Source organism: Ruegeria sp. YTSC004 (assembly GCF_059609805.1).
This window is the reverse complement of record NZ_JBXWMJ010000002.1, coordinates 393,797-507,036: the sequence shown is the minus strand read 5'-3', so window position 1 is coordinate 507,036 and position 113,240 is coordinate 393,797. Positions and strand designations below refer to the sequence as shown.

At 57.6% G+C, this 113,240-nt stretch carries 105 protein-coding genes (2 of these 105 running past the window's edge); 38 read left to right on the top strand and 67 right to left on the bottom strand.

Going from position 1 to position 113,240, the window contains the following annotated elements; all coding sequences use genetic code 11:
- A protein-coding gene (locus AC2FFP_RS06175) for an Lrp/AsnC family transcriptional regulator (protein ID WP_496844049.1) crosses the window boundary here: on the bottom strand, positions 1 to 437 show its 5' portion. Its footprint begins 19 nt before the window's first position; only the first 437 of its 456 coding nucleotides appear in the window; its start codon is at positions 435 to 437; the stop codon falls past the left edge of the window.
- Positions 438 to 583: 146 nt separating this feature from the next.
- Between AC2FFP_RS06175 and hppD the strand changes: the two genes are divergently transcribed.
- Positions 584 to 1,681 (top strand): 4-hydroxyphenylpyruvate dioxygenase, encoded by a 1,098-nt coding sequence (gene hppD, locus AC2FFP_RS06170; protein WP_496766746.1) that lies wholly within the window; start codon positions 584 to 586, stop codon positions 1,679 to 1,681.
- A gap of 66 nt (positions 1,682 to 1,747) precedes the next feature.
- Here hppD and AC2FFP_RS06165 read toward each other — a convergent pair whose 3' ends face one another.
- Complete coding sequence (locus AC2FFP_RS06165; protein WP_496843981.1) at positions 1,748 to 3,904, bottom strand: hypothetical protein; 2,157 nt, start codon at positions 3,902 to 3,904, stop codon at positions 1,748 to 1,750.
- Between the two features lie 164 nt (positions 3,905 to 4,068).
- Here AC2FFP_RS06165 and AC2FFP_RS06160 point away from each other — a divergent pair, with 164 nt between their 5' ends.
- Positions 4,069 to 4,764, top strand: a complete 696-nt coding sequence (locus tag AC2FFP_RS06160) for an SIMPL domain-containing protein (protein WP_496766740.1) — start codon at positions 4,069 to 4,071, stop codon at positions 4,762 to 4,764.
- A gap of 2 nt (positions 4,765 to 4,766) precedes the next feature.
- On the opposite strand, the gene AC2FFP_RS06155 is transcribed toward AC2FFP_RS06160, so the two are convergent.
- From AC2FFP_RS06155 to AC2FFP_RS06145, 3 genes are all read right to left on the bottom strand, one after another.
- Positions 4,767 to 5,477: a GNAT family N-acetyltransferase gene (locus tag AC2FFP_RS06155; protein ID WP_496880815.1), complete on the bottom strand. Its 711-nt coding sequence runs from the start codon at positions 5,475 to 5,477 to the stop codon at positions 4,767 to 4,769.
- A 3-nt stretch (positions 5,478 to 5,480) separates the two neighbouring features.
- A complete protein-coding gene (locus AC2FFP_RS06150; RefSeq protein WP_496776453.1) occupies positions 5,481 to 6,773 on the bottom strand; it encodes an O-acetylhomoserine aminocarboxypropyltransferase/cysteine synthase family protein in 1,293 nt (430 codons plus the stop codon).
- A 72-nt stretch (positions 6,774 to 6,845) separates the two neighbouring features.
- Positions 6,846 to 7,841: a GT-B fold glycosyltransferase domain-containing protein gene (locus AC2FFP_RS06145; RefSeq protein WP_496766736.1), complete on the bottom strand. Its 996-nt coding sequence runs from the start codon at positions 7,839 to 7,841 to the stop codon at positions 6,846 to 6,848.
- Positions 7,842 to 8,008: 167 nt separating this feature from the next.
- On the opposite strand from AC2FFP_RS06145, the gene AC2FFP_RS06140 reads away from it, so the two are divergent.
- The 4 genes from AC2FFP_RS06140 to preA all read left to right on the top strand — a co-directional run bounded on the left by AC2FFP_RS06140 (position 8,009) and on the right by preA (position 12,341).
- Positions 8,009 to 8,641, top strand: a complete 633-nt coding sequence (locus AC2FFP_RS06140) for a cupin domain-containing protein (RefSeq protein WP_496719995.1) — start codon at positions 8,009 to 8,011, stop codon at positions 8,639 to 8,641.
- Positions 8,642 to 8,800: 159 nt separating this feature from the next.
- Positions 8,801 to 10,135 carry an NAD(P)-dependent oxidoreductase gene (locus AC2FFP_RS06135; protein ID WP_496766734.1) on the top strand — a complete coding sequence of 445 codons (1,335 nt, stop codon included), beginning with the start codon at positions 8,801 to 8,803 and terminating at the stop codon, positions 10,133 to 10,135.
- Positions 10,136 to 10,181: 46 nt separating this feature from the next.
- Entirely contained in the window at positions 10,182 to 11,018 is an 837-nt protein-coding gene (locus AC2FFP_RS06130; protein ID WP_496880814.1) for a methyltransferase domain-containing protein, read from the top strand.
- 18 nt (positions 11,019 to 11,036) lie between these two features.
- Positions 11,037 to 12,341 carry an NAD-dependent dihydropyrimidine dehydrogenase subunit PreA gene (gene preA / locus AC2FFP_RS06125; protein WP_496880813.1) on the top strand — a complete coding sequence of 435 codons (1,305 nt, stop codon included), beginning with the start codon at positions 11,037 to 11,039 and terminating at the stop codon, positions 12,339 to 12,341.
- Positions 12,342 to 12,472: 131 nt separating this feature from the next.
- On the opposite strand, the gene AC2FFP_RS06120 is transcribed toward preA, so the two are convergent.
- The 5 genes from AC2FFP_RS06120 to AC2FFP_RS06100 all read right to left on the bottom strand — a co-directional run bounded on the left by AC2FFP_RS06120 (position 12,473) and on the right by AC2FFP_RS06100 (position 16,916).
- Entirely contained in the window at positions 12,473 to 13,732 is a 1,260-nt protein-coding gene (locus tag AC2FFP_RS06120; protein ID WP_496843979.1) for a TRAP transporter large permease, read from the bottom strand.
- A complete protein-coding gene (locus AC2FFP_RS06115; protein WP_496738720.1) occupies positions 13,729 to 14,262 on the bottom strand; it encodes a TRAP transporter small permease in 534 nt (177 codons plus the stop codon). Before AC2FFP_RS06115 ends, AC2FFP_RS06120 begins: the two co-directional genes overlap by 4 nt.
- A gap of 63 nt (positions 14,263 to 14,325) precedes the next feature.
- Positions 14,326 to 15,300, bottom strand: a complete 975-nt coding sequence (locus AC2FFP_RS06110; RefSeq protein WP_496738719.1) for a TRAP transporter substrate-binding protein — start codon at positions 15,298 to 15,300, stop codon at positions 14,326 to 14,328.
- 24 nt (positions 15,301 to 15,324) lie between these two features.
- Positions 15,325 to 15,867, bottom strand: coding sequence for a 3-hydroxyanthranilate 3,4-dioxygenase (locus AC2FFP_RS06105; protein ID WP_058273852.1), 543 nt, complete (start codon positions 15,865 to 15,867; stop codon positions 15,325 to 15,327).
- A gap of 95 nt (positions 15,868 to 15,962) precedes the next feature.
- Positions 15,963 to 16,916, bottom strand: a complete 954-nt coding sequence (locus tag AC2FFP_RS06100; RefSeq protein ID WP_496766722.1) for a dihydrodipicolinate synthase family protein — start codon at positions 16,914 to 16,916, stop codon at positions 15,963 to 15,965.
- Between the two features lie 145 nt (positions 16,917 to 17,061).
- Here AC2FFP_RS06100 and AC2FFP_RS06095 point away from each other — a divergent pair, with 145 nt between their 5' ends.
- From AC2FFP_RS06095 to AC2FFP_RS06085, 3 genes are all read left to right on the top strand, one after another.
- Positions 17,062 to 17,835 (top strand): aspartate dehydrogenase, encoded by a 774-nt coding sequence (locus AC2FFP_RS06095; RefSeq protein WP_496880812.1) that lies wholly within the window; start codon positions 17,062 to 17,064, stop codon positions 17,833 to 17,835.
- Positions 17,836 to 17,837: 2 nt separating this feature from the next.
- A complete protein-coding gene (locus AC2FFP_RS06090; protein ID WP_496843977.1) occupies positions 17,838 to 18,782 on the top strand; it encodes a LysR substrate-binding domain-containing protein in 945 nt (314 codons plus the stop codon).
- A gap of 76 nt (positions 18,783 to 18,858) precedes the next feature.
- Entirely contained in the window at positions 18,859 to 20,316 is a 1,458-nt protein-coding gene (locus AC2FFP_RS06085) for an NAD-dependent succinate-semialdehyde dehydrogenase (RefSeq protein WP_496880811.1), read from the top strand.
- 30 nt (positions 20,317 to 20,346) lie between these two features.
- Here the strand turns inward: AC2FFP_RS06085 and AC2FFP_RS06080 are convergent, their stop codons facing one another.
- On the bottom strand, positions 20,347 to 20,955 hold the full coding sequence (locus AC2FFP_RS06080; protein WP_496738714.1) for a TetR family transcriptional regulator C-terminal domain-containing protein: 609 nt from the start codon (positions 20,953 to 20,955) through the stop codon (positions 20,347 to 20,349).
- Positions 20,956 to 21,126: 171 nt separating this feature from the next.
- Here AC2FFP_RS06080 and AC2FFP_RS06075 point away from each other — a divergent pair, with 171 nt between their 5' ends.
- From AC2FFP_RS06075 to AC2FFP_RS06035, 9 genes are all read left to right on the top strand, one after another.
- On the top strand, positions 21,127 to 22,377 hold the full coding sequence (locus AC2FFP_RS06075; RefSeq protein WP_496766711.1) for a Zn-dependent hydrolase: 1,251 nt from the start codon (positions 21,127 to 21,129) through the stop codon (positions 22,375 to 22,377).
- Positions 22,378 to 22,451: 74 nt separating this feature from the next.
- Positions 22,452 to 23,906: a dihydropyrimidinase gene (gene hydA, locus AC2FFP_RS06070; protein WP_496880810.1), complete on the top strand. Its 1,455-nt coding sequence runs from the start codon at positions 22,452 to 22,454 to the stop codon at positions 23,904 to 23,906.
- A gap of 55 nt (positions 23,907 to 23,961) precedes the next feature.
- Complete coding sequence (locus tag AC2FFP_RS06065) at positions 23,962 to 24,756, top strand: ABC transporter ATP-binding protein (RefSeq protein WP_496766707.1); 795 nt, start codon at positions 23,962 to 23,964, stop codon at positions 24,754 to 24,756.
- The gene (locus AC2FFP_RS06060) at positions 24,749 to 25,681 is read left to right on the top strand and encodes an ABC transporter permease (RefSeq protein ID WP_496766705.1); all 933 of its coding nucleotides are present in this window, start codon (positions 24,749 to 24,751) and stop codon (positions 25,679 to 25,681) included. Before AC2FFP_RS06065 ends, AC2FFP_RS06060 begins: the two co-directional genes overlap by 8 nt.
- Complete coding sequence (locus AC2FFP_RS06055) at positions 25,678 to 26,523, top strand: ABC transporter permease (RefSeq protein WP_496766702.1); 846 nt, start codon at positions 25,678 to 25,680, stop codon at positions 26,521 to 26,523. Before AC2FFP_RS06060 ends, AC2FFP_RS06055 begins: the two co-directional genes overlap by 4 nt.
- A 56-nt stretch (positions 26,524 to 26,579) precedes the next feature.
- Complete coding sequence (locus AC2FFP_RS06050) at positions 26,580 to 27,569, top strand: ABC transporter substrate-binding protein (protein ID WP_058274243.1); 990 nt, start codon at positions 26,580 to 26,582, stop codon at positions 27,567 to 27,569.
- A 153-nt stretch (positions 27,570 to 27,722) separates the two neighbouring features.
- Positions 27,723 to 28,436: an ABC transporter permease gene (locus AC2FFP_RS06045; RefSeq protein WP_496766699.1), complete on the top strand. Its 714-nt coding sequence runs from the start codon at positions 27,723 to 27,725 to the stop codon at positions 28,434 to 28,436.
- Complete coding sequence (locus tag AC2FFP_RS06040; RefSeq protein ID WP_496766697.1) at positions 28,429 to 29,163, top strand: ATP-binding cassette domain-containing protein; 735 nt, start codon at positions 28,429 to 28,431, stop codon at positions 29,161 to 29,163. Before AC2FFP_RS06045 ends, AC2FFP_RS06040 begins: the two co-directional genes overlap by 8 nt.
- A gap of 20 nt (positions 29,164 to 29,183) precedes the next feature.
- The gene (locus AC2FFP_RS06035) at positions 29,184 to 29,999 is read left to right on the top strand and encodes an ABC transporter substrate-binding protein (RefSeq protein WP_496766695.1); all 816 of its coding nucleotides are present in this window, start codon (positions 29,184 to 29,186) and stop codon (positions 29,997 to 29,999) included.
- A gap of 4 nt (positions 30,000 to 30,003) precedes the next feature.
- On the opposite strand, the gene AC2FFP_RS06030 is transcribed toward AC2FFP_RS06035, so the two are convergent.
- The 11 genes from AC2FFP_RS06030 to AC2FFP_RS05980 all read right to left on the bottom strand — a co-directional run bounded on the left by AC2FFP_RS06030 (position 30,004) and on the right by AC2FFP_RS05980 (position 39,598).
- Positions 30,004 to 30,876 (bottom strand): substrate-binding domain-containing protein, encoded by an 873-nt coding sequence (locus AC2FFP_RS06030; RefSeq protein ID WP_496766693.1) that lies wholly within the window; start codon positions 30,874 to 30,876, stop codon positions 30,004 to 30,006.
- Complete coding sequence (locus tag AC2FFP_RS06025) at positions 30,877 to 31,002, bottom strand: hypothetical protein (protein WP_496722340.1); 126 nt, start codon at positions 31,000 to 31,002, stop codon at positions 30,877 to 30,879.
- Between the two features lie 14 nt (positions 31,003 to 31,016).
- Entirely contained in the window at positions 31,017 to 32,279 is a 1,263-nt protein-coding gene (locus tag AC2FFP_RS06020) for a c-type cytochrome (protein WP_496880809.1), read from the bottom strand.
- On the bottom strand, positions 32,280 to 33,479 hold the full coding sequence (locus tag AC2FFP_RS06015) for a formate dehydrogenase subunit gamma (RefSeq protein ID WP_496766688.1): 1,200 nt from the start codon (positions 33,477 to 33,479) through the stop codon (positions 32,280 to 32,282).
- 27 nt (positions 33,480 to 33,506) lie between these two features.
- The gene (locus AC2FFP_RS06010) at positions 33,507 to 33,857 is read right to left on the bottom strand and encodes a putative quinol monooxygenase (protein WP_496733019.1); all 351 of its coding nucleotides are present in this window, start codon (positions 33,855 to 33,857) and stop codon (positions 33,507 to 33,509) included.
- Between the two features lie 111 nt (positions 33,858 to 33,968).
- Positions 33,969 to 34,562, bottom strand: coding sequence for a formate dehydrogenase FDH3 subunit beta (gene fdh3B / locus AC2FFP_RS06005; RefSeq protein ID WP_058273836.1), 594 nt, complete (start codon positions 34,560 to 34,562; stop codon positions 33,969 to 33,971).
- Positions 34,563 to 34,573: 11 nt separating this feature from the next.
- Positions 34,574 to 37,468 (bottom strand): formate dehydrogenase subunit alpha, encoded by a 2,895-nt coding sequence (locus AC2FFP_RS06000; protein ID WP_496880808.1) that lies wholly within the window; start codon positions 37,466 to 37,468, stop codon positions 34,574 to 34,576.
- Between the two features lie 128 nt (positions 37,469 to 37,596).
- Complete coding sequence (locus AC2FFP_RS05995) at positions 37,597 to 37,785, bottom strand: ubiquinol-cytochrome c reductase iron-sulfur subunit N-terminal domain-containing protein (RefSeq protein ID WP_058273834.1); 189 nt, start codon at positions 37,783 to 37,785, stop codon at positions 37,597 to 37,599.
- Positions 37,786 to 37,846: 61 nt separating this feature from the next.
- Complete coding sequence (locus AC2FFP_RS05990) at positions 37,847 to 38,458, bottom strand: TorD/DmsD family molecular chaperone (protein WP_496766684.1); 612 nt, start codon at positions 38,456 to 38,458, stop codon at positions 37,847 to 37,849.
- 4 nt (positions 38,459 to 38,462) lie between these two features.
- Positions 38,463 to 39,047, bottom strand: a complete 585-nt coding sequence (locus AC2FFP_RS05985; RefSeq protein ID WP_496843971.1) for a DUF3306 domain-containing protein — start codon at positions 39,045 to 39,047, stop codon at positions 38,463 to 38,465.
- Entirely contained in the window at positions 39,044 to 39,598 is a 555-nt protein-coding gene (locus AC2FFP_RS05980) for a DUF3305 domain-containing protein (RefSeq protein ID WP_496843969.1), read from the bottom strand. Before AC2FFP_RS05980 ends, AC2FFP_RS05985 begins: the two co-directional genes overlap by 4 nt.
- 263 nt (positions 39,599 to 39,861) lie before the next feature.
- On the opposite strand from AC2FFP_RS05980, the gene AC2FFP_RS05975 reads away from it, so the two are divergent.
- Positions 39,862 to 41,814, top strand: coding sequence for a 4Fe-4S binding protein (locus AC2FFP_RS05975; RefSeq protein ID WP_496880807.1), 1,953 nt, complete (start codon positions 39,862 to 39,864; stop codon positions 41,812 to 41,814).
- On the opposite strand, the gene AC2FFP_RS05970 is transcribed toward AC2FFP_RS05975, so the two are convergent.
- Entirely contained in the window at positions 41,808 to 42,536 is a 729-nt protein-coding gene (locus AC2FFP_RS05970) for a c-type cytochrome (RefSeq protein ID WP_496766677.1), read from the bottom strand. The two genes, AC2FFP_RS05975 and AC2FFP_RS05970, sit on opposite strands and share 7 nt — an antisense overlap.
- A 132-nt stretch (positions 42,537 to 42,668) precedes the next feature.
- On the opposite strand from AC2FFP_RS05970, the gene AC2FFP_RS05965 reads away from it, so the two are divergent.
- From AC2FFP_RS05965 to AC2FFP_RS05955, 3 genes are read left to right on the top strand one after another with little or no spacing between them, the layout of a single operon-like run.
- The gene (locus AC2FFP_RS05965; protein ID WP_496766675.1) at positions 42,669 to 43,730 is read left to right on the top strand and encodes an Mrp/NBP35 family ATP-binding protein; all 1,062 of its coding nucleotides are present in this window, start codon (positions 42,669 to 42,671) and stop codon (positions 43,728 to 43,730) included.
- On the top strand, positions 43,727 to 44,422 hold the full coding sequence (locus AC2FFP_RS05960; RefSeq protein ID WP_496766673.1) for a biotin/lipoate--protein ligase family protein: 696 nt from the start codon (positions 43,727 to 43,729) through the stop codon (positions 44,420 to 44,422). Before AC2FFP_RS05965 ends, AC2FFP_RS05960 begins: the two co-directional genes overlap by 4 nt.
- The gene (locus tag AC2FFP_RS05955; protein WP_496766671.1) at positions 44,422 to 44,901 is read left to right on the top strand and encodes a DUF6505 family protein; all 480 of its coding nucleotides are present in this window, start codon (positions 44,422 to 44,424) and stop codon (positions 44,899 to 44,901) included. The genes AC2FFP_RS05960 and AC2FFP_RS05955 overlap by 1 nt, the downstream gene beginning before the upstream one ends.
- Before the next feature lie 3 nt (positions 44,902 to 44,904).
- On the opposite strand, the gene AC2FFP_RS05950 is transcribed toward AC2FFP_RS05955, so the two are convergent.
- From AC2FFP_RS05950 to acs, 8 genes are all read right to left on the bottom strand, one after another.
- Positions 44,905 to 45,405, bottom strand: coding sequence for a flavin reductase family protein (locus tag AC2FFP_RS05950; RefSeq protein WP_496766669.1), 501 nt, complete (start codon positions 45,403 to 45,405; stop codon positions 44,905 to 44,907).
- 89 nt (positions 45,406 to 45,494) lie between these two features.
- On the bottom strand, positions 45,495 to 46,907 hold the full coding sequence (locus tag AC2FFP_RS05945; RefSeq protein ID WP_496843966.1) for a 3'-5' exonuclease: 1,413 nt from the start codon (positions 46,905 to 46,907) through the stop codon (positions 45,495 to 45,497).
- 1 nt (position 46,908) lies between these two features.
- Complete coding sequence (locus AC2FFP_RS05940; protein ID WP_496766664.1) at positions 46,909 to 47,427, bottom strand: hypothetical protein; 519 nt, start codon at positions 47,425 to 47,427, stop codon at positions 46,909 to 46,911.
- 24 nt (positions 47,428 to 47,451) lie between these two features.
- Complete coding sequence (locus AC2FFP_RS05935; RefSeq protein ID WP_496766662.1) at positions 47,452 to 49,275, bottom strand: DUF294 nucleotidyltransferase-like domain-containing protein; 1,824 nt, start codon at positions 49,273 to 49,275, stop codon at positions 47,452 to 47,454.
- Between the two features lie 109 nt (positions 49,276 to 49,384).
- Positions 49,385 to 51,169: a sodium:solute symporter family protein gene (locus tag AC2FFP_RS05930; RefSeq protein ID WP_058273825.1), complete on the bottom strand. Its 1,785-nt coding sequence runs from the start codon at positions 51,167 to 51,169 to the stop codon at positions 49,385 to 49,387.
- A 5-nt stretch (positions 51,170 to 51,174) separates the two neighbouring features.
- The gene (locus tag AC2FFP_RS05925; RefSeq protein ID WP_496722375.1) at positions 51,175 to 51,459 is read right to left on the bottom strand and encodes a DUF4212 domain-containing protein; all 285 of its coding nucleotides are present in this window, start codon (positions 51,457 to 51,459) and stop codon (positions 51,175 to 51,177) included.
- Between the two features lie 185 nt (positions 51,460 to 51,644).
- Entirely contained in the window at positions 51,645 to 52,328 is a 684-nt protein-coding gene (locus tag AC2FFP_RS05920; protein WP_496776507.1) for an adenylate kinase, read from the bottom strand.
- 7 nt (positions 52,329 to 52,335) lie between these two features.
- The gene (gene acs / locus AC2FFP_RS05915) at positions 52,336 to 54,300 is read right to left on the bottom strand and encodes an acetate--CoA ligase (protein ID WP_496776512.1); all 1,965 of its coding nucleotides are present in this window, start codon (positions 54,298 to 54,300) and stop codon (positions 52,336 to 52,338) included.
- A 427-nt stretch (positions 54,301 to 54,727) separates the two neighbouring features.
- Between acs and dctP the strand changes: the two genes are divergently transcribed.
- The 3 genes from dctP to AC2FFP_RS05900 all read left to right on the top strand — a co-directional run bounded on the left by dctP (position 54,728) and on the right by AC2FFP_RS05900 (position 57,844).
- Positions 54,728 to 55,744: a TRAP transporter substrate-binding protein DctP gene (gene dctP, locus AC2FFP_RS05910; protein WP_058273822.1), complete on the top strand. Its 1,017-nt coding sequence runs from the start codon at positions 54,728 to 54,730 to the stop codon at positions 55,742 to 55,744.
- Between the two features lie 63 nt (positions 55,745 to 55,807).
- Complete coding sequence (locus AC2FFP_RS05905; RefSeq protein ID WP_496880806.1) at positions 55,808 to 56,437, top strand: TRAP transporter small permease; 630 nt, start codon at positions 55,808 to 55,810, stop codon at positions 56,435 to 56,437.
- A gap of 3 nt (positions 56,438 to 56,440) precedes the next feature.
- Entirely contained in the window at positions 56,441 to 57,844 is a 1,404-nt protein-coding gene (locus AC2FFP_RS05900) for a TRAP transporter large permease (protein ID WP_058273820.1), read from the top strand.
- 52 nt (positions 57,845 to 57,896) lie between these two features.
- Here the strand turns inward: AC2FFP_RS05900 and ocd are convergent, their stop codons facing one another.
- The 3 genes from ocd to rocF are packed head-to-tail and all read right to left on the bottom strand — an operon-like array spanning position 57,897 to position 60,787.
- A complete protein-coding gene (gene ocd / locus AC2FFP_RS05895; RefSeq protein WP_496766652.1) occupies positions 57,897 to 58,940 on the bottom strand; it encodes an ornithine cyclodeaminase in 1,044 nt (347 codons plus the stop codon).
- 6 nt (positions 58,941 to 58,946) lie between these two features.
- Positions 58,947 to 59,867 (bottom strand): citrulline utilization hydrolase CtlX, encoded by a 921-nt coding sequence (gene ctlX, locus AC2FFP_RS05890; protein WP_170557771.1) that lies wholly within the window; start codon positions 59,865 to 59,867, stop codon positions 58,947 to 58,949.
- Entirely contained in the window at positions 59,867 to 60,787 is a 921-nt protein-coding gene (gene rocF, locus AC2FFP_RS05885) for an arginase (RefSeq protein WP_496766650.1), read from the bottom strand. Before rocF ends, ctlX begins: the two co-directional genes overlap by 1 nt.
- An 86-nt stretch (positions 60,788 to 60,873) precedes the next feature.
- Between rocF and AC2FFP_RS05880 the strand changes: the two genes are divergently transcribed.
- Together AC2FFP_RS05880 and mprF are read left to right on the top strand one after the other, a co-directional pair.
- A complete protein-coding gene (locus tag AC2FFP_RS05880; RefSeq protein ID WP_496722388.1) occupies positions 60,874 to 61,302 on the top strand; it encodes an Lrp/AsnC family transcriptional regulator in 429 nt (142 codons plus the stop codon).
- A 98-nt stretch (positions 61,303 to 61,400) separates the two neighbouring features.
- Complete coding sequence (mprF, locus tag AC2FFP_RS05875) at positions 61,401 to 64,010, top strand: bifunctional lysylphosphatidylglycerol flippase/synthetase MprF (protein WP_496880805.1); 2,610 nt, start codon at positions 61,401 to 61,403, stop codon at positions 64,008 to 64,010.
- 3 nt (positions 64,011 to 64,013) lie between these two features.
- Here mprF and AC2FFP_RS05870 read toward each other — a convergent pair whose 3' ends face one another.
- From AC2FFP_RS05870 to AC2FFP_RS05845, 6 genes are all read right to left on the bottom strand, one after another.
- Positions 64,014 to 65,576: an efflux transporter outer membrane subunit gene (locus AC2FFP_RS05870; RefSeq protein WP_496843962.1), complete on the bottom strand. Its 1,563-nt coding sequence runs from the start codon at positions 65,574 to 65,576 to the stop codon at positions 64,014 to 64,016.
- Positions 65,577 to 65,587: 11 nt separating this feature from the next.
- Positions 65,588 to 66,733: an HlyD family secretion protein gene (locus AC2FFP_RS05865; RefSeq protein ID WP_058273814.1), complete on the bottom strand. Its 1,146-nt coding sequence runs from the start codon at positions 66,731 to 66,733 to the stop codon at positions 65,588 to 65,590.
- A gap of 21 nt (positions 66,734 to 66,754) precedes the next feature.
- Entirely contained in the window at positions 66,755 to 67,117 is a 363-nt protein-coding gene (locus AC2FFP_RS05860) for a DUF3302 domain-containing protein (RefSeq protein WP_113788976.1), read from the bottom strand.
- A gap of 34 nt (positions 67,118 to 67,151) precedes the next feature.
- Positions 67,152 to 67,721 carry a disulfide bond formation protein B gene (locus AC2FFP_RS05855; RefSeq protein ID WP_496880804.1) on the bottom strand — a complete coding sequence of 190 codons (570 nt, stop codon included), beginning with the start codon at positions 67,719 to 67,721 and terminating at the stop codon, positions 67,152 to 67,154.
- 9 nt (positions 67,722 to 67,730) lie between these two features.
- Positions 67,731 to 67,886, bottom strand: coding sequence for a DUF5993 family protein (locus tag AC2FFP_RS05850; RefSeq protein ID WP_496766643.1), 156 nt, complete (start codon positions 67,884 to 67,886; stop codon positions 67,731 to 67,733).
- Between the two features lie 115 nt (positions 67,887 to 68,001).
- Positions 68,002 to 68,763 (bottom strand): DeoR/GlpR family DNA-binding transcription regulator, encoded by a 762-nt coding sequence (locus tag AC2FFP_RS05845; protein WP_496776528.1) that lies wholly within the window; start codon positions 68,761 to 68,763, stop codon positions 68,002 to 68,004.
- 193 nt (positions 68,764 to 68,956) lie between these two features.
- Between AC2FFP_RS05845 and glpD the strand changes: the two genes are divergently transcribed.
- Positions 68,957 to 70,549 (top strand): glycerol-3-phosphate dehydrogenase, encoded by a 1,593-nt coding sequence (glpD, locus tag AC2FFP_RS05840; protein ID WP_496776530.1) that lies wholly within the window; start codon positions 68,957 to 68,959, stop codon positions 70,547 to 70,549.
- A 47-nt stretch (positions 70,550 to 70,596) separates the two neighbouring features.
- On the opposite strand, the gene AC2FFP_RS05835 is transcribed toward glpD, so the two are convergent.
- From AC2FFP_RS05835 to metG, 3 genes are all read right to left on the bottom strand, one after another.
- On the bottom strand, positions 70,597 to 73,734 hold the full coding sequence (locus AC2FFP_RS05835) for an efflux RND transporter permease subunit (protein WP_496722400.1): 3,138 nt from the start codon (positions 73,732 to 73,734) through the stop codon (positions 70,597 to 70,599).
- A 3-nt stretch (positions 73,735 to 73,737) separates the two neighbouring features.
- Positions 73,738 to 74,904: an efflux RND transporter periplasmic adaptor subunit gene (locus tag AC2FFP_RS05830; protein WP_496722403.1), complete on the bottom strand. Its 1,167-nt coding sequence runs from the start codon at positions 74,902 to 74,904 to the stop codon at positions 73,738 to 73,740.
- Between the two features lie 276 nt (positions 74,905 to 75,180).
- Positions 75,181 to 76,926 carry a methionine--tRNA ligase gene (gene metG / locus AC2FFP_RS05825; RefSeq protein ID WP_496776532.1) on the bottom strand — a complete coding sequence of 582 codons (1,746 nt, stop codon included), beginning with the start codon at positions 76,924 to 76,926 and terminating at the stop codon, positions 75,181 to 75,183.
- Between the two features lie 216 nt (positions 76,927 to 77,142).
- On the opposite strand from metG, the gene AC2FFP_RS05820 reads away from it, so the two are divergent.
- The gene (locus tag AC2FFP_RS05820) at positions 77,143 to 77,898 is read left to right on the top strand and encodes an OB-fold-containig protein (RefSeq protein WP_496766629.1); all 756 of its coding nucleotides are present in this window, start codon (positions 77,143 to 77,145) and stop codon (positions 77,896 to 77,898) included.
- 34 nt (positions 77,899 to 77,932) lie between these two features.
- Positions 77,933 to 79,603, top strand: a complete 1,671-nt coding sequence (locus AC2FFP_RS05815; protein WP_496766627.1) for a flotillin family protein — start codon at positions 77,933 to 77,935, stop codon at positions 79,601 to 79,603.
- Between the two features lie 32 nt (positions 79,604 to 79,635).
- On the opposite strand, the gene AC2FFP_RS05810 is transcribed toward AC2FFP_RS05815, so the two are convergent.
- The 8 genes from AC2FFP_RS05810 to AC2FFP_RS05775 all read right to left on the bottom strand — a co-directional run bounded on the left by AC2FFP_RS05810 (position 79,636) and on the right by AC2FFP_RS05775 (position 86,971).
- Positions 79,636 to 80,859 carry an MFS transporter gene (locus AC2FFP_RS05810; RefSeq protein WP_496766625.1) on the bottom strand — a complete coding sequence of 408 codons (1,224 nt, stop codon included), beginning with the start codon at positions 80,857 to 80,859 and terminating at the stop codon, positions 79,636 to 79,638.
- Positions 80,860 to 80,939: 80 nt separating this feature from the next.
- Positions 80,940 to 81,536, bottom strand: coding sequence for a YceI family protein (locus AC2FFP_RS05805; RefSeq protein WP_496766622.1), 597 nt, complete (start codon positions 81,534 to 81,536; stop codon positions 80,940 to 80,942).
- A complete protein-coding gene (locus tag AC2FFP_RS05800) occupies positions 81,533 to 82,747 on the bottom strand; it encodes an MFS transporter (RefSeq protein ID WP_496722415.1) in 1,215 nt (404 codons plus the stop codon). The genes AC2FFP_RS05805 and AC2FFP_RS05800 overlap by 4 nt, the downstream gene beginning before the upstream one ends.
- Positions 82,748 to 82,809: 62 nt before the next feature.
- Complete coding sequence (locus AC2FFP_RS05795) at positions 82,810 to 83,430, bottom strand: ImuA family protein (RefSeq protein WP_496720082.1); 621 nt, start codon at positions 83,428 to 83,430, stop codon at positions 82,810 to 82,812.
- Positions 83,431 to 83,490: 60 nt separating this feature from the next.
- Positions 83,491 to 84,072, bottom strand: a complete 582-nt coding sequence (locus AC2FFP_RS05790) for a retropepsin-like aspartic protease family protein (protein WP_058273802.1) — start codon at positions 84,070 to 84,072, stop codon at positions 83,491 to 83,493.
- 39 nt (positions 84,073 to 84,111) lie between these two features.
- Complete coding sequence (locus AC2FFP_RS05785) at positions 84,112 to 84,735, bottom strand: MarC family protein (protein WP_058273801.1); 624 nt, start codon at positions 84,733 to 84,735, stop codon at positions 84,112 to 84,114.
- Positions 84,732 to 85,124, bottom strand: coding sequence for an ACT domain-containing protein (locus AC2FFP_RS05780; RefSeq protein ID WP_496766617.1), 393 nt, complete (start codon positions 85,122 to 85,124; stop codon positions 84,732 to 84,734). The genes AC2FFP_RS05785 and AC2FFP_RS05780 overlap by 4 nt, the downstream gene beginning before the upstream one ends.
- Positions 85,121 to 86,971 carry an ABC-F family ATP-binding cassette domain-containing protein gene (locus AC2FFP_RS05775; RefSeq protein ID WP_496766615.1) on the bottom strand — a complete coding sequence of 617 codons (1,851 nt, stop codon included), beginning with the start codon at positions 86,969 to 86,971 and terminating at the stop codon, positions 85,121 to 85,123. Before AC2FFP_RS05775 ends, AC2FFP_RS05780 begins: the two co-directional genes overlap by 4 nt.
- Positions 86,972 to 87,079: 108 nt before the next feature.
- Between AC2FFP_RS05775 and AC2FFP_RS05770 the strand changes: the two genes are divergently transcribed.
- Together AC2FFP_RS05770 and ndk are read left to right on the top strand one after the other, a co-directional pair.
- Positions 87,080 to 88,282, top strand: a complete 1,203-nt coding sequence (locus AC2FFP_RS05770) for a multidrug effflux MFS transporter (protein ID WP_496880803.1) — start codon at positions 87,080 to 87,082, stop codon at positions 88,280 to 88,282.
- Between the two features lie 114 nt (positions 88,283 to 88,396).
- On the top strand, positions 88,397 to 88,819 hold the full coding sequence (gene ndk / locus AC2FFP_RS05765; RefSeq protein WP_496722426.1) for a nucleoside-diphosphate kinase: 423 nt from the start codon (positions 88,397 to 88,399) through the stop codon (positions 88,817 to 88,819).
- 57 nt (positions 88,820 to 88,876) lie between these two features.
- On the opposite strand, the gene AC2FFP_RS05760 is transcribed toward ndk, so the two are convergent.
- Entirely contained in the window at positions 88,877 to 89,224 is a 348-nt protein-coding gene (locus tag AC2FFP_RS05760) for a TfoX/Sxy family protein (RefSeq protein ID WP_496843956.1), read from the bottom strand.
- Positions 89,225 to 89,632: 408 nt separating this feature from the next.
- Between AC2FFP_RS05760 and AC2FFP_RS05755 the strand changes: the two genes are divergently transcribed.
- Genes AC2FFP_RS05755 through AC2FFP_RS05745 form a run of 3 tightly spaced genes read left to right on the top strand, consistent with a single transcriptional unit; the run spans position 89,633 to position 92,124 of the window.
- On the top strand, positions 89,633 to 90,901 hold the full coding sequence (locus tag AC2FFP_RS05755) for a CHAD domain-containing protein (protein ID WP_496880802.1): 1,269 nt from the start codon (positions 89,633 to 89,635) through the stop codon (positions 90,899 to 90,901).
- A 3-nt stretch (positions 90,902 to 90,904) separates the two neighbouring features.
- On the top strand, positions 90,905 to 91,660 hold the full coding sequence (locus tag AC2FFP_RS05750) for a ParA family protein (protein ID WP_496722432.1): 756 nt from the start codon (positions 90,905 to 90,907) through the stop codon (positions 91,658 to 91,660).
- Positions 91,657 to 92,124: a CYTH domain-containing protein gene (locus AC2FFP_RS05745; protein WP_496722434.1), complete on the top strand. Its 468-nt coding sequence runs from the start codon at positions 91,657 to 91,659 to the stop codon at positions 92,122 to 92,124. Before AC2FFP_RS05750 ends, AC2FFP_RS05745 begins: the two co-directional genes overlap by 4 nt.
- Here AC2FFP_RS05745 and AC2FFP_RS05740 read toward each other — a convergent pair.
- The 9 genes from AC2FFP_RS05740 to AC2FFP_RS05700 form a co-directional block, all read right to left on the bottom strand.
- Positions 92,121 to 93,491: a sensor histidine kinase gene (locus AC2FFP_RS05740; RefSeq protein WP_496880801.1), complete on the bottom strand. Its 1,371-nt coding sequence runs from the start codon at positions 93,489 to 93,491 to the stop codon at positions 92,121 to 92,123. The genes AC2FFP_RS05745 and AC2FFP_RS05740 overlap by 4 nt on opposite strands.
- Positions 93,484 to 94,164 (bottom strand): response regulator transcription factor, encoded by a 681-nt coding sequence (locus AC2FFP_RS05735; RefSeq protein ID WP_058273791.1) that lies wholly within the window; start codon positions 94,162 to 94,164, stop codon positions 93,484 to 93,486. The genes AC2FFP_RS05740 and AC2FFP_RS05735 overlap by 8 nt, the downstream gene beginning before the upstream one ends.
- A gap of 181 nt (positions 94,165 to 94,345) precedes the next feature.
- Complete coding sequence (locus tag AC2FFP_RS05730; RefSeq protein WP_496880800.1) at positions 94,346 to 95,788, bottom strand: Do family serine endopeptidase; 1,443 nt, start codon at positions 95,786 to 95,788, stop codon at positions 94,346 to 94,348.
- Between the two features lie 755 nt (positions 95,789 to 96,543).
- Complete coding sequence (locus AC2FFP_RS05725; protein WP_496766593.1) at positions 96,544 to 97,143, bottom strand: nucleotidyltransferase family protein; 600 nt, start codon at positions 97,141 to 97,143, stop codon at positions 96,544 to 96,546.
- A gap of 31 nt (positions 97,144 to 97,174) precedes the next feature.
- Positions 97,175 to 99,592: a GcvT family protein gene (locus tag AC2FFP_RS05720; RefSeq protein WP_496766589.1), complete on the bottom strand. Its 2,418-nt coding sequence runs from the start codon at positions 99,590 to 99,592 to the stop codon at positions 97,175 to 97,177.
- 203 nt (positions 99,593 to 99,795) lie between these two features.
- A complete protein-coding gene (locus AC2FFP_RS05715; RefSeq protein WP_496722447.1) occupies positions 99,796 to 101,106 on the bottom strand; it encodes an HlyC/CorC family transporter in 1,311 nt (436 codons plus the stop codon).
- A gap of 63 nt (positions 101,107 to 101,169) precedes the next feature.
- Positions 101,170 to 102,123, bottom strand: coding sequence for a site-specific tyrosine recombinase XerD (locus tag AC2FFP_RS05710; RefSeq protein ID WP_496766586.1), 954 nt, complete (start codon positions 102,121 to 102,123; stop codon positions 101,170 to 101,172).
- 2 nt (positions 102,124 to 102,125) lie between these two features.
- Positions 102,126 to 103,649 carry a hypothetical protein gene (locus AC2FFP_RS05705; RefSeq protein ID WP_496766583.1) on the bottom strand — a complete coding sequence of 508 codons (1,524 nt, stop codon included), beginning with the start codon at positions 103,647 to 103,649 and terminating at the stop codon, positions 102,126 to 102,128.
- Positions 103,639 to 103,788, bottom strand: coding sequence for a hypothetical protein (locus AC2FFP_RS05700; protein WP_496766581.1), 150 nt, complete (start codon positions 103,786 to 103,788; stop codon positions 103,639 to 103,641). Before AC2FFP_RS05700 ends, AC2FFP_RS05705 begins: the two co-directional genes overlap by 11 nt.
- 79 nt (positions 103,789 to 103,867) lie before the next feature.
- On the opposite strand from AC2FFP_RS05700, the gene AC2FFP_RS05695 reads away from it, so the two are divergent.
- Both AC2FFP_RS05695 and aroB read left to right on the top strand, forming a co-directional pair.
- Positions 103,868 to 104,455 (top strand): shikimate kinase, encoded by a 588-nt coding sequence (locus AC2FFP_RS05695; RefSeq protein WP_058277741.1) that lies wholly within the window; start codon positions 103,868 to 103,870, stop codon positions 104,453 to 104,455.
- On the top strand, positions 104,456 to 105,568 hold the full coding sequence (gene aroB / locus AC2FFP_RS05690) for a 3-dehydroquinate synthase (protein WP_496766579.1): 1,113 nt from the start codon (positions 104,456 to 104,458) through the stop codon (positions 105,566 to 105,568).
- Here aroB and AC2FFP_RS05685 read toward each other — a convergent pair whose 3' ends face one another.
- Positions 105,569 to 106,639 (bottom strand): site-2 protease family protein, encoded by a 1,071-nt coding sequence (locus AC2FFP_RS05685; protein ID WP_496766574.1) that lies wholly within the window; start codon positions 106,637 to 106,639, stop codon positions 105,569 to 105,571. It abuts the gene before it with no gap.
- Positions 106,640 to 106,657: 18 nt separating this feature from the next.
- A complete protein-coding gene (gene ssb, locus AC2FFP_RS05680) occupies positions 106,658 to 107,158 on the bottom strand; it encodes a single-stranded DNA-binding protein (protein ID WP_496766572.1) in 501 nt (166 codons plus the stop codon).
- 207 nt (positions 107,159 to 107,365) lie between these two features.
- On the opposite strand from ssb, the gene AC2FFP_RS05675 reads away from it, so the two are divergent.
- Entirely contained in the window at positions 107,366 to 107,947 is a 582-nt protein-coding gene (locus tag AC2FFP_RS05675) for a lytic transglycosylase domain-containing protein (protein ID WP_496766570.1), read from the top strand.
- 62 nt (positions 107,948 to 108,009) lie between these two features.
- Here the strand turns inward: AC2FFP_RS05675 and AC2FFP_RS05670 are convergent, their stop codons facing one another.
- The 4 genes from AC2FFP_RS05670 to AC2FFP_RS05655 form a co-directional block, all read right to left on the bottom strand.
- Positions 108,010 to 110,097 (bottom strand): dipeptide ABC transporter ATP-binding protein, encoded by a 2,088-nt coding sequence (locus AC2FFP_RS05670; RefSeq protein ID WP_496880799.1) that lies wholly within the window; start codon positions 110,095 to 110,097, stop codon positions 108,010 to 108,012.
- A 91-nt stretch (positions 110,098 to 110,188) separates the two neighbouring features.
- Positions 110,189 to 111,652, bottom strand: coding sequence for an ABC transporter permease (locus AC2FFP_RS05665; protein WP_496722469.1), 1,464 nt, complete (start codon positions 111,650 to 111,652; stop codon positions 110,189 to 110,191).
- Between the two features lie 12 nt (positions 111,653 to 111,664).
- Entirely contained in the window at positions 111,665 to 112,711 is a 1,047-nt protein-coding gene (locus AC2FFP_RS05660) for an ABC transporter permease (RefSeq protein WP_496704324.1), read from the bottom strand.
- A 135-nt stretch (positions 112,712 to 112,846) separates the two neighbouring features.
- On the bottom strand, positions 112,847 to 113,240 hold the end of the coding sequence (locus tag AC2FFP_RS05655; protein ID WP_496843949.1) for an ABC transporter substrate-binding protein. The gene runs 1,277 nt beyond the window's last position; only the last 394 of its 1,671 coding nucleotides appear in the window; the start codon falls outside the window, past its right edge; its stop codon occupies positions 112,847 to 112,849.

Below are 113,240 nucleotides of genomic sequence, written 5' to 3'. Positions count from 1 at the left end.
TCGCGTTTAAGTTGGTCCATCACGATCTGGCTGTGCACCCGTGCCACTGCAGGATGCGGCAGTATCACCTGGTGAAGCAAGCGGTTGAGCGCGGAAAGATCGTCGCAATACACGTGCAGCAGGTAATCTGCCTCTCCGGTCATCGTCCAGGCGCTGGTGATTTCGGCGCAGGTGTCGACCATGCGGGCAAAACTTGCGGATTGTTCCGGGCCATGTGTGCCCAAATGCACCTGAATGAACCCTTGGACCTGCAGACCAAGTTTTAGGGGATCCAGCCGTGCCGCATATCCGGTGATATAGCCTTCGGCCTCAAGCCGCTGACGGCGTCGCCCGGCCTGGCTTGGTGACAGGTTCAGCATTTCACCCAATTGATGCGCGGTCAGATGTGCGTCCTTTTGCAAGGCAGACAGCAGACGCGTATCGGTGGAATCCAGCATATGCGGAATTTCTCCAAAATTTCCCAAGTTCATGCGTGATTTACGCATATGATCATAGTTTACACGAAAACTATGCGCAGAAACAGCGCTTGGTAAGGCGTATTTTGGAATCAGCAAAGAAATTCCTGTTTTTACGGAGACGCGCCATGGGTCCTTTCCCGCACAACGCCCCGAAATCTGTCATCAGCCCTGAAAATCCAGCCGGAACCGATGGGTTTGAATTTGTCGAATTCGCCCACCCTGAGCCGCAAGAACTGCGCGACCTTTTCGCCAAAATGGGGTTCGAGTTGGTCGGACACCACACGGACAAGCCACTGGTTGAGCTGTGGCAGCAGGGGGACGTGACCTACATCCTGAATGCCGACCCGGAGAGCTTTGCCGCTAAGTTCGTGGCAGAACACGGCCCCTGTGCCCCTGCGATGGGATGGCGTGTCGTGGACGCGCAGAAAGCCTATGAACACGCGGTGTCAAAAGGCGCTGAACCTTATGACGCGGCGGACAAGACCATGGAGGCCCCAGCGATCAAGGGTATTGGCGGTTCGCTGATCTATTTCATCGATCAGTATTATGAAACATCGCCTTACAATCAGGAATTCACCTGGAACAAACAGTCCAAACCGCGCGGCGATGGGTTCTATTACCTCGATCACCTGACGCACAACGTCTACAAGGGCAACATGGATAAGTGGTTCAAATTCTACGAGAGCCTGTTTAACTTCCGCGAAATCCGCTTTTTTGACATTCAGGGTAAATTCACTGGCCTGTTTAGCCGCGCGCTGACATCGCCTTGTGGTCGTATTCGTATTCCGATCAACGAAGACCGGGGCGAAACCGGGCAGATCGTATCATACCTCAAGAAGTACAAGGGTGAAGGTATTCAGCATATCGCAGTGGGTAGTGAAGATATTTACGCCTCGACCGATGCGATTGCGGAAAAGGGCCTGAAGTTTATGCCGGGTCCGAACCAGGCCTATTACGACATGTCTAAGGAACGTGTCGTGGATCATGATGAACCTCTGGACCGGATGATCAAGCACGGCATCCTGATCGATGGCGAGGGCGTGCTGGACGGTGGCGAGACCCGGATCTTGCTGCAAATCTTCTCAAAAACCGTGATCGGTCCGATCTTTTTCGAGTTCATTCAGCGCAAAGGCGATGATGGGTTTGGTGAAGGGAACTTTAAGGCCCTGTTCGAATCCATCGAACGCGAGCAGATCGAAAGCGGTGAAATTTCAGCTGCTTAACGGCGTAAAGTAATTCACCAAAGGGCGGTCGGGGATATCCCTCGACCGCCTTTGCTTTTTGAACCGTCAGCTTCGCGGCATTTTCAACGTCAGGTTTCTTCCGCGCTTTTGGTATCGCAATTCGCTGTCGCCAATGGCGATAACATTGCCGCCGTCCAGCCTGTCTCCGACTTTCAGTTTTTTGTACCGACCACTGGGCAACCGGACCAGCGCGCGCCGGTTGGCCGGGGTCCCGTAAACCCCAATCAAGTTCAGCTTGCGCAGATTGAGCGCATTGTCGATGGTCGCCTGCCGCGCCACCGAGGCGGTCGACGGGATTTTCGGTGCCACGGCCTTTGGTTGGAAAGAACCAGCTTCGTCCGAGCTTTGATCGACCGCTGCAGTCGATCCAAGATTGGCGGTGCTTGTGTTTGTACTGGCCGGGCGGGCAAGTCCGGCTGGTCGTGTTTTGGGGCGCGGAACGCGGACAACAGCCAAAGCCGTCGGCGTTTCGTCGATTTGAGGGCTGCTTTGCAGGGACTTGGGGCGCAGTTTCGGACGCAGAACCGCCAGTTCTTCGCGTGTGCGTCCGCCAAGTTGTTGCCGTTCAAAGCTTTCCAGCAAATTGGCGGGACGTGGATTTGGCCTTTTCTGCGCTAAGCGGGCTGTAGGATCTTCCTCAATCGGCTCTTGTTCGAACCGAACCGGAACTGCCGGGGGAACCTTGGCTGGTCGGCCAAGGTAAACGACCACTCCGTCGGGGTTCCGGGTTCCTTCGGCTGAAGGCGTGACGAGGCCGCGTTCGTCCAGTTCGTACTGGACTCCGGCCTGCGCGGGCAGGGCGTTTTGCTCAAACGGCAGGTCAGTTTCGAAGCTGCTGACGGGGGGCAGCGCCACCGCGTCCCGCGACAACTCAGTGCTGTCCAGGGATGCCAGATACAGGTCCTCTGCCGATTCCAGGATCGGATCGGGCAAAGGATCAGGGGCAAATATCTCGATGCCCACCTGTGACGGGATTTCTATGGGCTCAGCCTCTTGTCCCACCGGTTCAACCTGCGTCGGTGCCACATTCAGCGCTTCGAGGATTGCAGCATCGGTCGCGCTGAGATCAGCGGCGGTTTCTTCAACAGGTTCGGTTTGCTGCTCTTCCTCTGGCGCGGTTGCGGCCGCCTCAGGCTCGAATTCAAGCTCCGGATCGCCGTCAACCTCCTGTGTTTCGGCGATCTGCTCGTCAGGTGTGGGGTTTCGCACAGTTTCTTCAATCGAAACCGCCTCGGATACTGAGGGTTCGGTGTCGTCAGATCCGGTCAACGACCACACGGTCAGGGCAATACCGGCAACGAGAGCGGCTGCCGCAGCTGGAACGGCGTAGCGGTTGATTGGGTGTGTGGCTTTCGTTTCGGCAGCAATGTTCGCGTTGGGCGCTGAACGAAACTCTGGTGGGATCTCGGTATCAGCGATCGCGTGAATGGCAGGGCCATCATGTTCTTTGGCGGGTTCTTCGCCCTCACCGGGGTCCACCGCCGCGGTCGCATTGGGCGCGGAAGGAAGCTCCGTTTGGGGCTCGGTAAAAACGATTGCCCGATCGGCGGCAGCTTCATTTTCTTTTGCGGACTCTTCTACCTCAACCGTTTCCACAGCACCGGCCGTGACGGGGACTGAAGGAAACTCTGTCGGGGTCTCGGAATCTGCAATCGTGTCTGCGATAGGTCCTTCATCAGTTTTGGCAGAATCCTCAACCTCGAACGGTTCCGCAGCAATGACCGTGTCTGGGGCATCGATTTCGAACCGAGGTTCAGCCGGGTATTCCTGACCCTCGGTCGGGGTTGAATACTGTACCGGAACAAACCCGTGCTCGGCGGCAAATGTCCGGGCCTCATCCAAGGTTTGCCTGGCGACAGCGGCAATATGGGTTGTCGGACCGACGGTTGCGGTGTCGAAGGCGAGCTCATCCAGCGCATAGGGAGTTGCCTCGGTCAGTTCCGCCCGCACTTTTTCAGCGCTTTCCTCGGGGCTTAGGCCCTCTGTTGATACGGACAAAAATCGTACCTGATCCGCTGGTATCACCAGCTTGCAGTTCAGGTCGTTTTCAAGGGCAAAGCCCTGATCCCGCAATGCGATGATCTGCGTATTCAGGTCGGGCGCATCCAGAGCAACCTCGCCAATGCAGTACCAGTCACCATCCGAATGGTGGTGCAAGGATATTCCGGTCGAAGAAAAAGACAGCGCAAAGGCGGGTTTCATAATCCGGAAAAACCATAGTTGTCAGCATCTGTGCAAACGATCATTCGCCCGCAGAGCGACATTAAAGCAGGATCCCGCCGAGGGAAAGAAAAAGCCGGTCTTTCCCCTTGTTCGGCAGACCCCCGCCACCCCATGTTGGAAGAAAGAAAATTGGAGGGAAGACCTTGAATAAAATCGCTTTTCTAGCTGCAGTTCTGACGATGTCAGTTGCGGGCATGACCCATGCGGAAGAACGTCGCATCACCGTTGACGCGGCGGGAACCGTGCAGGCCGCGCCTGATATGGCGACTATTACTCTGGGCGTGACCAATGAAGACGGGCAGGCCTCAAACGCGATGAAGGCCACTTCGGAATCGGTGTCTCAGGTCCTGAGCCGGTTGCAGGAACTTGGGATCGAAACGCGTGATGTGCAGACCCGCGATGTGTCTTTGTCGCCGGTTTGGAACAACCGGAACAGCGCCAGCGGAGATCGACCCGAGATTTCCGGTTTTGTCGCCTCGAACCGAGTCGTAGTACGTGTGCGTGACCTGTCGCAGCTTGGTACGATCATGGACTCGGTTATCCAGGATGGAGCCAATGATTTTGGCGGGTTGAGCTTTGGCGTGCAGGATCCGAAACCGTTGCAAGCGCAGGCGCGGGCCAACGCTGTGGCCGAAGCGACCGCCAAGGCCGAGCAGTTGGCACAGGCGGCTAACGTGACACTCGGACCAGTTCAAGAGATCAGCGAACAGGTCGGTGGCGCGCGCGCCGTGGCCATGATGCGGGAATTCAGCGCTGCGGATGCAGGTGGTGTAGCGGTCGCAGGTGGCGAGGTGTCCGTTTCGGTCACCGTCACAATGGAATTCGAAATCTCTGAGTAACCTCAGATGCTTGCGCGGGCCTTCAAAGGTTGCCTTTGTTGGCCCGTCTGGTCAAAGTTGTCCGGCGAGAGCCAATCCTCAAAGGCGCTGCGGATGCGGGGCCATTCGCTGTCGAGGATGGAATACCACGCCGTATCCCGGTTGCGACCTTTGTAATGGGTGGCCTGTCGGAAAATACCTTCAAAGGTAAAGCCCAAACGCTCGGCCGCGCGACAGGACGGCGCGTTCAGCGCGTCGCACTTCCATTCGTAACGGCGATAGCCCAACTCATCGAACACGCGCCGCATCATCAGGAACATAGTCTCGGTCGATTGCGGGCTACGCTGCAATAAGGGTGAGAAGTGGATGTGTCCCACCTCGATCGCACCCGCCGCCGGGTCAATCCGCAGAAATGAAGCCATACCCACCGGCGTTTCGTTGCTATCCAGTACCGTGTGGAACATCGGATCGGAATCCATGCAGGTCTCACGGGTCCAATCCTCAAACTCGCGTTCGCCGTCGAACGGTCCATAGGCAAGGTAGGTCCAGTTGTGGCCATCCGTGTCGTTGGCAAACGCCCGGAACAACCCGGGCGCATGCCTGTTAACATCAAGCGGGACAACGGAACAATATCGGCCCTCCATCGGCGTGTAAGGTGGTGTAGGGCGAGGGAAATCGCCCGTTACCGGCAATCCGATGGGTTGGCCCAGATCATTGGTGTTGTGCCCGCTCATGGATCAGGCCGACGCTTTGGCCAGCGCCTGATCAAGATCGGCGATCAGGTCATCGGCGTCTTCGATACCAATGGACACCCGCACAACGCCGGGGCCAGCGCCTGCGGCCTCTTGCTGTTCCGGGGTCAGCTGCCGATGCGTGGTCGAGGCAGAGTGAATGATCAGCGACCTTGCATCACCCAAGTTGGCCACGTGGCTGAAAATCTCAAGCGCGTTGACCAGTTTGATGCACGCGTCATAGCCGCCCTTGACCGCGAAGGTGAACAGGGCTCCCGCGCCCTTCTTGTAATGCGTCTTCACCCGATCGTGGTACGGCGACGATGGCAGTCCGGCATAGGTGACATATTCCACGCGGTCATCCGCCTCGAGCCATGCGGCGATCTTTTGTGCGTTTTCGACGTGACGCTCCATCCGCAAAGACAGGGTCTCGATTCCCATCAGCGTATAGTGTGCCGCCTGCGGGTTCATGGTCATGCCCAGATCGCGCAGGCCAATGGCAATTCCGTGGAAAGTGAAGGCCAGCGGGCCGAAGGTCTCATGGAATTTAAGGCCGTGATACGCCTGCTCCGGCTCACTGAGAGAGGGGAACTTATCATTTGCTGACCAGTCGAATTTGCCCGAATCCACGATGCAGCCGCCGGTGACGGTGCCGTTGCCGGTCAGGTATTTGGTGGTCGAGTGCACGACCAGAGTCGCGCCGTGTTCGATCGGGCGGCACAGGTATGGCGTGGCCGAGGTGTTGTCGACGATCAGCGGAATGCCCGCAGCGTCAGACACATCCGCCAGCGCGCGGATGTCAGTGACATAGCCGCCGGGGTTGGCAATGGATTCGCAGAACACCGCACGGGTGTTTTCGTCGATTGCGTCTTTCACGGCGTCCAGGTCATCGGTGTCGACAAACTTGGCAGACCAGCCAAAGCGTTTGATGGTCTGGCTGAACTGCGTGACCGTGCCGCCATAGAGGCGCGTCGAGGCGACCACATTGCAGCCCGGACCCATCAGCGGGAACAGCGCCATTATCTGTGCTGCGTGACCTGACGAGCAGCAAACCGCGCCGACGCCGCCTTCCAGCGTGGCGACACGTTCCTGCAGAACGGCCACGGTGGGGTTGGTCAGGCGGGAATAGATGAAACCAACTTCTTGCAGGTTGAACAGGGCGGCCGCGTGATCCGCGTCGCGGAACACATAGGCTGTCGTCTGATAAATCGGTGTCTGACGCGCGCCAGTTGCAGGATCGGGTCGGGCGCCCGCGTGAATTTGAAGCGTATCAAAACCGTAGGTGGGGCCGTCAGACATCTTGGAAATCTCCTGTTGGAAAGTGCGTTGCTGAATCTCTAGGCGATTGGGCGCGCGCAGACAACATTCCTGTCAGCGCATCCAAAGACCATTCTTGCGTATCGTGTTGCGAATAACCTGCTCGCGTTTGGGAAGGTTCTCGCGGTCGAACATGTCCCTGATCTTGTGACCTTTGCGCTGCAGAACCAGCTTCTTGATCGGGTCATATCCCTTGAGGACCTTCTTGACCCGGTTTGGCGCAACCACGGTTTCCAGCACCGCGACAGCGTGATCGCTTTCACGGGCGTAGAGCAGGGGGAACAGGCGGTAATGACAGCTGACCGATCCGTCCAGAAGACCTGCGGGCAGGGCATCGCGACCGCCGCCGAACGAGTGGATAACCAGCGGCAGTGCAGCCTGATCCAGCCAGGGGTCAAAATTCTGTCCTGCCATCTCGGGGATTTCGCCGTCGCGGATCGTGCAGGCATAGTCCAGAAAGCGCTTTCCGAAGGTGTGAGGGCAGGAATGAAAGAAATACCCGGCATTGAAGTACAGATAGCGCCGCCAGTAATCCACCGGTTGGCTGGTATCCAGCGAGCTGTCGAAATCCAGTCCGAACCTTTGATAAAGCGCCTTCCAGATCCCATCCAGTCCAGGACCATACAAGGTTGGTTTGGGCCAGGTTCCTTCGACCCTTAGCGATGCGCCGGGGCGGTCAAAGTCGAAGGGGACGCTGGTCAGATCGCCGGTGATCAGTGTGTCACTGTCGAAAAACACAAAGGGCTCACCCTCGGGCATGGCCAGCAAAGCTTCGATCTTGTTGCCATAAGGGTAACTGGCGCCAAATACTTTGTTTTCGAACGGCAAGATCTCGGCATCCAGCTGACGGAGTGCTTTCAGCAGATCCTCGTTCTGGATGGTAGGGTCCTGCGGCCAGCGTGGACCGGGTTGTGGAACAGCCACGAACAGTCGACCGGAAAAATCAGGGCTGCTGTGCCGCAGCGAGGCGGCAAACAAAAGGGCTTCGTATTGCAGACGGTTGTTTTGCCCGATGATAACGATGTTGAATTTCGGGGCGCTGGCCTGCATCCGGTGACTTTCAGTACTTGTGGGTGCCGTGGTCCGGCGCTGCTCGGGTTTCTTGTCGGACGTACAGTATGCAGGCGCGCCCGTCAAAACCAGATGCGATGCGTGCAATTTGAAAAATGTCGGCGCAATCCCATGTTAGGGACACGTCCCCGTTCAGGAGTGCCCCCATGAGGATCAACGCAGATTTCACCAAACGTGTTGCAGTTCATTTCGACCAGAATGAATGGATCGCGTCACCCGCCGCCGGTGTCGAACGCAAGATGCTGGATCGCATCGGCGAGGAGGTTGCCCGCGCAACGACAATCGTCCGTTTCGCTCCGGGCAGCGCATTTTCGGCCCACACCCATGACGGGGGAGAAGAATACTTGGTTCTGGACGGCGTTTTTCAGGACGAAACCGGAGATTTCCCGGTCGGCAGTTATGTGAGAAACCCTCCGACCTCGTCGCACACACCTTCGGCTAAAGAGGGGGCGACGATCTTGGTGAAGCTGCATCAGTTTGACCCGGATGATCGGACAGAGGTACGCCGCTCGATCAATGGTCAGGGGAATACTCAACTGTTCAAAGACGCGCATGAGGATGTCCGCGTGTTCAATCTTGCGGCGGGCGAGGCGTTGGATCTGGACGCGTCGCACGGAATGGAGCTGTTTGTGATCGAAGGCTCGCTGAGGGAATCTGACGAGGATTTCACGACCTGGGACTGGCTGAGGTTGCCTCCGGGCGCGCGATCTACCGCCGTGGCGGGTGCTTCGGGAGCGCGTGTTTGGACGAAAACAGGGCATTTGGCTCAGATGGTCTGATACGTTCGCTGCAAGAAAAACAGGCAGAAACAAAGGAAAACCGGGTCGATTGGTCCGGTTTTTTCATTTTTTGACCATTTGGCAAATTTTACCATTTGATAAAAAATTACTTTGTGGCAAGCTGAGGCCACAACAAACATATCTACAGGGAGTAGAGTGATGGCACAGGGCCAGATTGCCCCCGGCATTGTCTCCGGGCGGCTGTCCAGCGATGAGCTGACCTCGAATTTCACGGATTTGCATCCGCCACTGGCCCCCCATGAGGCCGCCGTGGCAGCGGATCGGTGCTATTTTTGTTACGACGCACCATGCGTCACAGCCTGTCCGACAGACATCGACATTCCGCTGTTCATGCGCCAGATTCAGGCTGGTCAGCCCGAAGCGGCGGGTGAGACCATTTTGGCGCAGAACATTCTGGGCGGCATGTGCGCCCGCGTTTGCCCGACTGAAACGCTGTGCGAAGAAGTCTGCGTGCGTGAAACCGCCGAAGGTTCACCGGTCGAAATCGGAAGGCTGCAGCGTTACGCGACGGACAGTGTGATGGTTGGCGGGAGTCATCCGTTCCAACGGGCCGCACCAACCGGCAAAACGGTTGCCGTAATCGGGGCAGGGCCTGCGGGTTTGGCCTGTGCGCACCGGCTGGCCATGTTTGGGCATGACGTGGTGATCCACGAAAGCCGCCCCAAACCGGGTGGGCTGAACGAATACGGGATCGCAGCGTATAAATCGACCAACGATTTTGCTCAGGCCGAAGTCGACTGGCTGCTGAAAATCGGCGGAATCTCGATTGAGACCGGTTCAGTTCTGGGCGAGGGGATCTCGCTGAAAGGGCTAGCCGAGAACTATGATGCAGTGTTTCTGTCTATTGGTCTTGCCGGGGTGAATGCCTTGCGCGCCGACGGGGTGGAAAAAGATGGTGTTCGCTTTGCAGTGGATTTCATTTCGGACGTGCGTCAGGCCTCTGATCTGGTTGATTTGCCCGTGGGTCGCAACGTGGTCGTCATCGGCGGCGGCATGACTGCAGTGGACGCTGCGGTGAAGTCGAAACTGTTGGGTGCCGAACATGTCACCATTGCCTATCGCCGTGGACGCGACGCAATGGGGGCCAGCCGGTACGAACAGGACCTCGCAGCCTCGCACGGCGTCAAGATCATGACCAATGTGCAACCTGTGGCCATCCATGGAAACGGGGCCGCGGTCGAGATCGAGTTGGAGTATACTGCCAGCCACGACGGTCAGCTTTCGGGCACCGGGGAAATGATCCGCTTGCCTGCAGATCAGGTCCTCAAGGCCATTGGCCAAAAGCTGGACGGCGCGCCGGAAGGGCTGAAGCTCGACGGCAACAAGATTGCTGTGTCTGGTGCCGGGCGTACCTCGATGGCGGGTGTCTGGGCTGGGGGCGACTGTGCGGCGGGAGGCGAAGACCTGACCGTGACCGCAGTGGCCGAGGGCCGTGATGCCGCGATGGACATCCACGCAACTCTGGTTTCGTGATAGGGTGGGGTATTCACCCCATTCCTTTCGCTGCTGAGGTATTCCCATGTCCCAGATCGAACAAGCCGTTGCCCTACACTATACCACCGGAGCCTTGACTGACCGCGTTCGCGCGGCGCTTGAGGCCAGTGGGATTGACCCGGACGCGGCCACTGTGGCCGATCTGAAGGCGGGGGATGAGTTCCACACCGGCGGCGTTCTGGCGACAGACAACCTGTTTGCGCAATTGTCACCGACCCACGCGACCCGTGTGCTGGATGTTGGCTGCGGCATCGGTGGGACGTCGCGGTACATCGTGGATCGTTATGACTCAACGGTGACCGGGGTCGACCTGACACCGGAGTTTGTCGAAACGGCCACGGCTTTGAGTCAGATTGTCGGTCATTCCGAAAAGACGAGTTTTCTGGTGGGCAGCGCACTGGACATGCCTGTGCCGGATGCAGGCTTCGATCTTGCTGTCATGATGCATGTCGGGATGAACATCGAAAACAAGGCTGGCCTTTTCACGGAAGTGTCGCGCGCGCTGGCCTGGGATGGGACCTTTGCCCTGTTTGATGTGATGGGTGGGGAAGTTGCCGAGCCACTGGCCTATCCTTTGCCATGGTCGATTGTCGCCGAGACATCTTTTGTTGATGCGCCAGAGGTTTACAAAGACGCCGCCGCAGCGGCGGGCTTCGAATTGGTCACCGAGACGGACCGGACCGACTTCGCGCTGAGCTTTTTCGAAGAGGTGTTTGCGCGCATCGCCGAAAGCGGCCCGCCGCCCTTGGGCATCCACCTGATGATGGGCGAGACGGCGCCTGAAAAGTTTCAAAACTACGTCACGAACCTCAAGGCCGGGCGCATTCGTCCGACCGAAATGATATTCAAGAAAACCGGCTGAGCCGGGAAGGGAGAAGCCATGGCCGATCTGACAACAAACTTTCTGGGCATTTCCAGCCCCAATCCTTACTGGCTCGCCTCGGCGCCGCCGACAGACAAGGAATACAATGTGCGCCGCGCATTCGAGGCCGGGTGGGGCGGTGTCGTCTGGAAAACGCTCGGGTCCGAGGGGCCGCCGGTCGTAAACGTGAACGGGCCGCGCTACGGCGCGATCTATGGCGCGGATCGCCGCCTGTTGGGTCTCAACAACATCGAACTGATCACCGACCGCCCGCTTGAGGTGAACCTTGAAGAAATGGCCCGGGTTAAGGCGGACTATCCAGATCGCGCGCTGATCGCGTCGATCATGGTGCCCTGCGAGGAAGAGGCCTGGAAAGCAATCCTGCCGCGTGTCGAAGAAACCGGCGCGGACGGGATCGAGCTGAACTTTGGCTGCCCGCACGGGATGAGCGAGCGTGGCATGGGCGCAGCCGTAGGGCAGGTGCCGGAATATATCGAGATGGTCACCCGCTGGTGCAAGAAATACTATGACCGGCCCGTGATCGTGAAGCTGACGCCAAACATCACTGATGTTCGCAAGCCTGCCGAGGCGGCGAAAAACGGTGGCGCGGATGCGGTGTCACTGATCAACACGATCAATTCGATCACCAGCGTTGATTTGGACACGTTCAGCCCGGAACCATCGATTAATGGCAAGGGCAGCCACGGTGGGTATTGTGGCCCGGCGGTCAAGCCAATTGCCCTGTCGATGGTATCCGAGATCGCCCGCGCCGAAGCCACCCATGGCTTGCCGATTTCCGGCATTGGCGGCGTGACCACATGGCGCGATGCGGCAGAGTTCATGTCTCTGGGCTGTGGAAACGTCCAGGTGTGTACTGCAGCTATGACTTACGGCTTTAAGATCATCGACGAACTGACTGCAGGTCTGTCCAAGTGGATGGACGAAAAAGGGTACACAAACGTGTCCGAGTTTGTCGGTCGTGCCGTTCCGAACGTGACTGACTGGCAGTATCTGAACCTAAACTACGTGGCCAAGGCCAAGATCGATCAGGACCAGTGCATCAAATGCGGTCGCTGCTATGCCGCGTGCGAAGACACCAGCCACCAGGCGATTTCCATGTCCGATGATCGGGTATTCGAGGTCATGGATGACGAATGCGTCGCCTGTAACTTGTGCGTAGACGTGTGCCCAGTGGATGGATGTATCTCAATGGTGCCAATGGCCGCGGGCGAGGTTGATCCGCGTACAGGGCAGGAAGTTCAGCCGGAATATGCGAATTGGACGACCCATCCAAACAACCCGATGGCCAAAGCTGCCGAGTAATTTGGTTGCTAAAAACAAGAAGGGGCCCCAAAGCGTGGGCCCCTTACTAATTGTGCTGTTGACCACGTGGATGGCGGTTATTGCCCCAACTGAACAGTGTCTCCAAAGACCCGCAGCTTCATCTCGTTTCGCTAGATCAGGTAGGTCGACAAGATCGGCGCATAGCTGAGCAGTATTAACACAGCGGCCACTGCAATCAGGAACGGCCAAAGCGATTTCAGAATTGCTCCGGGGGTCGTGCCGCTCATGGATGAGGTGATATAGAGGCCGATCCCGACGGGTGGCGTAAGCAGGCCAAGAACAAGGTTCAGGCATACAACAACTCCGAACTGGTAGGGGCTGATGTCGTAGGATCCAGTGGCAATCGGTAACAAAATAGGGGTGATCAGGATGATGGCGGCGATCCCGTCGATCACCATCCCTACCAACAGCAGGGCGGCATTTACGATCAGCAGAAACATGAACGGGTTGGATGTGATGGATGTGATCAACCCGGCGAGCTGCTGCGGTATTTCCTCGTAGATGATGACCCAGCCAAATACGCTGGCCGCGGCGATCATGAACAGGATCATCGACGCATTTGCGGCTGTTCGTTTGAACATCTCGCCCAGATTCTGCGGCTTCAGATCTCCGTAAATCAGCCACCCGACCAGAAATGCGATTAGCGAAGCGATGGCGGCGGATTCCGTTGGCGTTGCAATGCCAAACAAAATGCCGCCGATGATCGAAACCGGGATCAGCATGGCGGGCAGGGCGGCGATCAGGGCTTGTACGGCATCTTTGCGGGACATCCAGACTCCCTTGGGGAATTGCTGAACACATCCAATTAACGTGATTACCAGTGCAAAAGCTCCGGCCAAAAGCAATCCGGGAATGATCCCGGCTATGAACATGTCGCCGATTGGTATCTGTGCCAGAACGCCGAAAATAACAAACATCATCGACGGCGGGATGACCGGCGCCAACAGGCCACCGGCGGCTGTTGTGGCAGCGGCGAAGCCCTTGCTGTATCCTTCTTCTTCCATCGCGGGGACCATGGCGCGCGACATAACGGCGATCTGCGCAGTGGCCGAGCCGATGATGGCGGCCATGAACATATTCGCCAGCAGGTTGATATAGGCCAGCCCACCCCGAAACCCGCCCACGAAAACGCGCGCCAAGGCGACCAGGCGGCGTGTCATGCCGCCTTCATTCATCAATTCTCCGGTCAGCATGAAGAGCGGGATAGCCAGCAGGCCGTAGTTTTCCAGCCCGCCAAACATCTTCTGGGCGAAACTGTCATAAAGAACCGTGTTCCCACTTTCCCAGATGTACCAGATCGCGGTGATCGCCAGTACGATGGCGACGGGGACCGACAAAAGCAGGGTCGCCAGAAAGACAATAGGACTCATGCCCGCAACCCTCGTTCAGGTCGCGCTACAAGATGCATTGTTGAATGCAGCGTGGCCCCCAAGGCAAATAGCCACATCACGAACCAAAACAGGAATTTTGGCAGCCCGAGTGTCGAGGTCGGCTCAGCATAAATGAAGTTGAACGTGTTGCCCTGAAAAGCCATTGCGTCGAACCCAGTGCGGGCGATGTCCAAAGGCAGAAACCAGCGCCAGCAGACCCACAGCATCGCGATTGCAAAAATGAAGACAACGACATCGACCGCTTTTTGGATGATTGCCCGGGCTTGAGGCGGAACCAGATCCACAAGGATCGTGATCGAGACCGAATTGCGGTGATGTAACGCCGCGGATGCGCCAAGGAATGTCATCCACACCATGGCATAGATTGCCAGTTCATCCACCCAGAACAAGGCGTTACCCGCAGTGCGCGTCACGACATTCAACAAGATCAATAGGGTGACGCAAACGGCCAGTGCTGCAGCACACCATAACTCAACCCACGCCCACGCTGCAGACAGCCGGTATAACATCGCCGATCCCCTATGGAAAAGGGCGCAGGATTGACCTGCGCCCTTTCCTTGAAACGTTCAACTTTATTTGGTTTCTGCCGCAGTCTCCCGCAGCGCGTCAAGGGACGAGGTTTTTTCAGACCAGATGCCGTTCCACTCCTCAATAGCGTCGCCAAAGAATGAGGCATCGACTTTCTTGTAGGCCTTGCCGGTTCCCTCGATCTGTTCCAGCCACTTCGCTTCGTTGGCAACGTAGGCGTCGATGGTGCTGTCGACGTGTTTTGCCATCAATTCACCGATCATTGCGCGGTCTTCTTCGGACAGTCCCGCCCAGACTTTGGCCGAGACCAGCCCGACCATCGGGAACATCATGTGGTCGGATTGAACGATCGTGTCGGCGTGATCGTAGTATTTTAGCACCCAGATCAGTTCAGCATCCATATCAATGGCATCGACCTGCCCATTGGCCAGCGCGTCATAGACCGCAGGCAGCGGCATCGGCGTCGGGGCAGCTCCGACCGCGTTGTAGAAATCGAGGATAGGCGTGAACGGCGTGATCCGCAGTTTCAGGCCCGACAGATCCTCTGCCGAAGACACATCGCCCCGGCTGACGATCTGGCGCAGCCCGGCCATACCGTAACCTAGGCCTACAACGCCAACCTGACCAGGCAGGGGTTCCAGCATCGATTTTGCGGCATCCGAACGCAGGATGCGCCCCGCGTGGCCGATATCATCCGCGAGATACGGCGCATAAAACGCACCCAGCTCAGGTGCGCGGTTCGACACTTCGGCCACGGTCATGAATGCCATGTCCAGCGCGCCGGTTTGCAATTGTTGCAGCATCTCTGCCTCGTTGCCCAACTGACGGGCAGGGAATACAGATACGGTATGGGCACCACCGCTGGCTTCGTTCAGCTCGGCCCCAAAGGACTCGGCCGCCTTGGTCCAGATATGCGGAGGTGGCGTGATCAGGCCCAGACGGAATTCATCTGCATGGGCAGCTAGCGATGTCACAGCAAGCGCTGCAGCCGAAGCGGCGATCTTAGCAAAATGTTTCATGTTCTTCCCTGTTGTTTGTTCATCTCAGAGTGTGACCCAGCCCTCTGGCGGCTCTTTTCCCGGATGCACGGTCTGGCAGTTCGGGCATGTTCTGTCTTCTTCTGATGAATAGAATTTTTCGTAGACCGGCGGCAAGTCCTTGACGATAGACTGCAATTGCATCTCGGCCCGATGAACGCGGGTGCCGCATTCAAAGCAATACCATTCGATCGCGTCCAGCTCGCCTGTTTGCCGTTTGGGTTCGATCACCAATCCGATTGAGCCTTCCTGCGGTCTTTGTGGTGAATGGCGCACATGCGGCGGCAGCAAGAAGATCTCACCTTCGCGGATCGGAACGTCATAGAATTCCTCTCCGTCATACAGCTTCAGCACCATGTCGCCTTCCAGCTGATAGAAGAACTCTTCGACAGGGTCGTCGTGGTAATCTGTCCGTTTGTTCGGCCCGCCAACAACGGTGACCATCAGGTCTGCGTCCTCCCAGACCTGTTGATTGCCGACCGGCGGTTTCAGCAGGTGACGGTGTTCGTCGATCCATTTCTGAAAGTTGAATGCACTTAACTTCGACATGTCCCACTCCCTGTTAGTAGAAGTTTGGCCGGTTTTTTCATAACCGCAAAGAAATTATCCGCATCTAGATATCCGATTTGCTTATATCGATGTGGCTATGGCTTCAGGCCGCTTTCCGCGAACCCTTTGCGGATGATCTCTTTTTCCGCCTCGGTCAGTTCCAGCATTGGGGGTCGCACACGCCCTCCGACCTGTCCCAGCAGCTCTTGCCAGTATTTTCCAAAAGCGGTGGGTTTGCCTGCAGGTTTGGTTCGCTTCATCGCGTCCCGAACCGGGTTCAGGCTGTCAAACACCTTGCGCGCCTCATCTGCTTTGCCGGCAAACGCCAGCCGCGTGTATTCGTTCATGCGCTGATCGTTCTTGGACTGGATCTGATAGGGCGGGGACGAGCATAGGTACAATTTCCAATCAAGCTCCAGAATATTGTCCAACCATTCATGTTCGGCCGAGGTTGAGACATGGATTTTGTCTCCAACCATATGGGTCAGTTTCACATACATCTCACGTGGGACTGAGTATTTGATCGCCACGATATTGGGCAGCTCTGCAATTCGCGCGCACTCCTCGGGCTGCATCAGGTAGCCGCTGTCAGGGTGGCTCCACATCGCGATCCCGATGTCCAGTTCATCGCAGAACCGTTTGTAGTACTGGTAGAGAACTTCGCCACGATCCTGAACGAAGCTCAGGACAGGCGCGTGCAGAACTATGTAATCAGCTCCGCAATCCTGCGCATGACGGGCCAGTTCCAGCGCGGTGTCCATGTTCTGGTCCGAGACCGAGACGATCACACCGGCCTTGCCCGCGCATTCATCGACCGCAATTTCAAAGTTGCGCTTGCGCTCATCAAGGCTCATCGAAAAAAACTCGCCCTGTTTCCCCGCAACGAACAGGCCCTGAATATCCAGATCGTCGATCCAGTGACGAATGTTTGACCTCAGGCCTGCCTCATTCAGTGACAAATCATCGTTGAACGGGTTCAGGGCCGCCGCCCAGATACCGGTCATGTGCGCGCGCGCATAGGCTTTTGCATCGTGTTTAGAGTAATTCATATCAGGCGGACCTTCTGGTTATGCTGCTATGAAAGCCCGATCATCTCTTCTGATCCAATGCGAAAGCTGGGAATTGGATATCAGAAATTAGAATATCCATAGAATATCAATTTAGGAATCTTTGGCTCTGGGTTAAGTTTGCCGCATGAAGATTGGATTGATTGGAAAAGGCGCGATCGCGCAGCATGTCTTGGATGCGATTCAGGCGCGAGGGCATCAGGTTCATGCGGTTCTGGTTCGCGCAAGCAGCGTTTCGCAGGATCCGGATTTATTTGTGAGCTCTGTAAAAGATCTCACTTCCAGAGCAGATCTGGTGATCGACTGCGCGGGCCATCACGCGTTGGCGGAGTACGGTCCTCAGGTTTTGTCCCGTGGAATTGATATGGTCACCGTATCCATCGGCGCATTGGCAGACCGGCAGGTCGCGGATGCACTGGAGTCCTCTGCTCGCGGCGGGGGGGGCAAGCTGCACCTGGCCAGTGGCGCCATCGGTGCGCTGGATTGTCTTGGTGCGGCTGCGACCGGCAAGTTGGACAAGGTTATCTATGTCGGGCGCAAGCCACCGCAGGGCTGGAAAGGTTCAATCGCTGAGGACAAGTTAGACCTCGCAAATCTCACCAAGCCGGAAACGCATTTCAATGGCACCGCTCGTGAGGCCGCGTTGAATTATCCCAAAAATGCAAACGTGGCGGCGGCAGTCGCTTTGGCTGGGCTAGGGTTCGACGACACGCAGGTTCAACTGATTGCGGACCCTTCAGCCAACGGCAACACTCACGAGATCGAGGCCCAAGGCGAATTCGGGCGGTTTCATTTCCAGATCAGCGGCAAGTCCCTGCCGGACAATCCACGCAGCTCGGCCTTGGCCGCGATGAGTGTGGTGGCAAAGCTCGAGCAGCTTCTGGACCCAATTGTGATCTGACCATGGTGGGACGTCACTCACGCATCGTCGATCGCGCCCTGACCCGGCTGAAACTGCGCCAACTGCGCCTGCTGGTTGCTGTGGGTGCGCATGGCAACATCCAGAACGCAGCACGCGAGCTGGGTATTTCTCAACCCGCAGCAACCAAGATGATTCAGGATCTGGAACTGGATTTTGAGGTCAAGCTGTTTAGCCGGACCAATCGGGGTGTGATTCCGACCGTGTTCGGAGAAACTTTGATACGTCACGGCAAGCTAATCTTTGCCCAGGTCTCGAACGCTGCGCAGGAACTGGATGACCTGAACGAAGGCAATGCAGGCCGCGTGGTGGTGGGCACTTTGTTGGCGGCCTCAACCAGCCTGCTGCCGGCCGCCATTGAAATCCTTTTGGCTGACCGCCCGAATGTGGCGATCAAGATCAACGAGGGCACGAACGAAGTCCTAATGCCGAGGTTGCTTTCGGGCGAAATCGACATGGTAGTCGGGCGGCTTCCCTCTCATAGGCACCGTGACAAGATCAGGCAGGAAAAGCTGTTTGAAGACCGCATTTTGGCGATTGTCGGCAATCAGCATCCTCTTGCGGGTCGCCCGGATGTTTCCTTCGCTCAGACCAAACCCTTTGGCTGGATCGTCCCGCCGCTGGAAACCACATTGCGGCGTCAGCTGGATCATTTCTTTGTTGGCCAGCAGCAATACGTTCCGCCCGTGACGATCGAATCCGTGTCCTACCTGACCAATCGCGCTTTGCTGCAGTCGCGCGATCTGATCGGGCTTATGCCGGCCGAGGTCGTGTCGCAGGACATCGCCCACGGCTACCTGTCGCCGCTGGACTGGGATGTCACATTTGGGCAGGGGCCGATTGGTGTCTCATTCCGGGCGGATGATGATCTTTCCCCCGCTGGTCGTGCATTTAAGGCAGCGCTGCATCAGGCGGTGAAACAAAAGTGAGGTCAGGTATTCGTCAAATTGATATCAGTATTCACCCAATTCACTTGAAGTAATGCCAGTCATTGCGTGATTTGAAATGGTCAAAGTCGGAGGCACCGGTTTCATGTATCCTGAGCTTAAGCTGTTTATTGCAGGCAAATGGCGCACAGCCAAACGGGACATACCGGTCGTGAATCCAGCGACCGAGGGCGAAATCGGGCGTCTTCCCTGCGCGTCAAAGCAGGATCTGGATGACGCCCTGGATGCGGCCGTCAAAGGTTTCCGACTATGGAGCCGCACCTCGCCGCGCGACCGTTCTGACACGATCTTGCGAGCCGCCGCGCTGATGCGTGAGCGTCAGGAAGAAATTGCCCAGGCCATCACTCTGGAACATGGCAAACCACTGAAACAGGCCCGTCTCGAAGTGATCCGAGGGGCCGAGTTCTTTGAATGGGACGCGGGCGAGGCGATGCGGACCTATGGGCGGGTCATCCCTGCGGCTCCGGGACACAAGTTTTCCGTTCATCACCAGCCTATCGGTGTCGTCGCGGCCTTTTCACCCTGGAACTTCCCGATGAGCCAACCAGCACGAAAAATTGCCGGAGCACTGGCTTCGGGCTGCTCGATCATACTGAAGGCGGCAGAAGAAACACCCGCCGGGGCAATACATATTGCAAAAGCCTTTGAAGATGCCGGTCTTCCTGCGGGCGTCCTGAACCTGGTGTTCGGAGAGCCGGAAGAAATCTCAGACCACCTCATCCCGCAGGATCCTGTAAGGCTTGTGGCTTTCACCGGCTCAACCGCTGTAGGGCGGCATCTGACTACCTTGGCCTCAGAACATATGACTTCGGTGCTGATGGAACTTGGTGGCCACGCGCCAGTAATTGTCTGCGAAGACACAGATGTGAAAGTGGCCGGGACCTCAAGCGCAGTTCGAAAAATGCGCAATGCCGGGCAGGTGTGCACATCGCCCACAAGGTTCTTTGTGCATGAAAGCATCTTTGAAGATTACGCCAAAGCTTTTGTTGAACGCGCTGCAGCAACTGTTGTCGGAAACGGAATGGACCAAAATGTGGAAATGGGGCCTCTGGCAAATGACCGGCGGGCGCCTGCACTGACCGAATTGGTGGAAGACGCCCGTGAAAAGGGTGCGACGGTTGCCACGGGTGGCGCCAAACATGGCGACAAAGGATATTTTTTTCAGCCCACCGTCCTGCTGAACGTGCCCGACAACGCCCGGATCATGCAGGAGGAACCTTTTGGTCCGGTGGCTGTGATCAATCCAGTGTCCTCACTGGATGACGCAATCGGCAAGGCAAACTCAGTGCCCTATGGGCTGGCCGGTTATGCATTTACAAATCGCGCAGACTATATTGATCGATTGATTGATGAGGTTGAGGTTGGTAACCTGTCGATCAACACGCTGGAGGCTTCCATGCCCGAAACCCCCTTTGGTGGGGTGAAATCCAGCGGTTATGGTCGCGAAGGCGGCACCGAGGGGCTGGACAACTACATGGTTGTCAAGAATGTGTGGCATTCCGCCAATATTACCTGAGAATAGGGACCGCCGAAAAAAGCGGTTCTTCTATGGCGTAAGAAGTTTCCGATACAGCGTGTCGATAAACGGTTCGGCCCCCTCAAAGGGATCTTCGTCACCCAGAATGGCACGGACCTGAACGTCGAAGTCGGCGTAATGCTGTGTCAGCGCCCAGATTGAAAAAATCAGGTGATGGGGGTGCAGGCGCGCGATTTTGCCCTGATCCATCCACTGTGTGAGTATTGCCGTCTTCTCATCCACCAGAGATTTTAGGTCGTGCGACAGAGATTCGTGGATGCGCGGAGCGCCTTGAACCAGCTCGTTTGCAAATAAGCGGCTTTCGCGCGGCAGATCTCGGCTCATTTCCAGCTTGCGGCGGATATAGGCGAGGATTTCTTCCATCGGATCGCCATCCGCGTCCAGATCATGCAGTGGGGCAAGCCAGACCTCCAGCAGGCCTGACAGCAGGGCTGTGTGGATCGCCTCTTTCGACGGGAAATAATACAACAGGTTCGGCTTGCTCAGCCCGGCCTCGGTGGCGATTTGATCGACGGTCGCCCCACGGAAACCATGCGCCGAAAACACGTTCAGCGCGGCCTCGAGAATCGCGGCGCGGTTCTTTTTCTGAATTCGGGTCGGGGCGCGGTCTTTGGGCATGTTTCCTGACTGTCTCTTTTTCCGCCAAGCGGGCACCAAATATGCCGAATTTTCCGGCGGCACCATGCAATTTCTTGACTGATGTCGAACCCGTGATAGCGTGAGTTTGACCAGATGGTCAAATCAAGACACCAAAAGCGAGCCAAATCGCAAGCAACAGGGAAGAACAAGATGGCAGCTCCGGCGCAAAACCTCAGGATCAATGGCGACAGACTTTGGGACAGCCTGATGGAAATGGCCAAGATCGGCCCCGGTGTTGCGGGCGGCAACAACCGCCAGACCCTGACGGATGAAGACGCAGAAGGGCGCGCTTTGTTCCAGAGTTGGTGCGAGGATGCTGGCTGCATCATGGGGTTGGACCAGATGGGCAACATGTTTGCTCGCCGTGAAGGAAGCGACCCCGAGGCGCTGCCCGTCTATGTCGGCTCGCACCTGGATACGCAGCCAACCGGTGGCAAGTATGATGGTGTTCTCGGGGTGCTTGGTGGGCTGGAGATCATTCGTACGCTCAACGATCTGGGGATCAAGACGAAGCATCCAATCATCGCGACCAATTGGACCAATGAAGAGGGCACTCGGTACGCACCGGCAATGCTGTCTTCGGGCGTGTTTGCAGGAATGCACACGCAGGACTGGGCCTATGACCGTGAAGATGCCGAGGGCAAGAAGTTCGGGGATGAATTGCAGCGTATTGGTTGGCGGGGCGACGAGGAAGTCGGTGCTCGGAAGATGCATGCCTTCTTTGAGTTGCATATCGAACAAGGCCCAATCCTTGAAGCCGAGGACAAGGATATCGGTGTTGTGACACACGGGCAGGGCCTGAGCTGGACCCAAGTCACCGTGACCGGCAAGGACGCTCATACCGGCTCGACTCCGATGCCAATGCGCAAGAACGCTGGGCTGGCGATGGCGCGCATTCTAGAGAAGGTAGACGAGATAGCGTGGTCCCACGCACCTCACGCTGTTGGCGCAGCTGGACACATCGATGTTTATCCAAACTCTCGTAACGTGATCCCCGGCAAGGCTGTGTTCACGGTCGATTTCCGTTCGCCCGAGCTGGATGTCATTACTGATATGGAAAACCGTCTGCGCGTGGCAGCTGAGGACATTGTCGATGAGATGGGCCTGCAGATCGAATTTGAAAAGGTTGGCGGGTTTGATCCGGTGAAATTTGACGATGGCTGCGTTGCAGCGGTTCGCGATGCGGCAGAGCGGCTGGGATACTCGCATACCGATATCATCTCGGGAGCAGGGCATGATGCCTGCTGGATCAACCGCGTGGCGCCGACTGCGATGGTCATGTGCCCGTGCGTTGACGGATTGAGTCACAACGAAGCCGAAGAGATCAGCAAGGAATGGGCCGCGGCAGGTGCGGATGTCTTGCTTCACGCCGTCGTCGAAACTGCAGAAATCGTTGAATAAAAGGGAATCGGCCTGACCGCCGGGTTCTCACATCAAAACAACATGAGGCGCAAAGCGCCCGCAGGGAGAAAAACATGTCTACTGTGATCAAGAACGGGACCGTCGTTACCGCCGATCTGTCCTACAAAGCAGATGTCAAAGTCGAGGACGGTGTTATCACTGAAATCGGTCTGGGTTTGAAGGGCGACAAGGAACTGGACGCCACGGGCTGCTACGTCATGCCCGGCGGGATCGATCCGCATACACATCTTGAGATGCCCTTCATGGGCACTTATTCCAGTGACGATTTCGAAAGTGGAACGCGGGCCGCTTTGGCGGGCGGCACCACGATGGTCGTCGATTTCGCACTGCCCAACCCGGGCGAAAGCCTGTTGGACGCGCTGAAGCGATGGGACAACAAATCCACCCGTGCAAACTGTGACTATTCCTTCCACATGGCCGTGACATGGTGGGGGGAGCAGGTGTTCGATGACATCAAGACGGTGATCGAGACGCGGGGGATCAACACGTTTAAGCACTTCATGGCCTACAAGGGCGCGTTGATGGTGAATGACGATGAGTTGTTCGCCTCGTTCAAGCGCCTGTCCGAACTGGGCGGTATAGCGATGGTGCATGCCGAGAATGGCGATGTGGTGGCTGAACTCAGCGCTAAGCTGCTGGCCGAGGGGAACAACGGCCCCGAGGCGCATGCCTATTCCCGCCCGCCGCAGGTTGAAGGTGAGGCGACCAACCGTGCGATCATGATCGCCGATATGGCGGGCGTGCCGCTTTATGTGGTGCATACGTCCTGCGAGGATGCGCATGAAGCGATCCGCCGGGCCAAAATGCAGGGCAAGCGCGTTTGGGGCGAACCTTTGATCCAGCACCTGACATTGGATGAAAGCGAGTACTTCCATCAAGATTGGGATCACGCCGCACGGAGGGTCATGAGCCCTCCGTTCCGGAATAAGCAGCACCAGGACAGCCTGTGGAACGGTCTACACTCGGGCACGCTGAGCGTTGTAGCGACAGACCATTGCGCCTTTACGACCGAGCAAAAGCGGTACGGTGTTGGCGACTTTACCAAAATCCCGAACGGCACGGGCGGATTGGAAGACCGGATGCCTATGCTGTGGACCTATGGGGTGAATACAGGCCGTCTGACGATGAATGAATTCGTCGCGGTGACGTCAACAAACATCGCCAAGATAATGAACTGCTATCCCAAAAAGGGCGCGATCCTTGTTGGGGCAGATGCGGATATCGTTGTGTGGGACCCTAAGAAATCAAAGACGATCAGCGCGGACACCCAGCAATCCTCGATTGATTACAACGTGTTTGAGGGGAAAGAGGTCAAAGGCCTGCCGCGCTTTACCCTGACGAGGGGGCATGTGGCTGTGCATGACGGCGAGATTCGCACGCAGGAAGGTCACGGTGATTTTGTCGCACGCGAACCTAATGGCCATGTGAACAAGGCGTTGAGCACCTGGAAAGAGCTGACCGCGCCTCGACCGATCGAGCGGTCGGGCATCCCCGCGACGGGCGTATGACGCGTGTGGGTCGCCTTTGTGGCGGCCCAAAATCAAATCTTTTCAAGGCTATGGAATGAATACTGAAAGCACTACCCAGCCTGTGATCGAGGCAAGGCAGCTGGATCTGACCTTCCAAACCAATGACGGACCGATTCACGCGTTGAAAGACGTCAACCTGACTGTCGGCAAGGGCGAATTCGTCAGTTTTATTGGCCCCTCGGGCTGCGGCAAAACTACCTTTTTGCGCTGTATCGCGGCATTGGAAACCCCAACGGGTGGAACCCTGACTGTCAATGGCATGACCCCGGACGAAGCGCGGCGGGACCGGGCTTATGGGTACGTGTTTCAGGCGGCGGGTCTGTATCCTTGGCGCACAATCGCTAAGAACATCAAGCTACCACTTGAGATCATGGGGTATTCGGCCGCTGAGCAAGATGAACGTGTGAGAAACGTTCTGGAACTAGTTGATCTTGAAGGATTTGGAGGCAAGTTTCCCTGGCAGTTGTCCGGAGGAATGCAGCAGCGGGCCAGTATCGCGCGCGCCTTGGCGTTTGACGCCGATATCCTGCTAATGGACGAACCCTTTGGGGCGCTGGATGAGATCGTGCGTGATCATCTGAATGAACAGCTTCTGGCGCTGTGGGCGCGGACGGAAAAGACCATCGGTTTCGTCACGCACTCAATCCCCGAGGCGGTCTATCTCAGCACCAAGATCGTCGTGATGAGCCCGCGCCCGGGTCGGATTACGGATGTGATCGACAGCCCTCTGCCGAAAGAGCGGCCGTTGGATATTCGCGACACGCCTGAGTTCATAGAAGTCGCTCATCGCGTGCGTGAGGGCCTGCGGGCGGGGCATACAGATGACTAGTGCAGGGATCAGAGCTGTCTGGGCTGTCCTTACTGTCGTGGGCGTTATTATCCTGTTCTGGTATGCCGCCAGCGTGCCAATGAACATCAAGGGTGTTCTGACGGAATTTGAACGCGCAGGGGAGGCGGTTGATCCGCCCAAGGCGGTTGATCGGCGCGACATGAGCGAGTTTGAGCTGGTATTCGACAATCCTTACGCCATCGATGAGACTTGGGACCAAGACCGACCACGCTTGCCCGCACCGCATCAGGTGGCTGAAGAGTTGTGGGAAACGACAGTCGAGAAGAAAATCACCTCGAAAAGATCATTGATCTATCATGCCTGGGTTACACTCAGTGCCACTATGCTGGGCTTTGCGATTGGCACGGGGTTGGGCATTCTGCTGGCCGTGGGGATTGTGCATAGCCGCGTGATGGACCTGTCTGTCATGCCCTGGGCCATCGTCAGCCAAACCATTCCCATCATCGCTCTGGCACCGATGATCATCGTGGTGCTGTATTCGATCGGCATTCAGGGGATCATCCCCAAAGCAATTATCTCGGCCTATCTGAGCTTTTTTCCTGTCGTTGTCGGTATGGTGAAGGGGCTGCGCAGTCCCGATGCAATGCAACTTGACCTGCTGCGCACCTATAATGCCAGCCGGTCTCAGGGGTTTTGGAAACTGCGTTTGCCGGCCTCGATGCCGTATCTGTTTACCTCATTGAAGATCGGTATCGCAGCGTCGCTGGTCGGGGCCATTGTGGGTGAGTTGCCGACGGGTGCCGTCGCCGGACTAGGCGCGCGGTTGCTGGCAGGCAGCTACTACGGCCAGACGGTTCAAATCTGGTCAGCCTTGTTTGCAGCGGCCATTCTGGCGGCCTGTCTGGTCGGGTTGCTTGGGGTTCTTGAACGCTCGGTGCTAAAGCGGATGGGGATGTCGCAATGATCCTGGTTTTCTTTGCAATCTTCCTGTGGCTTTTTGGGTGGTGGTTGAACAGCCGTCTCGCCAGCGGACCTCAGGCTGACAGCCGCGCAGTTCGGTTTTTGGCCCCGATGATTTTCGGTCTGACCATCATCGCTATGTGGGAGCTGGTGGTCCGGGGGCTCGACGTTCCCTTGGTCATTCTGCCAGCGCCGTCCGTCATTGCGGTGCGATTTGCCGACAGCCTTTCGATCCTTTGGGCCGACTTTGTGCAGACCATCATCAAGGGGGCGCTCAGCGGCTATCTGATAGGCTGTGGCGCTGCATTCCTGATGGCAATCGCTGTGGATCGCTGGGAATTCCTGCGACTTGGGTTGCTGCCCGTTGGGAACTTTGTCGCAGCGCTGCCAATTGTCGGGACCGCGCCCATTCTTGTGATGTGGTTCGGATTCGACTGGCATTCCAAGGCCGCCGTCGTTGTGGTGATGGTGTTCTTTCCCATGTTGGTCAACACAGTGGCCGGGTTGCGCGAGGCCACGGCCATGCAGCGTGACCTGATGGAGACCTATGCGGCGACGTATTGGCAGAGCTTCCTCAAGCTAAGGTTACCTGCCGCGATGCCCTTTATCTTCAACGGCTTAAAGATTTCTACCACCCTGGCATTGATCGGCGCTATCGTGGCAGAGTTCTTTGGCTCGCCCACGCTAGGCATGGGCTTTCGGATATCCACCAGCGTGGGGCAATTGTCGCTGGATATGGTCTGGGCCGAGATTGTGGTGGCCGCTTTGGCCGGGACCGCATTTTATGGTCTTGTCGCAATGATCGAAAAGGCGGTGACCTTCTGGCACCCGTCGCAACGTGGATAAAACGATAATTCAACAGACCCCAAAAGGGGCACCAACAGCAACTAGGAGATATGAAGATGAATAAGCTACTCAGCGGGGCGATAGCCGCCTTTAGTCTGGCCGCCAGTTCGGCTTTCGCTGCGGATGAGGTGACATTGCAACTGAAGTGGGTCACGCAGGCTCAGTTCGCGGGCTACTATGTTGCCAAGGACAAGGGGTTCTACGAGGAAGAGGGGCTGGACGTCACTATTTTGCCTGGTGGACCAGACATTGCACCGACGCAGGTGATCGCAGGTGGCGGCGCTGACGTGACCGTCGAATGGATGCCCGCCGCGCTGGCTGCACGCGAAAAGGGTTTGCCTCTGGTCAATATCGCGCAGCCATTCAAAAGCTCGGGTATGATGCTGACTTGCTGGAAAGATGCCGGGATCGCGGCACCCGAAGACCTTAAGAACCGCACGCTGGGCGTTTGGTTCTTTGGCAACGAATTCCCGTTCATGAGCTGGATGAGCCAACTGGGCATCGACACGGGTGGCAAAAGCGAAAGCGGTGTCGAGGTTCTGAAGCAAGGCTTCAACGTCGATCCGTTGCTGCAGCGTCAGGCCGATTGCATCAGCACCATGACCTACAACGAATACTGGCAAGTCATCGATTCCGGCGTCAACCCGGATGAGCTGGTGACCTTCAAATACGAAGATCAGGGCGTCGCGACATTGGAGGACGGCCTGTATGTTCTGGAAGAGAACCTTGGGGATGCGGCGTTTGTCGACAAGATGGAACGCTTCGTTCGCGCCTCGATGAAGGGTTGGAAATACGCCGAAGAACACCCGGATGAGGCAGCCGATATCGTGCTGGAAAACGATGAGACCGGCGCCCAGACCGAAGAGCACCAGAAACGCATGATGGGCGAGATCGCGAAGCTGACCTCAGGTTCGAACGGTTCGCTGGACCCTGCCGATTTTGAGCGCACCGTTGCCACGCTGCTGGCGGGCGGTTCCGATCCTGTGATCACCAAGCAGCCAGACGGCGCTTGGACGCACCAGATCACGGATGCGGCTCTGAACTGATCCGCTTCGCACTGACTGAAAAGGCGCGGTCCCAATCGGGGCCGCGTTTCCTGTTTCTTATGTCGGAAATGTGTCTGTACTTGAGATCGAAATGGCGTAGAATTCTATGAATAACAGCGCATTTCATACGAAACTGGCGATAGTCCGAATAAAATGCAGGGATTTGCAGCGGAATTCAATACGGCGTTCACTCTGATCCTGAATGGGGATCCAGAGCTTTGGGCGATTGTGCTGCTTTCCCTGAAAGTTTCCATTTTTGCCGTCCTGATTTCTGCACTTATTGGCATGCCTGTTGGCGCTGCGCTGGCTGTTGTACGCTTTCCGGGGCGGCGGGTTTTGATCATTCTTATGAACGCGCTGATGGGGTTCCCGCCGGTTGTCGTAGGCCTGCTGGTTTATCTGATGTTGTCGCGATCCGGGCCTTTGGGCGTCCTTGAACTGCTCTACACACCGACCGCGATGATCATCGCGCAGGTTGTTTTGGTGACGCCCATCGTCGCTGCGTTGACGCGGCAGGTGGTCGAGATGCTGGCCGAGGAATACTCGGAACAGCTCCGATCCTTGGGCGTGTCGCGGCTGGCGTCTGTGCCAGTACTTCTGTGGGATGCGCGGTTGGCGCTGGTCACGGCGTTGCTGGCCGGATTTGGTCGCGCCATTGCCGAAGTTGGGGCGGTCATAATCGTTGGCGGCAACATCAACCACGTGACACGGGTGATGACGACGACCATCGCGTTGGAAACGTCCAAGGGAAATCTTGCGCTGGCCCTGGCGCTCGGCGCGATCCTGATCGGTATTGCCATAGCGGTGAACGCCATGGTCAGCACGCTCAGCCTGCGGGCTGAGAGAGAGGGGTTGCGCCATGCGTGATCTGGTCTCGGAAATGGCGCGGCGCATCACCGTTAATGGATTGCAGATTGCGCGTAATGGCACCGCATTGCTGGACGTTCCGCACCTGACATTGAGCGGGCCGGGGCCGACCTTAATCCTTGGACCGAACGGCGCGGGCAAAAGCCTGTTGCTGCGGTGCCTGCATGGGCTGATTGCGCCGGACAAAGGGTACGTGGAGCAAGATGGAGTTCCTTTGAATGCTGATCACAAGGCCCGGCAGGCGATGGTGTTTCAGCAACCCGTCTTGCTGCGCCGGTCCGTTGCAGCCAATCTGGATTTTGTCCTGAAACGGCAGGGCCTGCAGCGCGTTGCTCGCAAGACGCGTATTGCTGATTTGCTGGCCCAAGGCGGGCTGGAAGGCAAAGCCCGGCAATCGGCCAGATCGCTGTCGGGAGGTGAGGCGCAGCGGCTGGCCATCCTGCGCGCGCTGGCGCTGGACCCGGATACCTTGTTTCTAGACGAACCGACCAGCGCGCTGGACCCCAGCGCCACTCAGGTGATTGAACGCATGATCCTGCGGGCATCAGAAGGGGGGGTGCGCATTGTCATGGTGACCCATGACATCGGTCAGGCGCGCCGGCTGGCATCGGATGTCGTCATGATGCAGGGCGGTCATGTGGTTGAACATGGCGATGCGCGTCAGGTATTGGACGATCCCAAAAGTGATGCCTCGCGCAGGTATCTTGCAGGCGGATTGGTGACATAACAAAAAATCTGGAGTTTAGAATGATCCGGAATTTCATTCGGGCAGCATTGGTTTCACTTGGCTTGTTTTCAGGTCCGGCCATGGCCGAAGAACCATTTATCGTGGTGCAATCAACGACCTCGACCCAAAATTCGGGACTGTTGGATTACGTCCTTCCATGGTTCGAGGCGGAAACCGGGATCGACGTGCGCGTTGTTGCTGTGGGCACCGGGCAGGCGATCCGTAACGCAATCAATGGGGATGGTGACGTTCTGTTGGTCCATGCAAAGGCGGACGAAGAGCAGTTTGTCGAAGACGGCTGGGGCGTTGAACGATTTGACGTGATGTATAATGACTTCGTTCTTGTCGGTCCGAAATCAGACCCGGCCAAGGTGAAGGGCGGATCGGATATCGTGGCCGCTTTGACCGCGGTATCTGAGGCCGAAGTTCCCTTTGCGTCACGCGGGGACGACAGCGGAACGCATAAGGCCGAAATGCGCCACTGGAACGACGCCGAAGTAGATCCAGCTGCGGAATCGGGTACGTGGTACAGGGAAACCGGTTCAGGCATGGGCGCGACGTTGAACGTGGCCAGTGGCATGGATGCTTATACCCTGACGGATCGTGCGACGTGGGAATCCTTCGGCAACCGTGGAAACCTTGAGCTGCTGGTCGAAGGTGATCCGCGCTTGTTCAACCAATACGGCGTCATTCTGGTGAACCCTGAAAAACATGCGGGGGTACGGGCGGCGGCTGGCCAACGGTTCATCGACTGGTTGATCGGGCCGGACGGGCAGGCAGCCATCGAGGCCTTTGAGTTGAATGGTCAGCAGCTGTTTTTTCCGAACGCGAAATAAGAGATCACCCGCTGGCGCCATTATGGTGGATCGTTCCCAGACCGGACAGGTCGTAACCACCAAACTCATTGGCGCGGGTCAGGAACCGCTCGGACTGCACAAAGCTGAGCAACTTCAGCATCGGGTCATCAAAATAGGCCCGACGCCAAATCGCCAGGTCCAGGCGTTCGGTATGCGTGGGAACAAATCCCAGATCGTACAGCCCAGCCAATGCGCCTAGTCCGAACCCGACCTCGGCCTTGTTGTCATGCAGGGCAATGGCCAACTCTTCTTCTGTGCGGGCGCAGGTGGGCAGGGTTTCCAGATCGTTGCGGGTTATTTCGTGGGCCTCAAGCTGTGCGTCGAACAACCGTTGGCTGGCCGCGCTGTCCTGACGCAGGATGACACGTCGGCCTTTTAGCTGCGCAAAACCCTGAATATCCGACGTGCCCGGTGCCAGCAGCAACCCACGCTGCCGCTGCGCGATTTCGAACAGAACGACCGGGGCCTCACCCAAAGCGTCTTTCAGGGTCTGGGTGTTGAACCCGCCATCCTCATGAATGTGCAGCGCTGCCGCCTGCGCGTTGCGGTCTTTCAGACGGGTCAGCCCGTCGAACGAGCCATCATAATAGGTCGCCAGCCCCGAACCACTTTCGCGCAGCGCCCAGTCCAGCAGCGGATCGTGACTGCCAGCGACAATCGGGGGAAGGGGCGGTTCGGCCACTTCCGGGCCGGATCGCGAGGCGTTCAGCCATGCAATCACCTCGGCCCGCGGGAACAGCAGTTTGCCCATGGCACGCACGCAAGGCACCTCACCCGATGAGGCCAGGTCATAGGCCTTCCGTTCGCCAATGCGCAGCAGATCGGCCAGTTCCTTGGTGGTCAGATATTCGGACATTCAGTCGAGACGCACAGCCGAGCTGGTGCCGGCATCCGCAGCACTGAAACCGATCTGTTGCAGCGTATAAGGCGCGGCGACAGTAATCACCGCCATTACGGCGACAGCAGCTAGAAAGGCTTTCATAGGTCTCCTCCGGCTCAGTTTTCTGGCGCCGTGGCGCGGCGTAGAAAGGCGATAAGATCGTCCCTGTCCCTAGGTTCGGTGATCCGTTGCATCGGCATCTTCGACCCCGGAATGTAATGGTCCGGCCCTTCGTCAAACAGAGCGTTTATCGTTTCTTCATTCCAAATGATATCAGAGTCTTGCAGCGTGTCCGAATAAAAATATCCCGTAAGCGTGCCGGCCTTGCGCCCGAACACACCATGTAGCGTTGGACCTGCGCGGCGCTGACCAATTGGGGTCAGGCTATGGCAGATCGAACATTTGCGGGCAAACTGGCGTTCTCCGTTTTCCATTTCCTCAGGGTTTTTGAGAAAGCTGGGTTCTGTCGCGGCCATCTGTTCCTGATCGCTAAGCGCGGCTACCGGCCAGCTATACATGGCCTCGTCAATGCCGCCGGCATGCAGGTTCTGTCCATCAGGCGAAAAGGCCAGCGCCCAGACCGGACCGCGTAGGGTGGCCCTGAAGTCCTGCGCGATGCGCCATTCGACCGTGTCGATTACCATGATATAGCCTTCGCCATCTCCGACAGCCAGCATGCTGCGATCCGGGCTGAGCGCTAGGGCAAGGATCGGTCGGCGTTCCAAGGTGAAATCACGCTCATCACCGGTTGTCAGGTCAAGGATGCGGGTAACACCGTCGACTGCGCCATAAGCAATCCAGTTGTCCTGCTCGTTCAGCACCAGTTCGTTGATACCAAAGCCATGTTCCACGAACCGATTGGTTTCCTGCCCGCTGGCGACGTCCCATATGCGCAATGACCCGTCGATGCCTGCGGAATAGAGCTGGGAACCATCGGTCGAGAATTCGACGGCGTTTATGCCACTGCCAGTGGGACCCAGGATCGACGATGCCGAACCGTCAACCGGCCATAGGCCGATTGTTCCGTCCCAACTGGCCGTTGCAACGTGAGTTTTGGATGCGGCCACGCCCACGATCTTGCCTTTGTGCTGACCTACAACCTGACCTCCGGGCCACCGGCGAAGAGTGAAGTCATCTCCTGCCGAATAGATCGCGGTGCCGTTGAAAACGACGGAATTGACAGCCGCTTCGTGGCCTTCCAGCCATTTTGGGGACTGATCCGTCCACACACCGACCGAATTGTCAAAACTGGCGGTAGCAATCCGGCCGTCTGGTGCTGTGGCGATCCCCATGATGGGTCCGCCGTGACCCTTGAGCGTAAAGAACTCGGCCATTGCGGGCAGGGGCATCAACGCCAGAGCCAGAACCAACTTGCGCATTTATTCTGCGGGCGAGGCCGCCCCTTCGCTGGCCTCTTTTGCCTGCACCTCTTCCAGCCACAACGAGTGATGCTCGCGCGCCCATTGCTCTTCCACCTCTCCGGTTCCCATAGCGTCAAACGCGCCCTCCATACCGACTGATCCCAAATAGATGTGGGCCAGTATGATCGCGATGAACGCATAGGCGACCATGACATGCCAGATCTGGGCGTATTGCATCTCTTCCTGCGGGGACATCTGCACGGGCAGGTTCAGCCCAAGCATCTGCGGAATACCGGTCGAATTCGCGATCGAGAAAGTCTTGGCAAACAGTGGCATTTCAAATGGGAACAGCAACGACAGACCGGACAGGCTGATCGAGACGCCCAGCAGAATGCAAAGCCAGAATATGATCTTTTGCCCGGCGTTAAATTTTTTGGCGGGTGGGTGGCTGCCTTTGGTGAATAACCCCCCACCGGCAGCGAGCCATTTCAGGTCGGTGCGGTTCGGGATGTTGTGAGAAATCCAGTTCACGGTCACGATAATCAGCCCCAGCATAAAGGCCCAAGCCAGGTTGTTGTGCAGCCATTTGCAGCCTTGAGCGATCGTCGCAAACCCCTCTTTGCCGAAAACGGGGATCAGGAAATCACGGCCATACAAGGTCAGCAGGCCGGTAATGCCCAGGATCAGGAAGGACCCGGCAAACAGCCAATGCCCAAACCGCTCAATCCCGTTGAAACGCAGAATCTTCCGCCCGGTCTTTTCACCATCAATCCTGATCTTTCCGCGGATCAGGAAAAACAGCAGCAACAGTACAAGCATACCGCCGATGATGTAAGATCCGTATTCACGCAAAGGGCCGGTGCGGAAGTTCAGCCACCACATGCCGCCGTCCTGGATCAGTACAGTCGCGGCCGGTCCATGAGATGACACGGTCACATCCGCCAAACCGTAGCGAAGTGCGCGATAGACATCGCTGTCCGAGGTCACACCGCGCGTTCCAAGCTGTCCAAGCAAGCCTTCGGCATTGCCTTGGCCGGTGTTTTCGGACCGATAGCTGTTGTCGACCTTTTCACCACGCTGACGGGCCATGATATCTTGCAGAGTGGTTGCACCGCCTGTGGCGCTGCGGTCAGATTCTGCAGGAACTTCAGTGTTTTCCTGTGCCCAGGCAAAACTGGCAAGGAAAAGTGGTATCAGCAGCATTTGGATCAGGCGCATCTATCGAATCTCCTGTGTCGTACGGGGTTATCGGTCAAAGCCGCCGACTTGTTCGTGAAAAACTGCTCCTACGGGTGTCAGGGTATCGCGCAGGTCATCTTTTGCTGGTCCGTAAACCTCTAACGTGGTGGGGGTGAGAATTGCCAGAAAACGGTCGGCAAAATTCGCTCCGAAGTTCTGCATATGGATCATTGCGTCATCTGAACTGGCGTAGCGTTCATAGATGTGAACAGTCGACCCTGTACGATGCCACTCATAAGATTTCGCACCACTTTCGTTCAGTGTCGCATCCACCATTTCCGCCATCAGCGCATCAAATGCAGCATCCTGATCGGCCTGCAACTCAAGTTTCAGCAGCCAGTAAATATCTTCGGTCATGAAATGCTCCGCGCAGATTGGACATGCAACCTAAGCTCGACCAAATCCCTTTGGTCGCGCTGTGACGGTCCCGTGGATGAACACGGGACCGTCTTTTCTTGTCAGACGGATTTATCCGTCTTTCTGATCGTAGGCTGTGCCCCAACCCCATGCGCCCGAGCCAAACCCGCGCGCCACGACGCGCTCACGGTAGATGGCGGACACAACATCACCGTCGCCGGCGAGCAGGGCCTTTGTGGAACACATCTCGGCGCAGATGGGCAGTTTGCCCTCGGCGATCCGGTTGCGACCATATTTTGCGAACTCTGCGGTCGAGTTGTTTTCTTCGGGACCACCGGCGCAGAAGGTACATTTGTCCATCTTGCCACGTGATCCGAAGTTGCCCGCCTGCGGGTATTGCGGCGCACCGAAGGGGCACGCATAGAAGCAATAGCCACAGCCAATGCACAGGTCCTTGGAGTGCAGGACGACGCCTTCCTCGTTCTGATAGAAGCAGTCGACCGGGCACACCGCCATGCAAGGCGCATCCGAACAATGCATACAGGCCACCGAGATCGAGCGTTCGCCCGGGTTGCCATCATTGATCGTCACCACCCTGCGGCGGTTGATGCCCCACGGCACCTCGTGCTCGTTCTTACACGCGGTTACGCAGGCGTTGCACTCGATGCAGCGTTCAGCGTCGCAGAGAAACTTTGCTCTAGCCATTATCGTTCTCCTTACGCTGTCGAGATCTTGCAGAGAGTACACTTGGTCTCTTGCATCTGGGTCACTGAATCATAGCCATAAGTCTGGGCGGTGTTGGAACTTTCACCCAAGACATAGGGGTCGGCACCAGCAGGGTATTTATTCCGCTGGTCTTCACCCTGAAAATGGCCACCAAAGTGGAACGGCATGAAGGCCACGCCGGCACCGACCCTGTTGGTCAGCATCGCCATCACCTTGACCTTGCCGCCCTCGGGACCTTCGACCCAGACCTGTGCCCCGTCACGAATGCCCAGATTGTTGGCATCGCGCGGATTGATCTCGACGAACATGTCCTGTTGCAGCTCGGCCAGCCACGGGTTTGACCGTGACTCATCACCGCCGCCCTCATACTCGACCAGACGACCAGACGTCAGGATTATCGGATAATCCTTTGAAAAGTCGTTCTTTTGGATCGATGCATAAAGCGTGGGTAGGCGATAGGCCTGACGGTCCTCGTAGGTCGGATAGTCCTCTACCAGATCGCGACGTGGCGTATAAAGCGGCTCACGATGGATTGGGATCGGATCCGGGAAGGTCCAGACAACCGCGCGGGCTTTGGCGTTCCCGAAGGGCGCACAGCCATGCTCGATCGCAACCCGCTGGATGCCGCCGGACAGGTCGGTCTTCCAGTTGGTTTCTGGTCCCGCAACGGCGTCTATGGCCGCGCGTTCTTCGGCGGTTAGATCGCCATCCCAGCCAAGGTCCATCAGCATCTGCATCGTAAATTCAGGGTATCCGTCCTGAATTTCCGACCCGACACTATAAACCCCTTCGGCCAGCAGGTTGTCACCATCGCGTTCCACGCCGAAACGGGCGCGGAAGGTCAGGCCGCCTTCGGCCACCGGTTTGGACATGTCATAGAGGTTTGGTGTCCCCGTATGACCCATCTCAGCCGTTCCCCAGCAAGGCCAGGGTAGACCGTAATACTCGCCGTCGTTGGGTCCACCAATGGCCTGCAGCGTGGTTCTGTCGAACGTGTGCTGGTTGGCCATGTGACTTTTCAGACGTTCCGGTGACTGACCGGTGTAACCGATGGTCCAGAGGCCCGAGTTGAACTCACGTGTGATGCTTTCAACATTCGGTGTTTCCGGGTCGTCCATTTCGATGTTTCGGAACAGACGGTCCGCCCAGCCGAACTTGTTGGCGAACTTGGCCATGATGACCTCGTCTGGCAGACTTTCGAACAGCGGTTCCACCACCTTGTCACGCCACTGCAGCGAGCGGTTCGATGCCGTGACCGAGCCGCGGGTTTCGAATTGCGTACAGGCGGGCAACAGGTAGACACCATCGGTACGGTCATGCAAAACGGCGGAAACTGTAGGATACGGGTCGATCACGACCAGCATGTCCAGCTTCTCCATCGCCGTCTTCATTTCCGTCATCCGGGTCTGCGAGTTGGGCGCGTGGCCCCACAGCACCATGGCGCGGACATTGTTGTCCTGATCCATGTTTGCCGGGTCTTCCAGAACACCGTCGATCCAGCGGGAAACAGGGATGCCGCGTTCGTTCTGAAGCGGTTTGTCCTTGCCTTCCTTGTCCTTGATCGTGGCGAACTGGCCCGCCAGCCATTCGGGCTCTTCACCCCAGACACGTGCCCAGTGACCCCATGCACCTTTTGACAGGCCATAATAGCCGGGCAGGGTGTGGGACAGAACACCAAGGTCCGTTGCGCCCTGAACATTGTCATGGCCGCGGAAGATGTTGGTGCCACCACCCGAGGTGCCCATGTTGCCAAGCGCAAGCTGCAACACGCAGTAGGCGCGGGTGTTGTTATTACCATTGGTGTGCTGCGTACCACCCATACACCAGATCACCGTACCAGGACGGTTGTTGGCCATGGTGCGCGCAACACGCTTCAGCTGCGAACCGGGGGTGCCGGTGACGCGCTCGACCTCTTCCGGGTTCCACTTGGCAACCTCTTCACGGATCTGATCCATGCCCCAGACACGGGTGCGGATGAATTCTTTGTCCTCCCATCCATTGTCGAAGATGTGCCACAGAATACCCCAGACCAAAGCAACGTCTGTACCGGGGCGGAAGCGGACATATTCATCCGCATGCGCCGCGGTGCGCGTAAAGCGCGGGTCGCAGACGATCAGCGGCGCGTTGTTCTGCTCTTTCGCGCGCAGAACGTGCAGCAGCGAGACAGGGTGCGCCTCGGCCGGGTTGCCGCCGATGATGAAGATGGCCCGAGAGTTATGGATGTCATTGTACGAATTGGTCATGGCGCCATAGCCCCATGTGTTCGCGACACCTGCAACCGTGGTTGAGTGGCAAATACGGGCCTGATGGTCCACGTTGTTCGTGCCCCAATAGGCGGCGAATTTGCGGAACAGATAGGCCTGTTCGTTGTTATGCTTCGCAGAACCCAGCCAATAGACGCTGTCTGGACCGGATTCCTCGCGGATGCTCATCATGCCGTCGCCGATCTCGTTGATCGCCTCTTCCCAGCTGATGCGCTTCCACTCGCCGCCTTCCTTCTTCATCGGATACTTGAGGCGACGCTCGCCATGGGCGTGCTCGCGAACTGCGGCCCCCTTGGCGCAATGTCCACCCAGATTGAACGGGCTATCCCAACCGGGCTCTTGCCCGATCCAGACGCCGTTCTGCACTTCGGCGACGACGGTACAGCCGACCGAGCAGTGGGTGCATATGGACTTGATGTTTTCGACGGCCTGATTGGCCGCTGTCTGGGCACTGGCTGGCGTCACGGTTCCACCCGTGGCGCTGATCGCGGCAAGGCCGCCGATCGTCAGGCCCGAGCCACGCAGGAATGCGCGGCGATCGACGGTTTTCTCGCCGACCTGGGACAGGATACTTGTCCGCTGGGAGCGTCTCGCAACCCCGTTGGTCTTTTTCCTAAGCATTTCTTTCCTCCCTTGCGCGCCGTGTGAGCCACGGCTGGCTTGGTACTGCTGGTGCCGACGTCAGGGCCAATCGCAACCGTCAGTCGGGTGTGACCTCGTCCGGGTTAGAACCGGGCGCTGTCGTCGCGCTAGAAGCGTGCGCTTTTCAAGTATGCGCGCGTGTGCGCGGTGTCCTGAATGCGGTTCTCGTCCGTAGGCAGCTCGGCTGCCTCGGCTTTTCCGCTCAGGCTGGCGGCAGCAACGGCAGCGGGTGCTGCGGTTCCAGCCAATTTGAGGAAGTCGCGGCGCGTTGCGCCTTCTTCCTTGGTCTTGCTCATGGGTTTCTCCTCTCCCATTTGCGAGTTAGCACCCCTTGGGGCGCCGGCGAGTGACAGCGGTTCACGCTGCCGTCATTCGGAAGGCTTCGCGCTCGATCTCCATGAAGACCCGACCGGCTGTGCCGATCGAGGCATAGAGAACCGAGTTTTCGGCGCCTTCCAAATCCGAATAGAAATGCATGGCCCAAGGGCCGACATGTTTGTTCCAGAATGCCCTCTGGTCCTCCAAAGATGCAGCTGCGCCGAAGCGACCAACGATCATGCCCGCCATCATCTCCATCAATGAAGCGATGTTGTCTTCCGGTTCAAAAACATTCCGGGCTCGGGTAATGCCGCGCATCGCCATGTCGTTGCGCAGTTGCGCCAGAGGTTTCTCATTCAGGAATCCAGTGAGGTAGAAACTGGCGTAAGGTAGCAGCTCGCCGCGTCCCAACCCGATGAACAGCGCGTTGAATTCGCGTTCCGCAGCGGCGGGCTTGGTCACTTTGGCGACGCGGGCCATGGCCTGAATGGCCTGTCCAAGATCGGTTTCATCGCCAGTCAGACCGGAAACTTGATCCAGCAGCATCTGATCAGGCGGCGCAGACAGAAGCAGCCCCAGAAAGTTGTAGAAATCCGCGCGCATACGATCCTCTGTCGTGACATTCATCTGTTGCGCTTCACTTGCGGTCATCAGGTTATCCTTCGAATTCAAATTTCATGCGGCGTGGGGCAGGGGTGATTTCTGCATCCTCCGACGCGTCCGATGTTATTTCAGCCTTAACTATCACAACGGGCTCTGGCGCGGGTTCTGAGGGTGCCACGGGTTCTTCCTGCGGTTCATCCAATTCAAATGCCTCGTCCGCTTCGATGTCTTCGGCCTCAGCCGCCAGCGCCTCGACATGTGCAAGCATACCTTTGCCAACCTGATATGCGGTCTGAATGTTTTCGATCACGCAGGCGGCGTCGGTATAATCCTCGCCGTAGTCCACAAGGCCATCGACATTGGCCAGAACCGGGTTTAGTCGCCACAGCCGTCGCAAGGCACGACGGCGCAGACGGTCAGGCACCGCCTTGGCCATAAAGCCCGAGACATCATCGCCCGCCTGCAATTCGTCAGGGTCGGGCAGATTAAACTCGGCCAGTATCTCGGCATCGGATTTGTGTTGCAGTTCGGCGTGTTGGGCGGCAATGGCCTGTTCTTCAACCGCGATGACCTCGGCCTCGGCTTCCGCCTGTACTGCCGCTTTGCGGCGGGACCAGAAATCGCGAGCTTGGGTCACTGCACGATCCTCCGCGGGGCGCGGTACACGTCTGACTCTTGCCGGATGCGTGCATCGCCCTTGCCGTCCTCGACCAAATCGATCCGCTTTTTGTCCCGGCGGCGTTTCACGAAGACTTCGTCGCTATGATGCTCCAAAGCGAAGTCGCGCACCCAGGCGATCAACCCATCGGTCATCGGAATTTTCTCAACGATCTCTTCACCGGTATCGGCATAGTCCTGACCTTCGAAGGGCGACGCCGTTACCAGCACCGCATCCATCGGCCTTTCGCCATCCAGCGCATCACGAAGGACAAGGTAGATCGACGGCTGGCCGTCCGACAGGTTCACCATATAGGCTTCGGTCTCGTCCGCCCAAAGCGTTAGAGGCAGGGTCGCTGCGTGGTACTCGATGGCCTCGCCTTCGCGCCGCATTTCGTGCCAGTCCGCAGGCCCGGCACCGGGCAGCACGGCGATAGCGCGCCAGTTCCATTTCGCCCAGCGGGTTACACCGGGTGTTTTGCGCACGACGACGCCGATTGGCATTTCAACCTGGCTTGCGGCCTTGGCCACTGGCTCCTCCCCGGAAGGCTCTCCCATGCCTTCCCTGGGGTCCACTATGGTACACAAAGCGCTCAGGTGCCAAGCCCGCGTCGTACGACCTTAGTCGTAATGGCTGGTAGCAAAATAGTGATCCTCGCAAGCGGACACCTTTGTTTATTGTAAAGAATGGGGTTTCCGCGGCCAAATGGCCTGCTGTCCCAAAGGGTTTACATTCCAGCAACGGGGATACAGCCTGCGATGCAAGGAGGTGGAGAAGTATCCGGGGGAGGATCATGGGCACCAAATTACTGTTATGCGATTGCGCCGGGTCTCAACCTCTGAATTCCGACAAGATCGGTTCGGCCTGCGAGATGGAATGTTCCAAGGTTTTCACAGCGCTTTGCACGCGAGAGTTGGAAGCGGCGGCCGCGGAGATACAACAGGGGGACACCATCATTGCCTGCGGACAAGAGCAGGAAGTGTTTCAGGCCCTGGCCGAAGAACTGAATGTGGACGCCCCGGGCTTTGTTGATCTTCGTGACAGGGCCGGGTGGTCTGATGAGGGCGCGGATGCGGCCCCCAAGATGGCTGCCCTGGCCGCCGAAGCCTTGTTGCCGCAGCCGGTGACGCCCAGCGTAGACGTCTATAGCGAAGGCACATGCCTGATCATCGGTCCCGGCGACGTTGCATTTGCTCTTGCTGAAAAACTGGCCGTTACACTGGCGGTTACGGTGCTTGTTACAGATGAGGCTGCGCCCTTTTCGCGCGCGTTCGACGTGGTGCGTGGGCGCATCAAATCGCTGAACGGTGCATTGGGTGGGTTTACCCTGCAGCTTGACGCGTTTCAGCAGCTTGAGCCCGGCGGTCGCGGAGCTTTTATGTGGACAGAGGCACGTGACAGGGCACAATCGGGCTGTGACATCGTTCTGGACCTGACCGGCGACACACCCTTGGTTCAGGCACCGGGCAAGCGCGAAGGCTATCTGCGGGCTGATCCCAAAGATCCATTGTCCGTCGAACGGTTGGCGTTTGAGGCGGTTCAATTGGTCGGCACGTTCGAAAAGCCGCTTTACGTGCGGATGGAAGAAACGCTGTGTGCCCATTCACGGGCCGAACAGGTCGCTTGCACGAACTGTCTGGACATCTGCCCGACCGGTGCGATCAAACCTGCCGGTGAGCATGTGGAAATCGACCCCATGATCTGCGCCGGGTGCGGTGAATGCGCGGCGGTTTGTCCGTCAACTGCGATCACCTACGAAGATCCGCCGGTTTCGGCGTTGCTGTCGCGGATGCACATCCTGGCGCGCACCTACCGCCGTGCTGGTGGAGCCGCGCCACGCTTGTTGGTGCATAATGCCCACGGGGCCGAAATGATCCGATTGGCCGCCCGTTTTGGACGTGGCTTGCCTGCCGATGTGGTCCCACTGGAACTGAGTGTGATTTCAGGCTTTGGCCATGCCGAGATGCTGGCTGCTTTGGCGCATGGTTTCGCGCGAGTGGACGTCTTGCTATCCCCAACGACCGAGCGCGATGCGTTGGACAGTGAACTGGCCTTGGCACAGGCAATAGCGGGGGCGAATGCCCTGGGGTTGTTGGATGAGGCCGACCCGGATGCGCTGTCTGATGTCCTTTATGCGCAAGATGTCCCTCAGCCTTTGGCCGACCCGGTATTGCCATTGGGTAACCGCCGCCAGATCGCCCGTTTGGCTGCGCAGGCACTGAACCCCAAAGCTGAAAAGCCGCTGGCCTTGCCGGAAAACGCGCCCTATGGGGCGATCGCTGTCAACACGGATGCCTGTACTTTGTGCCTCAGCTGTGTGTCGCTGTGCCCGTCGGGTGCTTTGATCGATAACCCGGACAAGCCGCAATTGAACTTCCAGCAAGACGCCTGTTTGCAATGTGGGTTGTGCAAAGGCATCTGCCCGGAGGATGCGATTGCTCTTGTCCCGCAGCTTGACCTGAGCGATGCAGCCCTGTCCCAGCAGGTGCTGAATGAAGAGGAGCCGTTTGCTTGTGTAGAATGCGGGGCATTGTTCGGAGTTAAGTCCACCGTGGAACGGATCATGGAAAAGCTTGCGGGTACACATCCGATGTTTGCCACCTCGGACAAGGCGCGGATGATCCAGATGTGTGACAATTGCCGCGTGAACGCTCAGTTCCAGCAACAGGACAACCCGTTCCAGTCTAACCCGAAACCTCGTGTCGTCACGACCGAGGATTATTTCTTAAAACGAAAGGATCACTGAAGCTTTAACGGTGCACCCAAGTCCGCTGCGGTAATAACCGAGACAAAGGCAAGGATGGCTTCCAGATCGTCCAACGTCATTTCGACAGGATATATGGGCGATGGACGCTGTGGATCAAACGGAGGTGTCAGCCCGTCAATCTGTGTGAACGAGGGGTGCGGGTTGAGGGCGAAGAACGCCTCGAACCGTTCTGACCAGTCCGGCATGGCGCGCAGCACCGCGAAAGAGGGGGTCGAACCCAGACCATTCATCCGGTTCTTGGGCCCGATCACATGGCACCGGCCGCAATGGGTCATCGACAGTTCCTCGCCGCGCAGCGTATCGCCGTCGATCACTGTTTCGGTTTCCACGGCTGCAATGTCGAAGCTGGCCGAGAAGGGCGCGCCTTGCTCTGGCGCATAGCTTTCAACCGTCCGTTTTCCGATATCGGACAGCAGCCAGTCGCGGAATCGCTCATGTTTGACGTCCTCTTCGATCCGAAGGTGATAGATCACACCGTCGCGCGCAAACACAGGATCACCCGGAGGCGCGGTTTCCAGCACCAAAACGCCGGCATCATCTGCAATAACCCGGATCCCGGTCTTGAGAGAAAAGCGAGGAAGGATATGTTGCAGCAGACCTGAGTCAGCAACCTCGTCCGGCGCGGCAAGACCAATCGCCTCTTGCGACCAAGAGGGGGTGGCAGAGAGCGTCAGGCTCAGGCACAAGAGGACAAAGCGCATGCCTCAGCCTAACGGCACGGCACCAAATGCGTCAAATGAACTGAATGAGACGGAGACACGTGCAATGAACGGCAACCACAGCTTGTCGATACGCAGAGCCCTGACCACCGGGTTCCAAAAGGAGAATGACGCATGAGTGTTCGTGACGCAGTTCTTGCAAACCTGAGAAAGATCACCGATCCGGTTTCTGGACAGGACATCGTCAGCGCCGGTGTCGTCCGCGCGCTGAACGTTGAAGGGGATACAGTGCGCTTTGTGCTGGAGATCGACCCCAAGCAGGCTGAGCGTATGGAGCCCGTCCGCGCCGCTGCCGAACAGGCCGCGAAACTGGTCGATGGTGTTTCGACAGTTTCCGCGATGCTGACCGCACATTCCGAAAAAGCACCGCCGGATCTGAAGCCCAAGCCGAAACCTTCGCAGACCGGACCGCAGGCCGTGCCGGGTGTGGACAGAATTATTGCTGTGGCTTCGGGTAAGGGTGGCGTTGGCAAGTCCACCGTTTCCGCCAACCTCGCTTGTGCATTGGCAGCCGAAGGGCGACGCGTGGGTCTGCTGGATGCGGATGTTTATGGCCCGTCGCAGCCCCGGATGCTGGGTGTTTCTGGCCGCCCGGCCAGCCCTGACGGCAAAACGATCCTGCCATTGCGCAACCACGGCGTCACCATGATGTCGATGGGTCTGATGACCAATGAAGGTCAGGCCGTTGTCTGGCGTGGCCCGATGCTGATGGGCGCGCTGCAACAGATGATGGGTCAGGTGCAATGGGGCGCTCTGGATGTGCTGATCGTCGACTTGCCGCCCGGCACCGGTGACGTGCAGTTGACGTTGAGCCAGAAGTTCAACGTGGACGGCGCCATTGTTGTTTCGACCCCACAGGACGTGGCCCTGATCGATGCCCGCAAGGGGATCGACATGTTCAACCAGCTCAAGACGCCCATCCTTGGGATGATTGAGAATATGTCGACGCATATCTGCTCGAACTGCGGCCATGAAGAGCACGTGTTCGGCCATGGCGGCGTAAAGTCCGAGGCAGAGGCGCTGAGCGTTCCCTTGCTGGGTGAAATCCCGCTGCATCTGGATATCCGCGTTGCCGCTGATGGCGGTGCACCGATCGTGGTCAGCAAGCCCGACAGTCCGCAAGCCGAAGCGTTCCGCCAAATTGCGCGCGGCATGATTGCCAAGGGCAACGCATGAGCGAGCCGGTCTTTCCCCCATTGCTGACGGGCCACCCGGTGCAGGGTGGGGAAGACCCGTTCGAGCGCGCGCAGGCCATGGCCGCGCTGGGCTGTGATGCCGGTACCGTGGTCTATAACATTCAGGCCGATCGTCTGCGTGTGGCCATCGTTTTTGCCCCCGAGGTTGTCTTGAGCGAAGCGATGGCAATGCTGCCCCTCTGTGCCGTAGGGTTTCAGAACGCGCTGGGCGCGCTGGCCCCGCCTGAGGTCGCGGTTCATCTGGGCTGGGACGGGTTGATCTGTGTAAACGGGGCGAAATGCGGGATGTTCCGCGTGGCAGCTTCGGATACAGATCCAGAAGCGGAACCGGATTGGCTGATCGTCGGATGGGATTTGACGCTGCTGCAAACCAGTCAGGCACCGGGCGAAAACCCTGATATCACCGCCCTTTACGACGAAGGATGCGCGGATGTCGCAGCGACGCAGCTTGTCGAAAGCTGGTCGCGGCACATGATGACATGGCTGAACCGCTGGCAAGAGGACGGCAACGCGCCTGTGCACGGAGAATGGATAGGCCTGCTGCGCGGTGTCGGAGAGCCCATTGGTGAAACGGGTGTGTTTCTTGGAACGGATGAACGGTTCGGCATGCTGATCCGGCAAGGTTCAGATACACAGCTTCGCCCGCTGACGGAATTGTTGGAGAACGGATGATGAAACTAGCGCGCGCAATCCATTTCGACGAAAGCGACATGAATGTGTTCCACTCCCCGGCGCGAACCGGGGAATGGTGCATTTCGGGCGGATTCGAGTTCTCAAATTGGGGCGAAGGCGATCTTGAAGGCAAGGCGCGTCAGGCTTTTGCGAATGGTTGGTTGGGTGTGGAAACCTTTGGGCGGGTGACATTCGTCGCGGTCACGCAGGTGGAACAGGCCGAGCTGGATCAGATCGCGCAGAGCCTTGCTGAACACTTTGTACAGCTTTACGGGGCACCGTCGGTCGAGGCCGCCATGGACGTCGCCCGGGTCGAGATCGCCCACATGTCCGAGCTGTGTGATGAGCATAACCCAAACACGCTGCTGACCGTCTCGCGTGAGCTTTCAGACGCCGGAGTGCGTGAGGCTTTCCGTGTGATCACGCCGCAAGAGACTCAGCTAGAGGCTCTGGCCGTACATGGGTCGTTGGACGAATAACCGTCAGATTAGATCCGCAAAGCCGCCAAATTGACCGCGCTTAAAGATCAAACCTTTGCCGGTGCGGTACATGACCTTTTGAACCTCGCCAACAATGATCAGGTGATCCCCCGCATCGTGTTGTGCGTGCACCTGACAATCGAACCGGGCCAGACAACCGGATAATTGCGGTCGGCGCGCAGTGTCGTGGGCCCATTCCGCGTGCGAAAAATCCTTGCCGTCGCGGGCAAAGCGCAGGGCCTGTTCTTGCTGATCCTGCCCCATCACGTGGATTGAATAGTGTCGGCTGGCGTTGAAATCGTCGAACCGGTTGGAGTCTTTGGCCAAGCACCACAAGACGAGGGGCGGGTCTAGCGATACCGACGCGAATGAGTTGACCGTGATGGCCCGAGGGCCCTGATCGGTGTTCGTGGTGATCACCGTCACACCGGTTCCGAAACACCCCAACGCTTCACGGAAAGCGGTGCTTCGATCCGGGGTTGGAGTGAATTGTTTTTCCGTCATTGCGCGCTCATCCCGTGGCCGTGCCTCAGGTGCCACGACGCGCGGGGTTTGTCCATGAAAAGCTGCGTCCGGTATGCGTGTTTTCCGAACTAGTTCAGGTCTTCCAACAGACGACCATGTTGGCGCGTTGCCTCAACGACCAGGCCAAAGGTTGTCATGCCGCGCGCCTGCAGCATCGGTAGCATTTTGACCAGCGCTTGGGCGGTAGCAACCGCATCACCCAAAGCGGTATGGCGCAGTTGTTCGGGGATGGTGATGTCCAACCGTTCGCACAGGGCGTCCAGCGTGTGTTTATCACTTGCCCCGAACAGCACGGCGGACAACAGAACTGTATCCAGAATGGGGTGATCCCAATCGACATCCATGCGTTTGGCATGCCGCCGTAGAAACGCCATGTCGAATGGCGCGTTATGGGCCACGATCACTGCATCGCGGGCAAACTGATGCAGCACCCGCCCGGCCTCGGCAATGCCCGCCGCACCCTGAACCATATGATCACTGATCTTGTGCACCTTGGTCGAGGCCGGCGGGATCGGGATGCCGGGATCAACCAGCATGTCCAGTTGTTCTCCTTCCACGATCCGCCCGTTGACAACCCGCACGGCCCCGATCTGAACAATTTCGTCCTTGTGGGGCAGTAGTCCAGTGGTTTCGGTGTCAAACACGACAAAGCACAAGTCCCGCAGGGCAAGGTTGTCGATGGCCTCGTCCGTGGACGTGTTCAGCAAGTCGAAGTCATAGACCAAGGGTCGCGCAGCCTCGGGCTCGATGTTTGCAGCACTGTCCTCAAAAACCAGCATATACCCGGGTGCGTTGCCCAAGGGTTTCATGCGCGCCCTGTAACTCTGGGCACCATCAACACTGGTCAGTGTACAGGCGACCTCTAGCCCGGTCTTCACCAACTTGGCATGAGCTTCTTCCAACGGATCAGACTTCAGATATTCCAGCAACGAAGCATTCAGCCGGGGATGCGCAATCTGTGCAAGCACCTCTGCAGCCTGACCATCATACAAAACGATCTTGTGGGTAGGGCCGGCCAACAGCATCGCAACTGGGATTTCGGTCAGAAGGGCCGTCAGACGTTGTTTCTCTGCCGCCAGGTGCGCGGTTTCCTCGGCCACGGCCTGCGCCACGTCCAGTGTTTTGCCGGACAGCTGGTCCGCTAGCCCGGCCGCGGCTGGTGCCAGATCACCCAGATACCGCGCAGCCTGCGCGTCCAATTCCGTGCTGACCCCGGCATGCGCGCGCGCCCTGAGTTGGGCGGATATCCGTTCGATTGGCTTTGCAACATTGTCGTCGAACAATAACCAAACCGCCGCAGTCAAAGCCAGAAAGCCAAAACCCATCAGGATTTCGGCAAAGATGAACGCGTCGACCAAGTCAGGATCAGCAACGCGCCGATAGCTGATCCACAGTGCCAGAGAGCTGACGGTCAGAGCGCCAATGGCCAGCAGGCAGAAGAACAGGAAAATGCGCAGACGCAGGCTTAACCGGTTCAGCATGTCACACTCCGCAGGTTGCCTCGACAATTGGGTCACTGGAGGTGACGTCGATCCAGTCGGCGTTCAGCAGCCGCCCGTCATCCGCGAATTCTGCCCCATCCGCAAGATTGGCGCGGCTGAACTCTTTGCAATTGACCGCTACAGGTAGTTTTGAGACCGGGGCCCAGCGACCAAAGAGATACAGTTCCACCAACCGTTGTTCGGGAACCTGTTCATTGGTGCGCACGGAACCGGCATCAATGGCGGCAAAGCGGTCCACGAAAGGCACGGCATAGGTCCAGGGGCGATAGAAGGCGCGGCTTTCGACCTCTTGAATGACGGTCATACCTTCGGGAAGGGTATCGCGGGTGCGGTCGTACCAGGAATACTCGCTGGTGATCGTCATACCGATCATACCGAGACCTGCGGCAACGGGTGTCATCCAGCGGGGCAGGCGGCCACCCGTCAATTTGTTTAGAACCATTACGATGCCGGCAAAAGCAAAGCCTGCAAAAATAGTGCCGATCAGTTCCAGAAACATGTATCTCTCCGTGTGTCTGCCGCTTTAGCCCAGCATTCCCTTGCCGTGACCAACTGCCGATTGCATGGTTTTTACCACAACGAACGCATCCCGAAGATGACTTCGCTCAAAATCCGACAGGTCCGAGGGCGGAAGGAAATTGTCGGGTTTCCGATCACTCTTCACAAGCCTGACCTGATGTTCAAGCCGGGTTTCTGCAATCAGATCATAGGCATCCAGCAAATCCCGCGCCCCGGAGGTACTGAGGATACCGCTTGATGCGGCGGCGTTCAGGCGTGCTCTGGTATTGGCTTCGGTAAGTTGCCCTTGAAGGCTGTAGATCCGTGCAAGGTCAACGACGGGGACCACGCCATTATGTTTGAGATCCAGCGTGTTGCGATGCTCACCCGACCGAATGGTTGCAATCCCGCGCAACAGACCCAGCGGAGGCGTGTGTTTTAGCGAGTTCGAGATCATATGCGCGACAAAGATCGAATTTGCGTTGGCGGCTGCCAAAGTCTCGGCCTGCAGATCGTCGAACAGGTGAAAGGCCCCGCCAATCGGACGCAGGTCGAACATGACCGAAGCCAGCATCTGTGCCTCGGGGTTCGGTTTGGCGATCCAGCCGTTGAAGTACTCGCGCCAGACACGGACGGGCTGACACCAGCGCGGGTTAGTGGCCATCATGTCGCCAGGGCAATAGAAATAACCACAAACATCCAGCCCATCCGAGACGAATTTTGCCAGCTTTGCGAAGTAGCCCATATCCGCGTCCGAAACGCTGTCATCCAGCATCAGGCAATTGTCCTGATCGGATACGCCGGTCTGCTCCTGCCGCCCCTGTGATCCGCAAGCCAGCCACAGGTAGGGAACGGGTGGGGGTCCCAGTTTGTCTTCGGCCAGTTTAAGCAGGCGACGGGTCGCCGTATCTGCGATATCGGTGATCAGGCGGGTTACGATTTCATGCCTGTTTCCGGCTGCAACCAATTGCACCAGCAGTTGCGGGATTTCAGCGGTCACCGCCGCCATTTTATCTGCCGTGTCCGCTTGTACAATCCTGCGGACCAACTCTGCCGAGTTAACCGCCTGATAGTGGGTCAGATCCGTCTGCGTCACGATACCGACCAGACGACCCCCCTCGCTGACCGGAATGTGGCCGATCCCGCGTTCCATCATCACATGCAGAACGTCCGAGCCAATATCCGAAGGTGATAGGGTGATCGGGTTTGCCGTCATAATCGCTGAGATCGCCGTGTCGGCAGGCATGCCATTGGCCACGAATTTACCTGAGATGTCGCGCAGTGTGGCGATGCCCAGAAGGTCATCCGCCTCGGTGACACAAAGCGAAGAAATGTGCTTGTCGCGCATCATCCGGGCGGCTTCCTGAACCGGTGTGCCTGGCGGACACGTCGTAGGGTTATGTGCCATCAGAACGTCGATGGCGCTGGTGGCCAGGCTTTGCGGACCGGACCGGTTCGATCGGGTCCGATTGAAGAATTTCGAAACGACGTCGTGGCCATCTATAAGTTGACGCACCAGGTCGGGGGGCAAAACCAGCAACACGGATGGCGTATGCGCCCGCGCTTTAGTCGCGGCCTTGCCGTCCTTTAGCAGGCCGCGCTCTCCGAACGAGTTTCGCAGACCAAGATGGGACACGACAGCGTCGTTCTCATCGGTAATCTCAACTTGCCCCTCGTAGATCACAAAGACGCCGGGCAGGGTGTGCCCCAATTCGTATACGGGAAAGTCCTCGTCGACCTCCCATACCTCGATCTGCTTTGCGACCTGATCCAACGTTTCCGGGGGCAGGGCATCATAGGGATGTACGGACTTTAGAAACCGGGTGATCTGGTCATGGGACAGGGGCATCAATCACTCCTTGGTTTCTGGTTTAAAAATCCCGCCCGGTGGAGTGCCGGACGGGAAAAGTTGATCGAAAGACGCGGCACAGGAAAGTTAACCTTATGCCGCATCATGCTCACTTGTTCTGAGCTGCGCCAGCGCCACGGGGAATGCGGACGCTTTCGACCAATTCAACGATCTCCGGCGGAGTCTCTTTGGTCATTCCGGCGACGACGTAAGCGACGCCGAAGTTGATCATTGCACCGATGGCGCCGAACGAGGTCGACTTGATCGGACCCAGGAGCGGATCAGCATCAGTGAACGAGTTGGTGCCCGGAATGAACAGCCAGCCCTTGTGCAGGAAGATGTAGACCAGGGTTACGGTCAGACCAGCCAGCATACCTGCGACAGCACCGGTGTTGTTGATACGGGTCGAGAAGATCCCCATCATCAGCGCCGGGAAGATCGAGGCAGCCGCCAGACCAAACGCCAGGGCCACGGTTTGCGCCGCAAAGCCCGGTGGGTTCAGACCCAGATAGGTTGCGACAACGATGGCCACGGCCATGGCGATACGAGCAGCCAGCAGTTCTCCTTTTTCAGAGATTTGCGGGTTGATCGCACCTTTGACAAGGTCGTGGGATACCGCCGACGAGATCGCCAGCAACAGACCCGCAGCGGTCGACAGAGCAGCCGCAAGACCACCGGCAGCGACCAGACCGATCACCCAACCCGGCAGGTTGGCAATCTCGGGGTTGGCCAGAACCAGAATGTCGCGGTTGAACTTGGTCAGCTCGTTTCCGACCCAGCCTTTTTCTTCGGCAAGTGCCTGCATGTCGGCGTTCTTGTCGTTGTAGTACTGGATCTTGCCGTCGCCGTTCTTGTCTTCCCAGTCCAACAGACCGGTTTTCTGCCACGTCTGCATCCAGTCATAGCGCGGATCATTGTCGATATCCTCGACCGAGACAGCGCCACCTTCGATGCCACCATTGGGCCACATCATGTCGGTGATGTTCAGACGCGCCATTGCGCCAACCGCAGGGGCGGTCAGATACAGCAGAGCGATGAAGACCAGCGTCCAGCCAGCGGACCAGCGGGCATCCGACACTTTCGGTACGGTGAAGAAGCGCATGATCACGTGCGGCAGACCGGCGGTGCCGATCATCAGCGACAGTGTGAACAGAACCATGTTCAGTGTGTTCGAGTGGTGGGCAGTGTATTCGTTAAAGCCCAGCTCGGTCACGATCGCGTCAAGCTTGGTCAGCAAAGGCTCACCACTGGCAGTATCGCTGAACAGACCCAGCGCCGGAACCGGCGTGCCGGTCAGCTGCAGCGAGATGAAGATCGCCGGGATTGTGTAGGCAGTGATCAGTACGCAGTACTGTGCGACCTGAGTGTAGGTCACGCCTTTCATCCCACCGAACACTGCGTAAGCAAACACGACACAAGCACCGATCAGCAGACCAGAGGTGTTCGATACTTCGAGGAAGCGGCCAAAGGCCACGCCCACACCGGTCATCTGACCAATCACGTAAGTCACCGATGCAACGATCAGACAGATCACTGCAACGATACGCGCGGTCTGGCTGTAGAAACGGTCGCCGATGAATTCCGAGACAGTGTATTTGCCAAACTTACGCAGATAGGGCGCAAGCAGCAGTGCCAGCAGCACGTAACCGCCAGTCCAACCCATCAGGAAGGTCGAATTGTCATAGCCGGTAAAGGCAATCAGGCCCGCCATCGAAATGAACGAGGCCGCAGACATCCAGTCTGCCGCTGTTGCCATGCCGTTGGTGACTGGGTGAATGCCGCGACCGGCGGCGTAAAATTCCGATGTGGAACCCGCACGGGCCCAGATCGCGATGCCGATGTACAGCGCAAAGGACGCGCCGACAAAGAGCAGGTTGATGGTAAACTGGTCCATTCCGCTTACTCCTCATCCACGCCGTATTCGGCGTCCAGCTTGTTCATGCGCCAGGCGTAGTTGAAGATCAGCACCAAAAAGACCAAGATCGATCCTTGCTGAGCGAACCAAAAGCCCAGATCGGTGCCGCCAACGGCGATGCCGGACAGCAATGGACGCAGCAGAATGCCGAATCCAAAAGACACCAGCGCCCAGATCACGAGGCTGATGTAGATGAGACGCAGGTTCGCCTGCCAATAGCCCTTGTCGGCCTCGGCAGTCTGCGCGGAGTGTGTTGATTGATCCGCCATTGCGGGTTCCTCCTTCGCTTCTTCCATGGGCGACCCGTTGTCCAAAACCTCCAACGCGCGGGGTCGCTTTTCGAAATGCCGAATGCCAGGGTGGCATCAGGCACGACTTCTCCGATCCGCCAAGGCGGGTACTTTGAAGTTTTCCTTTAGGAATTGGGCCCTTATTCAGGGCGGGCCGTCTTCCCTTAGTTCATGGCGTCGCTGACAATCCTTTCCAGATTGCCCGCGATGTCATCGATATTGCCCATGGCGTTCAGGCCTTTTAGAACGCCGTGGTCTTGGTAATAAGTAATCAAAGGCGCGGTTTGCGCGTGATACGCAGCCAGCCGCGAGGCGACGGTTTCGGCGTTGTCATCAGCACGGCGCTTGAACTCGGTGCTGCCGCACTTGTCACACTTGCCTTTAACAACAGGGACCTTGAACGTGTCATGGAACCCTTCGCCACATCCGGCGCAGGTGTAGCGGCCCGAGATACGGATAACCATTTCGCCGTCCTCAACCTCAAGACTGATGGCGGCGTTGATCTTCTGCCCGGTTTCCGACAGCAATCCGTCCAGCGCCTCGGCCTGAACCGTTGTGCGTGGAAAGCCGTCAAGAATGACGCCCTTGGCGCAATCCGGTTCAGCAAGACGGTCGCGCAAAATGGCAATGACGATCTCGTCGCTGACCAGATCGCCGGCTTCCATCACCGCCTTAGCGGCCTTGCCGGCCTCAGTTCCTGAGGCGACAGCCGCACGCAACAGGTCGCCGGTGCTGAGTTGAACCAGCCCGAACTTGTCTTCAAGCATACGGGCCTGTGTTCCCTTCCCGGCACCCGGAGGGCCGAGAAGGATCAGAACAGCGGGTGTGGTGATCGTGGCAGCGTCCATCACATCCTCACTTGTTCGCACGGTTTTCGATCAGGTCTTCGACCACCGACGGATCGGCAAGCGTAGACGTGTCACCCAATGCGCCAAAGTCGTTCTCGGCAATCTTGCGCAGGATACGGCGCATGATCTTTCCCGAGCGGGTCTTGGGCAGACCAGGAGCCCACTGGATCACGTCAGGCGATGCAATCGGGCCGATCTCGGTCCGGACCCATGTGCGCAGCTCTTTCAGTAACTCATCCGACGGCTCACGGTCATTCATCAGAGTGACATAGCAATAGATGCCTTGTCCTTTGATTTCATGGGGATAGCCAACTACAGCAGCTTCAGCGACCGCGCCGTGCGCGACCAGAGCGCTTTCGACCTCGGCTGTGCCCATGCGGTGGCCCGAGACGTTGATCACGTCGTCAACCCGGCCAGTGATCCAGTAATCACCATCCTCGTCACGACGGCAGCCGTCCCCGGTAAAGTAGTAGCCTTTGTAATCCGAGAAATAGGTCTTCTCGAATCGTTCATGATCACCCCAGACGGTGCGCATCTGGCCGGGCCAGCTGTCTTTGATACACAGAACACCTTCGACACCGTTTCCGGTGATCTCGACACCAGACTGCGGGTCCAACACGACCGGTTGAATGCCAAAGAAAGGCTTCATCGCGGCACCAGGCTTCATCGCGTGTGCTCCGGGCAGGGGAGTCATCAGATGACCACCGGTCTCGGTCTGCCACCACGTGTCAACGATGGGGCAATTTCCTTTGCCGACCACCTCATTGTACCAGTTCCAGGCTTCAGGGTTGATCGGTTCGCCCACGGTGCCCAGTAGTTTCAGGTCGCTCAGATCATGCTTTTCGACCCACTCGTTGCCTTGCCCCATCAACGCGCGGATCGCGGTTGGTGCGGTGTAGAACTGGTTGACCTTGTGCTTGGCGCACACCTCCCAGAAACGGCCTGCGTCGGGGTAGGTAGGGACACCTTCGAACATCAATGTAGTCGCGCCGTTGGCAAGCGGGCCGTAGACGATATAGCTGTGGCCTGTGACCCAGCCCACGTCAGCCGTGCACCAATACACATCGCCCTCGTGGTAATCGAAGGTGATCTCATGGGTCAGCGATGCGAATACCAGATAGCCGCCAGTGGTATGTACCACACCCTTGGGTTGTCCGGTCGAGCCTGAGGTGTAGAGGATGAACAGCGGATCTTCTGCGCTCATCTCAGCGGGTGCACAATAGTCGTCCGCCTCAAGCGCCATTTCGTTATAGTCGTAGTCGCGGCCGTCGATCCATGTGGTCTGACCACCGGTGCGCTTGACCAACAGGCATTTCACTGTGTCTTTGCAGTGCAGAAGAGCAGCATCCGCATTGGATTTCAGCGCAGTCTTGCGGCCGCCTCGAGGGGCCTCGTCGGCGGTGATGACAACCTTTGCGTCGCAGCCATTGACGCGCGCCGCCAGAGCGTCGGGTGAGAATCCCGCAAAGACGATCGAATGGATCGCGCCAATACGCGCGCAGGCCAGCATGGCATAAGCGGCCTCGGGGATCATCGGCATATAGATCACGACGCGGTCGCCCTTACGCACGCCCAGCGATTCCAGAATGTTTGCCATCCGGCAGGTCCGGCGGTGCAACTCAGCATAGGTGATGTGCTGCGCTTCGTCTTTTGGATCATCCGGCTCCCAGATGATCGCCGTCTGATCGCCGCGGGTTTTCAGGTGACGGTCCAAACAGTTGGCCGAAACGTTCAGCGTGCCGTCTGCGTACCAGTTGATTCCGACCGAGCCGAAATCATAGTTTACATCTTTGACTTGTGTGTAGGGCTTGATCCAGTCGATCCGCTTGCCTTGTTCGTCCCAGAACGCAACGGGATCGTTGATCGAAGCCGCATACATCTCAGTGTATTTTTCAGCGTTAACATGCGTGCGGGCCACGGTTTCGGCGGACGGCGGAAAGGTATTGGCTTCTGCCTGGGCAGCGGTTGTCATTCTGAGGCTCCTCCCTCTGGATCATATTGAATCAGACCGATTTTGCCTGCTGAACTGGCGATGTCGATCTGTTTCCTCCTTATGCGCAATAATACGGAGAGCTGAAAACAAGGAAATAAATTACCGATTTATCACGATTAGTTTGTAAATTATTTTTTTGGCCCGAAGTGGTTTTGTAAAGAAAGAGATCATCGTTGGGAATAGTGGTGTTTTTACATAGCTTTGGCTGTAATGAAAAATTGTGTAGAAATAAACCGCCCGATTACAACTAAATTGCATCTGAGACTCACCTTTCGGTTGTTAGCGCTCAACGGTGCCATTCCTTACTGGCCATGAATGCTGACCGGGGGTTGGCACATTCCGATGTTGGCGCTAGCTTTGACCGCAAGCGCCTCGGTAAGGGGGTGCAGCAAAGGGAGAAATCAGTATGAAAAAGATTTTGAGCGGCTCTGCTGTGGCCGCCTTGTGTGTTGCGTTCGTGTCCGAGGCAGCCGCAACTGAATGGAATGCTTCGGTCTGGGGCAAACGTCGTGCGTTCACCGAGCATGTTGAGAAACTGTCTGAGTTGGTCAGCGAAAAGACAAACGGCGATTTCACCATCAATGTCAGCTATGGCGGCCTGTCCAAGCCGCGCGAAAATCTGGATGGAATCGAAATTGGCGCGTTTGAGATGGCTCAGTTCTGTGCCGGATATCATCGCGACAAAAACCGCGCGATCACCGTTCTGGAACTGCCGTTCCTGGGCGTGAACAATCTGGATGAGGAAGTTGCCGTCAGCCACGCGGTTTACGATCACCCTGCCGTTAAGGATGAGATGGCGCAGTGGAATGCGCGTATCATCATGACCTCGCCCATGCCGCAGTACAACATCGTCGGAACCGGCGACCCGCGTGACGAACTTGCCGAGTTCGAAGGCATGCGTGTCCGCGCCACAGGTGGTCTGGGCAAGGCATTCGAAGCGGTCGGCGGTGTTCCGACCTCGGTTCCTGCAACCGAGGCCTTTAACGCAATGGAGTCCGGTGTCGTTGACACGGTTGCCTTTGCTCAGCACGCGCACCTGTCTTTTGGCACGATCAACGAAGCGGATTGGTGGACGGCCAACCTGAACCCCGGCACTGTGAATTGCCCGGTTGTGGTCAATATCGATGCCTATGAGGCACTGCCAGCTGAGCATCGCGAGGCACTGGACAGTTCGATCGACGAAGCGATTGATCACTATCTGGCCAATTATGGATCGCTGCTGGATCAGTGGGACAGTGTTTTGGACGAAAAGGGCGTCGCAAAGGTACAGATCGATGATGCGGTAATCGCAGAGTTCCGCACCAAAGCTGCCGATCCCATCCGGGCACAGTGGATTGAGGATATGTCCGCTCAGGGTATTCCTGCGCAGGACCTGTATGATCTAGTCCAGTCCACGCTGGAACAGCAACGCAGCGGTAACTAAGCACAAAATCCGGGTGCCCATCGGGGCATCCGGACACCAATAAAAATACAGGGGAACACCGCAATGGCAGGACAGGCCACGGTGCTTGAAGACAACAGCCTCCTGAGTTCTTTGGACCGTAAGTTGTTGAGGTTAGAGCGGTTTCTGGCTCTGATCAGCGGCCTTGCCGTGTTCAGTCTTATGGTTCTGGCGGTGGTCTCGGTCAGCGGACGCAATGCGATTAACGCACCTTTGCCGGGATATGTCGACTGGATCGAACAGGCGATGCCGCTGATTGCATTTCTGGGCATTTCATATGTTCAGCGCGATGGCGGTCATATCCGGATGGATATTGTCATCTCACGTCTGCACGGGCGGGCACTTTGGTTGTTCGAGCTAATCTCGGTCCTTCTGATCCTTCTGCTGATGTTGGCTTTAGTGTGGGGCAGCTGGTCCCATTTTGACCGCTCGTTCGACTTTGGCGCTCCTATGTGGAGCCGCGACAGTTCGATCGACATCGGCATCCCGCTTTGGCCGGCCAAATTGCTGGCACCTGTGGCGTTCTCGGTGCTCTGCTTGCGGTTGCTGCTTCAGGTCTGGGGATATGGTCGCGCGCTGATCGTAGGGGCCGAAAGCCCCGTAGCCGTTCCACTGATACAGGATGCGGCCGCTCAGGCCGCTGCCGAGGCCGAGCAATTCGAAGGGCAGGACTAGCGCATGGACTCGATTGAAATTGGCCTGTGGGTCACGGGTGGCCTACTGGTTCTGGTTGTGACCGGAATGCGCGTGGCCTTCGCGGCGGCTCTTGCGGGGCTGGTCGGGTTGGTTTGGATTTTCTGGGCCAAGTTTGGATACGATCCTGATCGCTTCGGCAAAGCATTAACCGTCGCGGTCAAGACGGCGGGGCAGGTGCCCCATTCCAAGGTTGCGGCCCATACACTCAGCCTGATCCCCACCTTTATCTTGATCGGTTATCTGGCCTATTACGCAGGGCTGACTCGCGCGTTGTTCGAGGCCGCTAAACGTTGGGTTGCGTGGGTGCCCGGAGGGCTCGCGGTTTCGACTGTGTTCGCCACAGCCGGGTTCGCGGCCGTTTCTGGCGCGTCGGTGGCGACCTCGGCTGTGTTCGCCCGGATCGCTATCCCCGAGATGCTGAAAGTCGGTTACAACAAGCAATTCGCAGCCGGAGTGGTCGCAGCGGGCGGTACACTTGCATCCCTTATCCCGCCATCCGCGATCCTTGTGATCTATGCGATCATCGTGGAACAGGATGTGGGCAAACTGCTGCTTGCCGGGTTTATCCCCGGTGCATTTTCGGCCGTTGTGTACGGTCTGCTGATCGTCGGCATCGCGGTTGTGTTCAAAAACGTTGGTCCACCGGTAACAGGCTTCACCTGGAAGCAGCGTTTTGCGTCGCTGCCGGGCGCGTTTCCGATTGTCGCCGTAATCCTGATCATCATTTGCTTTGTCTATAACCCGTTTGGAGAAAAGGCTTGGGGCACTCCAACCGAAGGCGGGGCTATCGGTGCCTTCATCGTCTTCTGTTTCGCCCTTTTCCACGGGATGCGGTGGCCCGAGCTGAAATCGGCGCTGCTGGAAACCGCCAAACTGACGGCCATGATCTTCACGATCATCTGGGGGGTGCTGATCTACGTACGGTTTCTGGGGTTTGCGGATCTTCCAGGCGCGTTTTCGGACTGGATCACTTCGTTGGAAATGTCGCCGATGCTGATCCTGATCTGTATCCTGCTGGCCTACGCCGTCTTGGGCATGTTCATGGACGCTATCGGCATGCTGTTGCTAACGCTGCCAGTGGTCTACCCGGCGGTCATGGCCCTGAACGGGGGCGAGACGGTCAGCGCCGCAGAAAGCGCCTTTGGCATGTCAGGTCCGATGTGTGCGATATGGTTCGGTATTCTGGTCGTGAAAATGGCCGAGTTTTGCCTGATCACGCCGCCTATTGGTCTGAATTGTTTCGTGGTGGCAGGCGTGCGTCCGGATCTGAGCGTTCAGGACGTGTTCAAAGGCGTTACGCCGTTCTTCATCGCCGACGGCGTAACGATCGCGCTGCTCGTGGCGTTTCCCGGTATCGTACTCTACCTGCCGTCATTGGCCGGGTAGAAAAAGCCCCCGGTGGTGAACCGGGGGCCAGTCGACGTGAAGTGCGGGTTCTTCAGCTCGCCCGCATCAGCATCCCATACAGATCCCGTGGATCATCCGGATCGGCCAGCATGTCCAAAGGTTCAAAGAAATCAGTGCCTTCGATGGCGGACTGGATGTAGCGCAGCGCAGAGAAATCCTCGATCGCGAAGCCGACGCTGTCAAACAGCGTGATCTGGTGGTCATCTTGGCGCCCCTTGGCCTGACCTGTCATCACCTGCCACATCTCGGTCACCGGATGATCGTCATCCAACGCCTGAATCTCGCCTTCGATACGAGTTTGCTCGGGGTATTCGACAAAGATCTCAGACCGCAGAAGGATGTCTCGGTGCAACTCGGTCTTGCCGGGACAGTCTCCGCCAATGGCGTTGATATGCACGCCCGGTCCAACCATGTTGTCGGTAAGGATAGTGGCATATTTCTTATCCGCTGTGCAGGTGGTGATGATCTGCGCGCCCTCGATGGCATCTTCAGGTGTTTTGCATAACACAACTGTCAGTCCGGTGTTCTTGAGGTTCGCTGCACATTTCTCGGTCGCTGCGTGATCGGTGTCATACATACGTACGGTGTCAATTCCACACATGGCCTTGAACGCCAAACATTGGAATTCAGACTGCGCGCCGTTGCCGATCATCGCCATGACGCGCGAGTTTTTCGGGGCCAGGTAACTGCCCACCAATGCTGACGTCGCGGCGGTGCGTAGCGCGGTCAGCATCGTCATCTCGGTCAACAGGGTCGGGTAGCCGGTGTAAACGTCAGCCAGCAGGCCGAAGGCGGTGACGGTCTGCAGGCCCTCGGACGTGTTCTTCGGGTGGCCGTTGACGTACTTGAACCCGTAGGCCTCGCCATCCGAAGTCGGCATCAGCTCAATCACGCCATGGGGTGAGTGGGCCGGGATGCGGGGGGTTTTGTCAAAGCTCTCCCAGCGTTTGAAGTCGGATTCAATCTGAGCTGCGATCTGAGTGATCATCTTTTCAAGCCCGATGTGGTGCACCAGCCGCATCATGTTGTCGACGGATACAAAGGGCACAAGCGCCTTGTCGGAAGGTTGCATCATGGTCTCCTATCGGCGGGAAAGGTGGATACCGGCGATCATGCAACGCACTGATCCTCCGGCTGTTTCTATGGTTGGAACTGACAATGGCAGCAGAGTGGCGCTGTCTTCGATAATGTCGGTCTGTTGGGGTGTCAGCGCATCTTTGGCGCGACTGGAAAGAGCCAGCACGAGCCCATCACGACCACTAAGCTCGATGGTGTTTCCGGCAAAATCTGCGATCTGGTCATGGGACAGATCGATTACGGTGCGACCGGATTCTTCCAATCGCGCCTGTACGGTCGCGCGGCGTTCGGCATCGATGATCATGTCGAGGCAGATCAGTGCATAATGTGTGCCGATCCCCATCAGGACATTGGTGTGATAAACGTCTCGGCCTGCGTCGTCCCTAGCTTCGAACGCGATGGGTTCGTAGTTGAAGTTCGTGCAGAACCGCTCCAACAAAACGGGATCAGCGCGGTTTGACTTGACCGTGTAAGCGATGCGGCCGACGTGATCGAGAACCATTGCTCCGGTACCTTCCAGTGCGAGATCGTCCTGTTCCAGCCCCGAATAATCGATCACGTCCTGAACGCGGTATTCCTGTTTCAGCAACTCGATAACATCTGTGCGGCGTTCGCGTCGACGCGACGGAACAAACATCGGATAGATCGCAACGTGCCCGCCGGGATGTGTCGAGAACCAGTTGTTGGGAAAGACACTGTCCGGCGTGTTCTGTTGACCGTGATCATCAAATACATGAACTGTGACGCCTGCATCGCGCAGTTGCTCGACTGCGCGATCATGTTCATCGCGCGCGGCTGCTGAAGTCGCTTCGGCGGATCGGTGTGCCAGTGTCTGAAACGCATTGTCATGGCGAGTCTCTGGGTTCGACACAAACTCGTGCGGTCGAACCATGACGACAGCGGAAGGAGATTGCAGGGAATTCATCAGAAACTCCGGGTCGGGCGGTCGAAGATGCGACGGCCAAGCAGGGACGCGGCCAAGTCGACCATCAGCTTTGCGGTACGCCCACGCTCATCAAGGAATGGGTTCAACTCGACCAGATCCAGCGAACAGACGAGCCCGCTTTCATGCAGCAGCTCCATCGCCAGATGAGCTTCGCGTTCGGTTGCGCCACCGGGAACGGTTGTACCGACAGCGGGGGCGATCGAGGGGTCGAGGAAATCAACATCCAGAGATACGTGAAGAATGCCATTTGCCGCGCGGACACGGTCGAGGAACGCGATCAGCGGCGCTTTGATGCCGTGCTCGTCAATGCTGCGCATGTCTGCCAGCATGGCCTGATCCTGTTCCAGTCGTGCACGTTCAGCCGGGTCCACTGATCGCAGGCCGATCATGCCTACTCGATCCGTTGGGACCGGGGCAGCCAGCGTAGGGAAGGCGTCAAATCCGGGTTGCCCCGTGAAATAAGCAACCGGTGTACCGTGCAGGTTGCCACTGCCCGTGCTGTCGGGTGTATGAAAATCGCTATGAGCGTCCAGCCAAAGTACGAACAGAGGTCGCCCGATCCCGTCGGCATGTGCTGCCATCCCGGCAACTGTGCCCATGGACAAGGCGTGATCGCCGCCCATAAAAATCGGCAGTCCGTTCGGCGCGGTTTCCTGTGCGGAGCGGCTCAGAGCGCTGGTCCAACCGACGCACTCGGGCAGGGCCACAAGGTGGGGATGCTCCGGTACATCTGACGGATCGGCGCTGACATTTCCAATATCAGACACTTGGTGTCCGAGGTCAGTTAGAGCTTGTTCCAGACCGGCCACCCGATAGGCGTCCGGGCCCATGCGGCAGCCCTGACGACGCTTGCCTGCGTCCATCGGTGCGCCAACCAATATTACATTTTGCGTATCCATATGACTATCTAGACCCTCATGATGGCTTGCGAAAAGGCAGCAAAATGTTCAAAATGACATTCGGATAAGCGAAATGGGAAGTGGTTATGGACGATTTGGATAGTAGACTGCTGAGTGCATTGCACCGCGACGCACGAGCATCGCTATCCGAACTCGCCGAAACGCTGGGGGTAACCCGCACCACTGTCCGCAGCCGCCTGCAACGGCTCAAACAGTCTGGTGAAATTGTTGGGTTCACCGTCCTCACCCGACAGGACGTCGCGCAGAGCCCGGTGCGCGGGCTGATGATGTTGGAAATCGAGGGCCGTGGGACTGAACGTACGATGGCTCGTATTGCTGCTATGCGACAGGTGCGCGCGGTTCACTCCACGAACGGCAGCTGGGATCTGATCGCCGAAATCTGGACCGAAACCCTGGCCGAACTGGACGAGGTTTTGTTCCAGATCCGGCGCATGGAAGGGATAACCAAATCCGAGACTAACCTGTTGCTGTCCACGCGCAAAGGTCGGGTCTGACGCCCGTAGCGCTTTGAGCTAGAACGAAATTGTGCGAAAGTCGGCCTGCGCGTTTCGATTGTTCAGAGTGTGATCGCGCCTGAGAGCAGGGACAAAGCATGTCAACTCATGAAAATGCCGAAGAACTCTGGGCTGTGCGCCTGGCCGAGCGGGTATCGGGATTTCTTGAAAAGCCCGTAGTCCGAATCGCGATACCGATTCTGGTTACCCTTATTGCCCTGACTGTCCTTCATGAACTGTCTTCGCACGTCAAATGGGCCGATGTAAAAACGGACGTCGCGAACACATCGTGGAAACTGATGTTTTTCGCCCTGTGCTGGACGGCAGTCAGCTTTTTGTCACTGTCACTTTACGATGTGTTTGCCGTGCAAAGTGTGGCAGATGGCGAGGTCCCTTTGCCTGTCGCAGGCATGGCTGGCGCCTGTGGCTACGCCGTGTCCAATTGCCTTGGGTTTTCCTACATTACTGGCACGGCGATCCGGTATCGGATCTATGCGTCCCTGGGTCTTGATCTAGGTCGGGTTGCGGGGGTGATTGCCACATCCTGGATAGCATTCTGGTCAGGTTTCATTCTGCTTCTGGGTGGGTTGCTAACCTTTCATCCGGATGGAGTGTCCAAAGTTCTGCCCATAAGTGACACCGTCGAAACCGTGATGGGACTGTGCCTGCTTGTGGGTTTCGCAACGCTGTTCACTTGGCTGTCCAAGGGCGGACGCAGACTGGCCACCGGTGGTTTGGGTTTCAATCTGCCGGGCGGCAAGTTGCCGGGATTGCTGACGCTGGCGGCTGTGGGCGACCTGTTTGGGGCGTCCATGACGCTGTATGTTTTAATGCCGGATGACCTTGGGGTCGGGTTTCCGTTCTTCTTCACCATTTACATTGGCGCCATTGCAGTCGGAATTCTCAGCCACGCTCCGGGTGGGATTGGCGCATTTGAGGCGACTTTGATCGCCGGGCTAGGGGCCTCGGGGCGGTCTGATGTGATCGCGGCCCTGTTGCTTTACCGGTTGATTTATACCTTCCTGCCGTTCGCCATTGCGACGCTGTCCATCGCGGTGGCTTCGGCCCTGACGCACCGACATCACATCAGCGGAGCCGCCACGTGGGTTTACCGCGTGATCCGTCCGATTGTGCCGATGGTCGCGGCCGGTGTCGCAGCTGTGGCGGGCGTCATTCTGCTGGTGTCCGGGGCGTTGCCTGCAGGCAGCGAGAACCTTAGCGCATTGCGGGACTTTCTGCCTTTGTCCTTCGTTGAAGCTTCGCATCTTGCCGGCAGCGCTGTTGGAGTGTTGCTGATCCTTGTGTCACGCGGCCTGTTCCGCAAGCTGTATCGCGCATGGATAGTGGCCATGCTGCTGATGGTTGCCGGGTTCGTCGCATCGCTGGCCAAGGGTCTGGATACGCACGAAGCGATCAGCATGTTGGGCACTATCGCCTTGCTGGCCACGTTTCGCGGAGCGTTTTACCGGGTCAGCGGGGCCTCGATATTCCGTCTGAACATCCCGTGGCTGGTCAGCGTGGTCGCCTTGCTTCTGGTCGTCTTTTGGGTCGGGCTGTTTTCCTATTCGCATGTCGAGTACCAGAACGCCTTGTGGTGGGAGTTCGCATGGAACGGTGACGCCTCGCGCTTTTTGCGATCCAGCCTTGTGGTGGCGGTTATTCTTGGTGTGGTGGCCGTGAATTCTTTGTTCGGGCGCGAGGTTCCGGAACCGGTCCGGACGGAGATCCCCGAGGTTGTTGAACGTCTGGTCATGGCAAGCGAAGACACCGAGTCGCAGATTTCACTGACCGGCGACAAGCAATTCTTGATTTCACCGGACGATGACGCATTTCTGGCTTATGCCGACACAGGCAATGCGCTGATCACCAAGGGGGAACCGGTTGGGGATGAAACCGCCGGAAAGCAACTGATCTGGCAACTGCGCGAAATGGCGGACCGCGAGGGCAAATTGTGCGCCTTCTACAGCGTATCGACTAAGTACTTGCCGACGTTTCTGGATCTGGGCCTGTCTATTCTGAAGATCGGAGAGGTCGCGCGCGTGCCGTTGAAGGATTTCTCGCTGGACGGCAAATCTCGCAAGCGGTTCCGTCAGGCCAAGAACCGGGCCGAACGCGAAGGGTATGTGTTCGAGATTATACCGAAGGAAAACGTGGGCCCTGTGTTGCCCGAACTGCGCAAGATTTCAGACGATTGGCTGGAGCATAAGGCGGGCGAGGAGAAGGGGTTCGCCTTGGGCGGGTTTGACGATGAATACCTGTCCTATTTCGATTTCGCGGTGCTGAAGAAGGCAGATACGGGAAAGATCGTCGCCTTCGCCAACCTCTTCCAAGGCGGGAACAAGTCCGAATTGTCGTTGGACCTGATGCGGTATGAGCCGGACGGGTCAAACTTTATCATGGACGCCTTGTTTGCCGAGATGATGACCTGGGGGGCAGAGCAGGGGTTCCATTGGTTCTCGCTGGGGGCGGCGCCGTTTTCGGGAATAGAGAACCGGCAACTGGCGTCTTTCTGGAACCGCGTCGGCGGGTTCCTATATGAGCACGGCGAGCAGTTCTATCACTTCGAAGGGCTGCGATCTTTCAAGCAGAAGTTCGATCCGGAGTGGAGCCCGAATTACCTCGCCAGCCCCGGTGGTCTGGCAGCACCACGTATTCTGTACGAGGTGAACATCCTGATTTCAGGCGGTTTGCGCGGGCTGACGAAGTAACACTCAGTTCAGACTGGCACGGGTTGGGGTTTTCTCCAGAAGATCGCCCCAATCTGTGCGATATGCCATTTCGGCCAGAACGGTTTCTGGTAGGAATTCTTGGTTCTGCCGGATCTGCCAGCCGCCACCCAATCCCTTGTAAACCGCAACCAGATTGCTGGACACCTGCTGGCGGGCCTGAATCAGATTGGCTTGTGATCGCAACAGGGCTGTTTGGGTGTTCAGGATACGCGAATAGCTTGCGATACCGTCCCGATACTGGTCGATGGCGATATCAGCCGCTTTGCGCGAAGCCGCGACGCTTTTTTCATAGAAGCCAACTTGCTTGCGAGATTGGGCATAGGCCACCATGGCGCTTTCAACCTCGGAATAGGCGGTCAGGACAGTGTTCTGGTAATTGGCGATCAACGCCTGATAGGCCGCATCCTGCGCGCGGACGTTGTTTTTGATCCGGCCATAGTTCAGCACGTTCCAGACCACACCGGCATTCGCGAGCCCGGTGTTGCTGCCTGCTGAAAACAGATCTTGCCCGCCCGAGGCTTGCAGGCCAATAGCACCTGACAGGATAAATTGCGGATAAAGGTCGGCCAAAGCGATCCCGACCTGCGCTGATTGCGTGGCCGCTGCCAACTCGGCTGCGCGAACGTCTGGGCGGCGGCGCAGAAGCTCGGCGGGGACACCGACGGACACATTCGTACGCGCAGAGGGGATCCGCCCGGAATTGCCTAGTAGGCTGGTCATGCGGGACGGCGTGGTTCCCAACAGCACGGCCAAAGCATTTTTGGCCTGTTGTAGATCACTTTCAATCTCTGGCACCAAGGCCTTGGTATTATTCAACAGGGCCGTGGATTCCTGTACGTCCAGCTCGGTTGTCACGCCATTTTCAAATCGCAATTGGGTCAGGTCCGCTGATTCCTGTTGCAGCTTGATGTTGTCGCGCGCCACGGCTAGCGACTCCTGCAAGGCGCGAATGTTGACATAAAGCGCCGCAACATCGCCGGTCAGGGTGACAAGCGCGTCGTCATAGTTGGCCACTTGCAGCGCCAGATTGGATCGCGCGGCCTGAACGCCACGACGTTGCTGGCCCCACACGTCCAGTTCCCATTGGGCATCAAAGCCGACCTGCGAGGTCGAAAACTCGGTGTCCAACGGAATGATCCGGCGGATATCGGAAATCGGTCCGAGGTTGTCGCTGACCTGACGGCGTTCAATGGATGCACCGATGGCCTGCGATTGGGGATAGAGCTCGCCGAACGCGATGCCCAACTGCGCGCGCGCTTGCAAGACGCGGGCACCGGCGACCTGCAGGTCAAGGTTCTGGGCGTAGGCCTCGGCGATCAATTTATTGAGGGTGGGGTCGTTGAAGGTCTGCCACCATTTCACCACCGGAGCGCTGCGCGAGGTCAGACCGCTTTGACCAGTGCTTGGGGTGTTGACCTCAATCCACTGCTTCACGACCGGAGAGCTTGGGCGCACGAAGTCTGGGCCAACTGGCGCACAACCGACCAGAAGGGCGGCGCATAGGGCTGTACCCATCAGTCGGCGGTAAAGTCTGGCCCGGGTCATCATTTGCGTCCTTAAATATCCAGTGGTCGAATGAAGTTGGCGAAGGAATAGAGACGAATGTTGATCCGCCTTAGGAACTCAAAGCTTTTGCCCTGACCGGTATAAATCGCCACGGCCGCGTGACCACCGGCAGGGAAGGTGTGCCCGTCCGGGATATCGACCGAGATTTGCACGGCAATGCGTCCGGGCAGTTTTGGCAGCTCAAACCCCGGCAGGCGGCCAGACGGCAAGTACTGACCTTGTCGGGTTGCCCACCAGATTGCCTCGACCTTGCCGGTCAGGATTTCACCCGGATACAGATCAAGGGCTACCTCAACGGGTTGGCCGACCTCGACAAATTTCAGGTTCTGCTGACGGTAGGTTGCAAGAATGTAAGGGTTATCCTTGGTGACAAAGCTGGCAATGGCGCCCAGGCGAATATCGCCGACGACCAGACCGGGACGGGCTTGTTGGGACACGATCATGCCGTCTTCGGGGGCGTAGATTGTTGTGTTGTCCAGGAAGTACTGGGCCTTGTCTAATTGCGCCTGCGCCTGAAGGATGCCGGTGTTCACGCCGTCAATCTGGGAATCCAGCGCCAGTTGCGCCTTTTCCAGATTGGCCGTGGCCTCTTTGACCTGAGCCTGATCCTCGGTCACCTGTTCGTTCCAGCGATCCAGCTCGTCCTGACGCGCACCACCTGCGGGTACAAGATTTTCGTATCGGGCTTGCTGCGTCTGTGCGTAGGCAAGTTGAGCGTTGGCACGCTCAATGGCTTCCCCTGCGGCAATGACGTCCTGTTCAAGGATCTTGGCGTTCTGCTCGGCCGCGACCAGTTGCGCTGTGGCTTCCTCAACTTCAAGCGCGAACACAGTATCGTCGAACCGATACAGTGGATCGCCCTTTGTGACTTCGGTATTTGGCTCGACCAGTACCTCAGTCAATATCGTCGGTTCGGTCAGCCGTGGGACGATCTGGATGGTCGAGCGGACCACGTGGCTGTCGATAGAGAACGGCTGAAAGAACCGAAGGGCGACAAGGAAGATCAACAGCAGGTGCGCACCGACCCAGAAGGATACGATGCCCCACATGATGTTGAACTTCAGCCACTGGAACTTGAAGAAAATAAGCCAGACGAAAATGATGTAGAAAAGCGTAATGCCGAGGGCGACAAACATATTTTGTAGTTTCCTTTGGCCTTAGCTCTTTTGCGTCTCTTCCGGATCCAGCGGGTCACGGTATTCTTCCGTCAACTCACCACCCAAGCGCTTGATTTCTTTGCGAACCGCCTCACGCTCATCATCGGGCATACGGCGGATATCGACCACCGTTCCATCGTGGAACGCCCAGATGAAGGCATGGACCCAGGGTACGATGGCGAGAAACCCCATCCATCCCATGATCTTTATCGCCTCGGCATGAGGGTGGTTGCGTTTAATTGCGATGCGGCCGGGCAATCCCATCACGAATAGAAACAGCGCCATGACGGCGGCCAGCAGCAAGATCAACGCAACAAATGTCAGGTAGTCATAGTAGCCAAGCGGCTGCCCAAGTAACCCCATCTTCGTGCCTCCGTTCGGGAAGGTTTTCCCATCCTCAATTGTTGGAGCCCAGTTCGTCAATCACTTTGTAGGTGGTTGGCGGGTCAGCGCAAATGCCAGGACCACATTCAAGCAGTGTCGAGCCGGCGTTCAGAACAGCCAAACCAAACATGACAAAAAAGGCTGTTTTGGCCAGTGTGCTTCCGCCAAACCGCGGCTGCTCCGAAGTGTCGTCAGCGTATTGGCGATCAAACAGCAGCATAACCGCGGTGCCCAACAGGATCAGGAAAAAGCAAATGGCCGCCCACGTATAGTAGTGCAGCCCTAACACGGGCGAGCCGTAATGACCCGTGCCGGGAACGATATGCAGAAGGATCTGGCGGACAGAAACGCTGCCGCCATAAAGCGCTGCGATTAACATCAAAGCATAGTGCTGCGGCCGCGCGCCGTATAGCAGGTTCAACCCCAGCCCAACGCCCACGGCGACAAAGCCGACGCGCTGCAGCAGGCAAAGCGGGTAGGGCAGTTCGTAAAGCGTCAGTTGGTAAACAAAGGCCAAAAGCAGCACCAGACTGACGGCCAGCATGCCCATGGCGTTCAGGGTTCGGGACAGTTCTGGTGTCATCACCGCCCCCTACAACTGGATGGTCAATTGGCTGGTGGCGTGGAATTTCAGCCAGTACACACTCAACGCCAGCGTGAAGAAAAACAGCGCATTGGCTGCCGTTGTTTGTTGAAAATAATTCAGCCCCATGGTGGCTGTAAGTAACGCAAATAAAAGCGCTATCATGGCCCGGTTCTCCCCTTCCGTGCAACGACCGCAATATCGCGATACTGTCAGGCACTGGGAGGTCTGGCAAGAAAACTCTTACCCAGTTCACCTTTTAGGAGAACTGCTTAGGGGGCTATTGGCACACGCGAAGGTCGGTCTTCCACGCCTGACACCTCTTGCTTAGGCGGTCCGTCAGAGGCCGGTCCGTGTAGAACGTGTCGATCTCAGCCAATGAAGTGATACGCGCGGGGGCTGCACGCTGAAACTTTGAATGATCGGCCACAAGAAAGGTGCGCCGTGTCTGGGCCAGGATCGTTTGGCTGACCTGGACCTCTTGAAAATCGAAATCCAGTAGGTCGCCATCGGCATCAAGTGCCGAGCAGCCGATGACCGCATAGTCGAATTTGAAGTGCCGGATGGTTGCGACCGTCAGATTGCCGACCAGCCCGCCATCCGATCTGCGCAGGACACCACCCGCGACGACGATTTCGCAATCGGTGTTCTCGGCCAGAATATTGGCGACATTCATGTTGTTTGTGACGACCATCAGGTTCTTGTGGTTCACCAATTGGCGCGCAACCGCCTCGGTCGAGGTCCCGATATTCATGAAAACCGACGCGCCGTCCGGGATGTCTAGGGCGCAGGCCGACGCAATGTGCGCCTTGGCCTCATCGTTCAGGGCCCGGCGATCCTCATAGCCAATATTGGAAACGCCTGAGCGAATGACGGCCCCGCCATGAACCCGGTCCAGCTTCCCCAGATCCGCCAGCTCAGACAGGTCGCGGCGAATGGTCTGAACCGTGACCCCGAACTGAGCGGCCAGGTCATCCACCATCACACGGCCATCCTGTCTGGCGATGTTCAGAATGTCTGACTGACGAAAGGAAAGGGACATGGTCGGCTCCGAAACGGTGTGTGTTCGTTTTTGTTCTAATTTCGAAGGGTTTCCAAGAGATCTGATCGACCACACACTTGAAACACTTCGATTTGTGGTGATAAAACGAAAATAAACGAAAGTAAACGTTGACGAAACGCGCGTTCATCGGGTTAATGAGCCCGGTTTTTCAAACAAAGAGAATCATCCGGACATGGAACGGCACACGGACAAGGTCACGGACCTTTTCATCATTGGTGGTGGGATTAACGGGTGCGGAATAGCGCGCGATGCGGCCGGGCGCGGATTGTCCGTGACATTGGCCGAGATGAACGATCTTGCCTCGGCGACGTCTTCGGCCTCGACCAAGCTGTTTCATGGCGGCCTGCGGTATCTGGAGTACTTTGAATTCCGTCTGGTGCGCGAGGCGTTGATCGAGCGTGAAACCCTGCTGCGGGCAATGCCGCATATCAGCTGGCCGATGCGGTTCGTGTTGCCGTATCACAAGGATATGCGGTTCGATTCTGAAACGCCGACATCGCGACTTCTCAGCACAGTAATGCCTTGGATGAAGGGACGGCGCCCGGCGTGGTTGATCCGTCTGGGCCTGTTTATGTATGACCATCTTGGGGGGCGCAAAATCCTGCCGGGGACAAGCTCACTGGATTTGCAAAGCGCGCCGGAAGGCAGGCCGCTGCAGGACAAGTTTCACACAGGCTACGAGTATTCCGATTGTTGGATTGAGGATTCACGGCTGGTTGTGCTGAATGCCCGCGATGCCGAGGCACGTGGGGCGAATATTCTGGTGCGGACCGAAGTTCTGGCGGCCAAACGCGTCGATGATCTGTGGGAAATTACCATCCGCGATAAGCACAGCGGCGACACGCAGACGGTGCAGGCTAAAATGCTAATCAACGCAGGTGGACCTTGGGTTGGGGACATCATCCAGACCAAGATCCACATCAACTCTCGTGAAGGTGTGCGATTGGTGCGCGGCAGCCATATCGTGACGCCTAAGCTTTATGATCACGACAAGTGCTATTTCTTCCAAGGTGAAGACGGGCGCATCATTTTCTCCATTCCGTATGAGCGCGATTTTACGCTGATCGGCACAACGGATCAGGATCACCCAGACCCAGCAGAGCCCCCGACCTGTACGGAGACAGAGCAGGACTATCTGTGCGCGTTTGCCTCGAAGTATTTCCAAAAACCGGTTACGCGCGATGACATCGCGTGGACCTATTCCGGTGTGCGTCCGCTGTATGACGACGGGGCCAGCAGCGCCACCGCGGCAACGCGGGATTATACACTAAAAGTTGACGCGCAGGGTGGGGCGCCAGTGCTGAATGTCTTTGGCGGCAAGATCACCACCTATCGGCGTCTTGCCGAGAGTGCGATGGACAAAGTGTCAGAGCATTTCCCCGATCTTCCCGGCCCCTGGACTGCAGGCGTTTCGCTTCCGGGCGGCGATTTTCCAGTTGGTGGCGTACCGGATTTGGTCGAGGCACTGTCGGCCGACTACCCGTTTCTGGATCGTGTCTGGGCGCAACGACTGGTTCGCGCCTATGGCACTGAGGCCAAGACAATTTTGAGCGATGCCAAGTCCGCATCGGATCTGGGCGAGGACTTCGGCGCGACGCTAACCGCACGGGAATTGGCGTGGCTGATGGACAAAGAATATGCGCGCACGGCTGAAGATGTTGTTTGGCGCCGAAACAAGATGGGCCTGCGGTTAAGTGCCGAGCAAATCGCCGGCATTCAAGGCTGGATGGATCGCAAAACCGAACCCGTCGTAGTGAACGCCTGACCAAAAAAGTAAAAGCCCCGCCAGTTTGGCGGGGCTTTTGTTTTGGATCACGCGGCCTCTTCTGATGAGCCCGGATCATCCTTGGTTCCCTTGATCCATTCCCGCATCCCTTGCAGCAAGGCGTATAGGACCGGCACTAGGATCACGCCGACCAAAGTGGCTGCCAGCATCCCGCCGAACACGGCGACACCGATGGCCTTCTGACTGGCGGCACCCGCGCCGCTGGCCGCCAGAAGCGGCACAACACCCAACAGGAAGGACAGGGCCGTCATCATTACCGCACGGAAACGCTGATAAGCGGCCTCGGCTGCGGCGTCTTTGACCGACAACCCCTTGGCGCGTTGTTCCATCGCGAATTCAACGATCAGAATGCCGTTCTTTGAGGCCAGCCCCACAAGCATGATCATCCCGATCTGCGTATAGAGGTTGATGTCGCTGCCCACGATGGCCACGGCCGCCACCGCCCCGAACAAGGCGACGATCACCGATAGCAGGATCGACACGGGCAAGGTCCAACTCTCGTATTGCCCCACAAGGAAGAGGTAGCCGAACAGGATCGCCAGCCCGAGGATGACGACCACCAGACCACCGGTCGCCAATTGCTGTTGTGCAGTACCGGTCCATTCAAAGGCATAGCCCGGGGGCAGGGCAGTCGTGGATTCCTCGGTCATGACATTAATCGCGTCACCGGTGGATAACCCAGGGGCCGGAACCGCCGTTACGGTCGCCGAACGGAACAGGTTGTGACGTTTCAGCAAGACCGGACCCAGTACGTTTTCGACATCGATGAGCGTACCCAACGGCACCATCTCACCCTTGGTCGATCGCACATACAGGTTCGCGATATCGTCGACATTATCACGATATGAACCGTCGGCCTGGATCATCACGCGATACACACGTCCGAACAGGTTGAAGTCGTTCACATAGTATGACCCCAACTGCGCCTGCATCGTCTGGAACACCTCGGCCACGGACACTTGCAGCGTCTTGGCCTTTTCGCGGTCCAGATCCACGAACAACTGAGGAACGTTGGCCCGGAAAGTGGTATAGGCCTGACCGATTTCAGGACGTTGGTTAGCCGCATAGACGAACGACCCAACCGCCGAGGCCAGATCCTGAGGCGTACCGCCTCCGGTCTGCTGCACCTCCATCTCGACGCCAGCCGAGTTGCCCAAGCCTTGAATGGGTGGTGGGTTGAACGCGATGATCGATGCAGCGGATTCACCATAGGCTATCGCCAGTACTTTCTGCAGGATCGCGTCAGCGCTCAGGTCATCCTCTTTCCGTTCATCCCAGTTGTCGAGGTTCACAAAGATCGCGGCGCCGTTTGTCGTTGTGCCGTTCAGGATCGAGAAGCCGTTGATCAGAACTGTGCTTGCGACGCCGGGGATCTGTTGGATCTGTGTGTCGACACGTGCAGTGACCGCTTCGGTCCGTTCCAACGTCGCAGCGTCTGGCAGTTGCACATCCACGAACAGATATCCGTTGTCTTCAAGTGGAAGGAAGCCGCTTGAGGTGTTGGACATGATTGTGCCCGTACCCATGGCCAGCGCCACGATGATGCCCAGACCAACGATAGGCAGGATCAGTAGTTTCCGGACTATGGCGACATAGCCACTGCGAACACCACCGATGAAGTTCTCGAACACTGCCAACAGCCCTTTGGGTGGGCCGGATCGCGCCTTCAACACCAACCCGCACAACGCAGGCGACAGCGTCAACGCGTTGATCGACGAGATCACAACAGCGGTCGAGATCGTCACAGCGAACTGCGAATAAAGCCGCCCCGAGATGCCGGGCATAAAGGTGACGGGTACGAACACCGCCAACAGAACCAGCGTTGTCGCAATCACCGGACCGGTGATCTGCCCCATGGCTTTGCGCGTCGCCTCGGCAGGGGGAAGGCCTTCGTCTGCGATAATCCGTTCGACGTTTTCAACCACAACAATCGCGTCATCAACCACGATGCCGATGGCCAGCACCAAAGCGAACAATGAGATCGTGTTCAGCGACATGCCAAACAGCAGCAGGAACGCAAAGGTCCCGATCAACGAGACGGGGATCGCAACCGCTGGAATGATCGTCGCGCGCCAGCTTCCAAGGAAAACAAACACCACCGAAATCACAAGGATGAAGGTCAAGATCAGGGTCGTGACCACGTCATTCAGCGACTGATTTACAAAGTCCGTCGTGTTGAATGGAACAGCGTATTCCACATCCGTCGGGAAGGTACGTGACAACCGCTCAAGCTCGGCCTCTACTCGGTCCGACACGGCCAGCGCGTTCGCGCCAGGGGCCTGGTAGATACCGATTACCGTCGCCGGGACACTGTCAAAATAGCCCGAGGCCGCATAGTACTCCGCGCCCAGCTCGACCCGCGCGATGTCCTTGACCCGTACGATTGAACCGGCATCCCCAGTCCGGATGACAATGTCGCCGAACTCTGCGGCCGAGGTTAGGCGGCCCTTGGTTTTGATCGTGTATTGAAAGGTCTGCCCTTCCGGGACCGGAGGAGCGCCGATAGAACCGGCCGAAACTTCGACGTTTTGTTCCCGAATTGCATTGATCACGTCACCGGGTGTGATGGACAAAGCAGCCATCTGATCCGGGTCCATCCAGATCCGCATGGCGTATTCAAGATTGGTCAGAACGTCGGCTTTACCCACACCCTGAACACGCGCCAGCGCGTCCTTCAGGTTGATCGAAGCATAGTTTGATAGAAAGACACTGTCATACGTCTCATTCGGTGAGGTCAGCGTCACCAGCAACAGCATGTTGGTGGATGCTTTTTGTGTGACCACACCTGACGAGGTTACCTCGGAGGGCAGGGATGACATGGCCTGAGCCACTCGGTTCTGCACGTTGACTGAGGCGATATCCGGGTCAGTGCCTACTTCGAATGTGACGTTCAGCGAATAGGATCCGTTGTCTGCCGAAGTCGACGTCATGTAGATCATGTCGTCTACACCGTTGACCTGCGCCTCGATCGGGGCGGCGACGGTGTTTTCCACGGTTTCGGCGTTGGCGCCAGTGTAGGTGGTCGTCACGCTGACCACCGGTGGCGTAATGTCCGGGAACTGAGCGACCGGCAGAACCAAATAGCCGATGCCGCCCATGATCGTCAGGACAAGCGAAATAACAAGCGCCAGCTTGGGCCGGCTAATGAACAGGGCTGAGAACATCCGTTATTCTCCCGGCTGTTCAGAGGCGACGACGGCATCCACCGCAACGCCCGGGCGAACCCGCTGCAGGCCCTCAACGATCACGCTTTCACCTTCGCGCAGACCATCTGTCACAATAATCGCGGTCCCAACCACGTCGCCAGTTGTGATATAGCGCTGTTCGACCATCTGCTTGTCATTCACCACCAGCACGAACTCGCCGCGCTGATCGCGTTGCAATGCGGCCTGAGGGACCAGCACCTGAAGGGTGGGCTCCAGTGCTTCGATCTGAACGCTCAGAAATTGTCCGTCGATGATGAACCGGTCCGCGTTGGGGAACTCGGCACGCATAGTAATTGCGCCTGTCAGCGGGTCGATGCGGTTATCTACAAAAACGATCTCGCCTGTTTCGTCCAGCTTGGTTCCGTTGGGCAAGGTGAGGTGCACATTCGGGCTTTTGTTGCTTTCAGCCAGTGAAGCTGCGCTCTCTCCAACCTGTTCGAGGACCGAGGTGAATTGTTTTTCGTTCAGCGAGAAATTTACATAGATAGGGGCTTCGCTTACCAGGTTGACGAGCGGGGGGTTTGTTGGTCCGACAACGTCACCTACGCTGGTTTCTACGCGCCCAATCCGCCCGTCAAACGGCGCGTGGATTTCGGTATAGCTCAGGTCCAACTCTGCTTGTTGGATGGCAGCGTGAGCGGCCTTGACCTCGGCCTCGGCGACCAGTTCATTGGCGCGGGCGATGTCACGCTCGGACTCCGGGGTGGCATCGCGTTTGTACAGCTCTTCCTTTCGGGCCAGATCGACCTTGGCAAGCTCCAGATTGGCCTCGGCCCGGTCCAGATCGGCTTTCCGGGCCTCCAGGGTCGCCTCATAAAGATCGGGTTCGATGGTGAACAACAGGTCGTCTTTTTTGACAAGCGCGCCGTCTTCCACATCCTGAGTTTCAAGAAAGCCGTTCACGCGGGCGACAATATCCACCTTGTTAATGGCCTCGGCGCGCCCGATGAACACGGCCTCATCGGTAATTTCTTCAGTATAGGCCGCTGCAATAGACACTTTCGGCGGCGGCGCGTCGCTTTGATCCTGGGCCAGCGCCGTGAACGAGGCGCCCAAACTGGTCAGTGCCGCGATGGCCAAGACCGGACCTCTGTGTCGAAAAAATGAATTCTTTAATGCAAGGGACATGGCGGGCGCCTCATTAGACCTAAGGATATTGCGCCGGGGCAGCTCTGTTGCCTCGACGAGTCGTGCTGATTTCTTGGCAGGATGGCCGTTTTGGAACTTTATCTCAAGCTTCTTGAATGCGTCAGCTGGGTGGTGTGCCCGGAAATTATTCCGGTTTCAGGCGGACTTACGCCAAGATCCTATGGAGTTTTGGCGCCTAATCCCGGTTTTTGCCCCATTTCAAATGAAAACGGAGGCCAAATGGCCTCCGTAACAATGGTGTTGTGATCCAAAACATCAGTCGCGCTGTCCAGCGAACCTGGATTGCCATTCTTCGCGCTGTTCGTCGGTGATCTTGGCGAACAGAACGTCTGGTACCGTGAATTCGTGACCGGCGGGCAGGGCGTCCAGCGCGGCTGCGACATCGTCAGGCCAACTGGTGTCCAATGTGTTCATTGCGCTCAGCATCTTGGCCGAGGCTTCAGGGATGAACGGTGCGCTGAGTACGGCGTAGAGGCGGATCAGGTTCAGGCCCAGACGTACCTGAGCGGCGGCCTGTTCAGGGTCTTCCTTGAAGGTCGACCACGGGGCAGCAGCTTGCAGGTATTCGTTGCCCGCAACCCAGATCGCACGCAGTTCCTGCGCGGATTTGCGAACCTCCATCGCCTCCATATGCGTTTCATAGGCGTGGACGCGTTTGGTCAGTTCATCAATCAACGCGTGTTCGCGATCGCCAAAAGCGCCACCTTCAGGAACTGCCTCACCAAACTTAGAGCGGCAGAACTTTGTAATGCGGCTGACAAAGTTACCCAGAACATCCGCCAGGTCCTTGTTCACCGACTGTTGGAAGTTCTCCCATGTGAATTCGCTGTCGCTGCTTTCTGGTGCATGGCTCAGCAGCCACCAGCGCCAATAATCGGCTGGCAGGATTTCCAGCGCCTGATCCATGAACACACCACGGCCTTGGCTGGTCGAGAACTGACCACCATCGTAGTTCAGGTAATTGAACGACTTGATGTAGTCGACAAGCTTCCAACGTTCAGATGACCCAGATTCTTCGTTGTACGTATTGGTGCCCAAAATTGTCGCCGGGAAGGAAAGGGTGTGGAAAGGCACATTGTCCTTGCCCATGAACTGGACATAACGGACATCATCCGCCCCTTTGTCGGTGCGCCACCAGCGCTCCCAGTCGGCCTCGGTCCTGCCGTTGGCATTCGCCCATTCCTTCGCGCAGGCGATGTATTCGATCGGCGCGTCGAACCAGACGTAGAAGACTTTGCCCTCCATGCCGGGCCAGTCCTGATCGCCCTTCTTGACCGGTACACCCCAGTCCAGATCGCGGGTGATGCCGCGATCCTGAAGACCGTCGCCGTCATGCAGCCATTTCTTGGCAATCGAGGTTGTCAGGATTGGCCAGTCGCTTTTGCTGTCGATCCATGCATCCAGCTGATCTTTCATCGCTGATTGACGCAGGTACAGGTGTTTGGTCTCGCGCACCTCCAGATCAGTTGAACCGGAAATGGCCGAGCGCGGCTCGATCAGATCGGTCGGGTCCAACTGTTTGGTACAGTTTTCACACTGGTCGCCCCGCGCGCGCTCATATCCGCAATTGGGGCAGGTGCCTTCGATATAGCGGTCAGGAAGAAAGCGGCCATCGGCGTTGGAATAGACCTGTTTTTCGCCGACTTCGCGGATCAGCCCAGCATCGTCCAGCTTCCCGGCAAAATGCTGGGTCAGCGTCTTGTTCTGCTCGCTGGACGAGCGGCCAAAATGATCGAAGCTCATGCCAAAACGCTTGGCGATATCGGCCTGAACTTCGTACATGTCCGCGCAGTATTCAGCCACTGGCTTGCCCGCTTTCGCTGCGGCCAGCTCGGCGGGTGTGCCGTGTTCGTCGGTGGCGCACAGGAACATGACCTCGTTCCCCCGGCCACGCAGGTAGCGCGCGTACAGATCAGCCGGCAATTGCGAGCCGATCAGGTTACCGAGGTGCTTGATCCCGTTGATGTAAGGGATCGCTGAGGTGATGAGAATTCGAGCCATGTTCCGTTTCCGCGTACTGTCTGCGCGCCCGTCTACATTATGTTACCGGCCAGCAAAACCCCGGCTTTGGTTCGGACGTCATTTTAGGCACGGGTCGCCGGAAAAATCGGACTGAGTTGCAGCCTTGGATTGCGTCGCCTTCATCGCATGCAATACCCCAGAGTTGTAAATTGGAATCACAAACTCTTGAATTTTCACAATGAGTTTCCATCTATCATGTATACCACAGTATACAATAACGAGGGCAAACAACTGATGTTCGACTTTCTGCTCGAGGGTGCATTTGCGCCCTTCACTTTGGCGCTTGCGCTTCTGTTCGGCCTGCTTGTGCTGGAACTGATCGCATTAGTCCTGGGTGGAAGCCTTATGGCGGGCGAGGGCGAGGTTGATCTGGACGTTGTTGACGCCCCGGATCTCGATGTTGGTGATTTCGATCTGGATATCGATGCCGATGTCGACCTAGGTGACTTTGAGCTGGCCGAGGTCGAAGCGGACGCGCCTGGCGCGGCCCCTTCGGGACCCTTGGCGTGGCTTGGGATCGGCAAAGTGCCGTTCATGATCTGGCTGGTTGTTCTGCTGGCGGGTTTTGGCCTGTCCGGTATGGGCCTGCAGTTGGCGCTGCGCGATCTGCTTGGCTTCGACCTGCCTGCCTGGATGGCCGCGATCCCTGCCGGTGCCTTTGGTCTTTGGTTTGCACGTGGCTTTGGCGGGGTCTTTGCCCGCTTGCTGCCCAAAACCGAGACCGAGGCAATGTCCGAACGGATGCTTGCTCGCCGCCGGGGCGTAATCACCCAAGGCACCGCTTCGCGCGGACGCCCGGCTGAGGTGCGTGTCATGGACCGCTTTGGCAACGCCCACTACCTGCGCGCTGAGCCGCTGCAGGACAAAGACGCGCTGAAGCAAGGCACCGATGTGCTGGTGCTGCGCGACCGACGGCGCGACCGGTTCGTTCTGGTCGGCATGTCTGAATAACCAAAATTTCTAACCCCATCACGGAGGATTTTGCATGGAACTTGAATTCCTAGCCGTCATAGTTGTGACCATTCTGGCAGTAGTTTTGTTTATCGGCCTTGTGCTTGGCCGTCTCTATAAACGCGCGACCCGAGAGATCAGCCTGGTGAAAACCGGTGCTGGCGGTAAGAAAGTCATCATGGATGGTGGCGTTATCGTCGTGCCGTTGCTGCACGAAGTCAGCCCAGTCAACATGAAAACCCTACGCCTTGAGGTTCAGCGCAGCGGCGAGGCCGCTCTGATCACCAAAGACCGGATGCGTGTCGACGTGGGCGTCGAGTTCTACGTCTCGGTCATGGCGACAGAAGAGGGCATCGCACGCGCAGCCCAAACACTGGGCGACCGTACATTCGACGTCGAACAGCTGCGGGAAATGATCGAAGGCAAATTGATCGACGGTCTGCGCGCTGTTGCGGCCCAGATGACGATGGACGGTCTGCACGAAAACCGCGCTGACTTTGTGCAAGAAGTGCAGAATGCGGTGTCCGAAGACCTGCTGAAGAACGGTTTGTCTTTGGAATCTGTCTCGTTGACCGCGTTGGACCAGACGCCGTTTGAGGCTCTGGACGAAAACAACGCCTTTAACGCTGTGGGTATGCGCAAATTGGCCGAGGTGATTGCGACCTCAAAGAAAGAGCGCGCGCAGATTGATGCCGATGCCGAGGTCGAGGTACGTCGGGCAGCGATGGAAGCTCAGCGTCAGAAGCTGTTGATCGAAAAGGACGAAGAGCAGGCGCGCATCGAGCAGACGCAACAGATCGAAACGCTGCGTGTGGCGCAAGAGGCCGAGGTTGCAGCCCGGACCGAAGACTCGGTACGCGAAACGGAACGGGCACGGATCGCCCGTGAAGAAGCCATTCGCGCCGCAGACATCGAGCGTGAGCGTAAAATCCGCGAGGCCGAGATCTCGAAAGAGCGTGAACTGGAAGTGGCTGAACAAGAGCGTCAGATCATCATCGCGCAGAAATCCGAAGAGGAAAGCCGCGCGCGTGCATCAGCCGATCTGGCCCGCGCTGAGGCGACCAAGGCGACCGAAGCCGTGGCTACCGCGCAAAAGGTTGCCGAGGCCGAGCGTATCAAGCAGATCGCTCTGATTGAAGCCACGCGTGAAGCTGAACGTCAGGCGACGGCGATCCGACTGGCTGCGCAAGCTGACAAAGAAGCCGCTGCTGACCGCGCCGAAGCCCGCCGTGAAGAGGCCCAGGCCGAAGCAGATGCACTGAACATCCGTGCCGAGGCCAAGAAGAACGACATGCTGGCCGAAGCCGAAGGTAAGCGTGCGATCGTCGAGGCAGACAACGTGCTGTCAGTGGATCAGATCCGCATGAAGGTTGATCTGGCACGCATTGAAACCATGCCGTCGATTATTGCGGAGATGGTCAAACCGGCTGAGAAGATCGACTCGATCAAGATCCATCAGGTCGGCGGTATCGGTGGCGCCAATGGCGGCGGCGCATCGAACGGTGACAAGCCGGTCGTCAATCAGGCGCTGGACTCGATCATGGGAATGGCGGTGCAGATGCCGGCGCTCAAGAAGCTGGGTGAAGAGCTTGGCTTGTCGATGGAAAACGGTGTCGGCGGTGTCGTCAACGGTGCGCTTGAATCAACGGTCGAACCTGCCGAAGAGGGCGGCGTGATCGAAGAAGGATCGCGGACTGAACACTAATCGAAAGGGGCCGGGGTTTTCCCGGCCCTTTTTTATTTCCTTTCACGCGACCGTTTCAGCAGACGACCAATCGTGAAAGATGTGCGTGGCGCGTAGACATAGTTTGTCCGCTCTTCGGGCGTCGGGCGTGAGCGCATTCGGGCCAGGCCAAAGATGATCAGGAAAACATGGCCGATGGCCACAAATGCAAATAGCGCTCCGGGTCCGAACTGCTGAATCAGTGTCGATGAGATATAGGGCGAGGCTATCGCACCCAAAGCGAACCAGAACATGAGTGCCGCGGAAAGCTCGACCCGTTCTTCTGCCGTTGCAAAGTCATTCGCATGAGCGGAAGAGACCGAGAAGATCGGGAAGGTTGTCAGGCCAAAGAATACGGCAGCCAGCATGACGCCTACCGTTCCTGTTCCGCTGGCCGCCATTGTGACACCGCTGCTGACGACCGCAGCAACGGACAGCCAGATCAGCACCCAGCGTCTGTCATATTTGTCGGCCAGCCAGCCAACCGGGTACTGCGCCAGTGCGCCACCCAATACGAATGACGCCAGGAAGAATGCGATCTGGTCCACGTCCAGCCCAACTTCCTGACCGTAGACCGGACCAACCATCCGAAACGACGCAGAGCTGAGCGCCGCAACGATCACTCCTGCAACAGCCAAGGGCGAGCTGCGCCAGGCCAGTTTGGGCTTTAGCCGAGGGGCGTCGGGTGTTTTCGGCTGGCTGGCCCGTGTCAACGTCAGCGGCAACAGGGACGCGCAGCACAAAATAGCCAGCAAGTTGTACGACACATAAGACGCAGGCGGCAGAACCGCGATGATCAACTGTGCGCACAGAGACGCGCCCATATCCGCGATGCGATAAGTCCCCATGGCGCGGCCGCGCGTTTCGTTTGTGACCTTGGCGTTCAGCCATGCTTCGATCACCGTATAGGCCCCGGCGACACAGGTTCCGGATGCGACTCGAAGGGCTGCCCAGATGTACGGGTTTTCGGTCAACGTATGCCCAATAAGACCCATCGCACCCAAGGCCGTGCAGACCGCAAAAGCGCGCGAATGTCCGACACTGCCCATTAGGCGGGGGGACCACCAGCAGCCAATGAAGAAGCCGACAAAATGGGCCGAACCCAACATACCGATTTGTCCGGTCGTGAACCCAAGCGTGATGCCGGATATCGCATCCAAAGGACCAACGCCGCCCGTCGAGAGCTGCAGAAGAATGACAGAAAGAAACAGGGCGGCAAAAGAAATGATCGTGCGCATAGTGCGCCCAGCATTACCCCATCAGCGAGCGTTGCGCGTGATAATTCGACCTCTGCGCGTCGTTTTTTGTCCTTTGGGTGTCAGGCCTTGCGGGTCAACTCGGCCCGGATGTTCAAAGACACGGTATCGGCGACCAGATCGGGATAACCAGAGGCGCCGAATTCGTGACGGTTCAACGCGCCCGACAGTCGAATTGACAATGCGTTCAGATCATCAGCCTCGGATCCGGGTTGACGGTACAGATTGGCTTGCAGGGTCACCGGGCGTGTGACTCCGCGCACAGTCAGGTCTCCGGTGATAGTTGCGCCTTCGGAAATGCGGCCTGTTGGGCCAAGCTGAATTCGGGTGGATTTGAACGTTATGGTCGGAAATTCCTGCGCGTTCAGAACGCTTTTGCTTAGCATCGGGCCGCGGGCAAAGGGCAAGCCGGTGCGCGCCGCGGCTACATTCAGCACGACGGTGACACGGCTGTTTTGTAACTGATCCGTGTCGACCCGAATATCTGCTGATTGGATCGGCATCGTGCCTGACTGCGCAACCCCCGAAAGCATGAAGGAAAATCCGACGGACGTTCCGGCTCGAGACAATTCATATTGGACCAACGCAGCATGAGTTGGCCGTGCCAACGGAAGGCTCGCCAGACCCGCAATCAGAAAGCGCCGCGTCAATGATCTCATGCCAAAACCTCTTGTCTGTGGGCGCGCGAGCGGCTGAGCAGAAACAGCAGAATTCCGATGTTCAGGCCGTTCCATAGAATGCCGTTTACGAAAGCCAGTTGGTAATTGCCGGTAACGTCATAAATCCAGCCGGACATCCATCCCCCCAGCGCCATGCCCATGATCGTCATCATCATGACAAACCCCACGCGCGCGCCGGCCTCTCGCGGGGGCATATATTCGCGCACGATAAGGGCATAGCCGGGAACGATGCCGCCTTGTGACAGGCCAAAAAGCAGGCTGATCAGGTAGAGTGAGACCATCCCGTCATAAGGCAAGAACAGGAACAGTGCGAGGCATTGAAGAACCGAGCCGATCAGAACCGTCAGAACGCCGCCAAGTTGATCGGCGGCCATGCCTGATATTACTCGGCTGATCACACCTCCGAACAGCATCAGGGACAACATCTCGGCGCCGACTGTGGGTCCGTAACCCAGCCCGACGCAATAGGACACGATATGCACCTGAGGCATCGACATCGCGACACAGCACGAAATACCGGCCAGACCGAGGATGTATTGAAGTGCCCGGGGGGAAATACCAACGCTGCGCGCCTTGATTTGTGCGGCAGATGCTGCGGTGCTGTGCGCCTCGGCCGGGACCTGTCGACGCAACAGTAGGGACAGGGGGATAACGACCAGCAACGTTATGACAGCCAGCGTCAGGTAGACCTGTTGCCAGCCATCGCGTGTGAGTATGCCGGACAGCAAGGTCGGCCAGATGGCCCCGGACAGATAGTTTCCGCTTGCCACCAGACCCACGGCGATCCCGCGGCGTTTCATGAACCAGTGCGAGATGTCAGCGATCAATGGTCCAAAGCCGATGGATGCCCCGAGGCCCAATAGAAGATGTGCGACGGACAACATCACAATATTGGGCGCCAGTGTCGCCAGCAGATAGCTGGTGGCGCTGAGGATTGCGGCCCCGATCAGGGCCTTGGTCACGCCCAGCCGATCCACCAACTGCCCCATCCAAAAATTGCCAAGGGCGAATCCGATCATGGCCAATGTGTAAGGCATCGCGGCCTCGGCACGTCCGGCGTTGAATTGGGTTTCGATGGCGGGCATCACAACGATGACGGCCCACATTCCCACATTGGCCACGGTTGCGATGATCAAAGTGATCGCAAGTCGCAGCCAGGAGTATCGGCTATCGTGGATCGCGTGGCTCATCCTGAAACGCTAGGGCTCGGCCCTTGCTTTGGCCAGTCACAAACCCCGTGAGGGGGGCGTGATCACACGGGTGTGTCTTCTGTGGCGATCTGTTGCAGGTGCAAACCGGCTCGCGGTTTGGTCTGCGTGGCATGCCAGCTGACCGGGGGCAGGGCGCGGGCGCGGCGGCGGGTTAGGGTCCAGCGCCGGGCCTCTGCCTGATGGTTTGCGGCCATGTGCCAGCGCGTCTCTACCCCCTGTGCACCACCGTCACCAGGGGTCAGCAGCATCCCAAGCGGAGCCCGCCCCATCGCACCACCCTGTTCTGCGGCCAGATGCATGCGCCGCACTGGCGTCAGCCCCGGCGCGCCCGGCAGATCACCGACAACCAGAGGCATGGCCGCGCTGCGCAGCGCCTCTTCTACGCACCACAGCAGGTCTTCGGACCGGGTCGGGCGCACAAAGATGAACCGGGCGGGGTCGGCAAAGGCCATCATGCCATCGGGATTAAGCTGGCCGGGCTCCCATGCGGGCGCGATCCACAGCACCGGCCCCTGCATCTGCCCCGCCAGCCACATGGCAAAGCTGCGCCGGGCGGGGCCGCAAGCCTCGTGCACGCGGGCCAGTTGCAGTCTGATCTGCGGATGAAGATCTATCCCCGGCACCTCACGTGCGGGTTTGCGGCCAAGAAGATGTGTAGACATGCTGTCAGGTTAGCATGTTCTTGTTTTGTTCTCAATTGTGGAATTGCGACAACGGACGTCTTAACGCGACAAAAGCAGGCGGCCATTGGCGAACTGGATATTCGAGAACCGATGCAGGTAATCCATACCCAGCAAGGATTTGTCCAATTCCCCTTCGTTTACCCAGGCCGAGATATTCTGGTCCGTGATCGGCCCCAATGCCAGCGTGTCCAGGCGCACCGGCGCGGTACGCACAACGCCATTGGCCGTATTTGCCCGGCCGAAATAATTCAACTGATCGGGATCAATCCCAACACGTTCGGCATCCCGCGAGCTTAGAACAATCTGGCTTGCGCCAGTGTCCACCAGAAAGGTGATCGGTTCTCCGTTCACATCAATGGGCAGATAATAGTGTCCGTCGGAGGCGCGCGGAACCTCTATGGTCTGGCCGGTGACAGTCATTTGCGGGGCAGGGCCAACAGTGGTGCGGATGTCTTCCCACAGGCCGACAACGGCAATGACACCGATAAAGATAAAGACCCACGCCAAAGCCTGTTGCAGCGTTTTGTTCAAAGACTGGCGGTTTTGCGCGACAAACCACGCCACAACGGCCGTACCAAGCACGGCCAGATATACCAAACGTCCAATGTTGTCGCCGTCCATAGCGCTCCTCACCATATTCACTGAAAGATATATGGGGTTTTACGACGCAAATCCAAAGGCCTTGAGGCCGTCCAGGATGAATTGAACCGACAACGCCGCCAGCAGCATCCCCAACAGCCGCGTCAATACGTTCAGGCCGGTTTTGCCCAGCAAGCGCGCAATCAGGCCGCCGGACAGGAAGAAGGTCAAAACCACGGCCATGACGGCCAGCATGACGATACAGGCCTCGACAATGCCAAGAATACCCGGGTGCTGTCCGGCCAGCAGGATAATCGTCGCAATTGATCCGGGACCGGCGACCAGCGGAATGGCCAGCGGGAACACGGACGGGTCGTGGTGTTCCTCTTCTTCCTCGACTCGGTCTTCACGGCGTTTGGTGCGTCGTTCGAACAGCATGTCCAATGCTGTAAGGAACAACAACGCGCCCCCGGCGACCTTGAAGGCCTCCATCGAGATACCGACAAAACCCAGCACCGCTTCGCCAAAGGCGGCAAAGGCAATGAGTATGCCAGAGGCCACGGCACAGGTGCGATAGGCGGTCCGGCGACGGGCGCGGGCGTCCATGTCCTGAGTTAAAGCCACAAAAATCGGCGCGGTGCCAAAGGGGTCAATCACCACGAACAGAGTGGTGAAGGCAGTGATGAAAAAGGCGAGGTCGATCATTTGCCGGCACCTTGTTGGAGGTCTAACAGAACGGCCACAGCTTTTTCCGCCAGATTGCTTGGAACATAGACGTGGTCGTGGTGATACCCCGCGACCATGTTTGCCGGAATGTCACTTTGGGCAAGAGCATCGGACACAGCGGCAGTCAAGCCAACGCCTTCCAGTGAGGAATGAACCCGCAGGGTGATGCACTTCATACTGATGGCGCCAGCGGGTGCCGCGTCGATCGGCACGACGAGGGACAGGCCTTCGGCCTCCATGCAACTGGCCCGCGTTCCTTCGGGCCAGGCTTTGTCATGCGGCCAAACGACAAAGGCAAATTCCCCGTCCTGAAGTTCAGGGCGCATGCCTGCGATCATGGCAGTCGTTTCGATTACGGGTTTCGTCATGTCGCTTCGGCCTTTTCCAGGCGTTCGGCTGCGACGACCCAAAGCGCCTCGGCCTTTTGCATGGCTTCGACTACTTCGGCAAATTTCCGGTTCCACGTTGCAAGATCGTTTTTCCTGTCGTCCTCGTAAAGCGCAGGATCTGCCAGTTTGGTCGACAATTTATCGTGCATATCCGTTAGCTTCTCGATCCGGTCCTCGCATTTGCGAAGGTCCGCCCGCAGGTTCAGCACTGCCTCGCGCGAAGGGCGCTTGGGCTTGATCACCGGCGGTTTCTCTTTGGCCGGTTTGTCGCGTCCCAGCAGCATGGTGCGATAGGTCTCGAGATCTCCCTCGAAAGGTTTGACCGTTCCGTCCGAGACCAGCCACAGATGGTCCGCGACCAACGACAATAGGTGCATATCGTGGCTGACCAGAACCACCGCACCGGAATAGGCGGTCAACGCTTCGACCAGCGCTTCACGGCTTTCGATATCCAGGTGGTTGGTCGGCTCGTCCAGGATCAACATATGCGGCGCGTCGATGGTGGCGATCAGCAGCGACAGGCGTGCCTTTTGGCCGCCCGATAGACGACCAACCTTGGTTTCAGCCTGATCCGCGTTCAACCCGAATCCCGCCAGACGCGACCGCCACTTGCCCGGAGCCTCGTTCGGGCGGAGGCGTCGCAGATGGTCCAGCGGCGTTTCATCCACGTAAAGCTCATCCACCTGATGCTGCGCAAAATAACCAATCCGCAGCTTGTTGCTGCGGGTCATCTTGCCCGCCATCAGGGGCAGGCGGTCGGACAGAAGCTTGGACAGAGTCGACTTGCCCTGACCGTTCTTGCCCAGCAATGCGATCCGGTCATCCTGATCAATACGCAGGTTCAGGCGGCGCAGCACCTCGGTTTCGCCATAGCCCGTCACGCCGCCCTCCAGATTGACAATCGGCGGAGACAGCTCTTCGGGTTCCGGAAAACTAAAGGCACGCAAAGCGGCCTCTTGCGGGGTCGCGACCAGTTGAATGCGCTCAATCATCTTCAGGCGCGACTGGGCCTGCACGGCTTTCGAAGCTTTGGCGCGAAAGCGGTCCACGAAGCTTTGCAGATGGGCGATCCGGGCCTTGGCTTTCACGTTCTCGGATTCCGCCTGTGCCAGTCGTTCCGCGCGGCGTTCGGCGAATTTGTCATAAGGAACCGCGTAATAGGTCAGCTTGCGGTCTTCCAAATGCAGGATCGACCCCACCGCGCGGTTCAGCAGCCCGCGGTCGTGGCTGATGATAATGACGGTATGCGGATATTTGGCCAAATAGCTCTCCAGCCACAACGCACCTTCGAGGTCCAGATAGTTCGTAGGCTCGTCCAGCAGCAGCAGATCGGGCTGTGAAAACAGTACCGCCGCCAACGCCACGCGCATCCGCCAGCCGCCCGAGAAGTCGGAGCAGGGGCGCAACTGGTCGTCATCATCAAACCCAAGACCTTTGAGGATCGAGGCCGCGCGCGCCTCGGCAGACCAGGCGTCGATATCTACCAGACGGGTCTGGATTTCAGCGATACGTGTGGGATCGGTCGCGGTGTCGGCCTCGTCCATCAGCGCGCTGCGCTCGGTATCGGCGGCCAGAACCGTGTTGATCAGCGACACATCCGAGGAGGGCACCTCTTGCGCCACTCCGCCAATCCGGGCGCGCTTCGGGACATTGATATTGCCTGACTCCAGCGCCAATTCGCCCCGGATCAGTCGGAACAGGGTTGTCTTCCCCGTACCGTTCCGTCCCACAAGACCAACCTTGTGCCCGTCGGGAATAGTCGCATTGGCCCCATCGAATAGGGGGCGGCCTTCAACCGCGTAGGTTATGTCTTGAATCCGTAGCATGACGCGCTCTTAGCAGAGCCTTGTTGCCGCCGCCAGCAGCTTGATATGTTCAATATCCAGGCAATGTGTTAGCGCTGATCCGGTTGGCATTACTCGACGGTTTTCATTATGCGCGCGGCTCAGACGCCTCCTTCTTTGGTCACTTTGATCTTCGCTACGGCGTTGTCGGTGCTGTCGTTGAACATGTTCCTGCCGTCGCTTGCGAGGATGGCCGAGGGCTTTCAGGTCGACTACGGACTGATTAACTTGTCAGTCGCCGGGTATCTGGCGGTGTCCGCCGTGTTGCAATTGATCATGGGGCCGTTGTCCGACCGATATGGTCGCAGACCGATCCTGTTGATTTGTATGGTATTTTTCACAGTGGCCTCCGTTGGCTGCGTATTGGCCGAGTCGATCTGGATATTCCTCGGTTTCCGTCTGCTTCAAGCAGCGGTGGTGGCCGGACCCGTGCTGTCCAGCGCCTCAATCCGGGATCTCTATGTCCCGAACGAGGCCGCCAGCAAACTGGGCTATGTTGCGATGGCAATGGCTTTGGCACCGATGCTTGGCCCAATGCTGGGCGGCGCACTGGATATGCTGTTCGGTTGGCGAGCCGGGTTCATTTTGTACTCGGTCCTGGGGGCGGGGATGCTGGTGCTCTTGTGGGCGGACATGGGTGAGACAAATGCGAACCGATCCGCAACATTCTCGGCTCAGTTAAAGGAATACCCACACCTGTTTCGCGCGCGTCGGTTCTGGGGTTACGCGCTGTGCGCGGCATTCTCGATCGGCGGGTTCTTCAGCTTTATCACCGGTGCGCCACTGGTCGCCGCGGTCTGGTTCGACCTGAGCCCTGCCATGCTGGGTCTGGGGATCGGAATTATTACCGGCGGCTTCATGGTGGGCAATTTCATCACCGGGCGTATCGCAGCACACACGAAGCTGACGACGATGATCCTGATCGGTCGGGTCGTTGCCTCTATTGGGCCTTTCTGCGGGTTGCTGTTGTTCACAGCAGGTCTGGGTTCAGTCTGGGTATTCTTCGGCTCGGCCATTTGCGTGGGCTTCGGTAACGGGCTGACGAATGCCAACGCCTCGGCCGGCGTAATGTCCGTGAGACCCAATCTGGCAGGCAGCGCCGCGGGGCTTTCCGGGGCACTAATCGTGGCGTTGGGCGCAGTTCTGACCTTGATGACCGGCGCGTTTGTTAGCCCCGAAAATGGGCCCTATTTGGTATTGGGCATGATGTTCGCCAGCAGCTTTGTCGGATTGCTTGCTGTGCTTTACGTTCGCCGGATCGACGCGTCAGAGCCCTTGCCGGACACAATCTGATCGCCAAGACCCACTGGCGCAATCATTCCACTTTTCATGAGGCACATACCGTGTTAGGCGGCGCGCGATGGATTTCGGCGCGTACCTCGCGCCATATAGTAAGGAGAGGCCGATATGGCACTGGAACGCACATTCTCGATCATCAAACCTGATGCAACCCGTCGCAACCTGACTGGCAAGATCAACGCCAAGTTCGAAGACGCTGGCCTGCGCATCGTTGCGCAAAAGCGCATCCACATGACCAAAGCTCAGGCTGGCAAGTTCTACGACGTGCATGCCGAGCGTCCGTTCTATGACGAACTGTGCGAATTCATGTCGTCGGAGCCAGTCGTTGTGCAGGTTCTGGAAGGCGAAGGCGCCATTGCAAAGAACCGCGAAGTCATGGGCGCAACCAACCCCGCAGACGCAGCACCCGGCACCATCCGCGCCGAGTTTGCTGAATCGGTTGGCGAAAACTCGGTCCACGGTTCGGACGCGCCTGAAACTGCTGCCGTTGAAATCGCGTACTTCTTCTCGGGCATCGAACTGGTCGGCTAATCCGCCGTCAGACGAAGTTCAGGGCCGTATCCCATTGGGGGTGCGGCCTTTTTCGTTTCAGACCTGTTTGAGATCTTTCGGTGCAACGCGTATGCCAATTGCATCCAGATCAGAAATCATCTGGGTTTCCGGGGCGGTACTAACGCTGGATTTTATTGCGTCGAACTTTACGCGTAGCGCCTTCTTTTCCTCACCCTTGCAGTCGTTCCAGGGGCGCCCCTGCAATCCCATCACCAGCACGTAGTATCCGATGAAATGCGGTCGGGTGCCCGCCTGCAATAGCCGCGCATAGGCCTCATCCGCCCCCAAATCGCGCAATTCCTGCGCAGACTGAATGCCTGCGCGTGCGCAGGATTGCTCAAAAGCCGGGCCGAGATTGCGGATCGATGAAACAGGATCAGACATACCCCCGTCTTAGCCAAATGCCCGGACAGAGTCATTCGGTTGTTCGAGCAAAATCAGATGTTTTGGTCATTGCTGTTGATCAACGGAGTTAGTCGTTGATCGGATCGCAGGAATATGAATTCATGATCACGTACTGGATCCTCGGTGAAAGGGACGCTCTTAATGGCTCGGGTCAAAAACTGTTTTGTTATCCCGGGCACATTCGATGAGGCGGGTTTTACTAAATCTTTGAAAGAACTGGCATTGCGGTTCGAGGCCGCTCAACCTGCTGGAAATTTTGATATTCTTGATTGCCATGACCAATCCCTCAGGGCATCTGCTAAGGTTTTGATCCAAACTGATGGGTCATTGTTTTTGTTGCGCTGCGGTAGAATTGAAACCCAGCGGTGTCAGGGTCACGGCAAGTTCGTGCAGGATTTGCCTGACGGACCCGTCAAAGCGGGCCTCGCTGGCTTTCCCAAGTTGCGCGCGTTGATGAGCGTCGGCGCGGGCAGGGTCGAATTCCGCTCGTTTGCCATTCTGGGTGACCTGCAAAAGACACAAGTGCGCGGCACGATGATGTTGATGTCCTCGGATCAGGGGCAGGTAACAGTTGTAACCGTTCAACACATGCGCGGATATGACCGGGCGTATAAGACTGTTTGTGAAAAGCTGACGAAATTGGAGGGTGGCAAAAGCAAGGCTAAGCCATTGTTCGACTGGTTGTTTCCCGACGCGACCATATACAAGGCCAAGCCCGAAATCCGCGTTAGTAAACAAGAGCCATCAATCGAGGTCGCCACCGACATCATTCGCACCTATCTGGCGGTCGCGCGCCAGAATGAGGCGGGCGTGATCGATGATATCGATACTGAGTTTCTGCATGACTACCGCGTTTCCCTGCGCCGCGTGCGATCTGTGATCAGCCTGTTCAAGGGGGTGCTCTCGCCTGAACAAACCGCTCCATTAAAGCGCGAGTTTTCCGGTCTGATGGAACCCACTGGACGAGCGCGGGATTTGGACGTCTATCTGTTGGAAAAAGACAGTTACTTCAATTTGATACCGCCGAACCTTCATGAAGGTGCCGTGGCCATGTTTGCGCAATTCGAAAAGGAACGCAGCCAGGCACTTGGACGTCTGTCTCGGCGCTTTCGGACGCAGAGCTATGACAATCAGATGAAAAAGTTGACCGAGCTTTTCGCTGATCCGACAAACCTGCAGCCTGGCCCAAATGCAGATCGGCCTGCCTATGAATACGCGCGCGCCCTGATCTGGAAGCGATATCGCAAAACCTGCAAACTGGCGCGCGGCATTACGCCAAACACGCCTGACGAAGCTGTGCATAATCTGCGGATCGACTGCAAAAAACTGCGTTATCTTATGGAGTTCTTTGCGCCTTTGTTCGACGCAAAGGCATTTAAAACGATCATCAAGCCATTGAAAAAGCTGCAGGATAATCTGGGCCTGTTCAATGACTTCTCAGTCCAACAAGAGGCGCTTCTGAATTTTGTGAAACAGCACACCAATAAGCAAGGTTGCGCTGATGCGCAGTTGGCCTTGTCCGTAGGCGGGGTGATATCTGTTCTGGATCAGCGCCAAATGGCGGAACGTGACCGTGTCATCGCAAATTTCAAGCATTTCGACAGCCCGGACATCCGGCACCTGTTCCGCAGTTTGTTTCATCAAAAGGAGGGCTGAGGAGTGAAGATCATTGCTTGTTACAGCAACAAGGGCGGTGTGGGTAAAACCGCCACCTCGGTCAATCTGGCGCATGCCTACGCAGCAGCAGGGCACAAGGTTTTGCTATGCGACCTGGATCCGCAAGGGGCGTCTGGGTTTTATCTGCGCGTCAAGCCGTCCAAAAAGCTGACAGATGCACGGTTTTTTGACGATGTCGCGCGCTTTACCAAGTCCATTCGAGCCAGCGATTTCGAAGGGCTGGACGTGCTGCCAGCAAACATGACCTTCCGGGATTTTGACGTCTTCCTGTCGCGGATGCGGAACAAACGATCCAGGCTGAAAAAAGCGCTGATCTCGGCGGGCAGCGATTATGAGGTGATCATTCTGGATTGCCCGCCCAACTTTTCGACCCTTTCGGAAAACATCTTCAAAGCCGCAGATCTGATCGTGATTCCGGTCATCCCGACGACGCTGTCTGAGCGGTCTTTCGATCAGTTGGTCGGTTTTTTCGATACCAACAAGTTGTCGAAGAAAAAGCTGACAGCATTCTTTTCCATGGTGCAACAGCGCAAGACCCTGCACCTTGAGACGATGGATGCGATGCGAAAGCTTTATCGAAAGCGGTTCCTGCACAGCTCAATCCCGTTTGCGGCGGATATCGAACGGATGGGGCAGAACCGTGCGCCGGTCAGTGAATTCGCCCCGCGCAGCGCCGCCAGCCTGGCATATCAAAAGCTGTACGATGAGATGGAAAACGGAGTGGTGTCAAAGCGATGAGCACCGAAATTGAACGCAAGTTTCTGGTGGCGGATCGGCCCGACCTGAGCGGCGCTGATAAGGCCGTCGTCCGCCAAGGTTATCTGACTGCACCGGACGATTCCACGGAATTGCGTCTGCGGCAAAAGAATGACAGGTATTTTTTGACGCTCAAAGGAGCGGGCTCCTTGGTGCGGGTGGAACGCGAGGCCGAGATCACGGCCGAGCAATTCGAAACCTTCTGGCCGGAAACCGAAGGACGTCGGGTTGAGAAAGAACGCTATACCGGAAAAATGCTAGACGGTCGGGTGTTTGAGCTGGACATCTTTCTGGGAAGCCTCGCGCCGCTGCGGCTGGTCGAGGTGGAGTTCGATACAGAGGCCGAGGCGCAGGCATACACGCCGCCCGACTGGTTCGGAACAGATGTGACGGCAGATAAACGTTACAAAAACAAGATGATGGCGATCAATGGTGTGCCAATCTAGGGCTTACGCGCCAGTTTGATTGTTGCCTCAAGGCCAGGTTCGCAGTTGCGCGCCTCGAATGCGCCCAGATGCATGTGAGAAATCGCCGCCACCAGCGCCAGACCCAGGCCTGAGTTGCGCTCGGTCCTTGCGGGATCGAGCGTCACAAACGGCACCTGCAAACGTGGCAAATCCTCTTCAGGGACACCAGGGCCCCGGTCACGCACGCTCAGGCAGGTGTAGGGACCGCTTTCTGACAGGGTGATCGTGATTGCCGTCTTTTCCGGGGCATAACGCATGGCATTTTCCAGAAGATTTGACAGCGCTTGAGACAGAAGCGGGCGGTGCCCCTGAACAGTGTGGGCGGTGCCGACGACCTCAAGCGAGATGCCCTGATCGGCGGCAACTGGTTCGTACAACTCGACGACGTCACCGATCAGTTGCTGCAAGTCCACGGGTTCGAACTGTTCCCGCCCGACACCGGCCTCGGCGCGAGAAATTTCGGTCAACTGCCCAAGAACGCGCAGCACGTGGTCGATTTCCGCTGTCGCGCGTGCCACGTCGACGTCGCGGTCCAGATCGCTTTTGGATGGGTCAGACAGTGACTCGACCCTTTGACGCAGGCGGGACAGCGGGGATCGCAGGTCATGGGCGATTGAATTCGAGGTTGTGCGCAGATTGCTGATCAGTTCCTCAATCCGGTCCAACATGCTGTTCAGGGTTCCGGCCACTTGATCCAGCTCGTCCCCGGTTCCGCGCAAAGGCATGCGGCGGGACAGATCACCTGACACGATGTTTTCCGCTGTTCCCGCAAACTCGGACAGGCGAGTGAACACCAGCCGCGTGAAAAGCCAGCCGGTCAAAAGGCTTAGCGCCAGTGCAATTGCAAGCGCCAAGCCAACCGCGCGCAACAGCGCCCTGTCAAATTGCTGCCGTGCAAGGGCATCACGACCTACTAGCAGGCGTTCGCCGCCCGGCAAGCGGACCGAGGCGGCCGAGATCGGGACCAACTGGTCGTTATCGGCGCGGCGAAGTTCCAAATCAACCCAGCCACTGCCTGCTGTGACGTCCGCAGGCCAGTGCTTGAGGTTTCCGGCCAGCTTTACACCGAACCGGTCAGTCAAAAGATACAAAGCATCCCGTTCGGACGCAGTTGGAATCCTGCGTTCAATGGCTTGCAACAGCCCGAATAGGCCGCGCCGTTCATATTCATCGGCCAGACCGGTTAATTCGGCGGATACCACTGAACGGGTCTCGCCCTCGATACTGCGATTGGCGGTGAAGTATACAAGCCCCAGCACGATGGCCGTCAGCAATGTGCTGAGAACCATGCTGGCTAGAACGAGGCGGGTGCGAGAATTATTGAACGAAAGTCGCAGGTTATCCATCGGATATCATGTAACCCGCACCTCGAACCGTTTCAATCAACGGCGGCCTGTCGCCTTCATCCAACTGGCGGCGCAGTTTTGAGATATGGACGTCGACCACGTTGGTATTTGGGTCAAAATGGTAATCCCAGACACCTTCCAGCAGCATGGTGCGCGATACGACGCGGTTCTTGCGACGCAGGAAGAATTCAAGGATCTGGAACTCACGCGGGGTCAGGGAAATCTCTTGTCCATCGCGGGTGACTTTGCGTGTCAGTAAGTCCATTTCCAGGTCGCGGCAGGTCAGCGTCGCGGTTTCCTCAGATTCCTGCGGGCGCCGCAATAGGGCTTCGATCCGCGCGTGGAGTTCCTGAAACGAAAACGGTTTGACCAGGTAGTCATCTGCACCCGACCGCAACCCCTTAACCCTTTCGTCAACCGCGCTCATTGCGGTCAGCATCAGGGTAGGGGTCTTGACCCCAGCCGCCCTTAAGGATCGGATCAGCGAAAGGCCATCAAGACCGGGAAGCATCCGGTCCAGCACGATGGCATCAAACCCACCGTCGGTGGCGTGGTACAGACCCTCGCGGCCATCTGCGGCCTGCTCGACCACATAGCCTTCTTCGCCAAAGCCCTTGGCGATGAACTCACGAGTGTCCTCGTCATCTTCGACGATCAGCAGGCGGCGGCTCATGTTTCGGGTTCCTTTCTATCGGGATTTAAACACAAATTTCCTGAAAAGCACATGATTTGCGTAAATTACGTGCCGGGTGCGTTGCAGCGCACCCGGCAGTCCCGGCGGAATGCGGACAATTCAATCCGCCGAGGAGGCGCACGCCAGAAATCCCCATCAAATGGCGCACGCGGACTTCGGGTCAGGCGATTTCCACCGCCACGAAGATCTGGTTTCCGCCCCGGTTGATCAGCACCAGCGCGGGGTCAGTCTTTTCGCTGTCCAGCGCAGCCTTCAGCGCGTCGGGTGAGGCGGTTTCCTGACCGCCCAGTTTTACGATCACGTCGCCGCGTTGCAGACCAGCCTTGGCAGCAGGGCTGTCGGGCTTCAGATCAGTCACAACGACACCATCGACATTCTCAGCTACGCCCATTTGTGCGCGGTTGCTGTCGGTCAGCGGTGCGACGGTCACGCCCAACGCGGTGCCCGAGATACCTTCGTCCACCGATTTGTCGATCTCGGCCGAGGCGCTTTGATGCTGTCCGATTGTCAACTCGATCTGTTGCTCTTTTCCATCACGCAGAACGGTCATGACACTGTCGGTACCGACTTTGGTCATGCCGACAAGGATCGGCAGGTCGCTGCTGGAATCGACGGCTTCATCGTTGAAGGTCAGGATAACGTCACCTTGCTCCAACACGCCCTCTGCGGGGCTGCCCGCGACGACATCTGACACAAGTGCGCCGGTCGAGGCATCGATCCCCATAGCCGCCGCGATCTCTGGGCTGACATTCTGGATTGAAACACCCAGCCAGCCACGGCTGACCTGACCATCATCGCGCAGATCCGCGGCGATATGTTCAACGATGTTCGAGGTCACGGCAAAGCCCAGACCAACCGACCCGCCGGTGGGCGAGTAGATGGCCGAGTTCACGCCAATCACTTCGCCTTCCATGTTGAACAGTGGACCGCCCGAGTTGCCCTTGTTGATGGCCGCATCGGTCTGAATGAATTCAGCGTAGGGCCCGGCCGAGATATTGCGGCCTTTGGCTGAAACGATGCCCGTGGTCACGGTCGAATGCAGGCCAAACGGGTTGCCGATGGCCACGACGTCCTCACCCACGCGGATAACGTCACTGTCCCCGATCTCAACGGCTTGCAGCGCTTCGCCGGCGTCGATCATCAGGACGGCGATATCGGTCAGCGGGTCGGTGCCCACGATTTCGGCTTTGAAACTACGGTCGTCGCTCAGACGGACGGTCACGGTCGAGGCATTGTCGACAACATGGTGGTTGGTGATGATGTACCCGGCTTCGTCGAGTACAAACCCCGATCCCAAGCCTTGCGATGGTCCACGCTGCGGTGCCTGAAAGCCCTCAGGCGCTCCGAAGCGTTTGAAGAATTCACCAAAGGGGTGGTCTTCTAAATCAAAATTCTGTCCCTGTCCCGGTGCTTGCACGGGCACAATGTCCTGTTCGGCGATGATGGTCACCACCGAGGGGGACACGCTTTCAACCAGATCAGCCAGGGCTTCGTCTGCCAGCGAGGGCAGGGCGGTCGTGGCCAGCAGCGCGGCGCCAAGCGCGGATGCGCCAACGAGGCCTGTTGCACGTGGCAAAAGCAGCGAGGATTTACGGATGCTCATTTTTGTCTCCTGTTTATTTCACGCGATTGCAGCCGCGCGTTAACCGAGGAGATGAGGCATCAACCTGTGAGTTTCCTGTGCTGAGGATTAAGAAATCTTAATTTCGCCACAAACAGGTCGTCGTATGCCGACGTTCCGCCGAGATAATAGCGAATCGCTTGTCACGAATCGGCCATTGTTGCCAATTTGAAAGTCAAACCCTGATTTAACCTGAATTGATTCAGTTTTGGTAACAAAGGATCGCTGGAAGGCCTTGGCGAAAATTCGCTCATCTCTTGGTTGTGGTGTGTTTCTGCAGCCTGGTCAAATCAAGTGCATATGCGCCCTATAACTTTTATATATAACTAATAAAGAATATGCATAACGTCAGGTTTGGACTAAAATGGGCAGTTCATTAATCTTCTATAGGTAGATTTCGCCTCGGCGGGATGTTGCGCAAAAACCATTCCGAGACGCCAAAAATTAACCGTTCTTTCCAATTTTACATTGTTTGGAAGCACCGTTTGGGTGACGATGATCTTGCCCAAGCGAAGGGGGAGCCGACGGCACTAGGGGGTGCCAACGGCTTGTCACAGTCACTGGAAACGCTAAGCGGCATGTTAACGAGGGGGTCTTGTTTAGGTTCAGCGGCGGAATAGCCAGGGTGCCATAGGCATTTTTGGCAGCGTTTTCAGGATTGGTGAAAAGTGGTAGTCCTGTTTTGGGCAAGCGGCCTGGTCGGTATCGACCGGGCCGTTTCTATTTTGGCAGGCCGGTTATGTGGCCTTCCCGGCCCGCCAGCGTGCCCAATCCTCGGGAGTGTCCAGATCCAACAGGGCGTTTTGACCGGGTAGTGGTTGAAGATGCACTGCATTCTTATGCGCCTGCACAACGGACTGAGCACCCTCATCGCCTGTAAGTTGCCTGAGCTCTCTGAACAGCGGACGGGCAAACACAACCGGATGGCCGGGCTTTCCTGTGGCTGTCGCCCCACGCCAGATCAAGCAATTTGGATATCCTTGGACAGACTCTGCGACTTGCTTCAGGTCACCAACTGTGATTTCCGGCAAATCTGCCAGTAAAACCATGACAGCCCCGGCATCGGCGGGCACATGCGCAAGAGCACCGCGCAAACTGGCGTTCATGCCCTCATCAGCGTCGGGTATTTCAACTGCAACAACATCCATACCTTTCAAGGCGTCCTGGCGAGGATTCGGAGCAGGCGGAAGCGCAACGATCACCGGGCCTACCTGCAACGCTGTTTGTGCAGATCGCCGTAGCAGGGGCATGCCATCGACGCTTTGCATCAGCTTGTCCGTGCCAGCCATGCGGCGGGATTGTCCGGCGGCCAGAAGGATAATGGGAATGTCTGTCATACCTTCACATAGCCGCCGTAGCCGTCTTTTGTCATCCCCGCATACGTTCACCGTCCGCGTCGAACAGTGGGGTTGAGATCACACGCGCCTTGCGCATCTGGCCCAGTATCTCAATCTCGACCTCCAAGCCGTCACGTATGCGATCCGAGGGCAGGAAACCTATTGCGATGGATTTGCCGGCATAATGGGAATACCCGCCCGAGGTGCAGAATCCGACGACCGCACCATCCAGCCAGATCGGCTCATACGCATTCACGTCAGCGTCGTCTGCATCCACTTCGAACGAGACCAGCTTGCGCGCGGTCCCCTCGGAGCGTTCAAGCTCGGCTTTGGCGCGACCGATAAAGTCGGTGTTCTTCGTGAAGGCAATAAAGCGATCCAGCCCGGTTTCCGCGGCAGAGTAGTCGGGTGAGAACTCGCTCATCCAAGACCCAAAGAACTTGTCCAACCGCAGGCTCATCATCGCGCGCATGCCAAAGGGCACCATGCCGTGGGGCTGGCCAGCCTGCCAAAGGGTCCACCACAATTGCCGTTGGGCCATCGGATCACAGTAGATTTCGTACCCCAGATCGCCCGTGTAGCTGACCCTTTGAACGGTGCAATCGGTCATACCGATGGTCATGCGGCGAACATCAAGGAACCTGAGGTCCGAGATGTCCGTACGGGTACAGGCAGCCAAAACCGTTGCCGCCGTTGGTCCAGCGATCTGAAAGCCGTTCAGACAATCGCTGATGTTTTCAATTGTAACGCCGTCATCCTGATGCTGCAGGAACCACCGCATATGGAAGGCCTGGCTGCCATATGACGCCGTTAGTTGGAATTCGGTTTCGGCCAAACAGGAAACGGTGAAATCCCCGATCAGCTTGCTCTTGTGCGACAGCATCGGTGTCAGCGAAAGCCGCCCCGGCTTTGGGATGCGCCCCGCCATGACCCTGTCCAGCCAGTCGCGCGCACCCGGGCCGGTGATGCGATACTTGCCGAAATTATGGACTTCGTTGATGCCGACACCATTGCGCACAGCGCGCACCTCGCGCCCGGTCGCCTCGAATGCATCCGAGCGGCGGAATGAGGGCGTTTCGTAGCCCGGTTCGTCACCCTGCGCAAAATAGTTCGCAACCTCCAGCCCGTATTGCTGACCCCAAACCGCGCCCAGATCGCTGAAGATATCGTACATCGGGGTGGTCCGGTTCGGACGCGCGGCCGGCAGTTCTTCGTTGGGGTAGGCGACGCTAAAGCGTTTCTGATAGTTCTCGATCACCTTCGGGCGCGTATAGCCAGGCCCGACCCAGTCGCCGAAGCGGGCGACATCCATGGCGAACACATCGCGCTCAGGCTCTCCTTCGATCATCCATTGCGCCAACGTCAGGCCAACACCGCCGCCCTGACTGAACCCGGCCATCACGCCACAGGCGGACCAATAGTTGCGCATGCCCGGCACCGGCCCGACGAGTGGGTTGCCATCAGGCGCAAAGGTAAACGGTCCATGGATCACCGATTTGACGCCAGCCTCGGCCAGAACGGGGAAGCGTTTGTAGGCAAATTCGATACTGTCGGTGATCTTGTCATAATCGTCGGGCAGCAGTTCGTGGCCGAACTGCCACGGTGTGCCATCGACAGCCCAGGGTTTGCAGGGCTGTTCATAGAACCCAATACACAACCCGCGCCCTTCCTGCCGCAGATAGCTTTCGCCAGCAGGGTCCATTACATGCGGATGCTCGCCGCCAGCGTCGATGATCGCCTCGATCTGAGGGATCGAGTCTGTCACCAGATACTGGTGTTCCATCGGGTGTAGGGGGAAATAGACGCCCGCCATCGCGCCAACCTCGCGCGCCCAAAGGCCACCGGCATTGACGATGTGTTCGGCATGGATCGTACCCTTGTCGGTGACCACATCCCATGTTCCATCGGTGCGCTGGATGGTTTCGCGCACCATGCAGTGCGTTTCGATCGTAGCGCCTCGCATCCGGGCCGCTTTGGCGTAGGCATGGGTGGTCCCCGACGGATCAAGATGACCGTCCAGCGGATCATAAAGCGCGCCGATGATCCCGTCGGTGTTGGTGATAGGAGCCATCTTTTTGATCTCCTCCGGACCAACGATTTCCGTCTCCAACCCCATGAACCGATGCTTGGCGCGTTCCGCCAGCAACATGTCGAACCGATCCTGATTATCTGCCAGCGTCACTCCGCCCACATGATGCAGACCGCAGGACATGCCGGTAATCTCTTCCAGCTCTTTATACAGCCGGATCGTATATCCCTGGAGCGCCGCCATGTTGGTGTCGCCGTTCAGGGTGTGAAACCCGCCCGCCGCGTGCCAGGTCGACCCGCTGGTCAGCTCGGAGCGTTCCAACAGCATCACGTCAGTCCACCCCAGCTTGGTCAGGTGATAGAGTACGGAACATCCAACGACTCCGCCGCCGATGACTGCAACTTGGGTTGTGAGTTTCATGCACGTCTCCTGATGGCTATGCCGTCAGTCTCAATAGGAAAGCTGCCTTTGCAATAGCTTCAGCGACAGAAAGTGTCGCGGAAGGCGATCCGGGTTCGGCGCCTGCTGGCTAACCCAAACAGGAAGGATACGGTGGTTGTCTAAAAGAAAACCGGCGCTCGGATTAGAACGCCGGTGGAATCTTGCAGTTTTTTGGGTTGTCCTCAGAGAGGGCGAACTTTCAGTTCGGTGATCCGGTTGCCTTGACGTTTTGTCACCTCAAAGCGAAAGCCGTGAAAAGAAAAGACCTGACCGACGGTTGGGATCATCTGCGCTTCGTGAATGACCAGACCGGCAATGGTATTTGCCTCATCGTCGGGCAGGGACCAATCCATCGCGCGGTTGGCGTCGCGGATCGTGGTGGCTCCTTCGACCAGAAACTGCCCATCTTCGGTTCGGGTTACAGAAACGTCTTCGTCTATGTCGAACTCATCCGCGATCTCGCCCACGATTTCCTCGAGGATATCCTCAAGCGTGATAAGCCCGCGCAGCGAACCGTATTCATCCACCACCAGCGCAAAGTGGCTGTGCATCCGGAGGAATTCGCGCATCTGATCGTCCAGAGTGGTGGTTTCCGGAACAAAATAGGGATCGTTCGCGACCTTGAGGATGTCGAACTCTTTCAGTCGGTTATCGGCGTTCTCACTGCCGCCGGCATGGGCGTACATTGCGCGGAACAGATCCTTGGCGTGTACGACACCCACGATGTTTTCTTGTTCATCCCGAAATACGGGCAGGCGGGTGTGGCTGCTTTTCAGGCATTGCTGAAGGATGGCCTCGGGCGAAGCGTCTGCATCGATCATCTCAATATTCGAGCGGTGCAACATGATCTCTTCAACCGTACGATCGCCCAGATCAAGCGCGCCAAGGATACGGTCGCGGTCTTCCTTTTCGACCACGCCTTCGGAATGACCAAGCTGCAATGCCCCGGCGATTTCCTCGCGCACGGCGAGAATGTTGCTGTCCGGGTCGATCTGGACGCCAAACAGGCGCAGAACACCACGTACCAGCAGGCGCACGGCTGCAACGATGGGTGAAAACACCGTCACGACGACACCGATGATCGGTGCTACGGCAGCGGCCGCCTTTTCCGAATTGGTGATCGCGTAGGTCTTGGGAAGAACCTCGGCAAAGATCAGGACTAGAAGGGTCATCACCAGCGTTGCCAGCGCAACGCCGCTTTCACCGAACAGCCGTGTGAAAAGCGCAGTCGCAAGCGATGCGGCAAGGATGTTGACAAGGTTGTTGCCCAACAGGACCGAACCGATCAGTCGCTCGTTATCGTCAGTGATGTCCAGGGCCTTCTGCGCACCGCGCGACCCTTTGTCGGCCTGCGCACGCAGTTTTCCGCGCGACGAGGCGGTCAATGCCGTTTCAGAACCCGAGAAAAAGCCCGATAGGACAAGCAAAAGTAGAATGGCGCCTGTGGTAAACCAGAATGCGCCGTCGATCAGAGAAGCAGAAGAGGGTTCCATCGGTCCTTAGTTGTTCGTGATACTGCATCCGTTATGGGGGTGCGCATGCTGTGGATCAAGGGGTTAGCCGTCGTCATCGCCGTCTTTCGCCAGCGGGTGATGTTGCAACACAAGCTCTGACAGGCGTTCGTCCAGGACATGGGTGTAGATTTCCGTGGTCGCCACGTCGGCATGGCCCAGCAGGGTCTGGATCGACCTCAGATCAGCGCCATTGGCCAGAAGATGCGTGGCAAAGGCATGGCGCAGGGTGTGTGGTGTCACTTTTTCCGGCGAAACGCCACCTTCTACGGCCAGTTCCTTGACCAGCAGAAAAAACCTGTGCCGGGTCAGATAGCCGGATTTGCCGCGAGACGGAAACAGGAACTTGGAACGCTGAGCACCTTCTGCAACCTGCTTGTCCTCGGCCTCGTCCCTGATAAGCAACCACGCCGCCAACGCATCGCGCGCCGGAGGCGACAGTGGCACCATCCGTTCCTTGCCACCTTTGCCCAGCACAAGCAGCATCCGGGGGTCACCTCGGGCCGAGGAGACTGGCAGCGAAACCAATTCGGTCACCCGCATTCCCGTGGCGTAAAGAACCTCCATCAGGCAGGTGTTGCGCACCCGGTCTGCATCGTTGCGACCGGTGCGGCGCGCGGCCTCAAGCAAACGATCGACTTCAGCGACATCCAGCGTTTTGGGCAGGCGTTTTTGTCGACCGGGGCCTTTGATCTGAATGGCGGGGTTAGCTTCAAGCCAACCTTCTTCGAAGGCGAACCGGAACAGTTGCTTGATCGCGGACAACCGACGTGCGCGCGTGGAACGGGACAGGCCCTGTGCGTCGCAATCAATCAGGTATTGCTCAATCTGTTCTCTCTGTGTGTCAGGAAAACCCGTTTTTCGACGTTCCAACCAGGCCGAGAATTCTTTCAGATCGCGGCCATAGGCTAGCAGCGTATTGGTCGCTGCGCCCAATTCAGCGGCCTGAGCTTGTAAAAAGGTGGAAATCCACAAGTCCTGCGTCGCTGGGGCTACCACGATCAACTGCCCTGCAGGATCAGCAAGTTCAGCGCGGCGCGGCGGGCGGTGTCCTCAAGACCCACACGGCGGAGCGTCGCAATGGCTGCTGTCAAATCGACTAGGTTGCCGCGCGACCCATGCGCGAACCGGCCCATGGCCTCCAAAACCGCCTCACCCAATTGATCATTGTTTAGCATCGTTTCGATATTCGGCGGGACCGGAGCAGCCCATGCAAACCCTTGCGCAACCGCATCCGCCAGAGGTGAAGGAGAGCGCGCGCGCCCCGGATCGCCTTGCGCTAACGCCGCCAGAAAGTGATTTTCGTCGGATTGACCGGGCACAGAAAGGGCCGCTGTTTCATACAGTTCGGACAACAGCAGGATACGCCAGCGCAGCTGTTCCGCCGACGGATCCGTCAGCTCTATCTGCGACAGGCGTTCTGCGAACAATTCTGCAAAGGGTACCTCTAATCCGATCAGGCGCATTTGCGTCCACACAGTATTTAAAGCCCGGGCGATTTTGTCGGGATTGCGCGAATCCAGTGCAGACTCGAACCGTTGCACGGCCGCGACCCTGTCCCAAACTGCGCCGGACGCGGCTGGAGAGCGCTCGGTATACAGCCCCAGCAATTGGTTGGGGGTCAGCGCGCCGATGCGGGTCAGCCGCTCAGCCGCTTCGATCTGCGCTTTCCACCCGGCTACGTCCCGCAGATCGGCATTTGCAAAGGCACGGGGCAGAGGGGCCGATGGCAGGCGTTCTCCGATCGCCTCAAACAGGCGAAAGGTCAGTGGGCTGGGATCATCTGGTTGCGGAAGGTATTCGGCTTCTTCAAACAACTCGGGGCTGAGAAAGCGATCCAGCACATCCAGCTCATCTGGTGGCAATATCTGCAATGCGTGCGCCGCTTCCAGTGTGAGGGCGGCTGATGGCCAGTCTCCACGCCGCGCCTTGCAGAATATTTGCGCGGCGTAGTCCTGAGACAGGTGTGGCTTCGCGATCAGGGACGTACAGCTGCGATCCTCGTCTCCAGTAAGTAAAGTGGCGTCAAACCAGCGCTGGAACCTGTCGCGTGTGTCGGTCGGACCGGCCAATTGGACCAGCGATTGCGCCGGGTCGGCTGCGCCAAGTTGCATCAATCGGTCGATGCGGGCCAATAGTAGCGTTTCCTCGGCGCCGGAACTGGCAGGTGCGCGGGCCTCGGACAGGATCAGCGTAAACAACAACCGCTGCATGGCGGGGTTATAGCGAACCGGCACATCGGTGATCAGCTCGGCCAGCCGGTCGGCATCACTATTCTGCCAAAGGTGCACCGGCAGGCCAGTCACCGACGACGACACAAGCCCCAACGGCTGTGACAGTGCCTCAAGCGGAGAGACTTGGATATCCGGCTGAATGCCCGTCTCCGTGACCGGTGGTTCCAACAGGACAGTCCCTGGCAGGTTTTCCGGAGGGTCCGTCAGCCAATCGATGACGGAAAGAGGAGCCTGTTGCGCCTGCGCTGATCCAGCCAGCAATAAGGCAGCCAGTGCGGCTTTATTCAACATTCAGGATTACCGGCTCTCGAATTTCGTCCTGCGGGGCCGAGAAATCCACCCCAAATATCGGACCCAGATAAGCATATCCCACCAGCCCGACAAAACTCAGGCAAACAATATATATCAAGAACTTGATCAGACGGCCCATTGCTCAACGCTGCCCCAATTTTGTCTTTTGCCATAGTTATAGCTGGCATTTTTCGTAAGATCACGTCATTCACGTTGAAATGAGCGAAATTAAGCATAACGCCCACACAGAAGGTACTGATGCGGTCTTTGAACTGCACAAAACCGTCGTTCTTGTTGGCATGATGGGGGCCGGAAAGACGGCTGTGGGCCGTGCTTTGGCCGCAAGGCTGGGTGTTCCCTTCCTCGACAGCGACGCCGAGATCGAATCGGCTGCCAATATGACCATCCCCGAGATATTTGAGCGTGATGGTGAACCGTTCTTTCGCGCCAAGGAAAGTCAGGTCATCGGACGTCTGCTGGACGAGGAAAAAGGCATCCTGTCAACTGGCGGCGGCGCTTTTCTTTCCGATCAGAACCGCCAGATGATCACTGAACGCGGGGTTTCGGTCTGGCTGCGGGCTGACTTGAAGGTGTTGTGGAACAGGGTCAAACATAAGGACACACGGCCTTTGCTGCGCACGGCTGACCCTTATGCGACCTTGCGCGCCTTGTATGAGGCCCGCGTCCCGGTTTATGCGCAGGCAGGGCTGACAGTTGAGTCCGATGGCGAAACCTCGATTGAAAATATGGTGGACCGGGTGGTGGAGTCGATGTTGACGCGCCCTGACGTATTGGAACGGAAGTAAATGCACCAAACCGTACATGTAGAGTTGGGCAAACGCTCGTATGACGTGGAAATCGGGCCTGACCTGCTGGAACAATCCGGCACGATGATTGCACCCTTGTTGCACCGGCCTAAGGTCGCCGTTCTGACGGACGAGAACGTGGCCGAGTTACATCTGAATGCGTTGCGGGATGGCCTGGCAACAGCTGGTATCGAGATGACCTCGCTGGCCTTGCCCGCAGGAGAAGCCACCAAAAGCTGGCCGCATTTCGAGCGCGCGGTTGAGTGGCTGTTGTCGGAAAAGGTAGAACGTCGCGACGTGGTTGTCGCCTTGGGTGGCGGGGTCATTGGTGATCTTGCGGGATTTGCTGCGGCCGTTTTGCGTCGCGGTGTCCGTTTCGTCCAGATACCGACCTCGTTGCTGGCGCAGGTGGACAGTTCTGTTGGCGGAAAAACCGGCATCAACGCTCCACAGGGCAAAAACCTGATCGGGGCATTCCATCAGCCGTCTCTGGTTCTGGCGGACACCTCGGTTCTGGGCACCATGACCCAACGGGATTTCCTGTCGGGCTATGGCGAGGTGGTCAAGTACGGCCTGCTGGGCGATGCAGAGTTCTTTGAATGGCTCGAAAGAAACGGTCCCGACGTTTCGGGTGGCGATATGGCCGCGCGCGTGCGTGCGGTTACACGCTCGGTTCAGATGAAGGCCGATATCGTAGCCCGCGACGAGACTGAGCAGGGCGACCGTGCGTTGCTGAACCTTGGACACACTTTCTGTCACGCGCTTGAAGCGGCCACCGGGTATTCTGATCGATTGCTGCACGGTGAAGGCGTTGCCATCGGCTGTGCACTGGCGTTTGAGCTGTCCTCTCGTCTTGGGCTGTGCTCGCAAGAGGATCCAAGTCGTGTGCGGGCACATTTGCGCGCGATGGGAATGAAAACCGATCTGGCGGACATTCCCGGAGATCTGCCGGATGCCGAAGCGCTGGTTGACCTGATGGCGCAGGATAAAAAGGTCATCGACGGCCAGCTGCGGTTTATTCTGGCGCGCGGGATCGGGCAGGCGTTCGTCACTTCGGACGTCCCAAGGGACGCTGTATTGTCCGTGCTGGAAGACGCCTTGGCAACGGTCTGATCAGCGTCCGCGGATCACCATCAATTCACCGATGTTTTCGCGGGTGATGTAGCCAACCATTGCGTCGGCCTGCGTGCAAACTGCGACGGCGGGAGCACCCTTGTGAAGTTTCTCCAGCACGGTTTCCAAGCCGGTGGTCAATTCAACACGCGGAATCTCGGTTTCCATGATCGAAGTTGCCAGATCGGACCGAGGTGCCTCTTGCGCCATGGCAGTAAACAGCGTGCCGCGCGCAATAAAACCAAGCAAGTCTCCATTCGGACCCAACACGGGGAACTCGTGTTGCGTGGTGTGAATGACGGCCTGTGCGGCGGTTGCAAGCGTGTCGTTGGGCGATAGGGAGTGAAACTCGGTAATCATAGCGTCGCGGGCCAGCACCCGCCGCGCGACCGAGCGCATGGCCACATCGTGACTTTCGGCATTGGCTGCGACGAACACGAAAACGGCGATCAAAACCAGCAGAGGGTTACCTGTACTCAGCCCGAGAAAACCAAACGCCACCGCCACGACCTGACCCGCAAGGGCGGCGATACGTGTGGCTTTTACCCGGTCCATCTTCAGACACAAAAATGCGCGGAATACCCGGCCGCCATCCATAGGGAAGGCCGGGATCATGTTGAATACGGCCAGCAACAAATTCACATAGGCCAGCCGGTTCAACAGTCCGGCACTGGTCGAATCGATCCGGGTCAGGGAGTCCAGTGTCATTCCGGCCCCCATGGCCATCAAAACGATCCAGATCACAATATTCACTGCCGGCCCGGCCAGAGCGACCCAGACTTCTTCCATAGGCTTCTCGGGCATCCGTTCGAGCCGGGCGAGCCCGCCGATGGGCAGCAATGTGATGTCAGGGGTTTTGATGCCATAGCGCCGCGCCATCAGCGCGTGGCCAAACTCATGCGCGACAACGCAGGCAAACAGGGCCAGAACAAAGATCAGGTTGTCGATCGCGGCGGGCACGCCGCCTTTGGAATAGGCGGCAAAGGCGACCCAGCCCAGTAGTAGGAAAAAGGTGACATGGACCCTCAGTTCCGACCCCAGTACCCGGCCGAGTGAGAAGGACCATGTCATGTTTCGTCTCCGTTTGCCTTAGAACGGAATCTCGTCGTCGTCGATTCCGCCGGATGCAGGGGCAGGAGCGCTGGACTGTCCGCCATAAGGATCGCCATAGCCGCCGCCCGCCTGACCGCCGCCATAGCTGCCTGACTGTCCGCCGCCGTAACCGCCTCCGCCTTCACCGCGTGCATCAAGCATAACAAGGGTCGAGCCGAACCCCTGAAGAACAACCTCAGTCGAGTAACGGTCCTGCCCAGATTGGTCCTGCCATTTGCGGGTCTGCAATTGCCCTTCGAGATAGACCTTCGAGCCTTTGCGCAGATATTGCTCCGCCACGCGGACAAGCCCTTCGTTGAAGATCGCGACCGAGTGCCACTCGGTGCGCTCACGACGCTCGCCGGTATTGCGGTCTTTCCAGGTTTCGGATGTTGCGATGCGCAGGTTGCATACTTTGCCCCCGTTTTGGAAATTCCTAACTTCAGGATCGCGGCCAAGATTTCCGACCAGAATGACCTTGTTGACTGAACCTGCCATATATTTCCCCGTTCTTGTCTGTGTCGAGCGCGCCCGAATCTGACGCGAAGTTTCTACGCGACCCTATACGGCCTGCGTCATGGTTAAAACACAGTTGATGTGTGCAACGGTTGGCAAGAAACTACCCAGGTTCTGTTTACCAAGCTTTTATTCTTGCATGAAATACCTATAATCATTCGGGTTCGAGAGCGAGCGGGATTGGCATAAATGCGTTTTCAAGTTGGTTGTTTTTCTGTTCTGTGCCTTGCGCTGGTTTCGGGTCCGGCTGCAGCTGACACCCTGTCCACCAAAAACCGTAAAGATATTTTCCTCAAACAATCCAAGATTCTGGACTCGCGCGCAGCCACTCAATATCGCGATTCTGAACGGCTGAAGCCAAAGACCGCGCAGCCGACTCAAGTCATCAAGCGATATAATGGTAAATATCGAGGCCAATACCTGACGCTGGCGCGGCAAGCAGCCCGGAAACACAGTGTCCCGGAAGAGTTGTTCTTGCGACTGGTGCAACAGGAAAGCGGATGGAACCCGCACGCGGTGTCTCACAAAGGGGCACTGGGTTTGGCGCAGCTGATGCCTGGAACCGCGCGTCTTTTGGGTGTGAACCCGCATGATCCGAAACAAAACCTGGAAGGCGGCGCCCGTTATTTATCGTGGCAGTACCGCAAGTTCAAATCCTGGCGTCTGGCGCTGGCGGCTTATAACGCCGGTCCGAAAGCCGTGGAAAAACACGGTGGCGTGCCGCCCTACAAAGAAACCCAGAACTATGTGAAAGTGATCTGGGGCGGCTGATCACCAGCCCACCCATGTCAGAAAAGAACCGGCGCTGTGGCCGGTTCTTTTCGTTTGGGTTGTTACTCGGCCGCGATTTTGATGACCGGCTCCATGCGGGCCAGAACGTCTTCGGACAGATGGCATTTGACCTGATGTCCGTCCGCCAGGGTTTTCACCGGCGGCACATCTTTCTCGCACAGCCCTCCAGGCACTTCGGATTTCCAGCGACAGCGCGTCTGGAAAGGGCACCCCGGGGGCGGGTTCATGGCCGAGGGGATATCACCATCCAGAACGATATGCGCTTTTTCAACCGACGTATCCGCGATGGGAACAGCACTCAGCAGAGCCTCGGTATAGGGGTGATAGGGCGGCGAGAACACCTGATCGGTGGTCCCCAACTCGACCACATGGCCCAGATACATCACCATCACCCGGTCGCTGAGATAGCGCACAATCGACAGATCATGGCTGATGAACAGCAAGGTGGTCTTGTGTTCGCGCTGAATCTCCATGAGCAGGTCGGTCACCGCCGCCTGAACAGACACATCCAAAGCAGACACAGGTTCGTCCGCGACGACGATCCGCGCATCGCCGGCAAAGGCGCGCGCGATACCGACGCGCTGTTTCTGTCCACCGGACAACTGACGCGGCATCCGCTCGGCAAAGGCGCGTGGTAGCTTCACCAAGTCCAACAATTCCAGCATGCGCTGTTTTCGTTCGGCCTCGGAATTGCCGACGCCAAAGATTTCCAACGCGCGGATGATCTGCCGCCCAACGGTCATCGAGGGGTTCAGAGTGTCAAACGGGTTCTGGAACACCATTTGAACTTCGCCCACGGTCTTGGCATCCCGCTCTTCGATCGGCACATCTTCGATGTTGCGGTTGTCCAGCAGGATTTGCCCATCTGTGGCCGTTTCAAGCCCCATCAAAACCTTTGCGAAGGTGGATTTACCACACCCAGATTCGCCCACAATCGCTAGCGTCTCGGATTCATGAGCCTCAAAGCTCAGTGTTTCGTTGGCTTTGACCACCTTTTTCTCACCGCCCCCGAACAACGCATTGGCGGCTACTTCATAGTACTTTTTGAGGTTGTCCATTTTCAGGACAACACGGCCGATTTCACCTTTTTCCTTCTTGTCCGCCAAAGTGATTGGGGCATTCCAGTCAATCTCTTTGTACTTCAGACAGCGCGTGTGGTGGCGGTCATTGCCTGGCACAGGCTCCATCAGAATGTTCTGCGCGTCGCAACGGCCTTCCTCGAAATAGTCGCAGCGCGGGCCAAAGTTACAGCCTGGCGGGCGTTCGTGGGGCAGGGGAAAGTTCCCCGGAATGGCCACCAGTGGGCGGGCGTTCTTGTCTGCCCCCGGCAACGGGATCGAGCGGAACAGCGCCTGCGTATAGGGGTGCTGCATCTCGTCGAATACATCGTGTATTGAGCCGCGCTCGACTGCCTCACCCGAATACATCACGCAAAGCCGGTCACAGGTTTCCAGAACCAGACCAAGGTTGTGCGAGATGAACAGCATCGAGGTGCCGTATTTCTTGCCCAAATCCCTGACCAGTTCGACTACGGCGGCCTCAACCGTCACATCCAGTGCGGTGGTCGGTTCATCCAGAATCAACAGCGCCGGCTTCGACATCAGCGCCATTGCGATCACGATACGCTGCTGCTGCCCCCCTGACAGCTGATGGGGGAACGAATTCAGCATCCGCTCGGGGTCGGGCAGGCGTACGTCCGTCACCACTTCCAAAGCCCGTGCATAGGCCTCTTCTGCGCCGACTCCCTCGTGGATCATCGGCACTTCCATCAATTGCTTGCCGATCTTCATCGCCGGGTTCAGCGAGGCCATCGGCTCCTGATAGATCATCGCGATCTCATTGCCGCGGATGTCGCGCAATTCATCCGCACTCATCTCGGCTAGATCGCGCCCTTTAAACTTGATTGTTCCCCCGACAACCCGCCCGTTCTTGCCAAGGTCCTGCATGACCCCAAGTGCCACAGTGGATTTGCCGCAACCGGATTCTCCGACCAGTCCAACAGCCTCGCCGGGCTGTACGCTGACCGAAAAATCCATCACGGCGGGAATTTCCCGAAGGCGGGTGAAGAAAGAAATCGACAGTTTGTCGATCTCAAGGATCGGGCCGTCATATTCCGCCAATTTGTTCATCTTGTATCTCCTCGCGAGAGTCCGGGGATCCCCTTCATCTGGCTAAAAATATCCTTGGGGTCCGGGGGCAAAGCCCCCGGTCACTCTCACATCAGTCCTTCAGGCTTTCTTCGCGCAGGCCATCTGCCAGCAGGTTCAGACCAAGAACCAGCGACAGCAAGGCAAAGGCAGGTGGAAGGGCAGGGTGCAGGTAGATCGACAACAGCTTGCGCCCTTCGTTGATCGTGGAACCCCAGTCCGGGCTTTCCGGCGGCAATCCCAATCCGAAGAAACCCAAGGTTCCCAACAGGATCGTGGTATAGCCGATACGCAGACAGAAATCGACGATCAGCGGACCTCGTGCATTGGGCAGGATTTCCCACAGCATGATGTACCACGGGCCTTCGCCACGGGTCTGTGCCGCCGCCACGTAATCCCGCGTTTTGATGTCCAGCGCGAGGCCGCGCACGATGCGGAACACCGTAGGCGAGTTCACGAAGACAACCGAGACGAACACCACAAGAATCCCGCCTGGGATATCGAACAGGTCCAGATAGGTCGGCAGACCCCAAATGCTGTAGTCATCCGTGTTGATGACGTAACCACCGGTCGAAATCAGCGACAGATACAACCACAGCGCGATACCGAGAACCCCGATCAATAGCGGAGTGCGGAAATTCGGGCGGGTATAATACCGCGAGTTTAGCAGAACGCCGATAAACAGTATCGGGAACACGAACAAAACGGCCGCCATATAGTTCGGCACACCTGTCGCCACGATTTCCGGCGTGACCAGCAAGTAGAACAGCAGGATGACCGGGAAAGCCAGGATCAGATTGGCCAGGAACGACAGGAAAGTATCCAGACGTCCGCCATAGTACCCGGCCGGCAGGCCCAGAGTGATCCCGACCATGAAAGCAAACATGGTCGCAAGCGGAGCGATCTGAACTACGATCCACGCACCTTTGACCATTCGGCTAAAGACGTCGCGGGCAAGGTTGTCGCCGCCCAGAAGGTACCAGGCATACTCACCTTCTTCGGGGCTTGGCAGCGGTGTTCCCGGTACTTTGTTCTTCATGCCCGATACTTGAACCAAAGGGTCATGTGTGATGATAAGATCAAGCGCGCCGAAGATGCCGGTGAAGACCCAGAACATCACAAGGCCAAAACCGATCATGCCGATGGGGCTGTCGAACAGTTTGCCGTAAAGGCCGAGGCGACGTTTGAAGGCAATCGACATTGCAAACAGGATGATCAGCGACAACCACACAGGAAGAAACTGCTGCGAGATCGCTCCGATTATCCCGGCACTGGTCCCCATCAGGATGCCAAGGACGATGTAGGCCAAGGCAAGCGCGACACAGGCAGAAAAGCTGTATCTCAGGGCCTTTTGTGTTAGCCCACGTAGCCCGTTGCCGCCGCTTATGGTGCCATCGATATTCACGCTCATCGGGGATTCGGGCAGTACAATGCTGCCGATAATCCAAACGACAATTGATACGATCAACGCGGCAAGCGCGATCATCAGGATAGGGTTCAGAATGGCGATAGAGCCGGTCCAGCTTAGAGGTTCCATGATCTATCTCCCTTAAGAAATACGGATGCGCGGGTTGAGGTAGACATAGCCGATATCGGAGATCAGCTGCGTCACCAGCACGACAAAGACCGACACGACCGAAATCGCCAGCAAGAGCTGAATGTCGTTGTTGCCTGCAGCCTGTACCAGTGCCCAACCGAAACCTTTGTAGTTGAACAGGGTTTCAACAATCACCACGCCATTCAGCAGCCATGGGAACTGCAGCATGATGACGGTAAAGGGCGCGATCAGCGCGTTTCGCAGCGCGTGCTTCATAACGATGTTGCCAAAGGAAACACCTTTAAGCCGCGCGGTTCGGATGTACTGCGCCGTCATGACCTCGGTCATCGACGCGCGGGTCATCCGGGCGATATAGCCCATCCCGTACAGTGAGATGGTCAGTACCGGCAGGAAGAAGTTCTCGAAGGTTGGGTTGTCCATCGCTGACGTCGCCGTGCCCTTGAACCATTTCAGGCCGACGGTCGACGACGTGAAGATCGCGATGAAGATCACGCCCGACACATATTCCGGCGTCGCCGTGGTAATGATCGAGAATGTGGACAGGGACCGGTCCAATGCTGATCCTTCGCGCATCCCGGCCAACACACCCACCAGCAGCGCAGATGGCACCATCAAAACCAGAACCCAGAACATAAGATAGCCGGTATTGCCGAGACGTATACCAACGATTTTGCCGACATCATCCTTGAAAACGGTTGAGTAACCCCAGTCACCCTGCAATACGCCGCAATATCTGGGAGTCGTTTCCTCGGTCGATCCCGGGCGGGTACACGTTCCAAGGAACGTTCCGTCGTCAAGTGTCTTGGAAAAGCCAGGGAGAACGCCCAGCCATTGACCGTACTTGACGAGAGTCGGTTGCAGATAGCCGCGATTGTCCAACCAGGTCTCAACCTGTTCGTCGGACATCCGCTGGTTGCCCTGCGTTTTCGCAAGCTTTTCCAGGTTCGGGTAGAGGTTGGTCAGAAAAAAGACCACGAAAGTCAGGCACAATGCAGTAAGAAGCATGACGCCGAACCGTCGGAGGATGAATAGTCCCATGATGGCCCCTGTTGTTCGGGTGTTCCGCAGATCATTGGACCATTGTCTGGCCTCGGACATCCGACCCCGTGTCGGCCTGTCTGCGGCTGGAAAGGGGCGCCCAGTTCAGGCGCCCCCAATAACGTCTGGCAGGTTTTAGGCCGCCCAGCCCCACTTATAGTGGTGGTGCTCGAAGGACACGTGCATGTCGGTGCCAACAAGCCCGTCCTTCATGTGGCGGTACAGCGAACGCCAGTATGGCTGAATGGTCACGCCTTCTTCCTGGATCATCGCCTCGCCCTTGGCGACCACTTCACGGCGCTTGTCGGCATCCGCGATGGCCAGTGCTTCGGTCAGAAGCGCGTCAAACTCGGCATTTGCCCAGCCGAATTCGTTCCAGGCTTCACCGGTACGATAGGCCAGAGCCCAGATTTGCACGCCCAGTGGACGGTGGTTCCAGTTGGTCGAGCTGTAGGGGTATTTCGCCCAGTCGTTCCAGAAGGTGTTACCCGGCAGAACGGTCCGCTTGACCTTGATACCCGCGTCACGC

Excerpts from the sequence above, each read along its gene's own strand:
- AC2FFP_RS06010 (WP_496733019.1), bottom strand. The coding sequence starts at position 33,857 with ATGACCGAAGATATTTACTGGCTGCTGAAACTTGAGTTGCAGGCCGAT.
- AC2FFP_RS05920 (WP_496776507.1), bottom strand. The coding sequence starts at position 52,328 with ATGGACGCTGCCACGATCACCACACCCGCTGTTCTGATCCTTCTCGGC.
- AC2FFP_RS05845 (WP_496776528.1), bottom strand. The coding sequence starts at position 68,763 with ATGTCCCTTTCCTTTCGTCAGTCAGACATTCTGAACATCGCCAGACAG.
- AC2FFP_RS05850 (WP_496766643.1), bottom strand. The coding sequence starts at position 67,886 with ATGATAGCGCTTTTATTTGCGTTACTTACAGCCACCATGGGGCTGAAT.
- AC2FFP_RS05685 (WP_496766574.1), bottom strand. The coding sequence starts at position 106,639 with ATGACATGGTCCTTCTCACTCGGCCGGGTACTGGGGTCGGAACTGAGG.
- AC2FFP_RS06020 (WP_496880809.1), bottom strand. The coding sequence starts at position 32,279 with ATGCGCAAGTTGGTTCTGGCTCTGGCGTTGATGCCCCTGCCCGCAATG.
- AC2FFP_RS05770 (WP_496880803.1), top strand. The coding sequence starts at position 87,080 with ATGCGCGCGGCTCAGACGCCTCCTTCTTTGGTCACTTTGATCTTCGCT.
- AC2FFP_RS05955 (WP_496766671.1), top strand. The coding sequence starts at position 44,422 with ATGAAACTAGCGCGCGCAATCCATTTCGACGAAAGCGACATGAATGTG.
- AC2FFP_RS05730 (WP_496880800.1), bottom strand. The coding sequence starts at position 95,788 with ATGAGCATCCGTAAATCCTCGCTGCTTTTGCCACGTGCAACAGGCCTC.
- AC2FFP_RS05945 (WP_496843966.1), bottom strand. The coding sequence starts at position 46,907 with ATGCTGAACCGGTTAAGCCTGCGTCTGCGCATTTTCCTGTTCTTCTGC.
- AC2FFP_RS06090 (WP_496843977.1), top strand. The coding sequence starts at position 17,838 with ATGGTGGGACGTCACTCACGCATCGTCGATCGCGCCCTGACCCGGCTG.
- dctP (WP_058273822.1), top strand. The coding sequence starts at position 54,728 with ATGAAAAAGATTTTGAGCGGCTCTGCTGTGGCCGCCTTGTGTGTTGCG.
- AC2FFP_RS05870 (WP_496843962.1), bottom strand. The coding sequence starts at position 65,576 with ATGACCCGGGCCAGACTTTACCGCCGACTGATGGGTACAGCCCTATGC.
- AC2FFP_RS05830 (WP_496722403.1), bottom strand. The coding sequence starts at position 74,904 with ATGTCCCTTGCATTAAAGAATTCATTTTTTCGACACAGAGGTCCGGTC.
- AC2FFP_RS06095 (WP_496880812.1), top strand. The coding sequence starts at position 17,062 with ATGAAGATTGGATTGATTGGAAAAGGCGCGATCGCGCAGCATGTCTTG.
- AC2FFP_RS06015 (WP_496766688.1), bottom strand. The coding sequence starts at position 33,479 with ATGCGCCTGATCCAAATGCTGCTGATACCACTTTTCCTTGCCAGTTTT.
- AC2FFP_RS05965 (WP_496766675.1), top strand. The coding sequence starts at position 42,669 with ATGAGTGTTCGTGACGCAGTTCTTGCAAACCTGAGAAAGATCACCGAT.
- AC2FFP_RS05790 (WP_058273802.1), bottom strand. The coding sequence starts at position 84,072 with ATGGACGGCGACAACATTGGACGTTTGGTATATCTGGCCGTGCTTGGT.
- ocd (WP_496766652.1), bottom strand. The coding sequence starts at position 58,940 with ATGATGCAACCTTCCGACAAGGCGCTTGTGCCCTTTGTATCCGTCGAC.
- hppD (WP_496766746.1), top strand. The coding sequence starts at position 584 with ATGGGTCCTTTCCCGCACAACGCCCCGAAATCTGTCATCAGCCCTGAA.
- AC2FFP_RS05725 (WP_496766593.1), bottom strand. The coding sequence starts at position 97,143 with ATGACAGACATTCCCATTATCCTTCTGGCCGCCGGACAATCCCGCCGC.
- AC2FFP_RS06135 (WP_496766734.1), top strand. The coding sequence starts at position 8,801 with ATGGCACAGGGCCAGATTGCCCCCGGCATTGTCTCCGGGCGGCTGTCC.
- AC2FFP_RS06155 (WP_496880815.1), bottom strand. The coding sequence starts at position 5,477 with ATGAGCGGGCACAACACCAATGATCTGGGCCAACCCATCGGATTGCCG.
- AC2FFP_RS05695 (WP_058277741.1), top strand. The coding sequence starts at position 103,868 with ATGAGCGAAATTAAGCATAACGCCCACACAGAAGGTACTGATGCGGTC.
- AC2FFP_RS06120 (WP_496843979.1), bottom strand. The coding sequence starts at position 13,732 with ATGAGTCCTATTGTCTTTCTGGCGACCCTGCTTTTGTCGGTCCCCGTC.
- AC2FFP_RS05810 (WP_496766625.1), bottom strand. The coding sequence starts at position 80,859 with ATGCGCACGATCATTTCTTTTGCCGCCCTGTTTCTTTCTGTCATTCTT.
- preA (WP_496880813.1), top strand. The coding sequence starts at position 11,037 with ATGGCCGATCTGACAACAAACTTTCTGGGCATTTCCAGCCCCAATCCT.
- AC2FFP_RS06065 (WP_496766707.1), top strand. The coding sequence starts at position 23,962 with ATGAATACTGAAAGCACTACCCAGCCTGTGATCGAGGCAAGGCAGCTG.
- AC2FFP_RS05705 (WP_496766583.1), bottom strand. The coding sequence starts at position 103,649 with ATGTTGAATAAAGCCGCACTGGCTGCCTTATTGCTGGCTGGATCAGCG.
- AC2FFP_RS05835 (WP_496722400.1), bottom strand. The coding sequence starts at position 73,734 with ATGTTCTCAGCCCTGTTCATTAGCCGGCCCAAGCTGGCGCTTGTTATT.
- aroB (WP_496766579.1), top strand. The coding sequence starts at position 104,456 with ATGCACCAAACCGTACATGTAGAGTTGGGCAAACGCTCGTATGACGTG.
- AC2FFP_RS06050 (WP_058274243.1), top strand. The coding sequence starts at position 26,580 with ATGAATAAGCTACTCAGCGGGGCGATAGCCGCCTTTAGTCTGGCCGCC.
- AC2FFP_RS05975 (WP_496880807.1), top strand. The coding sequence starts at position 39,862 with ATGGGCACCAAATTACTGTTATGCGATTGCGCCGGGTCTCAACCTCTG.
- AC2FFP_RS05930 (WP_058273825.1), bottom strand. The coding sequence starts at position 51,169 with ATGGACCAGTTTACCATCAACCTGCTCTTTGTCGGCGCGTCCTTTGCG.
- AC2FFP_RS05735 (WP_058273791.1), bottom strand. The coding sequence starts at position 94,164 with ATGAGCCGCCGCCTGCTGATCGTCGAAGATGACGAGGACACTCGTGAG.
- AC2FFP_RS05865 (WP_058273814.1), bottom strand. The coding sequence starts at position 66,733 with ATGTTTGTCGCCCTCGGCATTACGCTTTTCTACATCATTTTCGTCTGG.
- AC2FFP_RS05905 (WP_496880806.1), top strand. The coding sequence starts at position 55,808 with ATGGCAGGACAGGCCACGGTGCTTGAAGACAACAGCCTCCTGAGTTCT.
- AC2FFP_RS05800 (WP_496722415.1), bottom strand. The coding sequence starts at position 82,747 with ATGAGCCACGCGATCCACGATAGCCGATACTCCTGGCTGCGACTTGCG.
- AC2FFP_RS06080 (WP_496738714.1), bottom strand. The coding sequence starts at position 20,955 with ATGCCCAAAGACCGCGCCCCGACCCGAATTCAGAAAAAGAACCGCGCC.
- AC2FFP_RS05855 (WP_496880804.1), bottom strand. The coding sequence starts at position 67,721 with ATGACACCAGAACTGTCCCGAACCCTGAACGCCATGGGCATGCTGGCC.
- AC2FFP_RS05880 (WP_496722388.1), top strand. The coding sequence starts at position 60,874 with ATGGACGATTTGGATAGTAGACTGCTGAGTGCATTGCACCGCGACGCA.
- AC2FFP_RS05860 (WP_113788976.1), bottom strand. The coding sequence starts at position 67,117 with ATGGGGTTACTTGGGCAGCCGCTTGGCTACTATGACTACCTGACATTT.
- AC2FFP_RS05990 (WP_496766684.1), bottom strand. The coding sequence starts at position 38,458 with ATGACCGCAAGTGAAGCGCAACAGATGAATGTCACGACAGAGGATCGT.
- AC2FFP_RS06130 (WP_496880814.1), top strand. The coding sequence starts at position 10,182 with ATGTCCCAGATCGAACAAGCCGTTGCCCTACACTATACCACCGGAGCC.
- ssb (WP_496766572.1), bottom strand. The coding sequence starts at position 107,158 with ATGGCAGGTTCAGTCAACAAGGTCATTCTGGTCGGAAATCTTGGCCGC.
- acs (WP_496776512.1), bottom strand. The coding sequence starts at position 54,300 with ATGACAACCGCTGCCCAGGCAGAAGCCAATACCTTTCCGCCGTCCGCC.
- AC2FFP_RS06085 (WP_496880811.1), top strand. The coding sequence starts at position 18,859 with ATGGTCAAAGTCGGAGGCACCGGTTTCATGTATCCTGAGCTTAAGCTG.
- AC2FFP_RS05785 (WP_058273801.1), bottom strand. The coding sequence starts at position 84,735 with ATGATCGACCTCGCCTTTTTCATCACTGCCTTCACCACTCTGTTCGTG.
- AC2FFP_RS06115 (WP_496738720.1), bottom strand. The coding sequence starts at position 14,262 with ATGTTATACCGGCTGTCTGCAGCGTGGGCGTGGGTTGAGTTATGGTGT.
- AC2FFP_RS05715 (WP_496722447.1), bottom strand. The coding sequence starts at position 101,106 with ATGGAACCCTCTTCTGCTTCTCTGATCGACGGCGCATTCTGGTTTACC.
- AC2FFP_RS05665 (WP_496722469.1), bottom strand. The coding sequence starts at position 111,652 with ATGGAACCTCTAAGCTGGACCGGCTCTATCGCCATTCTGAACCCTATC.
- AC2FFP_RS05820 (WP_496766629.1), top strand. The coding sequence starts at position 77,143 with ATGTATACCACAGTATACAATAACGAGGGCAAACAACTGATGTTCGAC.
- AC2FFP_RS05740 (WP_496880801.1), bottom strand. The coding sequence starts at position 93,491 with ATGGATAACCTGCGACTTTCGTTCAATAATTCTCGCACCCGCCTCGTT.
- AC2FFP_RS05670 (WP_496880799.1), bottom strand. The coding sequence starts at position 110,097 with ATGAACAAATTGGCGGAATATGACGGCCCGATCCTTGAGATCGACAAA.
- AC2FFP_RS05700 (WP_496766581.1), bottom strand. The coding sequence starts at position 103,788 with ATGGGCCGTCTGATCAAGTTCTTGATATATATTGTTTGCCTGAGTTTT.
- AC2FFP_RS06100 (WP_496766722.1), bottom strand. The coding sequence starts at position 16,916 with ATGAATTACTCTAAACACGATGCAAAAGCCTATGCGCGCGCGCACATG.
- AC2FFP_RS05995 (WP_058273834.1), bottom strand. The coding sequence starts at position 37,785 with ATGAGCAAGACCAAGGAAGAAGGCGCAACGCGCCGCGACTTCCTCAAA.
- AC2FFP_RS05720 (WP_496766589.1), bottom strand. The coding sequence starts at position 99,592 with ATGAAACTCACAACCCAAGTTGCAGTCATCGGCGGCGGAGTCGTTGGA.
- AC2FFP_RS06040 (WP_496766697.1), top strand. The coding sequence starts at position 28,429 with ATGCGTGATCTGGTCTCGGAAATGGCGCGGCGCATCACCGTTAATGGA.
- hydA (WP_496880810.1), top strand. The coding sequence starts at position 22,452 with ATGTCTACTGTGATCAAGAACGGGACCGTCGTTACCGCCGATCTGTCC.
- AC2FFP_RS05940 (WP_496766664.1), bottom strand. The coding sequence starts at position 47,427 with ATGTTTCTGGAACTGATCGGCACTATTTTTGCAGGCTTTGCTTTTGCC.
- rocF (WP_496766650.1), bottom strand. The coding sequence starts at position 60,787 with ATGGATACGCAAAATGTAATATTGGTTGGCGCACCGATGGACGCAGGC.
- AC2FFP_RS05745 (WP_496722434.1), top strand. The coding sequence starts at position 91,657 with ATGAGCACCGAAATTGAACGCAAGTTTCTGGTGGCGGATCGGCCCGAC.
- AC2FFP_RS05960 (WP_496766673.1), top strand. The coding sequence starts at position 43,727 with ATGAGCGAGCCGGTCTTTCCCCCATTGCTGACGGGCCACCCGGTGCAG.
- AC2FFP_RS05660 (WP_496704324.1), bottom strand. The coding sequence starts at position 112,711 with ATGGGACTATTCATCCTCCGACGGTTCGGCGTCATGCTTCTTACTGCA.
- AC2FFP_RS06025 (WP_496722340.1), bottom strand. The coding sequence starts at position 31,002 with ATGAAAGCCTTTCTAGCTGCTGTCGCCGTAATGGCGGTGATTACTGTC.
- AC2FFP_RS05935 (WP_496766662.1), bottom strand. The coding sequence starts at position 49,275 with ATGCCCCTGTCCCATGACCAGATCACCCGGTTTCTAAAGTCCGTACAT.
- AC2FFP_RS05780 (WP_496766617.1), bottom strand. The coding sequence starts at position 85,124 with ATGACGAAACCCGTAATCGAAACGACTGCCATGATCGCAGGCATGCGC.
- AC2FFP_RS05805 (WP_496766622.1), bottom strand. The coding sequence starts at position 81,536 with ATGAGATCATTGACGCGGCGCTTTCTGATTGCGGGTCTGGCGAGCCTT.
- AC2FFP_RS06150 (WP_496776453.1), bottom strand. The coding sequence starts at position 6,773 with ATGTCTGACGGCCCCACCTACGGTTTTGATACGCTTCAAATTCACGCG.
- ctlX (WP_170557771.1), bottom strand. The coding sequence starts at position 59,867 with ATGAATTCCCTGCAATCTCCTTCCGCTGTCGTCATGGTTCGACCGCAC.
- AC2FFP_RS06140 (WP_496719995.1), top strand. The coding sequence starts at position 8,009 with ATGAGGATCAACGCAGATTTCACCAAACGTGTTGCAGTTCATTTCGAC.
- AC2FFP_RS06030 (WP_496766693.1), bottom strand. The coding sequence starts at position 30,876 with ATGTCCGAATATCTGACCACCAAGGAACTGGCCGATCTGCTGCGCATT.
- fdh3B (WP_058273836.1), bottom strand. The coding sequence starts at position 34,562 with ATGGCTAGAGCAAAGTTTCTCTGCGACGCTGAACGCTGCATCGAGTGC.
- metG (WP_496776532.1), bottom strand. The coding sequence starts at position 76,926 with ATGGCTCGAATTCTCATCACCTCAGCGATCCCTTACATCAACGGGATC.
- AC2FFP_RS06105 (WP_058273852.1), bottom strand. The coding sequence starts at position 15,867 with ATGTCGAAGTTAAGTGCATTCAACTTTCAGAAATGGATCGACGAACAC.
- AC2FFP_RS06045 (WP_496766699.1), top strand. The coding sequence starts at position 27,723 with ATGCAGGGATTTGCAGCGGAATTCAATACGGCGTTCACTCTGATCCTG.
- AC2FFP_RS06075 (WP_496766711.1), top strand. The coding sequence starts at position 21,127 with ATGGCAGCTCCGGCGCAAAACCTCAGGATCAATGGCGACAGACTTTGG.
- AC2FFP_RS05970 (WP_496766677.1), bottom strand. The coding sequence starts at position 42,536 with ATGCGCTTTGTCCTCTTGTGCCTGAGCCTGACGCTCTCTGCCACCCCC.
- AC2FFP_RS06165 (WP_496843981.1), bottom strand. The coding sequence starts at position 3,904 with ATGAAACCCGCCTTTGCGCTGTCTTTTTCTTCGACCGGAATATCCTTG.
- AC2FFP_RS05775 (WP_496766615.1), bottom strand. The coding sequence starts at position 86,971 with ATGCTACGGATTCAAGACATAACCTACGCGGTTGAAGGCCGCCCCCTA.
- AC2FFP_RS05795 (WP_496720082.1), bottom strand. The coding sequence starts at position 83,430 with ATGTCTACACATCTTCTTGGCCGCAAACCCGCACGTGAGGTGCCGGGG.
- AC2FFP_RS06055 (WP_496766702.1), top strand. The coding sequence starts at position 25,678 with ATGATCCTGGTTTTCTTTGCAATCTTCCTGTGGCTTTTTGGGTGGTGG.
- glpD (WP_496776530.1), top strand. The coding sequence starts at position 68,957 with ATGGAACGGCACACGGACAAGGTCACGGACCTTTTCATCATTGGTGGT.
- AC2FFP_RS06035 (WP_496766695.1), top strand. The coding sequence starts at position 29,184 with ATGATCCGGAATTTCATTCGGGCAGCATTGGTTTCACTTGGCTTGTTT.
- AC2FFP_RS05900 (WP_058273820.1), top strand. The coding sequence starts at position 56,441 with ATGGACTCGATTGAAATTGGCCTGTGGGTCACGGGTGGCCTACTGGTT.
- AC2FFP_RS05925 (WP_496722375.1), bottom strand. The coding sequence starts at position 51,459 with ATGGCGGATCAATCAACACACTCCGCGCAGACTGCCGAGGCCGACAAG.
- ndk (WP_496722426.1), top strand. The coding sequence starts at position 88,397 with ATGGCACTGGAACGCACATTCTCGATCATCAAACCTGATGCAACCCGT.
- AC2FFP_RS05815 (WP_496766627.1), top strand. The coding sequence starts at position 77,933 with ATGGAACTTGAATTCCTAGCCGTCATAGTTGTGACCATTCTGGCAGTA.
- AC2FFP_RS06110 (WP_496738719.1), bottom strand. The coding sequence starts at position 15,300 with ATGAAACATTTTGCTAAGATCGCCGCTTCGGCTGCAGCGCTTGCTGTG.
- AC2FFP_RS06000 (WP_496880808.1), bottom strand. The coding sequence starts at position 37,468 with ATGCTTAGGAAAAAGACCAACGGGGTTGCGAGACGCTCCCAGCGGACA.
- AC2FFP_RS05760 (WP_496843956.1), bottom strand. The coding sequence starts at position 89,224 with ATGTCTGATCCTGTTTCATCGATCCGCAATCTCGGCCCGGCTTTTGAG.
- AC2FFP_RS05950 (WP_496766669.1), bottom strand. The coding sequence starts at position 45,405 with ATGACGGAAAAACAATTCACTCCAACCCCGGATCGAAGCACCGCTTTC.
- AC2FFP_RS06145 (WP_496766736.1), bottom strand. The coding sequence starts at position 7,841 with ATGCAGGCCAGCGCCCCGAAATTCAACATCGTTATCATCGGGCAAAAC.
- mprF (WP_496880805.1), top strand. The coding sequence starts at position 61,401 with ATGTCAACTCATGAAAATGCCGAAGAACTCTGGGCTGTGCGCCTGGCC.
- AC2FFP_RS05675 (WP_496766570.1), top strand. The coding sequence starts at position 107,366 with ATGCGTTTTCAAGTTGGTTGTTTTTCTGTTCTGTGCCTTGCGCTGGTT.
- AC2FFP_RS06060 (WP_496766705.1), top strand. The coding sequence starts at position 24,749 with ATGACTAGTGCAGGGATCAGAGCTGTCTGGGCTGTCCTTACTGTCGTG.